This window comes from Yaniella sp. (assembly GCF_030453185.1).
Classification (GTDB): Bacteria; Actinomycetota; Actinomycetes; order Actinomycetales; family Micrococcaceae; genus Yaniella.
Genome location: NZ_JAKDKW010000001.1, coordinates 1 through 115,343, shown reverse-complemented (window position 1 = coordinate 115,343; position 115,343 = coordinate 1). Strand labels below are relative to the sequence as shown.

The 115,343-nt window shown below is 54.3% G+C and carries 87 protein-coding genes and 1 riboswitch (1 of these 88 running past the window's edge); of the genes, 29 read left to right on the top strand and 58 right to left on the bottom strand.

All coding sequences use genetic code 11. From position 1 onward, the window contains the following. From L0H14_RS00430 to hisS, 5 genes are all read right to left on the bottom strand, one after another. Positions 1–3,023: the beginning of a DEAD/DEAH box helicase gene (locus tag L0H14_RS00430; protein ID WP_301416690.1), read on the bottom strand. Its footprint begins 3,427 nt before the window's first position; only the first 3,023 of its 6,450 coding nucleotides appear in the window; its start codon is at positions 3,021–3,023; its stop codon lies beyond the left edge, outside the window. A gap of 3 nt (positions 3,024–3,026) precedes the next feature. Continuing rightward, positions 3,027–7,661: a DNA methyltransferase gene (locus tag L0H14_RS00425; protein WP_301421286.1), complete on the bottom strand. Its 4,635-nt coding sequence runs from the start codon at positions 7,659–7,661 to the stop codon at positions 3,027–3,029. A 2-nt stretch (positions 7,662–7,663) separates the two neighbouring features. After that, positions 7,664–10,507 carry a helicase-related protein gene (locus L0H14_RS00420; RefSeq protein ID WP_301416686.1) on the bottom strand — a complete coding sequence of 948 codons (2,844 nt, stop codon included), beginning with the start codon at positions 10,505–10,507 and terminating at the stop codon, positions 7,664–7,666. Positions 10,508–10,713: 206 nt separating this feature from the next. Then, positions 10,714–12,531, bottom strand: a complete 1,818-nt coding sequence (gene aspS, locus L0H14_RS00415) for an aspartate--tRNA ligase (protein WP_301416684.1) — start codon at positions 12,529–12,531, stop codon at positions 10,714–10,716. 77 nt (positions 12,532–12,608) lie between these two features. After that, positions 12,609–13,967, bottom strand: a complete 1,359-nt coding sequence (gene hisS, locus L0H14_RS00410) for a histidine--tRNA ligase (RefSeq protein ID WP_301416682.1) — start codon at positions 13,965–13,967, stop codon at positions 12,609–12,611. Positions 13,968–14,138: 171 nt separating this feature from the next. On the opposite strand from hisS, the gene L0H14_RS00405 reads away from it, so the two are divergent. Then, entirely contained in the window at positions 14,139–15,500 is a 1,362-nt protein-coding gene (locus L0H14_RS00405; RefSeq protein WP_301416680.1) for a DUF349 domain-containing protein, read from the top strand. An 89-nt stretch (positions 15,501–15,589) separates the two neighbouring features. Further along, positions 15,590–16,216: a hypothetical protein gene (locus tag L0H14_RS00400; protein WP_301416678.1), complete on the top strand. Its 627-nt coding sequence runs from the start codon at positions 15,590–15,592 to the stop codon at positions 16,214–16,216. On the opposite strand, the gene L0H14_RS00395 is transcribed toward L0H14_RS00400, so the two are convergent. The 9 genes from L0H14_RS00395 to L0H14_RS00355 all read right to left on the bottom strand — a co-directional run bounded on the left by L0H14_RS00395 (position 16,213) and on the right by L0H14_RS00355 (position 26,703). Next, on the bottom strand, positions 16,213–18,405 hold the full coding sequence (locus tag L0H14_RS00395; RefSeq protein WP_301421294.1) for a bifunctional (p)ppGpp synthetase/guanosine-3',5'-bis(diphosphate) 3'-pyrophosphohydrolase: 2,193 nt from the start codon (positions 18,403–18,405) through the stop codon (positions 16,213–16,215). The two genes, L0H14_RS00400 and L0H14_RS00395, sit on opposite strands and share 4 nt — an antisense overlap. 257 nt (positions 18,406–18,662) lie before the next feature. After that, complete coding sequence (gene secF / locus L0H14_RS00390) at positions 18,663–19,688, bottom strand: protein translocase subunit SecF (RefSeq protein ID WP_301416676.1); 1,026 nt, start codon at positions 19,686–19,688, stop codon at positions 18,663–18,665. Then, positions 19,685–21,424: a protein translocase subunit SecD gene (secD, locus tag L0H14_RS00385; protein ID WP_301416674.1), complete on the bottom strand. Its 1,740-nt coding sequence runs from the start codon at positions 21,422–21,424 to the stop codon at positions 19,685–19,687. The genes secF and secD overlap by 4 nt, the downstream gene beginning before the upstream one ends. 46 nt (positions 21,425–21,470) lie before the next feature. Then, on the bottom strand, positions 21,471–21,932 hold the full coding sequence (gene yajC, locus L0H14_RS00380) for a preprotein translocase subunit YajC (RefSeq protein ID WP_301416672.1): 462 nt from the start codon (positions 21,930–21,932) through the stop codon (positions 21,471–21,473). Between the two features lie 170 nt (positions 21,933–22,102). Next, entirely contained in the window at positions 22,103–23,275 is a 1,173-nt protein-coding gene (ruvB, locus tag L0H14_RS00375) for a Holliday junction branch migration DNA helicase RuvB (protein WP_301416670.1), read from the bottom strand. 3 nt (positions 23,276–23,278) lie between these two features. Further along, a complete protein-coding gene (gene ruvA, locus L0H14_RS00370) occupies positions 23,279–23,908 on the bottom strand; it encodes a Holliday junction branch migration protein RuvA (RefSeq protein ID WP_301416668.1) in 630 nt (209 codons plus the stop codon). Between the two features lie 85 nt (positions 23,909–23,993). Beyond that, positions 23,994–24,638 (bottom strand): crossover junction endodeoxyribonuclease RuvC, encoded by a 645-nt coding sequence (gene ruvC / locus L0H14_RS00365; protein ID WP_301416666.1) that lies wholly within the window; start codon positions 24,636–24,638, stop codon positions 23,994–23,996. Further along, positions 24,639–25,400, bottom strand: coding sequence for a YebC/PmpR family DNA-binding transcriptional regulator (locus tag L0H14_RS00360; RefSeq protein WP_301416665.1), 762 nt, complete (start codon positions 25,398–25,400; stop codon positions 24,639–24,641). It lies immediately after the preceding gene. A 76-nt stretch (positions 25,401–25,476) separates the two neighbouring features. Continuing rightward, the gene (locus tag L0H14_RS00355) at positions 25,477–26,703 is read right to left on the bottom strand and encodes a S9 family peptidase (RefSeq protein WP_301421285.1); all 1,227 of its coding nucleotides are present in this window, start codon (positions 26,701–26,703) and stop codon (positions 25,477–25,479) included. Between the two features lie 205 nt (positions 26,704–26,908). Here L0H14_RS00355 and msrB point away from each other — a divergent pair, with 205 nt between their 5' ends. From msrB to L0H14_RS12485, 4 genes are all read left to right on the top strand, one after another. Beyond that, entirely contained in the window at positions 26,909–27,364 is a 456-nt protein-coding gene (msrB, locus tag L0H14_RS00350; protein ID WP_301416661.1) for a peptide-methionine (R)-S-oxide reductase MsrB, read from the top strand. A gap of 66 nt (positions 27,365–27,430) precedes the next feature. Then, on the top strand, positions 27,431–28,024 hold the full coding sequence (locus tag L0H14_RS00345) for a DUF3000 domain-containing protein (protein ID WP_301416659.1): 594 nt from the start codon (positions 27,431–27,433) through the stop codon (positions 28,022–28,024). Continuing rightward, positions 27,955–29,328, top strand: coding sequence for an HRDC domain-containing protein (locus L0H14_RS00340; protein ID WP_301421284.1), 1,374 nt, complete (start codon positions 27,955–27,957; stop codon positions 29,326–29,328). The genes L0H14_RS00345 and L0H14_RS00340 overlap by 70 nt, the downstream gene beginning before the upstream one ends. An 11-nt stretch (positions 29,329–29,339) precedes the next feature. After that, entirely contained in the window at positions 29,340–29,777 is a 438-nt protein-coding gene (locus L0H14_RS12485) for a Rieske 2Fe-2S domain-containing protein (protein ID WP_367618010.1), read from the top strand. A 387-nt stretch (positions 29,778–30,164) separates the two neighbouring features. Here L0H14_RS12485 and L0H14_RS00335 read toward each other — a convergent pair whose 3' ends face one another. From L0H14_RS00335 to dut, 7 genes are all read right to left on the bottom strand, one after another. Continuing rightward, the gene (locus L0H14_RS00335) at positions 30,165–31,139 is read right to left on the bottom strand and encodes an aldo/keto reductase (RefSeq protein ID WP_301416655.1); all 975 of its coding nucleotides are present in this window, start codon (positions 31,137–31,139) and stop codon (positions 30,165–30,167) included. Between the two features lie 2 nt (positions 31,140–31,141). Continuing rightward, complete coding sequence (locus L0H14_RS00330) at positions 31,142–31,645, bottom strand: hypothetical protein (RefSeq protein ID WP_301421283.1); 504 nt, start codon at positions 31,643–31,645, stop codon at positions 31,142–31,144. Positions 31,646–31,797: 152 nt separating this feature from the next. Continuing rightward, positions 31,798–34,503 (bottom strand): aconitate hydratase AcnA, encoded by a 2,706-nt coding sequence (gene acnA / locus L0H14_RS00325; protein ID WP_301416651.1) that lies wholly within the window; start codon positions 34,501–34,503, stop codon positions 31,798–31,800. 161 nt (positions 34,504–34,664) lie between these two features. After that, positions 34,665–36,143: a class I SAM-dependent RNA methyltransferase gene (locus tag L0H14_RS00320; RefSeq protein ID WP_301416649.1), complete on the bottom strand. Its 1,479-nt coding sequence runs from the start codon at positions 36,141–36,143 to the stop codon at positions 34,665–34,667. Positions 36,144–36,288: 145 nt separating this feature from the next. Continuing rightward, positions 36,289–37,035 carry a DUF3159 domain-containing protein gene (locus L0H14_RS00315; RefSeq protein ID WP_301416647.1) on the bottom strand — a complete coding sequence of 249 codons (747 nt, stop codon included), beginning with the start codon at positions 37,033–37,035 and terminating at the stop codon, positions 36,289–36,291. A gap of 50 nt (positions 37,036–37,085) precedes the next feature. After that, a complete protein-coding gene (locus tag L0H14_RS00310) occupies positions 37,086–37,796 on the bottom strand; it encodes a DUF3710 domain-containing protein (protein ID WP_301416645.1) in 711 nt (236 codons plus the stop codon). A gap of 43 nt (positions 37,797–37,839) precedes the next feature. Continuing rightward, positions 37,840–38,328, bottom strand: coding sequence for a dUTP diphosphatase (gene dut, locus L0H14_RS00305; protein WP_301416643.1), 489 nt, complete (start codon positions 38,326–38,328; stop codon positions 37,840–37,842). A 113-nt stretch (positions 38,329–38,441) separates the two neighbouring features. On the opposite strand from dut, the gene L0H14_RS00300 reads away from it, so the two are divergent. Further along, the gene (locus L0H14_RS00300) at positions 38,442–39,038 is read left to right on the top strand and encodes a DUF3093 domain-containing protein (RefSeq protein WP_301416641.1); all 597 of its coding nucleotides are present in this window, start codon (positions 38,442–38,444) and stop codon (positions 39,036–39,038) included. Between the two features lie 127 nt (positions 39,039–39,165). Here L0H14_RS00300 and L0H14_RS00295 read toward each other — a convergent pair whose 3' ends face one another. Then, entirely contained in the window at positions 39,166–39,465 is a 300-nt protein-coding gene (locus tag L0H14_RS00295; RefSeq protein ID WP_022870679.1) for a DUF4193 domain-containing protein, read from the bottom strand. Between the two features lie 298 nt (positions 39,466–39,763). On the opposite strand from L0H14_RS00295, the gene sepH reads away from it, so the two are divergent. Next, positions 39,764–41,011 (top strand): septation protein SepH, encoded by a 1,248-nt coding sequence (gene sepH, locus L0H14_RS00290; RefSeq protein ID WP_301416637.1) that lies wholly within the window; start codon positions 39,764–39,766, stop codon positions 41,009–41,011. Positions 41,012–41,039: 28 nt separating this feature from the next. Here sepH and L0H14_RS00285 read toward each other — a convergent pair whose 3' ends face one another. From L0H14_RS00285 to L0H14_RS00275, 3 genes are all read right to left on the bottom strand, one after another. After that, positions 41,040–42,134: an alkaline phosphatase family protein gene (locus L0H14_RS00285; protein WP_301416635.1), complete on the bottom strand. Its 1,095-nt coding sequence runs from the start codon at positions 42,132–42,134 to the stop codon at positions 41,040–41,042. Positions 42,135–42,208: 74 nt separating this feature from the next. Further along, complete coding sequence (locus tag L0H14_RS00280; RefSeq protein ID WP_301416633.1) at positions 42,209–42,790, bottom strand: DUF5998 family protein; 582 nt, start codon at positions 42,788–42,790, stop codon at positions 42,209–42,211. Between the two features lie 25 nt (positions 42,791–42,815). Further along, on the bottom strand, positions 42,816–45,566 hold the full coding sequence (locus tag L0H14_RS00275) for a GNAT family N-acetyltransferase (protein ID WP_301416631.1): 2,751 nt from the start codon (positions 45,564–45,566) through the stop codon (positions 42,816–42,818). A gap of 55 nt (positions 45,567–45,621) precedes the next feature. On the opposite strand from L0H14_RS00275, the gene L0H14_RS00270 reads away from it, so the two are divergent. Then, positions 45,622–48,156 carry a DNA topoisomerase (ATP-hydrolyzing) subunit A gene (locus L0H14_RS00270; protein ID WP_301416629.1) on the top strand — a complete coding sequence of 845 codons (2,535 nt, stop codon included), beginning with the start codon at positions 45,622–45,624 and terminating at the stop codon, positions 48,154–48,156. Here the strand turns inward: L0H14_RS00270 and cydC are convergent. Genes cydC through L0H14_RS00255 form a run of 3 tightly spaced genes read right to left on the bottom strand, consistent with a single transcriptional unit; the run spans position 48,153 to position 54,399 of the window. Then, positions 48,153–51,764, bottom strand: a complete 3,612-nt coding sequence (cydC, locus tag L0H14_RS00265; protein WP_301416627.1) for a thiol reductant ABC exporter subunit CydC — start codon at positions 51,762–51,764, stop codon at positions 48,153–48,155. The genes L0H14_RS00270 and cydC overlap by 4 nt on opposite strands. Continuing rightward, positions 51,761–52,780 carry a cytochrome d ubiquinol oxidase subunit II gene (gene cydB / locus L0H14_RS00260; protein WP_301416625.1) on the bottom strand — a complete coding sequence of 340 codons (1,020 nt, stop codon included), beginning with the start codon at positions 52,778–52,780 and terminating at the stop codon, positions 51,761–51,763. The genes cydC and cydB overlap by 4 nt, the downstream gene beginning before the upstream one ends. A 38-nt stretch (positions 52,781–52,818) precedes the next feature. Next, entirely contained in the window at positions 52,819–54,399 is a 1,581-nt protein-coding gene (locus L0H14_RS00255; RefSeq protein WP_301416623.1) for a cytochrome ubiquinol oxidase subunit I, read from the bottom strand. A 308-nt stretch (positions 54,400–54,707) separates the two neighbouring features. Here L0H14_RS00255 and L0H14_RS00250 point away from each other — a divergent pair, with 308 nt between their 5' ends. From L0H14_RS00250 to L0H14_RS00230, 5 genes are all read left to right on the top strand, one after another. Continuing rightward, complete coding sequence (locus L0H14_RS00250; RefSeq protein ID WP_301416621.1) at positions 54,708–55,061, top strand: BlaI/MecI/CopY family transcriptional regulator; 354 nt, start codon at positions 54,708–54,710, stop codon at positions 55,059–55,061. A gap of 21 nt (positions 55,062–55,082) precedes the next feature. After that, on the top strand, positions 55,083–56,057 hold the full coding sequence (locus L0H14_RS00245; RefSeq protein WP_301416619.1) for a M56 family metallopeptidase: 975 nt from the start codon (positions 55,083–55,085) through the stop codon (positions 56,055–56,057). Positions 56,058–56,230: 173 nt separating this feature from the next. Then, the gene (locus L0H14_RS00240) at positions 56,231–57,253 is read left to right on the top strand and encodes a 3-oxoacyl-ACP synthase III (protein ID WP_301416618.1); all 1,023 of its coding nucleotides are present in this window, start codon (positions 56,231–56,233) and stop codon (positions 57,251–57,253) included. Positions 57,254–57,264: 11 nt separating this feature from the next. Next, positions 57,265–60,057 (top strand): alpha/beta fold hydrolase, encoded by a 2,793-nt coding sequence (locus L0H14_RS00235; RefSeq protein WP_301416616.1) that lies wholly within the window; start codon positions 57,265–57,267, stop codon positions 60,055–60,057. Next, positions 60,057–61,076 carry an NAD(P)-dependent oxidoreductase gene (locus L0H14_RS00230; protein WP_301416614.1) on the top strand — a complete coding sequence of 340 codons (1,020 nt, stop codon included), beginning with the start codon at positions 60,057–60,059 and terminating at the stop codon, positions 61,074–61,076. Before L0H14_RS00235 ends, L0H14_RS00230 begins: the two co-directional genes overlap by 1 nt. On the opposite strand, the gene L0H14_RS00225 is transcribed toward L0H14_RS00230, so the two are convergent. Beyond that, entirely contained in the window at positions 61,073–63,178 is a 2,106-nt protein-coding gene (locus L0H14_RS00225; RefSeq protein ID WP_301421282.1) for a type IIA DNA topoisomerase subunit B, read from the bottom strand. The genes L0H14_RS00230 and L0H14_RS00225 overlap by 4 nt on opposite strands. Positions 63,179–63,603: 425 nt before the next feature. Between L0H14_RS00225 and L0H14_RS00220 the strand changes: the two genes are divergently transcribed. Next, positions 63,604–63,825: a hypothetical protein gene (locus L0H14_RS00220; RefSeq protein WP_301416805.1), complete on the top strand. Its 222-nt coding sequence runs from the start codon at positions 63,604–63,606 to the stop codon at positions 63,823–63,825. 190 nt (positions 63,826–64,015) lie between these two features. On the opposite strand, the gene L0H14_RS00215 is transcribed toward L0H14_RS00220, so the two are convergent. The 3 genes from L0H14_RS00215 to L0H14_RS00205 all read right to left on the bottom strand — a co-directional run bounded on the left by L0H14_RS00215 (position 64,016) and on the right by L0H14_RS00205 (position 68,120). Beyond that, a complete protein-coding gene (locus tag L0H14_RS00215) occupies positions 64,016–65,266 on the bottom strand; it encodes an RNA polymerase sigma factor (RefSeq protein WP_301416807.1) in 1,251 nt (416 codons plus the stop codon). A gap of 294 nt (positions 65,267–65,560) precedes the next feature. Further along, a complete protein-coding gene (locus L0H14_RS00210; RefSeq protein WP_301416809.1) occupies positions 65,561–66,871 on the bottom strand; it encodes a DUF4192 family protein in 1,311 nt (436 codons plus the stop codon). Positions 66,872–66,968: 97 nt separating this feature from the next. Next, positions 66,969–68,120, bottom strand: coding sequence for a PAC2 family protein (locus L0H14_RS00205; protein WP_301416811.1), 1,152 nt, complete (start codon positions 68,118–68,120; stop codon positions 66,969–66,971). Positions 68,121–68,280: 160 nt separating this feature from the next. Between L0H14_RS00205 and L0H14_RS00200 the strand changes: the two genes are divergently transcribed. The 4 genes from L0H14_RS00200 to L0H14_RS00185 all read left to right on the top strand — a co-directional run bounded on the left by L0H14_RS00200 (position 68,281) and on the right by L0H14_RS00185 (position 73,734). After that, positions 68,281–69,834: a leucyl aminopeptidase gene (locus tag L0H14_RS00200; RefSeq protein ID WP_301416813.1), complete on the top strand. Its 1,554-nt coding sequence runs from the start codon at positions 68,281–68,283 to the stop codon at positions 69,832–69,834. A 276-nt stretch (positions 69,835–70,110) separates the two neighbouring features. Next, a complete protein-coding gene (gene lpdA, locus L0H14_RS00195) occupies positions 70,111–71,484 on the top strand; it encodes a dihydrolipoyl dehydrogenase (protein WP_301416815.1) in 1,374 nt (457 codons plus the stop codon). 83 nt (positions 71,485–71,567) lie between these two features. Next, positions 71,568–73,349 carry a 2-oxoglutarate dehydrogenase, E2 component, dihydrolipoamide succinyltransferase gene (gene sucB / locus L0H14_RS00190; RefSeq protein ID WP_301416817.1) on the top strand — a complete coding sequence of 594 codons (1,782 nt, stop codon included), beginning with the start codon at positions 71,568–71,570 and terminating at the stop codon, positions 73,347–73,349. A gap of 19 nt (positions 73,350–73,368) precedes the next feature. Beyond that, positions 73,369–73,734: a hypothetical protein gene (locus L0H14_RS00185; protein WP_301416820.1), complete on the top strand. Its 366-nt coding sequence runs from the start codon at positions 73,369–73,371 to the stop codon at positions 73,732–73,734. Between the two features lie 119 nt (positions 73,735–73,853). Here L0H14_RS00185 and L0H14_RS00180 read toward each other — a convergent pair whose 3' ends face one another. Next, positions 73,854–75,359 (bottom strand): serine/threonine-protein kinase, encoded by a 1,506-nt coding sequence (locus L0H14_RS00180; protein WP_301416822.1) that lies wholly within the window; start codon positions 75,357–75,359, stop codon positions 73,854–73,856. A 95-nt stretch (positions 75,360–75,454) separates the two neighbouring features. Here L0H14_RS00180 and L0H14_RS00175 point away from each other — a divergent pair, with 95 nt between their 5' ends. Next, positions 75,455–76,258: a DUF4191 domain-containing protein gene (locus L0H14_RS00175; RefSeq protein ID WP_301416824.1), complete on the top strand. Its 804-nt coding sequence runs from the start codon at positions 75,455–75,457 to the stop codon at positions 76,256–76,258. Positions 76,259–76,293: 35 nt separating this feature from the next. Here the strand turns inward: L0H14_RS00175 and L0H14_RS00170 are convergent, their stop codons facing one another. Then, a complete protein-coding gene (locus L0H14_RS00170) occupies positions 76,294–76,623 on the bottom strand; it encodes an RDD family protein (RefSeq protein WP_301421280.1) in 330 nt (109 codons plus the stop codon). Between the two features lie 238 nt (positions 76,624–76,861). Between L0H14_RS00170 and glnA the strand changes: the two genes are divergently transcribed. From glnA to L0H14_RS00135, 7 genes are all read left to right on the top strand, one after another. Continuing rightward, positions 76,862–78,289: a type I glutamate--ammonia ligase gene (gene glnA / locus L0H14_RS00165; protein ID WP_301416827.1), complete on the top strand. Its 1,428-nt coding sequence runs from the start codon at positions 76,862–76,864 to the stop codon at positions 78,287–78,289. A gap of 112 nt (positions 78,290–78,401) precedes the next feature. Beyond that, a complete protein-coding gene (locus L0H14_RS00160) occupies positions 78,402–79,187 on the top strand; it encodes a spermidine synthase (RefSeq protein ID WP_301416829.1) in 786 nt (261 codons plus the stop codon). 52 nt (positions 79,188–79,239) lie between these two features. Beyond that, positions 79,240–79,376: riboswitch (FMN riboswitch) on the top strand. A 56-nt stretch (positions 79,377–79,432) separates the two neighbouring features. Further along, positions 79,433–80,491, top strand: coding sequence for a bifunctional diaminohydroxyphosphoribosylaminopyrimidine deaminase/5-amino-6-(5-phosphoribosylamino)uracil reductase RibD (ribD, locus tag L0H14_RS00155; protein ID WP_301416831.1), 1,059 nt, complete (start codon positions 79,433–79,435; stop codon positions 80,489–80,491). Beyond that, positions 80,491–81,114 (top strand): riboflavin synthase, encoded by a 624-nt coding sequence (locus L0H14_RS00150; RefSeq protein ID WP_301416833.1) that lies wholly within the window; start codon positions 80,491–80,493, stop codon positions 81,112–81,114. The genes ribD and L0H14_RS00150 overlap by 1 nt, the downstream gene beginning before the upstream one ends. Next, complete coding sequence (ribB, locus tag L0H14_RS00145; RefSeq protein ID WP_301416835.1) at positions 81,111–82,349, top strand: 3,4-dihydroxy-2-butanone-4-phosphate synthase; 1,239 nt, start codon at positions 81,111–81,113, stop codon at positions 82,347–82,349. The genes L0H14_RS00150 and ribB overlap by 4 nt, the downstream gene beginning before the upstream one ends. 7 nt (positions 82,350–82,356) lie before the next feature. Further along, on the top strand, positions 82,357–82,827 hold the full coding sequence (gene ribH, locus L0H14_RS00140) for a 6,7-dimethyl-8-ribityllumazine synthase (RefSeq protein WP_301416837.1): 471 nt from the start codon (positions 82,357–82,359) through the stop codon (positions 82,825–82,827). 53 nt (positions 82,828–82,880) lie between these two features. Continuing rightward, positions 82,881–83,870, top strand: coding sequence for an LLM class flavin-dependent oxidoreductase (locus tag L0H14_RS00135; protein WP_301416839.1), 990 nt, complete (start codon positions 82,881–82,883; stop codon positions 83,868–83,870). Positions 83,871–83,942: 72 nt separating this feature from the next. On the opposite strand, the gene L0H14_RS00130 is transcribed toward L0H14_RS00135, so the two are convergent. Both L0H14_RS00130 and L0H14_RS00125 read right to left on the bottom strand, forming a co-directional pair. Next, the gene (locus L0H14_RS00130; RefSeq protein WP_301416841.1) at positions 83,943–87,032 is read right to left on the bottom strand and encodes a bifunctional [glutamine synthetase] adenylyltransferase/[glutamine synthetase]-adenylyl-L-tyrosine phosphorylase; all 3,090 of its coding nucleotides are present in this window, start codon (positions 87,030–87,032) and stop codon (positions 83,943–83,945) included. Continuing rightward, on the bottom strand, positions 87,029–88,369 hold the full coding sequence (locus tag L0H14_RS00125; protein ID WP_301416843.1) for a glutamine synthetase family protein: 1,341 nt from the start codon (positions 88,367–88,369) through the stop codon (positions 87,029–87,031). The genes L0H14_RS00130 and L0H14_RS00125 overlap by 4 nt, the downstream gene beginning before the upstream one ends. A 76-nt stretch (positions 88,370–88,445) precedes the next feature. On the opposite strand from L0H14_RS00125, the gene panB reads away from it, so the two are divergent. Further along, positions 88,446–89,279: a 3-methyl-2-oxobutanoate hydroxymethyltransferase gene (gene panB, locus L0H14_RS00120; protein WP_301416845.1), complete on the top strand. Its 834-nt coding sequence runs from the start codon at positions 88,446–88,448 to the stop codon at positions 89,277–89,279. Here the strand turns inward: panB and L0H14_RS00115 are convergent. After that, positions 89,276–89,467, bottom strand: coding sequence for a methionine aminopeptidase (locus L0H14_RS00115; RefSeq protein WP_301416847.1), 192 nt, complete (start codon positions 89,465–89,467; stop codon positions 89,276–89,278). The two genes, panB and L0H14_RS00115, sit on opposite strands and share 4 nt — an antisense overlap. A 46-nt stretch (positions 89,468–89,513) precedes the next feature. Here L0H14_RS00115 and map point away from each other — a divergent pair, with 46 nt between their 5' ends. After that, the gene (map, locus tag L0H14_RS00110; RefSeq protein ID WP_301416849.1) at positions 89,514–90,485 is read left to right on the top strand and encodes a type I methionyl aminopeptidase; all 972 of its coding nucleotides are present in this window, start codon (positions 89,514–89,516) and stop codon (positions 90,483–90,485) included. 51 nt (positions 90,486–90,536) lie between these two features. Here the strand turns inward: map and nrdR are convergent, their stop codons facing one another. From nrdR to mraZ, 21 genes are all read right to left on the bottom strand, one after another. Then, positions 90,537–91,022: a transcriptional regulator NrdR gene (gene nrdR / locus L0H14_RS00105; protein WP_301416851.1), complete on the bottom strand. Its 486-nt coding sequence runs from the start codon at positions 91,020–91,022 to the stop codon at positions 90,537–90,539. Between the two features lie 141 nt (positions 91,023–91,163). Then, positions 91,164–94,742 (bottom strand): DNA polymerase III subunit alpha, encoded by a 3,579-nt coding sequence (dnaE, locus tag L0H14_RS00100; protein WP_301416853.1) that lies wholly within the window; start codon positions 94,740–94,742, stop codon positions 91,164–91,166. A 51-nt stretch (positions 94,743–94,793) separates the two neighbouring features. Then, positions 94,794–95,720 (bottom strand): RluA family pseudouridine synthase, encoded by a 927-nt coding sequence (locus tag L0H14_RS00095; RefSeq protein ID WP_301416855.1) that lies wholly within the window; start codon positions 95,718–95,720, stop codon positions 94,794–94,796. Next, positions 95,707–96,246 (bottom strand): signal peptidase II, encoded by a 540-nt coding sequence (gene lspA / locus L0H14_RS00090; RefSeq protein WP_301416857.1) that lies wholly within the window; start codon positions 96,244–96,246, stop codon positions 95,707–95,709. The genes L0H14_RS00095 and lspA overlap by 14 nt, the downstream gene beginning before the upstream one ends. A gap of 117 nt (positions 96,247–96,363) precedes the next feature. Then, a complete protein-coding gene (locus L0H14_RS00085) occupies positions 96,364–97,044 on the bottom strand; it encodes a DivIVA domain-containing protein (protein WP_301416859.1) in 681 nt (226 codons plus the stop codon). 191 nt (positions 97,045–97,235) lie between these two features. Beyond that, positions 97,236–97,529 carry a YggT family protein gene (locus L0H14_RS00080; RefSeq protein ID WP_301416860.1) on the bottom strand — a complete coding sequence of 98 codons (294 nt, stop codon included), beginning with the start codon at positions 97,527–97,529 and terminating at the stop codon, positions 97,236–97,238. A 43-nt stretch (positions 97,530–97,572) separates the two neighbouring features. Then, entirely contained in the window at positions 97,573–98,133 is a 561-nt protein-coding gene (sepF, locus tag L0H14_RS00075; protein WP_301416863.1) for a cell division protein SepF, read from the bottom strand. A gap of 106 nt (positions 98,134–98,239) precedes the next feature. Further along, the gene (locus L0H14_RS00070; protein ID WP_301421278.1) at positions 98,240–99,022 is read right to left on the bottom strand and encodes a polyphenol oxidase family protein; all 783 of its coding nucleotides are present in this window, start codon (positions 99,020–99,022) and stop codon (positions 98,240–98,242) included. Continuing rightward, positions 98,967–100,145 (bottom strand): cell division protein FtsZ, encoded by a 1,179-nt coding sequence (ftsZ, locus tag L0H14_RS00065; RefSeq protein WP_301416865.1) that lies wholly within the window; start codon positions 100,143–100,145, stop codon positions 98,967–98,969. The genes L0H14_RS00070 and ftsZ overlap by 56 nt, the downstream gene beginning before the upstream one ends. Positions 100,146–100,295: 150 nt before the next feature. Beyond that, on the bottom strand, positions 100,296–101,261 hold the full coding sequence (locus L0H14_RS00060) for a cell division protein FtsQ/DivIB (protein ID WP_301416867.1): 966 nt from the start codon (positions 101,259–101,261) through the stop codon (positions 100,296–100,298). Positions 101,262–101,266: 5 nt separating this feature from the next. Next, entirely contained in the window at positions 101,267–102,778 is a 1,512-nt protein-coding gene (murC, locus tag L0H14_RS00055) for a UDP-N-acetylmuramate--L-alanine ligase (protein WP_336621691.1), read from the bottom strand. Continuing rightward, positions 102,775–103,875: an undecaprenyldiphospho-muramoylpentapeptide beta-N-acetylglucosaminyltransferase gene (gene murG / locus L0H14_RS00050; protein WP_301421277.1), complete on the bottom strand. Its 1,101-nt coding sequence runs from the start codon at positions 103,873–103,875 to the stop codon at positions 102,775–102,777. The genes murC and murG overlap by 4 nt, the downstream gene beginning before the upstream one ends. Positions 103,876–103,895: 20 nt before the next feature. After that, positions 103,896–105,101: a putative lipid II flippase FtsW gene (gene ftsW / locus L0H14_RS00045; RefSeq protein ID WP_301416871.1), complete on the bottom strand. Its 1,206-nt coding sequence runs from the start codon at positions 105,099–105,101 to the stop codon at positions 103,896–103,898. Between the two features lie 25 nt (positions 105,102–105,126). Next, the gene (gene murD, locus L0H14_RS00040; protein WP_301416873.1) at positions 105,127–106,647 is read right to left on the bottom strand and encodes a UDP-N-acetylmuramoyl-L-alanine--D-glutamate ligase; all 1,521 of its coding nucleotides are present in this window, start codon (positions 106,645–106,647) and stop codon (positions 105,127–105,129) included. Beyond that, positions 106,644–107,747, bottom strand: coding sequence for a phospho-N-acetylmuramoyl-pentapeptide-transferase (gene mraY / locus L0H14_RS00035; protein WP_301416875.1), 1,104 nt, complete (start codon positions 107,745–107,747; stop codon positions 106,644–106,646). Before mraY ends, murD begins: the two co-directional genes overlap by 4 nt. Then, on the bottom strand, positions 107,748–109,229 hold the full coding sequence (gene murF / locus L0H14_RS00030) for a UDP-N-acetylmuramoyl-tripeptide--D-alanyl-D-alanine ligase (protein WP_301416878.1): 1,482 nt from the start codon (positions 109,227–109,229) through the stop codon (positions 107,748–107,750). A 21-nt stretch (positions 109,230–109,250) separates the two neighbouring features. Continuing rightward, positions 109,251–110,873, bottom strand: coding sequence for a UDP-N-acetylmuramoyl-L-alanyl-D-glutamate--2,6-diaminopimelate ligase (locus L0H14_RS00025; protein WP_301421292.1), 1,623 nt, complete (start codon positions 110,871–110,873; stop codon positions 109,251–109,253). Positions 110,874–110,904: 31 nt separating this feature from the next. Then, a complete protein-coding gene (locus L0H14_RS00020) occupies positions 110,905–112,638 on the bottom strand; it encodes a penicillin-binding protein 2 (RefSeq protein WP_301416882.1) in 1,734 nt (577 codons plus the stop codon). Positions 112,639–112,731: 93 nt separating this feature from the next. After that, on the bottom strand, positions 112,732–113,502 hold the full coding sequence (locus L0H14_RS00015) for a hypothetical protein (protein ID WP_301416883.1): 771 nt from the start codon (positions 113,500–113,502) through the stop codon (positions 112,732–112,734). Next, a complete protein-coding gene (rsmH, locus tag L0H14_RS00010) occupies positions 113,499–114,524 on the bottom strand; it encodes a 16S rRNA (cytosine(1402)-N(4))-methyltransferase RsmH (RefSeq protein WP_301416885.1) in 1,026 nt (341 codons plus the stop codon). Before rsmH ends, L0H14_RS00015 begins: the two co-directional genes overlap by 4 nt. Before the next feature lie 167 nt (positions 114,525–114,691). Then, entirely contained in the window at positions 114,692–115,123 is a 432-nt protein-coding gene (gene mraZ / locus L0H14_RS00005) for a division/cell wall cluster transcriptional repressor MraZ (protein WP_301416887.1), read from the bottom strand. Positions 115,124–115,343: the final 220 nt, after the last annotated feature.

Genomic DNA, 115,343 nt, shown 5'->3' with positions numbered 1-115,343 from the left:
TGGAATCCCTTGCAGGTTTGACGCAGACATGGTGCACCAAGCAACTGCTCAACGACCAGTGGCGTCCCGAAGCTCATGGTCCCACACACCGAACACTGCACCGCATGCTCCCCATTGCGCAGCCCTGCAGCACTGGGAACAGCCAGCATGACCTGTTCCGGAGCTAATGCATAAGCAGTTGCACCCGGTTCGGCTTTCAACGCCATGAGGATGCCACCTTCATGGAGCAGCTCGAACAGTTTTCTGGCTAAGACACTGGCATCATCCCGACCAACTTCCAGGGTTCGATGGGTCCAGTCGTTATACCAGCTCCGACGAGAGGCTACCGGGTCTAAGCCGCTATCGGGAAGTGTTGATCCCACCACCGGAAACGCTGGCGCGGGGCGACCCTTGGGAAACGCTTGCATGCCTTGTTCTCGAGGGCGACCTCCCCAGAGCCAATATCTACGCCCGCCACTTTCAATGTAGCGCCGTAACCAGTCGTGATAAATCCCGCCGCGCAGTCGCATGCGAACCAAGAATCCACGAGCCCAGTGCAAGAATTCCTCCTGCGATGGGACGCCCGTATCGGGCAGGATATGCAGCGTGGTGTCCCAGGCTTTTTGTGCGATGGCGGCAAGTTTCGCGTCAGATCCTGCGTCTGCCTCAGCAACGACTGATCCGGTGAGTTCAAGGGTCCGCCCCATACGAGCGCTCAGCCCTAATTCCAAGGCAGCGTCGAAGGAAAGCCGCCGCTGCACATTGGTGTAAGCACGGCTCCGGTCCCGTCCGGTGGCACGTTCTTGCCAGAACTCAGCAAAACCTTTGCGCTCAACCAAATCCGGCGGGATTAGACGGAAGCGATGAAAACGCTCATCAGCCACATCGGGAACGTTCATGACACTATTGACTAACTGTGCCAAGGTCATCGTGGCATATCCGGTGTCGGCAAAACCGTTGCGTAACTGGCTACGCAAGGTAAACGTGCGCGAGCGTGCCTGGATAAAGCCGGCTCGATGTGATGCATCCTGAACAGAGTCGGTAAAGACCAGCGCTTTCTTCTCTGCACGATCCAAATCAGAGTCGCCAAAGAGCGTAGAGATCGCAACCGATGTCAGGGTGGAAACAGCAGAACCTACGAAACGGATGGCATCTTCGGTGAAGCACGCCGGGCAGACATCGTTTTGTGACTGTTCGACAACCTCATCACCGTCTAAAGCCAGAACCGGAATGATCAGACCTCGATGTAGATCTGGATCATCATCTTCTGGCGGCCTGGTATCCAGTGTTTGTTTTTGTCGATGAAAGTACCGCAGCCCGATGGCTTTGGTAGAGCGGTAGCTGCGGCCTTCCCGCGCGGCTTCGTCGGCTTCTGCTCCGCCTTCGAGCAGGACACGAAAGTCTGCTTCGTGAGTCAGCGAGGCCTGGCGGATCTCATCTGGATCAATGATCAGTTCTGACTGTGTCGGAGCGAGCTTTGCACCCCACCCATACCGGCCACAGTGGCGACAGTAGACTGCCGGCAGATAGGTTGCCGGTGCTTCACCCTGTGCAAGTTCTTCGGTCTCCACCACCGGGTCATCGCCCCAACGGAACTCAAGAGACGTATCCACTTTCGCGTCAATACGGGTGAGTTCTCGGATCCATAAGTGCGTTTCAACCGTTAGCGCCAGACGTCCTGTCGCAACGCGAACATAGGAGTACAGGGCCAGGATGTGGCTCACAAATTCGGCGGCCTCTACAAGTTCCTTCTCCCCGGTCAACCTCGGAAACAGCAACTCTGTCAGTTCAGTGATATCCCGGGCAGTTTCAGTGTGCACGACCAAGAATTCTGTGAGCGGATGGTGGCGCAGCGCATCAAGCATCACGTGAGGCTCATGTTCTGGAGGCTGTTCAAACAGCGCGTCCAAAATCGTGTCAAGAATTTCTTCTTCAGACGGGTTAGCTTCGACCACCCGATTGGTCTCAGAAATAGACGCACTAAGCTCTTCAAGACCGCGGGGCAAGCCAGCACCCGCTGGGCTCAACTGCTGCCACTGGGCAAAGCTCATACGCGATTCGGTGATCAGCGATGCCTCATCAAACTTTTCGCCAAAGATGGTTTCGGCAAAGTGCAGCATCTCCTCGCCACCGTCACCACCGCCCAGTGTGGCCGACGTGGCCACGGGAGTGATCATGCCCAGTGGACGTTGTCGATCTTCAGCAGTGACTGCATCAGCGCCGCCATCAGATGATGCTGGCCAATAGGACTTCAGCGTCATGCCTAAGCGTCGCAGCAGCATGGCCACGTCGGTTCCTTGAGCACCGTCGTAGGTGTGGAATTCATCAAGAACCAAGTACTGCAGACTCAGCGCCGAGGCTTCCCAGATAGGAGCATCGTTATGCCGCAGCAGCAATTGATCCAACATTTTGTAGTTGGTCAATAAGATATCTGGCGTATGGTCTTGAATCGCTTGGGGGTTGGTGATCAAACTGTCGGCGGTGACTCGAGACCGATCTTTCCCTTTTTGACCTGTGTAGAGAGCGGCGCGGATACCGGAGAGTCGTGTATCCGTGGTGAGAAGCTGTGCTAGTCGTGCTGCTTGATCATTTGCCAATGCGTTCATTGGATACAAGATGAGTGCTTTCATCCCGGTAATGCCCTCGCGCTTAGCACGCAGTACGTGATCCAAGATCGGATGCAAGAACGCCTCGGTCTTGCCTGACCCGGTACCGGTGGTGACCAACGTCGGTTCAGGACGACGGAACCGTTGGCCATCACGTCCAAACGAACTTAAACGCTCATACGCCAGCGCTTGGTGCCCGTAGGGCGTGAACTCCCCAAAATGATGACCGAGGAAATTCTCCCAACCGTCTTGAGCCGGTTGGAACGGCAGCCGCAACCGGATATACGGCCCCTTGAACATGCCATTGTCACGATCCGACAGGAACTCACGGACTGCAGCCTGTGCCGGCTTGTCTGACAGCGCGAAAGTCGTTGTGAGATAGTCCTGGATACCTGAGACAAGATCCGTGGCCTGACGGGTCGGGAGCAGCGCAACCATGACTTAGTCCTCGTCTTCAATGATCCGGCCGTGGTCTTCGAGCATGCGGCTAAATCTTTCATAAGCTGCACGCATGTCTTCCTCACGATCAAAGCTTCTAAAGGGGAATTCGAAGACGTACTCGACCTCACTCTGTGGATGTACCCAAGTACGGGCTTCTACAGTCATGCCGTTTTCGCCGACTTGTCGGTAGTTCTGATTCATCTCTATGGGAATCTGACGTCCATTTGCATCATACAAATCAGTTTGCTCGTATCCCCTCAATACTGGGAACTGTGTACGGTAGATTGTGCACAGCTCATCGATAGAAATGCCCAAATCTAAGGCGACTAGGGCATCAATCTCAATAAGTGCCTGACGCCTCTCACTGGCCACTCTAAGTGCCGAAATTGGAGCTGTTCCTAATCGATCTATAGTTTCTAAACCATCAAAGGCTTCCGTTAATTTCATGAGAGCGATGGCACGTCTCCTAATTGCAATAGCAATTGATTCGCCCGAAACAATTGGAAGAGCATCGATGGTATTGCCGAGAATATCTGATGCACCACCAATTTTGATCATAAAATCAGCGACTATCGAAGAAAAAACTCCCGCCAAAAGTACTGTCGATTCGAGGTCCCCTTCGTTATGCCAAGCCGACTGCACAGTATTAATATGGGCAGCTTGAGGAGGGATTACCGTGGCACGCAGAGTGCGCTCACCCGTTCTGGATGCCATTCTACGCCAGGCTATACGATAGAAATTCCTTTGCGGTTTCGGCTCTCCACCACGATCTAGCCAATTGCCGTAGTCCTGATCATAGGTCGAATTGACACCTCTGACCGGTTGATAACTGGTGCGAGGGATAAAGCTTACGGGAAGCGCTTCTAGGTCTAATGAAGCCCAATCTCTGTGGCTCTTCATAGTGGGGTTCGGGATTTTTGCGAAGGGGTTGGCAACATTGAAATGCGGACCTTGTAATATGACGTCTTCCCATGATGCGTTGGTCTTGGAGCCAACCTCGAAATAGCCACGTTTTCGATCAGCAGTTTCGTGCCACCCAGGAGAATATTGCAGTCCTAATTTTCGTACTCTCGGAGCATGGCTTAGCTTTTCGAGTACAGCCATACTTGCCCTATTCACAGGGTAAATCATTCGAGCGTGTAATGGCGGCGTACCCGGTTCGTCTAGAATCCTTGCCCAAATATTAAGTGTGTCGATATTGATGTCAAGGATTCGCTCTCGGTGAGGTCTAGTATCCCAATTCCCTTCAGAGTCTTTGAGCCCAGGAACTTCCGTACCTCCCTCGTGTTCCAGAGAGCGTTCGACAGTATCAGGATGATATAGAGAAACGGCCATTGCAAAGTGAGGATTGGTACGCCGGTCTCCGTAAATGTGAACTCCGTATGTGGCTGTATTGGCAATTTCATACAGCTTAAATTCGTTAATGAACTGCCAGTGGCGACGCAACCGTTGATATGCAACTGTTCTAAGATTCCAAGCACCTTTCTCTGTGAAGTGTGACTCAGGATGTACAAGTGCGCTCACGCCGTGTTCATTTGCCGAACGCCAGGTCCGCTCCATAAATACCCTGTATAAATCTGGTTGCAGACCGCTCAAGATTGGGTACTGAGATTTTGCACGTAAGAAAGTAGCTAATGCAGGAACTGTTGCAGCCGCATCTACAAACTCATCAATACGGTTCGTAGTGGATAAAGTGTTCGTGCGTTTGGTTCTAATTTCTGCCTGCGTTGGTTTCTCCGCGAGTTGCCACCACGGATCAAATTCGGCAAGAAGTGCAGATTCGTCTGAACGGGGTCTTACCCACGGAGGATTACCCACTTGGAGGTCAAAGCCGCCATGCGCAAATACTGGTCCGAATTCCAGCTCCCAATGGAAGAATGCTTGCTCCTGGGAAACATCTTCCAGCACTCGCAACCAAGGATGATCGTCGAAGAATTTCTCGTCTATCCGGGCTGCCCCTGCAAAATCAAGATCCAGTTCCTCAAACTCGTTCAGCTCGTCCCAATCGGCTGAACTCAGTAATGTGTCTTGGCCTTCAAACTTCGATTCTTTACCTGGTTTGCCAAGGATCCTTTCGAGGGCATCGATCCATTGATCGATGGTTGGTGGTTGCACTTCGCGTTCCGTGAGTGGCCAGTACCAGAGGGCAGTCCAGGCGTCCATGACCCGTTTGAGTCGGCGGTAGGCGCCATTTTCATTGGCCAGCGACGCCTCGATTTGTTCACGAGTAATTACGTTATGCTCTGCTTCACGTTCTCGTGGCCAATAGTCAATGAATCTTCTCGCTTCAGATTCAGCAATTTGTAAGCGTCGTGTGGCAAGACCCCATAGCGTCTCAACCCGCTGCGCTAACCCTTGAAGTCTTCTGATCTGGTCACTGCTGAGCTTTGTTTTTGTACTCCGTGCCCAGTCATTCAGAGCCTTCTGCTCAGTAGGAACAAGGTCCTTTACTTCTTTAGCTTTGCCGCCAGCACCCCAGCCTTCACCCGGGAGGAGGAAGTGATGGATCCGTCCCTGCACGGCGGAATCCACAGAACCCCGCTCTAATGCATCAGCTAACCCGGTCATTGGGGCAGGTTCCGGAGCTTCGGTGAGGTATTTTTTCTTCTCGACTCCATAAGTCGTGTAGGTAGCCCTCCTCGCACCTACTAACGAGTTACCGCGTTTTAGTCGCAGCCCAAACCAAGGTGCATGGAGCCCCGGCTGCATAGTGTCCAACCAGAGGGATACTTCCGCCAGTTCGACGGCAGTAGAGTTCAGATCCACTCCATGGACTTGGTGGAGCGCGATCTGTGCTTTTACTGCTTGAAGTTCTTGAGCATAGCTTTCAGGCTCGATTTGTTGTCCGAGCTCATCTTGTTTCCTGGTGAGGTATTCATCAGCTAGCTGGCGTACTGCCTCAATGACGAAAGCACCTGATCCAAGTGCGGGCTCACAGATGGAGAGGTTCAGAATGTCATCGGCGCGAGTGTTTTCGTCCAATAACTCTGCCAATGCCTGGGATACAACGAACTTTGTCATCACCTCTGGCGTATAGAACGAAGCCGACTGTTGACGTTCCCGACCTGACAGTCTGAATACGAAACTGCCTTTCGGATGTAGGACTGGTTCTTTTATACCCGTCTGTTCATCGATTCGGGTTACGAGGTGCTTCGGATCGATCTCCAGAGCTTTTTCTACGGAGACAACCCAGGATCCTTTGGACGCGTCCCCGTTCTTCGCTACTTCACGAAGGTCTGTTTCTGCGATGAAGCCGGTGTAGGACATCAGCCCTTCGTACACGGCACCGAGTTGGTTGATGCCAAGGTTGGCATATGAGATAAACCCGCGGGGCCCTTTACTATCCGAGCGGCTAAGAAGTAAGCGTTGCAGAATGTGCTGCATGGCCAAATTGCCGAGCTTGGAACTGTTGATCAGGTGAGTAGCTTCAGGCATGAACAAGTCGGCTTCTAATGACTCGAAGACCAGGCCTTCAGCGGAAATCGTTTCGAGTTCGTCCTCGAGCTCATCTTCGTGAGGACTCTTATGCTGTTGGGTCGCATGATCGCCGTTTACCAGTTGGAAGAGCAAAGCGAGTGATTCATAAAGGTGAGTGCCTTGCTGTTCCCGACTGTCGGTCAATTCGACCATGGAGAGTTCTCGGAGACGATCAATACCGTAGCCGGCATCGTACTCCCCCGCGCCCTTCGGTAAGACACCCAGTTCTGGGAATGCTTCCGCATAGAGCAGGAACAGTATGCGGTAGAGGAATCGCAACGACTGACGAGCCAAGTCTTGTCCGTCAATCTCATCGTTGCTGAGGCCTTGGTCTGTTCTTCGCATCAGTACATCGTTGGCAATAATTTCAATGGATTCACGTATGCCGTCGCGAAGATCTTGTGAGACCCCTACTGCATGTTGATGAGACTCTTCGAGCCGTTGGGTCCACCAAATACTGCCATCATCGCTTGGCATCAGGGAATTCCGGCTAAACACTGCCAGAAGGCGGTCAATCTCCCCACCCTTTTTGGTCTCGTTCCGATCTGCTACGAGTTGTACATCAACCGCGAGGTACCGGCCTTCTGGCCAACGTTGGCGATCGGTGAGGAACAAGACGTTGCCTGCCGCCACGACGATAAAGCTCGGTGCCGTTTCTGTTAGATAAAGCTCGGACAGGAGTTTCGAGACCGGCTGGTCGGGCCGCGGAGTGTCATCCAGACAGTTGGTGCCCAGGAGTTGGACTTGGTCTGGCCCCTGGTCAGTCCCGGTGACAGCAGTGGCATCTAGCCACAGCACATCTGTCGCTTCACCAAGTCGGGTCGCAGTAATCGTCAGATCGTTTTGAGAACGCTGCATCGTGAGGTCTTCGGGTTGACCGTGGTGGCCAAATATCTGGCGTAACCGGGCATATGCGTCTCGCGCGCGCTCTGCCGTTTCAGCACCGTCAATCGACAAACCGGCTAAGGCTTCCTGGATCTTGAGACGTTCGGCTGAGAACCGCGTGACTGGGGTGTCGTGTCCATCGGCAGCATCTTCGTCCCAGATTTTTCTTAGCGCACGAATCTGCTTTTGGAATGTCTCGCCTCGCCCGGTATCGGTGAAGTAGTGTTCACTGATCCAGTCATTGATAATGACAAATGCTTCAGATGAGCTCAACGCTACACTCCTTCTTCACGGGGCATGACAGCTAATAAGGGACGTACCAGCTCTTGGTTCGGGCGGAGCTCTTCAGCCAGATCAAGTTCTTCACGAACACGACCGGCGCGCTGCTGCACAGTGGTTCGCTGTATCAGCGTGTCTGACTCAGAAGTCCACCGTTGCGCGCGTTGGATCCATGCCTCAAGCCGGTCTTCGGCATCCGCCGATAGGCTGTGCCGCACCCAGGACAGGTGTTGCGCTGCAGCATCAACAGCTGCAGCCATTTCTGCTTGCAACGGTTCGGTGTTCACGGCACCCGGGTTTGCGGTGTCTGCGGTCAGCCCAATATCTGCGAAGTATTCGCTGAGGTTCTGAACCGGTTGGACTAAACCACCGGTAACACCCATAAATGTTCGGTTCAGAATTTGGCCGCGCTTGTTCGTAATCGTGCCGAGCATCAGATAGGAGATCGCAGGCACATCACCTCGAACGGCCGGCACTTCATTACGACTCATGTTGGCAAGTGCTCGATCCGATGCCCAGTCCAGCACAGGGTGCAGGGGGCCGAGATAGTGAGCGGCCGGCCAGTTTGTATCCTCATCTGATCGCGCGTCACGTAGGGATTTCTCACCGGCTTGTTTACTGGTCGCCAACCGCAATTGTTGCAGGACTTTCCGTTCGCGCACGTAATCACGCGGTAGGAATCTCAGCCGGCGTTGTAGATCTCTGGGTGGCGCGAGCGTGGCCACGTGGTATCGGTCGTCGGTGTCCCAGTCCACTGCTCGCTGTGGATCGTTAAACGCTTCGTCAAGCGCTTCATCGAGGTACTGCAGATCCGTCGCATAGAGCCCTGGTTCCGTAGCAACAACGACTGGAGTCAGACTGTCGGTCTCAGCGTTTGCTTCGGCAGCAGGCTCTGCTCGTGTTTCTGAAAGGAGCGAGTCCGTGATGCTCATCCCTACCAAGAGTGCGGCGACCGGGTCGTTGCCAAGATCAGGCTTATCTGGGACTGCTGTCTCGAGATCCTGTTGCTGTACCAGTGCATCTCGAACTGCTCTTTCTTCCGCTTCGGCAGAGTACTTCCCCATCAGCACGCCAACATCATCGAATGCCCGGTGTGCTTCGTGCTCCTTCTGCACCAGCCGAGTAAAGATCCGCACATCCCCCGAAAACTTTTCGTTCGAAGGTTCCAAGAGCAATGTTGTGATCTGCGGTGGCTTGGTCTGACCGTACCGATCAATACGTCCATTGCGCTGTTCGATGCGGATCAACGACCACGGGATGTCGTAGTGCACCAAGTTGTGACACTGAGCATGCAGGTTCACCCCTTCGGATGCCACATCACCGGTAATCAAGACTTTGAGATCTGAGGTACCGCGTTTGAACTCTTCAACCGTCTCTAATTGCTCAACATCAGACAGTCCCCCGTGCAGCAGACCGATATGCTTCGGCTTGAGCTTCAGCGCAGCTTGCACGTCTTGCTGCAGGTGATGGAGTGTGGCAAGTCGTTCTGCGAACACTACGACTCGGGTGTCATTTCGGGGACCGACACCAATGGCTTTTAGGTGGTCGACGAGTGCCTCGAATTTCGAGGACGACTTTTCCATGGCTTCGTCGGTGAGTTCGAGGAGTCGTTTGAGTGCCGTGACTTCTGTGGCACTGGCGTTCTTGGAAGGCCGGAGGCGTTCACGAATGGTTTCTGCAAGCGCTGCCGGGCTGGAGAGAAATGCTTTGGCGAGTGTCCACCCAAAGAGGCGGTTGGTCCCTGGGCTGCCATGTGGGTTATGCAGCCACGTTTCAGCCAGTTCCGTAGCGATAGCATCTTCTGCTGGACTCGCTGCGATCAGCCGGTTCTGCGGTTCTGGTCTCTCAGCCCAGTCCGCCCCAACTTCACTGGCAACTTCGGGCGAGTACCGATGCCGTCGGATCACCAGTTTCTTGGCTGCTTCATAGTCGATTTCGCCTTGCGGACTCACCACGGTTGGATCGAGCAGTCGCAAGAGTTCCGCAAAGGATTCTTCTTTCCCGTTGTGTGGAGTTGCGCTCGCGAGAATCAGCGCATCGGTGCGTGGGGCCAGGACGCGAGCGAGCTCGTTATTCAACGTGCCGGTATTGGTGAGGTTATGGGATTCGTCGATCACGACCGCATCCCACCGACGTTTTTCCAAGTGTGCCCGGTACCGTGGAGTTTTGAGCGTATCGATAGAGATAATAGCGCGCTTAAAATATGTAAAAGGATTCCGAGTTGCCGGGATCGTCTGGCGAATGCGTTGCAGACCAACTGAATCCAGCCGCACAAACGGCAGAGCAAAACGCGTCCACATTTCATGCTGCATCTGTTCCAGCACGTGGCGTGGGGTGACAATCAGGATGTTCTCACCACGACCGCGAGCAACGAGTTCAGCCAGGATCATCCCGATTTCAAGCGTCTTGCCAAGACCAACGGCATCTGCGAGCAGTATTCTCGGGCGAATCAACGATGGATCTAGTGCTTTGGCCACGGCTCGGCGTTGATACTGGAGCGGGTCAGCCAGTATTCGAGTGCTGACCGTGAGCTCGTCTGAGATCGACGGTACCGGAGTGGTGCGAAGCACTGTCTCTAGGTATAACCGGGTCTGGCGGTACCGTGGTGATTCATCAGCAACGACCGTCGCCTCACGTGGATCAATCACTTCAATAGTGTCGAGGTCAGAGTAGAACGCTGCTTCTGTGTCGCGTACGAGTTCTGATAGGCCTTGGACTTTGACCAACGTGCCGGAGGGGGTTGCCGTGGCAGAAGTGACCACCCAGGTAGCATCACGCACACTGACAACCGAACCGGGCACAACATTGAGCCCGTTCGTTGACTCCCCAGTTTGCTCCATGTGCGGTGACTCCTCAGCGCCTAGTCATAGCCATTTTCATCTCAGCCTAACCAATACATCGTCCAGACTTGAAGAAAACGTTCTAGATTAAGTTACACGGTGGCAGTGGGCCAATTGATGATGCCGTTCGGACAAGATGCGCATTCCGGAACACGAAACGCCGACCGAACTGGGTGATTCGATCGGCGTTTGGCGGGCTACGTCTGTTAGGCGTCGGCCTCTTGGGTCACGTCTTCTTCATCTTCTTCTGGAACGTAGTCCACACCGGTTTCGGCGCGTTGCTCAACGGTGATGGGCGCCGGCGCATCAGTGAGTGGGTCATGTCCGTTACCGGTCTTCGGGAAGGCAATGACTTCGCGAATCGAGTCGGTTCCGGCCAGTAGCGACAGGATACGGTCCCAACCGAAAGCGATGCCACCGTGTGGTGGTGCACCGTATTTGAAGGCTTCGAGCAGGAACCCAAATTTTTCTTGGGCCTCTTCATCGGCGATACCCATAACGTTGAAGACCCGTTTTTGGACTTCTTGGTTGTGGATACGGATTGAGCCACCACCGATCTCATTGCCATTGACCACGATGTCATAAGCGTAGGCCAGCGCCTCACCCGGGTTCGTATCAAAGGTATCCATGAATTCTGGTTTGGGTGAGGTGAAGGCGTGGTGCACTGCCGTCCATGCGCCATCACCAACGGCGACGTCGCCTTCGGCTTCAGCCACGGACGCGGGTTCAAACATTGGGGCATCGACTACCCAGACAAAGGCCCAGTCTTGTTCTTCTGCTGGTACTTCTGAGTTGGTCTTGATGAGACCTGTGCGGTGACCGATTTCTACTCGGGCTGCTCCTAGCAGTGCTCGTGATGCGGCAGGATCACCGGCGGCGAAGAAGATGGCATCCCCAGGCTTGGCATCGACTTTTTCGGCTAGACCAGCCAGTTCTGTTTCGGAGATGTTCTTGGAGACCGGACCTGTCAGCTCACCGTCTTCCTTGTACAGGACGTAGGCCAGACCGTGTGCGCCGCGTTGTTTGGCCCATTCTTGCCAGGCGTCGAGCTGCCGGCGTGGCTGGGAGCCACCACCGGGCATGACCACGGCACCGACGTAGTCGTTCTGGAAGACCCGGAATGGTGTGTCCTTGAAGTATTCGGTCATATCAGTCAGGGGCAGGCCAAAGCGCAGGTCTGGCTTGTCGGTTCCGTACTGTTCCATCGCTTCGCGGTACGTCATCCGTGGAATCGGTGTAGTAATCTCAACGCCGATGAGTTTCCAAATGGCTGCTAAGAGTTCTTCGGCCAACGCGATGATGTCATCTTCTTCGACAAAAGAGGCTTCGATATCCAGCTGGGTAAATTCTGGCTGCCGGTCGGCGCGAAAGTCCTCGTCACGGTAGCAACGTGCGATTTGGTAATAGCGTTCGATTCCACCGACCTGCAGCAACTGTTTGAACAGCTGTGGGGACTGTGGCAACGCGTACCAGGAGCCTGGGTCGAGCCGCGCTGGGACCACAAAGTCGCGGGCACCTTCCGGGGTGGAACGAGTTAAGGTTGGGGTCTCAACCTCAATGAATTCCTGACCAGCCAACAAGTTACGTGCCACTCGGTTGACTTCGGACCGCAGGCGCATGATGCGGGCTGGTTCTGGCCGGCGCAGGTCCAAGTACCGGTGGGCCAGGCGAATTTCTTCACCGACTTCAACGTGCTCATCGATCTGAAACGGTAGGGGTGCTGCAGTATTCAACACGGTGACTTCCGAGGCATACAGTTCAACGGCACCCGTGGCAATATTCGCGTTCTCGCTGCCCTCTGGGCGTGCTTTCACTTCGGCGGTAACCTGCAGCACGTACTCGTTGCGCAGATGATCGAATTGGCTTTCATCATGGACCACAATTTGTGCGACGCCCGAGGCATCGCGAAGGTCGATAAAAGCTACCCCACCGTGGTCTCGGCGGCGGGCAACCCAGCCCGCCACTGTAACGGTTTGTCCGATGTGCTCGGCGTTGAGTGTGCCGAGTTGATGGGTGCGAAGCACGTTGTGTTTCCCCTTTTGAGTTCTACGTATTTGATAAAAACTTGGTGGTGTTCGTGGTCAGTCTACCGGCGGCAATGCTATTTGCCGGTGTGATCGATTTCGACAATGGCTGGTTGCAGATCGTCAGTCGGAGGCATCCATACGGCAGGGTCTGCCGCGACCTGATCGCCGGAGCGAATGTCTTTGATTTCGTGGCTAACTTGACCCTCGTTATAGCTGGTGAACCAGACATATGGGATACCGCGACGATCAGCGTGACGGATTTGTTTGCCAAATTTCTCGGCCTTGGTGGCCACCTCGGTGTTGATGCCGCGCGACCGCAGAGTCTGTGCGATGTCTTGGGCTGCCGACCAGTCGTCGTCAGAGGTCAATGCCACGTATACAACGGTGGGCACATTGCGAGTGGCTTCCACCATGTTTTGCGAGAACATTCGCGAAATCAATCGTGTTACCCCGATGGAAAGTCCAACGCCTGGGAATGTGCGCTTGCCCTTGGTCGCCAGCGAGTCGTACCGACCGCCAGAGCAGATGGAGCCTAACTGCTCATGGCCAACGAGGTTCGTTTCGTACACGGTGCCGGTGTAGTAGTCGAGGCCGCGGGCAATTGAAAGATCCGCGACGGCAGTTCCTGGAGCACGTTTATGGAGCTCATCAATGACCTCAGCAAGCTCGCGAAGACCTTCTTCCAGTTGTGAATTTTCGACACCCAGTGCACGCACCTCATCAACGAACGAAGAGTCTTCGGCACGGATCTGAGCCAGCGACAGAGCTAGTTCAGCCTGTTCTGCAGAAGCCCCGAGTTCTGCTTGGAGTGCTTCGGCAACTTTGTCTGCACCGATTTTCTCCAATTTATCGATATTGCGTAATACCCCGGCGGTGTCATCCAGCCCAATACCCTGATAAAAGCCCTCGGCAAGTTTGCGGTTATTGATGCGAATGACGAACTGGCCGATCGGCAGTTTCGCTAATGCTTCGGCCATGACCAGTGCAACGTCTATGTCATGCCGGAAGTCCAGTGCGCCGTCGCCGACCACGTCGATATCAGCCTGTGTGAATTCGCGAGCACGACCCTCTTGAGGTCGTTCGCCCCGCCAGACTTTTTGTATCTGGTACCGACGGAACGGGAAGGTTAGGTGGCCGGCGTTTTCGGTCACATAGCGCGCAAAGGGTACTGTCAGGTCGAAGTGCAGGGCGAGTCGAGAGGTATCCGTGGGGTCCGGTGCATCAGTTTCGTGGATGCGTGAAACGGTGTATACCTCTTTATCGATTTCCCCTTTACGAAGGAGCGTACCCAGCGATTCAACGGCGCGGGTTTCGATGCTAGAAAATCCATGGAGTTCGAAGACCTCTGCAAGCGTATTGAGCACATGGAGTTCAACGAGACGCTCTTGTGGCAACCATTCGTGAAATCCAGATAATGAAGTCTTACGGGACATGTCGGTATATTCTCCAAGGGGTTAAGCTCGCCTGCGCTGCAATGAGCACATTCGTGCCTGCTTTTTAAAGTACTCTGCCATTGTATGCGTTTCCCGTAAGCTAACAGTGACCATCTCATAACAGTCCTCCCATGGCTGACGGGATCTCCACCTAGGAAGAAAGTTTTAGCGGTGACACCTAGTCAACAACCCGACGTCCCAAAACCGGCGGCTCCCAAGCCAAGCTCTGTAACGCCTGCCGAAGTAACTCCGGTGGCGCCAGTTGCACCAGCCCCGGCATATACTTCGAATCTCACGGAAGCTCAACAATTTGCTGAAATTTCTGATGAGGGAGTCGTAACTCTCCTTGATGGCGATGAAAAAGTTGAAGTGGGCCAGGTTCCAGAAGCTTCCAAAGACGATGCTCTAGCCTATTTCGTTCGCAAATATGACGATGTTATGACGCAGCTGCAGCTCCTCAAACAGCGTCTAGAGACCGATGCAGCCAATAGGGAACTAGAAAAAACGCTCGCTCAGATCGACGAGGTGATTGCCCAACGTCAAATGGTGGGCAATATGACCAAACTTCGTGAGCAGTCAAAGACACTACGTAACGCACTCGTCGAACGACATGCTCAGCAACAGGCTCAACGCGAGAAAGCGCTTGCTGAACAACAAAGCGCACGTGAGGAAATCGTTGCGCGCGCCGAAGAAATCTCGGCTCAGGATCCAAACAAGACTCAATGGAAACAATCCACTGCCAAAATGCGCGAATTGTTTGACCACTGGCGTGCCGTCCAAAAAGCTGGTCCTCGCCTACCGCGCACTGCTGAAGATGCTCTTTGGCAACGTTTCCGCTCCGCTCGCAATGCATTCGAAAAGAATCGTCGCGCGTTCTTCTCCCAGTTAGACGCCCGTAACGCTGAAGCCAAGAAGGTTAAAGAAGATCTGATTGCTCGTGCCGAAGCTCTGCAGAACTCCACCGACTGGGGCCCAACCACTCTGAAGTATCGAGATCTGATGAACGAGTGGAAGGAATCCCCCCGTGCCTCGCGAAAAGATGACGACGCCTTGTGGGCTCGTTTCCGTGGCGCACAAGACGTGTTCTTCAACGCTCGCGATGCGGCAAACGCCGAAGTTGATCGCGAGTATGAAGCGAATCTTGCGACCAAGGACGAGATCCTCCAGGAGGCTCAGCAACATCTGCCTTTCAAAAACATCGATTCGGCGCGGAATGTCATGAAGGATATTCGTGCCCGCTGGGAAGCAGCGGGTCGTGTACCTCGCAAGGACATGAGCCGTATGGAAGCCGGAATCGGTAAACTTGAACGGGCTTTGACTGAACTAGAAGAAGATCATTGGCGCCGTAGCGATCCGGAAACTAAAGCACGGACCAACTCAGCCCAAACGCAGTTGGAAGACGCTATTGAACAGTTGGAAACAGATCTAGCCCAAGCCGAAGAAGCAGGCGATCAGCAGAAGATTGCTGCTGCAACAGAAGCTCTAGAGGCGCGTCGCCAGTGGTTGCAGGTCGTTCAAGCAGCTAGTGAATAACCCAGCGAGCTAATATCCCTGTCAAATAGTTATCCACAACCCCGGCCGACACACCTTCGGCCGGGGTTGTTTTTTGTCATCATGGTCTCATGGTTTTTCTTGCACTTGATTCCATCACGAACCACTACGATCTCTACGTTCCGCACGAGCCTTATTCACCGTCGGAACTCTCAGCAATGACATACCACGGTGTGCTGCGCCCACAATTCGGACCGTACTACGTTGACGTCACCACACCCGATACAGCAGCGCAGCGAGCAAAGGGGGTCCGTTTAGCAGGTGAACAGCTCATCGCCGGCGACTGGACGGCGACGATGCTCACGGCTGCGTGGATTCACCTCGGTGGGCAATCACCTGAAATGTTTGAAGCCGCCACTGCCACCTACCAAGGGACGCGTTTACGCTCAAAAATTATCCCAACCGCATTTCGACATATCGACTATTTGCAACGAAGTGATATTGCGGATGAAGATCTTCTGGTCAGCGGAGGCATCGTTGTCACGAGCTTGGAATTAACCATCGAAGACCTACTGCGTACGGGACGCACCGCACGCCACCACTCCTGTGCAGGAGAACTAGCTAACCAGGTGGATCTAGATCATCTTCAAGAGCGTTTCCACAACAAACGCCACTTAGATGGCATGCAACAAGCTCTGAAATGTCTAGAGCAGCTTCGGCTGCAAGCTAGAAGTTCAGCAGAAACCCACGCACTTTAATTTGCCGAAGGCTTCTTTTTTCGATCCGATCGACGGTAGACGTCATAAACACCGTCAACCTGCCGCACCGTATTCATCAGGTGTTGTAAATGTCCAGTATCTCCCATTTCAAAAACAAAACTTGTTTCCGCCACCCGGTCACGTCGAGTCTTCACGTTGGCCGAAAGTATGTTGACATGGTGTTCAGCTAATACGACCGTCAGGTCTGAGAGGAGCTGTTTTCTGTCCAAGGCCAATACAAGAATGTCAACTGTAAATGCTGCTTCAGAGGTTGGAGCCCATTCGACTTCTATTAGACGATCCGATTCCGGAGTGTGAACCACATTAGGACAGTCGTTTCGATGAACGGAAATTCCCGACCCTCGCGTGACAAAACCTACGATACGGTCCGGTGGCACAGGAGCACAACAACGTGCCAACTTGGCCAGTACGTCGCCGGCACCAGGCACAACAATCCCCGAATCTGCATGACGGGACGGTTGCGGGATCGTGGGGATCGACACAGTATCAGGTTCAGGTTCATCCTTATGAGGCTCCGGTTCGAGGATGTTTTCGATCCGCTGCAAGACGTTTTGTAAGGAAACGGACCCCTCCCCGATGCCTACATAAAGCCCTTGGATGTCTTCGTAGTGTAATCCCTTGGCAACTTTTGTTAATGTATCGGTGCTCAACATCTGTTGAAGCGAAAGTGTGTGTTTGCGAGCTTCTTTGGTCAGAAGCTCTTTGCCCCGCTCAATAACTTCATCACGGCGTTCTTTAGAGAACCAGTGTCGAATCCTATTACGGGCTCGACCAGACCGGACGAATCCAAGCCAATCTTGAGACGGGCCCGCGCTTTCATCCTTATCGGTGAAGACTTCCACCGAGTCGCCGTGGTTGAGCACTGTGTTCAGCGGTACGAGGCGACCATTCACTCGGGCACCCACAGTTCGGTGTCCAACCTGGGTGTGCACACTATAAGCAAAATCGACCGGGGTAGAACCAGAGGGCAGCGCTTTGATCTCGCCCTTTGGTGTAAACACGTAGACTTCTGCTGCACCAATCTCGGTCCGCAGGGAATCAAGAAAGTCATTAGGATCAGATGCGTCTTCTTGCCAATCCAACACCGTCTTCAACCAGCCAGGTGTTTCTGCATCAGCAGTTCCAGCGCGTTTATATGCCCAGTGGGCCGCTACACCGTATTCAGCCCGGTGGTGCATCTCGTGAGTGCGAATCTGAATTTCGATCCGCTTGCCGCCGGGTCCAATCACAGTGGTATGCAATGACTGATACATATTGAACTTGGGCATGGCAATGTAATCTTTGAACCGGCCTGGGATCGGCGACCACCGAGAATGCAGCGCCCCTAATACGGCATAACAATCGCGTACAGACTCTACGAGCACGCGAATCCCGAGCAGGTCGTAGATCTCATTGAATTCTTTGTCCTGCTCCTGCATTTTTTGATAAATAGAGTAGTAATGCTTTGGACGTCCCGTGACTGTGGCACGAATCTTTGATGACCGGAGCTCCTTATCAACCTGCTCTGTCAGGTTCGCGACAATCTTCTGGCGCTGCGGAGTTCGCTCGCCTACTAACCGCACAATCTCCGTATAGACCTTTGGCCACAAGGCGGCGAACGAAAGATCCTCAAGCTCCCATTTGATGGTATTCAAACCCAGCCTGTGCGCTAGGGCGGCATATATCTCAAGAGTCTCCTTGGCCTTGCGGGCTGAGGATTCTGGGGCAACATATCGCCATGTTCGAGCATTGTGGAGCCGATCAGCGAGCTTGATCATCAGCACACGCACGTCCTTAGCCATGGCGATGATCATTTTGCGAACCGTCTCGGCCTCTGCCGCGGCTCCAAATTTAACACGATCAAGTTTCGTGACACCATCTACCAGGAGCGTGACGTCCGGGCCAAAATCTTTGTCCAGCTGTTCAAGCGTATAATCGGTATCTTCGACGGTATCGTGAAGGAGTGCGGCAATAAGGGTCTCGCCGGTAAGCCCTAATTCCGCAAGGATCGTGGCTACAGCCACCGGATGCGTAATGTAAGGATCACCGGATTTCCGGTATTGCTCACGGTGGTGATAGTTCGCCACATTGAACGCGCGGATTATAGGACCAATATCGTCTTTTGGCTGACGTACCTTCAATGTGCGGATCAAAGGTTCCAATAGCGGTGAGTAGCCGCGACCGGCCAGACGAGAAAACCGACCAAAACCACGTGCGGGTACTAGCGCATCGGAGCCTGTCTGCCCGCCGTGAGATGAAGCCGGTCGAGTTGAAGCCACGATCCCTCCCCTTTTCCCTGAAGATTTGCTTGAGAGACTTAGCTTACTTCGCGCAATTACGTTTCAACCATTTCTCAGCGACGTTCGAGCACTTTAATAAAATAAAGCGCTGCCCCGCAGCTTGGATTCCAGGCTACAGGACAGCGCGTATATTCCACTACTACCGTCTATTGAGACGTCGCAGTTTCGGCATCGTTTTCAGTCTCTTGGTCTGTTTCATACCCGCGACGACGTAAAATACGTTCATCGCGATCTGTAATATCGTCGTCGTTTCTGCGGAACAGGGCATACAACGGGGCCTGAATAAACAAGGTAGCGATAGTTCCGACAATAATGCCCACAAAAATGGAAAGGGAAATATCACGCAGCGTCCCAGCACCCAGTAGTCCGGCACCAATGAACAGAATCGAACCGACCGGTAAAATTCCCACGATGGAAGTTGTGATGGAACGAACCAATGTCTGGTTGACTGCCAAGTTGACGAGCTCGTCAAATGTTCTCTGGCGATCCTCTGCTAAGTTCTGTGTGTTGTCCCGTATCTTGTCGAAGACCACCACTGTGTCATAGAGAGAATAGGACAGAATGAGTAGAAAGCCGATAATGGCCGGTGGTGTGACTTCAAAACCAATGGCCCCGTAAATGCCCACTGTCAGGATCACGACGTACAGAAGGCCGACGATAGCTGCAGCGGACATCTTCCAAGTTCGGAAATAAATCGTCAGATACAAGGCTACCAACACCAGAAATACGATCAGGCCCACGAACATCTGCTGGGACACTGCTTGACCCCAAGTAGGACCAACGAAGTTCGAGGTCACTTGCTCAGCGGTGACGTTGTATCCCTGCTGTAAATTCTCGGCAACCTCCAGAGTCTGTTCATCCGACAGTTCTGTTGTCTGAACGCGGATGGTGCCGCCAGCAATATTCGTTGCTGTAGCTTCGGTTTCCGGAATCACTTCAGAAACAGCCTCTTCACCGAGTACAGGATCCGTATTCTCGACGCCTGAGACGGTGAACTCAGAGCCACCTCGGAAATCAATGCCCATGTTGAAACCACCGCGCAGAGCAGTAATCCCGCCGGCTATGGCCAGTAAAATTAGTGCGACCGTGAACCAGGTTTTCCACTTTTGCACGAACGGGTACGATTTCTTGCCCGCATACAGTTCATTACCCCAAGTTGCTAAGCGACTCATGAGTCCTCCTGTGCAGACGTATTGTCCGATGATCTGGTCGTTTGTAATGCTTCCGCTCTCTCGGCAGCTCGCCGTTCAGCGATAGTTTGTCGTTTCTGGGCTTCCTTGCTGGACCTAGTGTTCTTCTTCCCGCGTTGTGGCGCCACGGCCTCATCTGGACGAAATTCACGAACACGTCCGGCACCCTGATAGAGAGGTTTCTGGCCAAGCAGGGAAGGATCCATCCCCGACATGGGGTGGCCGCTCGCGAAGAATTTGGTGGTGGCCAACAACTTCATGACCGGGTGAGTAAACAAGAACACCACAATAAGATCCGCTATGGAGGTGAGTCCAAGGGTGAAAGCGAATCCTCTCACGTTGCCAACAGCTACGAAATACAGAACCACTGCCGCCAGAACGTTCACAAGCTTCGACACAGTAATGGTTCGTTTGGCCCGATCCCAGCCATAGTTAACCGCTGACTCGAATGGTCGTCCGTTTCGCATTTCGTCCTTTATGCGTTCAAAATACACAATGAAGGAGTCCGCAGTAAGACCAATCGAAACGATGATGCCTGCGATACCTGCCAGCGAAAGCCGATAGTTATCTGACCAACCGAGCAACACGATCGACAGATATGTCAAGAAGCCCATAATTACGATGGACGATAACGTAACCAAGCCTAAGGCGCGGTATTGGAAGAACTGGTAGACCGCTACCAGCCCCAATCCGATGAGACCGGCAACGAGACCCCAGAACAGTTGGTCCTGTCCTAAAGTCGCCGAAATTTGCTGCTCCGATTCAACTTCAAACGTAATAGGGAGCGCACCATATTCGAGCTGCTCGGCAAGTTGTGCAGCGCTTTCTTCGTTAAAGTCACCAGAAATCTGGGCTCGACCGTCTGTAATCACCGCTTGCGATGCCGGGGCGGATACGATCTGACCGTCTAGCAATATAGCAAACTGATTCTGCGGCGGGTTCATTCCCGTCAAACGCTGGGTAACGTCACGGAAGGCGGCAGACCCTTCATCCTCAAAAGCAATATTAACAACCCATGAGCTAGCCGAGACGCCGGTAGGGGTCTGAGACATTCCGTGATCTGCAGAATCGATCTGATCACCAGAAATCTCCATTGGTCCCAAAATGTACTTAGAGCCCGTGTCGAAGTCACAGGCGATAACGGCTTCATCAGCCGGGAGGTTATCGCGAACCTGGTTGGCATCAGAGGCACTGCAATCGGTGCTCTGGAACTCATCGTACAACTCAGGCGTGATCCAGTTGGGGTCCGAACCGTTTTCGGGTTCCGCTTCAGGTTCCGGAATGTCAGATACGTCCGTGCGTTCCTCTTCTGGGACTGCAGTAAATGGCCCAGACGTTATCACTGAACGAAACTCCATATTCGCGGAAGCTTGAATAAGCTCACGCGTCTGTTCGTCCGGGGCGCCAGGCATCGATACCACAACGTTGTTGTCGCCCTGAGTATTGATCTCTGCTTCCGAAACACCAGAACCATCAACACGTTGACGAATAATTTCGACAGCCTGACTCATCTGTTCCGAGGTGACGGCTTCACCAGTAGATGTTTCTGGGGATAGCACCATTTGGGTGCCGCCCTCAAGATCGAGCGCCAACAGCGGCACACCGTTCGAATTATCCGTTGCAATACCGATCCCCAGGATGATACCTAGGCCAACGATGATCGCAGTTAGCCACGCCAGAGATCGCCGGGCACGGGATTGTGGGGTCTTAGACGCCATAGGTCAAGGGGCCTTCGATTGTTTGTTCGTTATTGAGTGCGGATGGTTAGCGATCTCTATCATCGCGTGGATCGTTCTTATATTCTGAACCGTATTCATTCTCTAAAGGCTCGGTGGAAGACTGCTCTGGGTAATCAGGTACGTCATCGACCGTGATGTCAGATTCTGGCAGCTCGTCTTCGGCAGGTTCTTCCACGACTTGACCAACAGCCTGCAAATGAATAGTGGCGTACTGACCGGGTGACAGTTCGAGCGTTGCTTTATTCTCGTCGTGGTTCACATCCACGACTGTGCCATACAGGCCGAATGTAGTCATAACGTCCATGCCAGGTTCCATGGAAGCACGCTGTTCTTGCTGCTTCTTCATGGCTTTGCGGCTGCGACGGATCATCATGAAGAACAACAGGCCCAGTACTGCCAACATGATAAGCATAAACATGCTGGAGCCGCCTTGTTCACCGCCCCCAGCCTGTGCAACGACGGTGGCTGTTTCGAGATTAAAAGTCATAAGCGTCTACCAACTATCTTGTTTTCGTACTGGACACTGGGCAGTATCCACGAGAAAATTGGCCGGAAATCCGGCAATCTATATATAATGTCTCAGCCTATCCTAATGTGCACACCGAAATAGCGTGAATTCCGTGACTACTCAACACGCCTCAGACGAAGAGCGGTAGCTCAGTCGTCGCCGTCATCGGTGGATAAGATATCATCGACGCTCCCCTGAACCGCGTCAGTAGGCTGTTCATTGAGCCGCGATGCGGTGTCGGTCTGTCGGGAAGCACCGTCGTCCATTAACGACCATAAACCCTTGGTCGTTGAATCCTCCGGTGGCGTAAGGCCAAGATGTTCCCAGGCTGCTGGCATTGCGATACGGCCTCGGGGCGTCCTGCCCAGCAGCCCCTCCCGAACCAAATACGGCTCCGCTACGGTTTCAACGGTCTCGACCTCCTCCCCGACCACTATTGCCAGGGTAGATAAGCCGACTGGTCCCCCATGGAATTTTGTACACAGTGCATCGAGAACAGCCCGGTCTAAGCGGTCTAAACCACGTGAATCGACTTCGTACATATCCAATGCCGCTGCTGCAGCATGCTCATCGACATCGTAGAGCTTATTGACCAGCGCCCAGTCGCGCACGCGGCGCAGCAGACGATTCGCAATCCTCGGGGTGCCTCGAGACCGTGACGCGATCTCGGTAAATGCCGCACTATTCAATCGCATGTCCAGCATGGCAGCGGAACGACGGAGCACAAGTTCCAGTTCTTCATTTGAATAAAAATCAAGGTGTCCAGTAAATCCAAACCGGTCACGTAACGGCCCAGGAAGAAGCCCCGCTCTGGTCGTTGCTCCGACGATGGTGAAAGGAGGAAGTTCTAGTGGGATCGATGTCGCTCCGGCGCCCTTACCAACCACGATATCTACACGAAAGTCCTCCATTGCCATGTAGAGCATTTCTTCTGCCGGACGTGACATACGGTGAATCTCATCAAGGAAGAGGACTTCACCTTCGGTGAGGGACGACAGGATGGCAGCTAAATCTCCCGAGTGCTGAATTGCTGGTCCGGAAGAAATACGTAACGGAGATCCCATCTCTTCTGCAACGATCATCGACAGGGTGGTTTTCCCCAGGCCAGGGGGGCCGGACAATAAAATATGGTCGGCAGTTGCACCGCGAAGTTTAGCTGCTTCCAAAACAAGGGAGAGTTGGTTGCGAACTCGATGCTGACCGACGAAGTCCGCAAGGTTTTTAGGCCGAAGCGCTGCTTCGACCTCGCGCTCTTCATTCACTGCGCTACCGGCAACTATGCGATCCTCATCGGAGTTCGGTGGTAATGCGGATTCAGTCATAAATTAGAGTCGCTGCCTTGTCTGTCCCTCACCAAGGTTGCGGAGCGTAGCGCGCAATGCTGCCGAAATGTCTACAGAGCTTGCCAGTTCTGAGTCAGCTTCCAACGCTTGTTCAATACCTTTGGTGGCGTCTTTTTCATTCCAACCAAGTCCAATCAGTGCTTGATGGACTTGCTCTTTCCAAACAGGCTCTCCGCTTCGGGACGATTTGGCACCAGTCTCGGCTTCTTCACGTGGAACAAGTTTTCCGGAGAGTTCAAGAATAATGCGTCGAGCAGATTTTGGGCCGATACCCGGAACTTTCGTAAACGCTTTATCATCTTGCTGATCGATATATTGTCGCACTTCGTCTGGATCAAATACAGAAAGTACAGCCAGTGCGATTCGTGGCCCGATACCCGAAACGCTCATCATGACTTCAAAAATTTCGCGTTCATCGGCCGTACTGAACCCATACAACACTGGATTATCATCACGAATCAGTAATTGTGTTTGGACAGTTACCTCTTGGCCGGTCCGAAGCATTGAGAGTGTGTTTGGGCTTGCCGAAAAAAGATAGCCGACCCCACCGACCGCGATGACAGCGTTATCGACGGTGATGTGTTGAATTTCGCCGGTTAGCGACGAGATCATGCATTCTCCCTCTGATAGCAATAACGCCATCAAATCAGTGTGGACCCCGTATGGGATAACCGTACCAATGCCCACAATTTTTCGATTATTTAGCGCGCCGTTCTGCTGCAAGCCAGAGTTTTTGTGCTGGCGTCAGATTCGTTTCCGGCCGAGCACTAGAAAACTTTGAAGCAGCGCTACGACTGGTGAGCTTTCCGGTGTCTAAGCCCCGGCCAAAGAGCCCACCTCGCCAGGCATGTGCAATGGCGATCGCGATCGCATCGGCAGCATCGGCAGGTTTTGGCGCAGCTTTCAAACCCAGAATACGCATCACCATCGAGGTGACCTGATTCTTATCCGCTGATCCCGAACCGGTGACAGCGGCTTTGACTTCCGACGGTGTTAGCAATGCTGTCGGAACGTTGCGCCTTGCGCCGGCGGCGATGGCCACTCCGGAAGCTTGGGCTGTCCCTATAATCGTCGGCGTATTGTTCTGGGCAAACATCCGTTCAATCGCTAAGTGGTCCGGCTGATACTTATCCAACCATGTGTCCATGGCCTTATCGATCACGGCTAGGCGTTCACCAATGGGATCCGTCCCCGGGCTTCCGACGACCACGACATCCACGAGTTCTGCCTTGCGATTGGCTGCAATATCGACGACCGCGATGCCACACCTGGTCAGTCCAGGGTCGACTGCACACACACGAAGCTGACTGACCGGCTGGGACCGGCGACTGCGGTCTTGCACCTAAGCGTCCTGCGCTGACAGTTCTTCAAGAACTTCAGCAGTAATCTCTACATTGGCATAGACGTTTTGCACGTCGTCGAGCTCTTCCACAGCATCCCAGAGTTCGATAAAGGATTGGGCAGATTTTGCATCCAGTTCGACCTTCATATCAGCAAAAAATTCGACATCATCAGAGTCGTACGAAATTTCTGCGTCATCTAGCGCCTTGGCGACGGCTTGGATGTCCGAAGGATCGGAGACAATTTCAAAGGCTGTCCCAGAACGAAGGATTTCATCCGCACCGGCTTCGATGACAGCCATCATGATGTCGTCTTCAGAGTGGTCATCAGCTGGTACGCGCACAACACCTCTGCGTTGGAACATGAAGGCGACGGAACCAGGATCTGCCATAAAGCCACCGTTACGGGTAACAGTTGCACGAACTTCCGATGCCGCACGGTTGCGATTGTCCGTCAGGCATTCAACTAACAGCGCTGACCCCTCAGGACCACGGACTTCATACATAATCTCGGCATAATCAATAACTTCACCGGTGAGTCCTGCACCACGTTTAATAGCGCGATCGATGTTGTCATTGGGCACCGACTGCTTCTTGGCTTTGGTGACCGCGACTTCTAACGCTGGGTTCCCGTCAAGATCCGCGCCGCCGGCACGCGCGGCAACTTCAATCGCCTTAATGTGGTTGGCATACATTTTGGCACGCTTGGAATCCAACGCTGCTTTCTTATGTCGCGTTGTGTGCCATTTTGAGTGACCTGCCACTGTATAGAACTCCTCTCCCGCGTTTCGTCACGGGCATTCTGGAAAACTGATTGCTCCCATTATAGAGGCAAGCCGACTATTCAGCAGTCTTTGGGCTGGACAGGCTTAATCGAGGCTGTTGAGGGCCAGTCAACAAAACGTGTAACCAGGTAAGCATTGCCGAATCGAATCTTTCCGGGTCCACATTCCATTCGCGAGTGTGGCGAGCATCTTGGAAGCGAACCAAACTGACCAACTGTCGGTTCTTTGCAGCAAGCTGCGCTGAGGGGCCAATCGGCACAAAATCATCGTGTTCGGAATGCAAAATCAGGATCGGGTGGGTGATGTCGTCAGAACGTGCCACCCAGTCCAAACGTCGCAGGTCGACCGGTGACGCCAAACCAGTGATGGTCTTCCCCCACGGTGACTCGATCAGCCAGCTCCCCAACTTGCCTGCAATGTGTGGCAATTTATTGATCTGTGCTTGGTGACGCAGAACGTCCATCCAATCGATGACAGGGCCCACCAGGACGAGCCCACGAATGTAGCTGGACAATGCTGACCGGTACATGACTTGGAGGCTGACTGCACCACCCATCGAAAAACCACCCAGAACTACAGAGGTGGCTCCATTATTCAATGCATAGAGAATCGCAGCTTCAATATCTGGCCACTCCGTTGCTCCAAGACCAAATTTTCGGTCCCGAGCATCCGGTGCGTCACCGTCGTTTCGATACGAGACCAGCAATCCAGGCATACCCATCCGCTGGGCTACACGCATCATGCGAAGACCCTCATTGCGTTTAGAACCTCTGCCGTGAACAGTGATGAGCCAAGTATTGGAATGCTGGGATGGACGTTTTGGTTTGATAAACCAGGCTGGAGCTAAACCATCATCCACAGGAATGTCGATATTACGAAATGCATAACCGGCTTCAGTTGGAGTAGGCCAAACGAACCCCGCCCATCTACCACGAACAGTTTGGGCAAGATCCCCGCTATATACCTCTTCGACAATCCGAGTTACTGTGTCCCGTTTCCGGTCAGTAGCCGTGACCGCACCGATACGTGCCACACCGTTACCTTCATCGAAAACCAGGGCATACTGACCCCGTACGGTTGTCTGGTGTGTGATGGATAATTCGATCAAGCCATGTCCGGATGTTCCGCGGCGCGGCCAATAGTTATATACGTGTACGTCTTCCGTAGGCTTCGGGTCTGGCGTCACCACTGTGCGAGCAAAAATTGACGCCAGCGTCGGAATGACAGCAAGTGCAGTACCTGCAAGAGCACCAGTAATTGCACCAACTGCAGACCAGCGCACAGTCCGTTTTGCTGGTTGATGCTGCAGGCCACGAAAAGGCTGTCGAACAATGTTTCGAAGGTTGCTATCACCCATGCCTACATTGTTACCTGTACGCACACATTTCGCTAGTGTCTCTGTCACAGTACCTCTGTTCGAATACGGCAGGTTTTGCAGTCAGGCAAATCTCTAGCCACCAGACTTTTCTCCACGATATATTAGAGTCATGACTACTCCATCAGATCTTTCTACCAACACCAATCAGCGGTTATCCCGTGCAGAAGCTCAGTCGTTTTCCGACCAACAATGGCAAGAACGACTCAGCCCGGAAGCTTTTCATGTGCTTCGTCAAGCAGGTACTGAGCGACCGTACACGGGAGAATACTGGGACACCGAAGATGTCGGTACCTACTCCTGCAGGGCCTGCGGTGAAGAGCTCTTCAAATCCGAAACAAAATTCGATGCCCGTTGCGGGTGGCCTTCGTTTTATGCCCCAACGGACAACGACAAAATCACCTACGTCGAAGACACTTCAATGGGGATGACGCGAGTTGAAGTTCTTTGCAGAAACTGCGAATCTCACCTGGGCCACGTCTTCTCCGGTGAAGGCTTCGATACACCAACTGATTTGCGCTATTGCCTCAATTCGCTCAGCTTGGATTTGACAAAGTCTGCAGAATAATCGTCTCATCGTTTTCGTGCGGCGCGCCGCCACCGAATCCTTCAAGTACGGGTTTAACCTAGGAGTGTGAATCCACAAGAATCCCACACGCAAGCACTGCATGATGCGCCGCAGACTTTCCGGGCCGCCCTTGATGAGCTGCGGCAGGCAAGCACGCGTGCTGAGGTTGACATTGTGGAAGTACCTGCTCCCGCAAAGCTTGCACCTTACGCCGTCGCAATGGCCGCAGACGTCGCAGATAGTGACGGCGAAGCGCGGGCCGTAGGACGTTTCATTCTCCTCTATGACAGTCAACACTCTGATGTATGGGATGGCAATTTCAGAATTATCACCTACATTCGCACGAGTGTCGAATCTGACCTTGGAGAGGATCCCCTCCTGACTGAGGTCGCCTGGACCTGGATTCTGGAATCACTCGACGAAGCTTCTGCCACGTACCGGCAACCAGGCGGCACAGCCACTAGAGTTCTCTCAAAAGGCTTCGGCATGCTCGATCAACAGAGTGAGACCACCGATTTAGAACTGCGCGCATCGTGGACGCCCGCCGGCGATAATCTAAATAGACATTTGACAGCTTGGACCGATATGGTGTGCACGTTCGCCGGTTTGCCACCCGTTTCAGAGGGTGTGATCCCACTGAATCCAATCCGAAGGAAGTAACGATTTCTAGCGCGCATCTCACCGCAGATGGTTTTGAAGATTCTCCAGATAACGTCCACCAGGGCCATCAACCTCAAGACCGTCACGACGAGCCGACCCTCATTGAACAGCCAGTCGGTGGGATTCCCCCAATCGTTGATACTCAAGCCCAGCTCGAGCACGTTGCGGAAAAACTTCGTGCCGGCACCGGGCCCGTAGCTGTTGATACTGAACGGGCTAGTGGCTACCGATACGGACAACGTGCCTTTCTCATTCAGCTCAAGCGTCAAGGCGACACTATATGGCTGCTGGATCCAGAAGCTTTGGAAAGTCTTGCACCAATTCAGCAAGCCCTCAACGGTGTCGAGTGGATTCTCCACGCAGCCATCCAGGATCTTCCTTCGCTACGACAAGCCGGCTTATGGCCCGACCGACTCTTTGATACCGAGCTAGCCGGTCGTCTTCTCGGGTACCACAAGGTGAGTTTGTCTGCTCTACTCGAGCACAAGCTCAACATCACACTGGCCAAAGAACACTCTGCAGCAGATTGGTCAGTCCGGCCGTTACCAGAAGATATGCGGAACTATGCAGCGCTTGATGTTGAACTACTACACGAGTTGCGTGACGTCATCATCCTCGAGTTGCAGGCAGCTCACAAGCTTGAAATCGCCTACGAAGAGTTCAATTCACTACTCACTCGACCGCACAAGCCACCCCGCAAAGATCCGTGGAGGCGCACCTCAGGAATACACGAGATCACGGATCGTCGGACACTAGCGATCGTAAAATCGCTATGGACAACACGTGAAAAGATTGCCAGATCACGAGATCTCCCACCAGGTAAGCTCCTCAATGACCGGTCTCTCGTCGCGGTAGCAAAATCAAAGCCACGCACCGTGCCTCAGCTCATGAAAATTCCACGGATGCGCCGCAAGGCCGCCTCTCGTGACGCACGCCGTTGGCTGCAAGCCGTCCAGGATGGCATTAAAGTAGCCCAAGATCCGGACAAGGTACCTCCCATGCGAGCGTCCTCCCAGTCACCACCGGCAGTCAAGGCATGGCGCGACAAGGAACCACTGGCTGCTCGCCGGCTGCAAACGTGTCGTAATCGGCTGGCACGAGTTGCCGATCAGCAGAACATGCCCCTAGAGAATCTTTTGCTGCCTGAAACCTTGCGAGAGATTTGCTGGCGCCCGCCGGAACCCATCACTCCAGAATCAGTTGAACGTCGTCTGTCTGATTTGGGAGCACGCCCCTGGCAGATCCAAGCAACCTCGGCTGTCATTACCGTGGCCTTGCTTGATCCAGACCCATTAGAAAAATAGTCGAATTCCATATGAGTTGCTGTCAGAATAACCCGTCGCGACGTTCCTTCCTCGCAGCCAGTGGCATCGCCACCGCGGCAGTGACCTTCGCAGCATGTTCAACGGGCCCAGAACAAGAAACGTTCTCAGGGGGTGCCCTAACCCAAGCCATTAGACTGGATCAACTACCGGTGGGTGAAGCTGTACAGCTAGCAGTAGGAAGCAATCAGGTTCTCATATATCGGGAGTCCGACGAAACTGTACGAGCCTATTCAGCCGTCTGCACTCACCAAGGTTGTATCGTTGGAGTTAGTGCCAACGTGGCTGACCCCTTTATATGTCCTTGTCACTCATCAAACTTCGATAAAGCAACCGGTGAGGCCGTCGCCGGACCGGCTCAATTACCCCTCACCAGGCACGATACATCGATTGAAAACGGCTGGATCCTGGTGGAAGTGGAACCAAGCTGACTGTAGGTCATCAGTCGTCAATCTGTTTGTACCTACCCCGACTAGGGCGTGGACGCCCTTGCTGGCCTCGCGCATGCTTATTTACTGCAGGATCCCAGTCCGGGTCTTCTGCTTTTCGGCGTGGATAATGACGTTTGATCCACCACCACCATGCAACTGAGCCGAAGCCAGGCAAAATAAACACGGCCAGAATCCACCACACCCTCTGCACAGGGTTCAGAGGCGATTGGCTGAGGCTCCATAGCGACCACACCATGAAGATGACAAGTGCGATGGCGCCGAGAGTTGTGGTGATATTGATAATGCTAGTAACGATTTCGAGCTACTTTCGGTTCAGCCATGTATAACGAAATTGCCCACGGTTTTGTCCAAACCTGTTTTGAGTTCTTAGTACAGGGCGACGCGGTCAGCTGGAGGGAAAATTTCATCGAGGATTGCAAGGTCTTGTGAGTTCATTTCATATTCTAGAGCACGTGCATTTTGCTGTACTTGCGCCACACGTGTCGCTCCTGCAATAACAGACGCCACAGGTTGCTGTGATGCTAACCAGCTAAAGGAGGCCTCAACTTCAGTAATGCCACGTTCCTGTGCGAAATTCGAATACTGGGACAGCTGGTTCCAATCAGCATCGGTGACCATGTGCTGACGTACATATGACAGTCGAGAACCTTCCGGTCCTCCGTCCGGTCGATATTTTCCCGTGAGTAGACCGTTATTGAGTGGAAAGTACGGAAAGACACCCATTCCAAAAGTTATCGCGGCAGGCAGGACCTCAAGTTCTGCACGGCGGTCCATGAGATTATAATGATTTTGTGCTGAGATAAACCGTTCTCGGCCGAGCTCCTTGGCAACATAGTGCGCTTGAGCCATTTGCCATCCAGACATATTCGAATGCCCGATATATCGCACTTTACTGTCTGAGATAAGTTGATCGAGTGCCGCCAGCGTCTCCTCGACAGGGGTCAGGTTATCCGGGGTGTGGTATTGCAGTAGATCGATATATTCGGTGTCTAGCCTACGCAAAGAGGCTTCTACCGCCCGCACGATGTAGCGTCGCGATCCTCGAGCGCCGAAGTCCATCCCGTTGGCACCCCGCATATCCATACCGAATTTCGTGCCGATGATCACCTGATCACGCACGGGTTTCAGCGCTTGACCAAGGTACTGTTCGGATAAACCAGGAGATCTCCCGTACGTATCTGCCGTATCGAAGAAGGTTACCCCTGCGTCCACCGCAGCTTGCACAACTCGGATCGCCTCGCCTGCTTCCTCTGTTGCAGAATTGGGACGCCCGAGATTGTTGCAGCCAAAACCAATGGCTGAAACGACTAACCCAGAATCACCGACACGTCGAAATTTCATGGTTAGCGCCCTTCGGTGCTCAGACGATCTGCTCGAAAGTCCGTTTTTTGTACAGCCTGAGAAGCCAACTTCATAGCTTTATTGCGGTGCACCGTGCGAACATTGAAAACGAATTTTCCCTGACCCGATACTGATTCCCAGTCCTCGACTGCTCCGATACCACGCCAGGCAAGAAGGCCCGTATATTCCTGGAGGAACTTTTCCGCGTTGGTCATTTCCACAGCGGTAGGCTCTTTGCCCTTTTGTTTGATCGTCACGGTAAAGGTGTCTTGGTCGACTTCGACGACGTCAACGTAGCTGTCGTTTCGACTCTGTTCAAGAAAAGATGACAGCAACATTTCTGCCTCATTTGGATTGGAAACCGATTCAACTTTCGTTGTGCCTATCTCCCCCACTTTGCCGTAATGCAGCACGAACTCTTTAGTGTCTTCTTCCCACCAGGCTTCCCGATAGTGCGTCGGACGTTTTGAGTCAGGGGTGTGAAGGTACATGCGAAGTATGGTCAAAGTCGTCCTAGCGTTGCTGGCTGAAGGGTGTACCAAAACTCTACAGCTCTGAGCGGGAAAGGTGTAAAAAGAAACGGATGGCCCGAAACCCACGTGGGGTTTCGGGCCATCCGGGCGTCAGAATGTTCGACGCGTGGCTCGTCGACTAGTAACTAGTCGTTTTTAGTAGCCATCTGACGTAGAACGAACTGCAGAATACCACCGTTGCGGTAGTAGTCAGCTTCGCCCGGAGTATCGATGCGTACCTTAGCGTCGAATTCGACCTTGTTGCCGTCTTCGCTAGTTGCGGTGACGTGAACGGTCTCCGGGGTGCCGCCCTTGTTGAGTTCGGTGATACCAGTGATGTCAAAGGTCTCAGTACCGGTCAGTCCCAGTGAGTCTGCGGACTCACCTGCTGGGAATTCCAGCGGGAGTACACCCATGCCAATCAGGTTTGAACGGTGAATACGCTCAAATGATTCGGTGATTACTGCCTTGACACCCAGGAGTGCGGTGCCCTTCGCTGCCCAGTCACGTGACGAACCGGAGCCGTACTCCTTACCACCAAGAACGACCAGTGGAATATCTTCTTCCTGGTAGTTCATAGCGGCGTCATAGACGTATGCCTGCGGTCCGCCTTCTTGAGTGAAGTCGCGAGTGAAACCACCCTCAACACCGTCTAGCATCTGGTTACGGATGCGAATGTTTGCGAATGTACCGCGAATCATAACTTCGTGGTTACCACGGCGGGAGCCGTAGGAGTTGAAGTCTTTACGGGCTACACCATTTTCAATGAGGTACCGGCCGGCTGGAGTATCAGATTTGAAGGCACCAGCGGGAGAAATGTGGTCGGTTGTTACCGAGTCACCCAGTTTCAGCAGAACACGCGCGCCAGCAACGTCTTGGACTGGCTCTGGTTCAAGAGTCATGCCTTCGAAGTAGGGCGGTTTCCGTACGTAGGTTGACTCTGGATCCCACTCGAAGGTTTTGCCTTCTGGAGTGTTGAGTGCCTTCCAGCGATGGTCACCGTCGAAGATGGTCGAGTATTCTTCGTTGAACATTTCAGTGTCGATCGAACGATCAATGATCTGCTGTACTTCGGTTGGATCAGGCCAGAGCTCAGACAGGAAGACGTCGTTGCCTTCACTGTCTTGTCCCAGTGGATCGTTCTCGAAGTCGAAGTCCATGGTACCGGCCAGTGCATATGCAACAACCAGAGGTGGTGAGGCCAGGTAGTTCATCTTGACGTCTGGGTTGATGCGTCCCTCGAAGTTACGGTTACCGGAGAGTACCGAAGTGACCGCAAGGTCGTTGTCGTTGACGGCTTGGGAGATTTCTGGGGCAAGCGGCCCGGAGTTACCAATACAAGTCGTGCAACCGTAACCCACGATGGAGAAACCGAGTTCTTCCAAGTGTGGAATAAGACCGGATTTTTCGTAGTATTCGGTGACCACACGCGAGCCTGGTGCAACGGAGGTCTTGACCCATGGTTTCGACGTCAGACCTTTCTCCACGGCGTTGCGTGCCAACACGGCAGCAGCCATCATGACCGATGGGTTCGAGGTGTTGGTGCACGAGGTGATCGAGGCGATCGCAACTTTACCGTGGTCAAGCTCGAATTCGTTACCGTTGCTCAATGCAACATCGGCGGTCCGTGATGGACGACCGACGCCAGCTTCATCGGCGTCCGCAAAGTCATGAATATCCTTGCGGAACTGGTCCTTGGAATCATCGAGAATGATGCGGTCCTGTGGACGACGTGGACCCGAGATTGAAGGAACAACCGTTGACAGGTCCAGTTCCATGTATTCGGAATATTCGACTTCGTCCGAAGGATCGTGCCACAGACCCTGTTCTTTGGCGTAGGCCTCAACCAGTTTGATGTTCTCTTCAGAACGACCGGTAAGGCGCAGGTAGTCCAGGGTTACGTCATCAATTGGGAACATGGCTGCGGTCGAACCGAACTCTGGCGACATGTTACCGATGGTCGCACGGTTGGCCAGTGGTACCGAACCAACGCCTTGACCGTAGAACTCAACGAATTTGCCAACGGCGCCGTGTTCACGCAGCATTTCGGTAATGGTTAGCACGACGTCGGTTGCCGTAGCGCCAGCTGGAATTTCACCGGTCAGCTTGAAGCCGACCACGCGTGGTACCAGCATGGATACTGGCTGGCCGAGCATTGCAGCTTCGGCCTCGATGCCGCCAACGCCCCAGCCGAGTACGCCCAGACCATTGACCATGGTGGTGTGGGAGTCAGTACCAACACATGTGTCTGGGTAGGCCCGCAGGACCCCGTCGACTTCACGAGTCATAACGGTGCGTGCAAGGTATTCAATGTTGACCTGGTGGACAATACCCATGCCAGGAGGAACCACTTTGAAATCGTCAAATGCGGTTTGTCCCCAGCGAAGGAACTGGTAACGCTCACCATTACGCTGGTATTCAATTTCAACGTTCCGCTCGACGGCATCTGGGGTACCGAAGTGATCAATCTGAACCGAGTGGTCAATAACCAGTTCGGCCGGTGCCAGCGGGTTCACCAGTGTTGGGTCGCCACCAAGGTCGGTGATGGCTTCGCGCATGGTCGCCAAGTCAACGACACAGGGTACACCGGTGAAGTCCTGCATAAGGACACGTGCCGGAGTGAACTGAATTTCGGTACTTGGATCAGCTGATGGCTCCCAGCTGGCTAGTGCCTCAATCTGATCCTTGGTGATGTTCTTACCGTCTTCAGTGCGAAGCAGGTTTTCTAGCAGAATTTTCAGTGAGTAGGGAAGTTTCTGCGAACCTTCGACTTTGTTGAGTCGAAAAATTTCGTACTCAGCACCATCGACGTTCAAGACGCCTTTGGAACCGAAGCTATCTACTGTAGTCACAGTGGACTCCTCTTTTCCCGCCCGTATTTAGGGCGATTCCTTTGTCCTGTGTTAGCGCTGACCCTCTACGCATGCAGGTGACACCTCAGGGCATTGCCGGTGCGAACCGCCCAGCCCGATCATCGCATGCGAGGGCGGTGTGGCTCTTATTCTAACGCGAGTCAGCTGTCAGTGCGTGATTGTCTCAAAGCAGCGGAGGGGCGGAAGGTCGTCACCGTCTCCATATGGAAGGTGTCTGGGAACAGGTCATAAATGGTACTTTCCTCAATTTCCCAGCCGTGCTCCACCAACCATTTTGTGTCTCGCGCAAACGATGCTGGATCACACGAGACGTACACGATTTTTTCAGCGTCTAACTGATGAATCCTTGTGATGGCCGCGCGCCCCGCACCAGAACGAGGTGGGTCGAGCACAACAGCATCAACCTGTCGACCACCCAGGCCGCCCTTTTCGAGCGGCGCGTCAGGATTTTGCAGCCAAGACCCGATGATGCGATCGGTAAGGCCATTGATCACAAATGCTTGTTTCTTATCGTGTAAATTCTTTCGTGCATCTCGTGACGCGCCCGGGGAGGCTTCAACGGACAGCACCACGCCGTCCTCTCCAACACCATCCGCAATAAATTTGGAGAATAGTCCTGCACCGCCATAGAGATCAGCGATCACCTGACCGGGCTGTGTATCAAGAGCATCCATGACTGCATTGACCAGAGTTTCGGGTGCATCCCGGTGGACTTGCCAGAAACCGTCTCCAGAGATGCGGAATTGATGAGCACCGTATGTTTGAGTCTCTACGAGTTCGCTCACCCAGGTGCGGCCACGGAGACGGACAAGTTCTACTGGGCCAAACTGTTTGGAACGCAAGCCAACTACAACCGAAACTTTGGACGGTAGGTGAACCATTCGTTTGCGCCACTGGGCGATGTGCTGCTCAAGAAGTTTTTTATCGGCACCTACAGATTCCAGCGGGAAGATCACGACTAGGACTTCTTCTCCGTGGGCTGGAGTTGCTACTTCGACACGGCCTGCACCGCTAAAATCGATGTCCCAGAGCTGGAGCGCATCAAGCTGACGTACACCCAATGGGATGTTGCGAACTGGCACTACAGCGGCGGAACGATGAACATTCATCGCCAAACGGCCTGCCGATGTGACAGCGAAAGCATTTCGGGTGCGCCAATGCAGGCCCGTTGGTTCGTCCTCGGCTATGCCCACCACTTGGGCCTCGACGTTGAGCTTTCCAATGCGAGTCATCGTATCCCGAAACACTTGTGCCTTAAGCCGACGCTGGTGTTCCAAAGTGATGTGCCCATATTCTGCCCCACCTACCGGATAGCGTCCGGAGGCATGTGCGCGAATCGCGTCCGCGAGTTTCCACTGGTGGGAACGACGAAACTCTGACGGTCGGGCAACCGATACGGTGTCGGCTCGCCAGAATCGTGCGTCATCTCCCCCAGAGGTGACGGCTGCGTTGACTATTTCGCCTGGAATTGCGTGTCGTACAAAGATGACACGGCCGTCATGGCGAGCAACACAGTGACCCCCGTGGGCCATTGCTCCAACTTCAAGAGTAAGAATCTGGCCAGCATCTTTGTCATGTGCTGCCAGATGCGCGGCAGTTTGTGAACCTGTGCTTGTCATTGATCGGCCTGCTTCAAATTGTGATGTGAGTGTTGTGTTTCTGTGAATCTCGGCAAACCGATTTTCACGCCTAATTCAGTTATCAATGTCCTGACCATCATAGTAGCCCTCGCCCGTGTGTGATGTATCACTGTGTCTTGAAGGGTCATACTTTTGGATCTGTCTCCGCATCTGCAGCCGACTCGCCGTCGTCTCGTTTGTTGTTTCGTTGTGTATTGTCGACCGGTGTAGGACGCGATACCAACCAACCGAACCACAAGACAAGCGCATACAGGGGCACACCCATCACCAGACGAGCGGCCCCGAGTGCAACGACATCGTCTGCCCAGTACATTGGCAGCTGAACAACGAGCCGTGTCGCAAACACACAGACCATGAGCAGTGTGGCGATCTGATACTTTCGTCGTCGAACAAGATCCTTCTGCCAGGCCAGACCTTCGCCCCGGATCCAGCCATAGATGAGGCCCATAATTGGCCATTTGGCTGCCATAGAAATCGCGAACGCAAGTCCATACGCTGCGGAAACATAGAAGCCTATGACGTAGTAACCGCGGGCGTCGCCCTGCAGTAACGCGACTGCAGCCGAGACTGCCACTCCGATGACACCCGCTAACGCTTGTGTGAGGGGCTGTCGCTGTATAAGCCGCAGAACACTTGCTAGGGCGGCTAATCCCACAGCCCAGATCGCAGATGTCCAGACATCCGAAGTGACAACGAAGGTCACCAAGAATACAAGAGCGGGAACGATCGCCTCAGCTATGCCTCGCAAGCCCCCAACGGAGGCCAACAGGTCCAAGCCCCCAGTAGAAGTTACGGATGTGCTTCCGGCAAGTCGTTGAGCGACCTGCTTGAGCGGGTCCTTGTCATCGGGCTGCTGATCAGCGTGAGTCAATATTGTGCTCGTTTCCGGCTTGTAAGGATAAAAAAGTTCCGAACCAATTCTTAGTTCTGCTTGGCTTGTTGTTGAGCTTTGGCCTCTTGACGACGACGTGCTGCTGCTTCTCGCATAGCAACTTGCACATTTTCTGGCGGTGTCAGTTCCAGCATTTGCCGAGCTGGCAGCGGCTGTTCGCCGCGATCAATCACCGTGTTCTTCAATATGTCGTATAGGAGCGCAGCTTGGTCTTGGTTCAGTGCGGCCTTGCCCATGATCATTGCGCGGATCATCCACCGAGGACCATCGACACCTAGGAACCGCGCAATTCTTTCGCCTTTGCGACCGTCAGGTAGCTCTGCCGGGATCCGAATCAATAGCTCTTTACCGAACTCTCCTTCTTCGGTGGTGACTTTGGCCCCTTTAGCGGATTTGTTCTGGTCGAACATCTCCTGACGGATCTCGTTCCACTGCCCACCGGAATGCGGTGCGGCAAACGCCTGTATTTGGAGAGTGGAGTTGTCATGCACAGCCGACACAGCAAAAACTTTATTTTTAGCTTGCTCTTGTTCTAAACGGTAAGAGACCTTTTTCCGCATCGGAACTTTAATAGCCCCAAGATCCATATATCCCTTGCTGAAGTCACGAGTCTCAACCTCAGAAATATCAAATGGACCCGTTAGTCTTTCGTCGGCGGCAGGTGCGTCTTCTGGATCTCGCAAATGCTCCGGTAAAACGACTGTTTCAGCTTGAACGTTTCTATTGCGTCCAAAAAGCATCGTGAAAAACTCTCCTCATAACTCAGTAGGACCGTAGTGCAGGCTAGGGGCCTGGCACAAAGCCTCCGGTGGACCCAAAGCCAGAATCCATTCGGACGGAGTCTGGCAGTTCATCGACGGCGGTAAACTCAGCCTGATAAACAGGTTGTAAGACTAGTTGTGCGATTCGCTCACCCCGCGCTAAATGGATCGTCTCGCTAGGATCAAGATTGATCAATGGGACTTTGATTTCGCCGCGATATCCAGCATCGATTGTTCCCGGGGCATTAACCACGCTCAGCCCTGCTCTTACAGCTAGCCCTGAACGGGGATGAATAAAACCTGCAAATCCTTCAGGAATGGCCATCGCGACGCCAGTCGGTACCAGTTGGCGCTCCCCTGGAGCCAGTGAAACGTCAACAGTTGTACTGAGATCGGCTCCTGCATCACCGGGCAGAGCATATCGAGGTGCGGCAATACTCTCATCTAACATCTTCAACTCAATACGGAGCTGATGTGGTGAGTGCTTGGCGTCGGACGGTGTGGCTGTCATGTAGCGCACGCTCCTGGAGTTTATATCAGTGGTACAAGGTCACAGTCTAGTCACCAGGAGCCACTATTGCCCAAAATGATGGAGGCATCAACTGGAGCTGTAGGCTGGACAATATGACTGAAAATGTTGAAAAGCGAATTGGACCGGGCGGATCCCCGATCGTTTATCACGAGAAATTGCGGCCCACATGGCCGATGTGGCTAATGGTGTTACTAGCCGGAGGGATCGGTTGGCTAACTCTGGCGCCTTTCGGAACCAGCTGGGGCATCGGATCCGGGATTGTAGTAGCGGCCGTCGCCGCCTTTGTGCTGATATCCACAACAACAGATATCAGCGTTACTACAACCCATGTGCAGGTTGGCCGTGCAACTATTGAGCGAAAACATGTCGGAACGGTAACCGGTTACCGTGGCGATGACGCTTTTCAGCAACGCGGGCCCAAGCTCCATGGCTTGGCTTATCTTCACCTGCGCAGCTGGGTCAAACCTGTCGTTCGCATCCAGATTGAAGACAGACAGGACCGCACTCCGTACTGGCTGACTTCAACGAATAAGCCAGAAGAGCTCACGAACCTTCTTGGCGGGTCAATGCACGTACAAGAAGATCTCGACATCGGTCACGAAGAAGAAATCCCGCAGTGGCTCATCGATGCTGAACGCGAACAATTAGAGGCTGAGCAAGCTTCAGATACAACAGAGCAGGGAAAATAGCTCTCAACTAGCGCGTATTCCGCTATGAAATAGGCAAAGGGGCAACCGTGTGCACACGGTAGAGCCCCTTTGTTGTTTCTTACTGGTATTTACTTTGAACGACTATGCGGCATGTCGCATTTCAAATCTAGCCCTCACAGTCAGTGCAGTAGAGCATACCGTCTTCTTCTAAAGCGACCTGGGAACGGTGACGTACCAGGAAGCAAGAAGCACAGGTAAACTCATCTGACTGTGCTGGGAGAACGGTGACTTGCAATTCCTCATCAGAAAGATCGGCGCCAGGGAGTTCAAATCCTTCAGCAGCTTCCGCTTCATCCTCATCTACAACAGCCGACTGAGTGTCAGTCCGGCGGTTCTTGAGTTCCTCGATGGAGTCCTCGCGAAGCTCGTCGTCGTTCTTGCGGGGGGCATCGTAATCCGTAGCCATGAATCTCGCATTCGGTAGGTGGTCACATCATGTTTTGATGCTGTGGTTCAGATGTGCTCTACGTTCTATCACGTCACTTGACATCTGTGAGTCAGATTCACCTTGGGCAGATTCTGACTCAACGTTTTCGAGGTGATCTAACCTTATTGCTGCCCACATTGCAAGTCGAAACATTCCCGTGTCAATGATGTGTCTGAACCAACTGCGAAATAGTACGCCACACCGGGCCAATTCCAAGCAATCTCTTGCCTTTCATGGCAGAGTTCACAAAGAAGTAGTATACGTTCGGAGGCCTTGCATGGGTTCATCTATCAAGCACGATTCGGCTCGTCGGCTTCGTTTAGTGGGAGTCGCCGACAACGGCGACGAGCTTGTCCTATCCAATAGTGACGGCGAAGAGTTCTATTTGCCGATCAATGACGCGCTGCGCAACGCTGCCACACGCCCCATAGGGCGGCCCTCAGCAGCTGCCGCAGACGAGGCTGCAACCGAGCTCTCGCCTCGCGAGATCCAGGCGATGCTGCGTGCGGGCGCCACAGTTGGTGAACTCGCGGCACATTACGACATGGATCGAGATCGACTCGACGTATACGCCACTCCGATCGTCGCTGAACGCGATTGGATCGCTCGACAAGCCCAGGAGCTTGAAGTTGCGGCACCGCAGTTGGGCAATCATGCTTATGAGGCAGTTTTTGGGGACGAACCCGCTTTATTAGGCGAAATGGTTAGTCATCGCTTGGAAGCCATGGGCCTCGACCCAGAGTCGGTCCAGTGGGACGCTTGGCGCGAAGCTGATTCCACGCTCTGGACAATTTCTGCAAACTTCTCCATTCAGGGCCTCGGTGATTCATCGATTGGCGATCCACCCCCAGCCTTGTGGTCCTATAAGCTGCAATCTCAGCATTTGGAGAATTCCAACCGCTGGGCACAAGTCCTCAGCGAATTTGGACCTGCCGACTCTCCAGTTGCTTCCACATCGCCTAGAAATCGTCTGTCGACCGTGGCAGATGCCCCATTTGATCTCGAATCAGATACACCTTCGCAAAAGGCTCACCCGTATACCGGTCATGAAACTCATGAAGAGCTGCTAGATGTCCTGCACGCTCGGCGCGGCCAGCGTTTAGGGGTCGATGAAGAATCGGACGACGAACTCGCCGCAATGATCACTCGAGATGAAGAGCCCACGGCACAGTTGCGACCAAAATTGGTCGTCTCGCAAGACGACGAGTCAAAGCGTGATTTCGAACAGGACGAATCTGAATGGACAACTGAGTACGAGATTGCTTGGTCCGACGCTGACGCCGAAGACCCCGCCGACTGGGATGGCCAAGAAGTTATAGCAGGCCAAGGCGACCACGAGCCGGAAGCAAACGACCATGTTGGCGCCGATCAACAACTCGACGGCCAGACTGACGCATTTGAGGATATGGCAGATGACGAAGCTAGAGAGGCGCTCAAGAAGTCTGAGCAGCCAAGTCGTCCCCGCCGTCGTCCCACAGTACCAAGCTGGGACGAGATAATTTTCGGCACGCGAAAAGATTCCTAACCACGCAGGACAGGACGCGCAGTCATTTCTACGGTGTGTTAAAGATGACCCATGGGACCCGAACTTCAGCGGGCGTTGGAGCTCCGTGGTGTCCGACCATCGAAAAACTGTTTGGTGCGGCACGGCGTGCGTCGTATAAAGCGATAGGTTCGTAGCCTGAGACAATCAGGTCTCCGATACGTGGTCTTACACGCTCCGTGACGTCTCCGAACCAACCGGCTGCAATAGCTTCATCACGCGTAGCGATCCAGGCACGACCACCGAAACGTTTCTGCCAAGCAGTTTTACTCGCAGCCCTTTGGTCCGCGGTCGCGTCAGGGGCAAAATGTAGTTGCACCATCCGTGGTTCACCCGCTGTATGTGCAATATGTTCGATCAACTCGCCGTGGGCTGAGAAGTCGATACGATCTTCTTGCTTGACTTCAATCATCCCGTGGTCCCCTGTTACCGCAGCTAGAGTTCCGGTTGGAAGCTTGCGACTGAGACGTCGGATAAGGGAGTCAAGTTCTTCCAGCACTTCTAACCACTGCGCGGAACCGGGGCCCCACGCATGCCCGATTTTGTCGAGTTCATTGACATACAGGTAGATCAGAGCCCCTGGACGCTGCGCTTCATATGCCGCCTGGTTAAAACGTTTGGCCAGATCACTTTGCCCGATGAATCGTGGGCCGCGCAGCGCTGCTCGTGTGAGCGCAGATTCTTCGAATGCCGGCAGTGATACGGCGATCGGTTCGATGCCATGGTCTCCCGCATCACGCTGCGCGTTCAGTGTGTCAAAAATTGTAGGCTGCGGTTGCCAGTTCGTTGGATCAGTTCTTTCGTCCCATCCGCCCAGCTGGTTAATGACTACTCCCCGTTGTGGATCATAGACGTCATAACCGACCAGACCATGTTCCCCCGGCCCTAACCCGGTGCCCAGCGAGGACAGGCCGGCCGCCGTGGTCGAGGGGTACACCGAAGACATTTCTGTTTGAGCTGGCGTCTGCCGCTTCATCACGCCACGCAGAAACGGTGCATGTGCTGAATGCCGTTGCAACTGTTCTAGTCCTAGGCCATCGACGAGCAACAGTACCGCAGACCGCGCGCTAGGGAGGTTGAGAGTGTTCTCAGAGGTTGCGCCCAAACTTGCAGCCAGTGAAGGAAAAACATGCGTTAAGTTACGGTGCTTGGCGTATCCAGTAGGCAAAGACATCGTGACTATGCATTCTCTAATATCGCGTCGCGGAGCTTTCGGCTAAATGCCAGTGCTTTGTCGACGGCGCGCTGCCCATCGGCTTTGCCAGCGATTCGTAACACGAGGTCCTCTGCGATGTGGGTGGCCAGATACCCATGGTCGGCCTCGCACTCAGGATCGTCACAGAGATTGGGAAGAAATTCCATTCGTGCGCCACCGGCCCAGCTCAGCACCAAAGTGACTTCCGATGGCGGTTGACCAGGTTGGTACTGCTGCGGCGAATCGTAGCCGGTGGTAACGACACAGGAGTCGATTTTCGACAATGGAACTAGCTCGGTAGCCACCGACGCTCGTGCTGCGCTTTGTGGTTCATCTTGCAAATCATTGAGGTGCAAGGCAGCCAAAACATTACCTTCGGCTAATACCAGCACCGTGATATGACGGTGCAGGTCGTCGTATCCGAAGTGCGTTTCAACGTGCACGTAGTGCGACAAAATCTGACGCTCACCCAGTTGTTGTCCCATGACATCGGCAACAAGTTGTGGGTAAAACCCTGCACGTTGAATATCGAGTGCCAGTTCAGCTGGCAGTACGGGGTTTGGCATATTAATGAGTCTTGGTCCTTTATCACTAGTGAATCAACAACGCGCGGCGCGCTGAGTCGGTACGTACGGCAGCATTTGCAATATAAATTTCTGCTTTCAGCACGGTGACTGCACCAGGCGCAGCTAGCAGTGGATTGAACCGCAACCGTGCGACCTGAGGCAGATCGTCCTTAAGCTGCGAAACTCGTGCGAGCAGGTCCTTCATCCCTTCGATGTCGACAGCCGGGATATCACCGTAACCAAAGAGTTTAGCGGAAGCCTGTGGCGTACGAAGAAGCCGTTCTAGGTCATGGTCCGAGAGTGGTGGCACCACATGCACCCAGTCATCCAAAAGCTCCACGGCATCGCCAGAAATACCAAAGGATAAGACGGGGCCCACGAGCGGATCCTCAACCGCAGCAACGATACAGCCTTGGCCTGGCGGCGCCATAGCTTGAATCTCAATAGAAGGGGCGCCATAGGGGGCCAAGACTTCGCGCATCGATTCGATGTTGGCACGAAGCGCTTCCGGAGTTTCAATATTCAGTCGGACCCCACCCAGATCAAGCCGGTGGCGCAGGATCGAGTTGTCTGCTTTCAACGCGACCGGATAGCCAAATTCTTGAGCATAATCTAGAGCCTGGTCCGTACTTTGAAAACGCCGGGATGGCAGGACACCAATCCCATAACAGCTCAACAGTTCATCGGTTTGAGCTCGAGAGAGTTTCACCAGTTCGGTACCCGAGGCTTCTTCAGTCCATTCGGTAACGAGCTGTTCAGCCCTGTAGCGATCAATATCTTCGTACTCCACCGCAATACCCTGTTCGGCATCACGCCAAGCACGGTACCGTACCAATTCTGATAACACTGCGACGGCCCGTTCGGCCGATGAGAAGAGCGGAAGTCCATATTGTCTTGGACTTTTGGTCTGGTCATCGGATTCGGCAGTCAATTGGTCGCGGAGTTTACCTTCACCGATAATGGTTGTTGGACTAAAGTTGCGCTCGAGCACGGCGGTGAATGAAGCCATGATACTCACATCAGTGTCCCCGCCGGCATGACTGATCGCTTGGGCAATCATTCTGGCATCGCCCTCCGACTGATACATGCTCGGTTGGACCAGGACAATGATCGAATCGGTTTGCCCGGCGTCGATCGACTCTTGGATGACCTTCGTCAGCGTTTCAATAGCTTGTTCTACCGAATGCTCAGCATCCAAGATGGCAACGTCTTGAACATCAACGATTTCGAGGCCAGCGCTTCTGGCGTTTTCAACGGTGAGTCTGTTGATAGCCGGGGCGTTACCAATGACCGTTAGTCGTGGCCCGGCTGGGACCGGCTGGCAAGCTAGCACCTGCAAAATATCAATCAGTTCGGTATAGCTGTCTGTCTCAATTGCACCGGCTTGTCGCAACATAGATGGTACCGTCCCACGCGGTGCTTCGGTGGTTCGCGTGGAGTGTCCAGGTGGAATTCGTCGTCCCATGCCGTGTGACCGGGATACGACCACGGGTTTTTTGCGCGCCAGACGCCGTACAATCCGCGAGAATTTGCGTGGGTTGCCAAAGGATTCTAGATACAGTCCTACAGCACTGGTATTGGGATCGTCTTCCAAATACTGCATGGCATCGTTGCCCGATACATCAGCACGATTGCCCGCATTGATCATCGAAGAGATGCCAATCCCCCGCTGTTGTGCTGCGGTAAACAACATGGCACCGATCGGAGCTGACTGCGAGAATAGACCGACCGAACCGTGGCGCGGCATAGTCGGTGAGACCGATGCGTTCAGACTCACGTCGGGATCTGTATTGATAATGCCTGCCGATGCCGGACCAATGACCCGCATACCGTGACGACGCGCCACTTGTACCAGCCGACGCTGTTCGGCCAGGCCCTCTTCACCCTTGAAACCTTCTGTGACAATGACAAGACCTTTGACACCGTGCTCAGCGCAATCTTGGACAACGGATGGAATTTGGTCATATGGCACTGCAACGACGGCGAGATCGATGTCTTGGGGTACTTCAGAAAGGGCAGCGCGTGAGATCATCCCAGCAATTTCAAGGGCGTCCTTATTGATCCCGTATACCGGCCCTGTGTAGCCGCCTTCGATGATGTTCTCAAGTAAGGCAAACCCGACCGAGCCCCACTGCCGCGAGGCACCGATCACCGCAATAGATTCGGGACGCAGCAATTCTGCAACCGATTGAGCTTCAGCACGGTGCTCACGTGATTCCATCACGGCTCGAACACGCGCTGTTGGATCAATTGGGAATTCAACGACGACAACGCCGTCTTCAAACGACCGAGAGGTCTCGAAGCCCGCTGCCTGAAACACCGCCAACATTCTGCGGTTTTCTGGAAGGACCTCTGCGGTAAACGTTCGGATCCCATTTTCTTTGGCAGCGGCAGCCAGGTGTTCCATGAAAATTGAGCTCAGGCCACGGCCTTGGTGAGCATCTGCTATGTTGAAAGCCACCTCTGCTTCGGTGGCGTCTCCTAAGCGGTCATAGCGGCCAATGCCCATCAGTTCATCGCCCAAGAGAATCACAAAGGCTACTCGGTCGACATAATCAACTACAGTGAAACGCTCCAGCTCTTTGGCTGAAAGCTGGGACTTATACGTAAAATAGCGAAAGTAGATAGAATCCTGGGATTGACCCTCGTGCATTTTTTGTAGTGCATCGGCGTCGTCTGGAGAAACCGGGCGCAGTCGAGCGGTAGCGCCATCGCGTAAAAGCACATCGGCTTCCCAGTGGGCTGGATATGGGCGTTTGGTTTTCTGTTCAGCCATATAATTATCTTAAGCCACAATCAGGCCGTGGGAACCACGTGACAGGAAAGGTCAGATGTCAAAACGTTCAAAACCGAGGTCTTCCACAAAGGCTAGTACTGCACTTGTACCGCTTGAAGACCAGAACATTGTCGACATTGATGTCGCTTCCGAGATGGAACATTCCTTTTTGGAGTACGCCTATTCGGTGATCTACACCCGTGCACTGCCCGATGCACGCGACGGTCTGAAACCGGTCCAGCGACGAATCTTGTACATGATGGACCAGATGGGACTTACCCCGGACAAGGGCCATGTGAAGTCCGCCCGGGTGGTCGGCGAAGTGATGGGTAAACTCCACCCCCACGGCGACTCAGCGATCTATGACGCGATGGTCCGCTTGGCCCAAGACTTCAACTTGCGGTTGCCACTGGTTGATGGGCACGGCAACTTTGGTTCTGTCGACGACGGTCCGGCTGCGTCACGTTATACCGAAGCGCGCATGTCACAGGCTGCGGTGGCCATGACCGCCCATCTCAATGAAGACACAGTTGATTTCGAACCCAACTATGACAATCAGATGCAGCAGCCGTCAGTTTTGCCCGCTGCGTTCCCCAACTTGTTGGTCAACGGTGCCGCAGGCATCGCGGTCGGTATGGCTACCAATATGGCACCGCACAACCTGGGTGAAGTCATTGCCGCAGCACGCCATTTACTTGAGGAACCCGAAGCCGATACGAAGGCTTTGATGAAGTTCGTCCCTGGCCCTGATTTGCCTTCGGGCGCCCGCATCGTTGGGCTCGATGGCGTCAAGGAAGCCTACGAGACCGGACGGGGGCGCTTTACCATGCGCGCTACCGTTGACGTCGAACAGGTTTCAGCACGACGGACTGGCCTGGTCGTCAGTGAACTCCCCTACGGTGTAGGACCGGAACGGGTCATCGACCGACTCAAAACCGCGGTCAACAACAAAAAAGTGACAGGGATCGCCGATGTCATGGACCTCACAGACCGTCACAACGGGCTCAAGTTGGTCATCGAACTGAAAGCCGGCTTCAACCCGCAGGCAGTGCTGGCGCAGCTCTACAAGCACACGCCCCTGGAAGAAAACTTCAGTATCAATAATGTGGCCCTCGTTGATGGCCAGCCGCAGACCATGGGGCTCAAAGACCTCTTAGCTGTCTACATTGATCATCGCCTGACTGTTGTACGTCGTCGTACCGCACACCGCCTGCGCAAACGCCAAGACCGGCTGCATTTGGTCGAAGGCCTGCTCTTGGCACTCGTTGATATCGACGAGGTCATCGAAATCATTCGAACCTCCGACGACGCCGCTGCGGCTCGGGAACGTCTCATGCTGGTATTTGATCTCACCGAGGTGCAGGCCAGCCACATTTTGGAACTGCGCCTGCGCCAACTGACGAAATTCTCCCGCTTAGATCTCGAGACAGAACGGGATGACCTCATGGCGGCAATTGAAGCGTTGGAAGCGATCCTGAATTCAGATGCGAAACTGCGTGAAACTGTTTCCACTGAACTAGCAGAAGTTGCTGAACAATTCGGCGATCAGCGACGCACCAAACTCGTCAAGTCCGAAGAACTTGCACCGGCCATTACTGCGTCATCGACCAAAACCGAGCGGGCTGCTGCCGCTTCGGCCCTGTTGGTCCCGGACGATCCGTGCTGGGCCGTGTTATCGGCTTCTGGACGACTGCTGCGTACGAAGGACCGCACCCCAATAACGGCCGAAGGTCGCCGTCGCCGTCACGACGTGTATACCTCGGTGGTGGCAACCACTGCCCGCGGTGAGGTCGGCGCTCTGACGGATACCGGACGACTCGTTCGACTTAATACCGTCGAGCTCCCTGCACTAGATCAGCCCACCACCACACCCACATTGGCAGATGGTGTGAAAGCAACTGATTTTGTGACCCTGCAACGAGGTGAAAAACTCGTAGCACTCGTACCGTTGAATCAAGTCTTAGCACTGGGCACTCGTGATGGTGTCGTGAAGCGCGTGCGGCACGACGATTGGCCGCTAAACCAGGATGAGTTTGAAGCCATCACGCTCAAGGGCGATGACAAAGTCGTGGGTGCTTCCGTTGCCGCTGATGACGAAGATCAGTTGGTGTTTATTTCCACTTCTGGTCAATTGTTGCGCTTTGCTGCCGAGCTAGTGCGCCCGCAAGGTCGCACCGGCAGCGGTATCGCCGGAATGAAACTCGTCGATGGTGACCAGGTGCTGTCCTTTACGGTTGCACCTGCAACTCAACTGGATGACGCCATGGTCGTAACGATCACCGAAACGGACGATGACATGCTGGAATCTGCCCCGACCGCGAAGGTCACAAAATTAGCGGAGTTCACTCCCAAGGGACGCAATACCCAGGGCCTCCGTGCCCACCGAATGTTGCGCGGCGAACTCGGCTTAGCGTTGGCGTGGGCCGGGCCAGAACCATTAGCTTCGACGGTCGGCGGGGTCTCCCGTGCGCTGCCACAGGAATATTCGGACCGAGATGCCTCAGGCATCATGCTGGACTCCGCCGTTGGTGTCATTGGTCACGGCACGTCCCCCACCTCCAACGACAGTGAGTCAGCACAAGATAACTAATCCGCTAACCGAACCGGTGTTCCCGCGGCCGCAAACCGTTGGTCGTGGGTCACCATGATGGTGATTTTCTCTGCGAGCGCACGCTGTAGATCAACGATGAGTTCTGCTGCTTCATCCGCGCCTAAATGTGCCGTGGGTTCATCGAGTAATACGACGTGGGCGTCGGCCAGTAATGCTCTGGCTACGGCCACACGCTGGCGCTGCCCGCCGGAGATAAAATGACCCGAGGGCCCCAACCTTGTGTCGAGGCCCTGAGGTGCAGTAGCAACCCAGTCACCAAGTCCTACGGTTTCCAACACGGTATGGAGTTCTGCGTCGGTGGGTCGTTGGGATGGGTCTCGAGCTAACGCCAGATTGGATCGCAGTGTTGAGTCAAACAGATATGCTTCCTGTGGACACCACGCCACGTGTCGCAACGCCTCGTTGGACGTTTTTTCTGAAGTCGTGACCGTATAGGAACCGTGTTGAGGTTGCAAAAAGCCTTGTAGCACCGCCAGAAGAGTAGATTTGCCGGAACCCGAAGGCCCTACGACGACCATGAAGTCACCTTTCATCGCTTCCAGAGACAACCCGGCTAACACTTCAGGACGGTCGCTACCGTAAGACACGGAGATCTCATCAAGCTTGAGACGCTCTATGCCCTCGTCATTGGTCTGTTCTAGTGCCACCCACTGCTGGCTGTGGTCGTCGTCCTGTTCTAGTAAGGGCAGGAGTTTACCCAGCTGATGATGTAGCGTGCGGGATTCTGTCATTGCTTCGCTGAATCGTCCAAACGGCTCGGCCATGGCAAGCATGAGCATCACCACCAGCGCAGTGTTGGGCGCGGAAATCCCGTTCGTGAAGGCCACCCACAGCGTCTGGACTGCTGCCCAGCCGGCAACCAACGAAGTGAGCCCGTCGCCGAGTCCTGCCGCGAGGGCATTGCGTTTCAAGGGTGCGCTATTTCGCATATCTGCGGTAGCGAAGTCGTTGATGGCACGGTGAGTCATACCGTTGGCCGCCATGTCCCCGGCGGCGGTGAAGAGCCGGGAGGTAGCCGTAACCAGGCCGGTGCGATGATCTGCGAGCGCCGTGGTGGTGCGCGCATCGACGAGGCGGACGATTACCGGGACAATGATGAATGCTGCTATCCCGGCTACCACGGCGGGCCACCAGGAGCCCGGGGCCATGTAGGCCACGATGCCGGTGGCGAGCGCCCAGGTGATCACAGCCGCTGGAATCGGGACGATAACGCGTGGGACAGCGTCTCGCAGCTGATCAACGTCTGATATCAAGACAGACAGCGCCCCACCAGACCGCGTGAGCTTATTCCACTGCACGGCGTGCGAACCCAGTGCATCCCAGACGCGTAGCCGGATACGGTTGGCCCACGACAGTACAGCATCATGGACGGTCACTCGCTCTGCGTAGCGGAAGATCGCACGGCCGGTACCGAAGAATCGCACTCCCACGATAACCGCCAACAAGTATAAAATCGGTGGCTCATATGCCGCCTGGACGATGAGCCACCCCGACAGCCCCGAGAGCAAGGCTGCTGCCAGATACGCTGCAATAGCCCAGCCAATGCCCGCTAAGAATTTCACGTTGTTGAGCGGCAAGTAGTGGAACCAATCGCGCAGGCGAACTCTCTGGACAGGAACATCGTTGGGTTCCTGGCCTCCATTGCGTGAGTACTCGGCAGCCTCAGTGGCTTCGTTGTCCGTGATCGGCGTAGGTGCCACCACGGAGTTACCAAGCAACTGGTCAGCTGCTGCGTGGACCAAACGATCATGCGAAGCCACCAGGAGCATCACATTGAGCTGTTGTCCGTTGGGCAGTTTGCCGTCAGCAAGGTCACGCAGCGCACTACGAATGAGGGTTGCCGATGTGTGGTCTAGGTGTGCGGTTGGTTCATCCAGTACGACCAGCCACGACTGCGGGGTGGAGTCGGCTGCGCTGGCAGCTAGCAGTCGGATCAGTACTCGAGCAAAACCGAGACGACGTCGTTCCCCCGGAGACAGATTGTCAATGTATCGCAATTGTGTATCCGGTAGACCTGAGTGTTCGAGTGCAATACCGATGAGCTCAGCAATGTTCGGCGCAGACCTCTCTGGAACATACTCGACTACTGTCCCTTCAGCGACCATGGCTAGTTCTTCAGCCACAGTTTTCGATACGAACACCGGATGTTGGCTGAGATAGGCCATGGGTCGTGTAGCTAAGCCGCTCGCGGTTCCCTCAAATGTGGCTTCAGCGTCAGTCAAGAGTCCAGCGATCGCTGACAGTAAGGTTGATTTGCCTGTCCCGGATGCGCCACCCAGGACCGTGTACTTCCCCGGCTCGAGACGCAAAGTCAGATCAGTGATGACTGGGTCCAGTACCTCGACCTCGTATTGGGGTAGATAGGCTTCGTCATCGCCCGTCGGCTGGTCTTGGGCTGCTTTTTGGGCTTCGGTGAATTGTTGCGGGGTCAGATAGTCCGGCCCCGTGTAGGACGCACGAGGAATTTCATGGAGCGCCTTATAGGAAATCGTCACTTGCGAGAGTTCAACGGCCGCTTGGGTAGCCGATGGCTTGTCGAGCACGGTTGCCATGGACAGGGGAATCGGCTGGTTGATCTGTGCCTTGGCCCGTTTGAGGGCCTCCACGCCGTCTTCCGATGCGTGGAATGCTGAACCGATATTCCGAAACGGCAAGTACACTTCGGCCGCCAAGGTCAGCACCATGATGCCGGCATAAAGTTCCATGGAGCCGTTCACCAATCGGATGCCGATGACCACGGCAATAATGGCCACGGACAACGACGCCAACAGCTCGAGCGCTAAGCCAGACATGAACGCTGCCTTCAGCGTGTTCATGGTGGTTCGTTGATAGCTGTCAGAGACCTGCTTCAGCGCTTGGCGTTGCGTCCCGGCACGGCGCAAACCAACCAGCACCGGGAGGCCCCGCGCCAGTTCGAGTAAGTGATGCGAGAGTTTATTCAACCCGGTGGCTGCTTCATCGACGCGGTGTTCGGTATATCTTCCGATGAGGATCATAAACATCGGAATCAGCGGGATGGTCAATAGCAGCACTGCCGCACTCAACCAGTCATGAAGCAGGATCCAGATGCCCAGTCCCAGTGGAATGACGAGCGCCGCCACCAAGGATGGCAAAAAGTCGGTGTAGTAGTCGTCAAGACCGTCGAGACCCTTCGAAGCCAAAATGGTATCTTCACCGGCACGCTCTGTGTGCGCCCCTGCTGCGGCGAGTCGATGACGGATCAGTTGGTGTCGCAGATGCTCTTTCTCACCAAGTGCCGCTTTGGTCGCCAAGACTTGTTGCCCCCACTCAGCAAGGCCCCGCAGGATCGCACCGCCAAACCCGAGCCCCAGCGTCATCATAAAGTCATTACTCATGGTGAAATCGACCAGTGAGTCGATAAGACCCGGGGCGGTACGCGGCGAGTTGAACAGCAACTGCAGTAGCTGTGCTGCATCCGAGGCAGGCAAGGCCGTCGCGAGCCGTGAGATGCCCTGTGACAGGGACACCGCAATGAGAATCCAACCGGCCAGTTTGAACAGGGCTAAGACGCCGAGCCCGATGAGAGCTCGGCGTCCAGTTTTGGAAGCGGGGAGTTCCGGTATCAAACCGGGGTCACCACCACGGACTCAGGTATGTGCTGTTCCCCGAGACGTTGGCGGAACACCCAGTAGCTCCATACGCTATACGCCAGAACCAACGGGAAGAAGATCGCCGTGACAATAGCCATGACGGTCAATGTATAGTCCGAGGACGACGCCGTCGTGACGGTGAGGTTGTATGCCTCGTTGATCGTTGATGGCAGCACGTTTGGGTACAGTGCAGTAAAAATCGCTCCGACCCCAAAAACGATAAACACCACCATGCCGGTGAAGGTTAACCCTTCTTTTCGTCGGCTCGAAGCGCCCCATGCCAACACCAGACCAACTGCTGCGACAGTGAGCATGCCCCACGATGGCACCTTCGGGTAGCGCATTACGACCAGGATCGCCCAGGTGGCCGCTGGTAAGAAATACAACGGTAAGTAGCGTCGAAGTTGGCGATTGCCCGCTAGCCGTGGTGCGCCCAGAGTCTTCAGCGATAAGAAGGCCCACCCCTGAGCAAGTGAAATACCGACAACTGCCAGGCCACCCAAAACAGCCCAACCGTTGAACCAGGCAAACGGCCCGCCCACGCGGTCACCGTATTCGTTGAGTGGTAGACCTGTTGTGGTCAGGGCCAGCATCGCGCCGATGGTGAAAGCTGCGACAAATGATCCGCCGGCCATGGCCCAAGTCCACAGGTTGCGTGCGGTTTGACTGTGCGATTTACCCCGGTATTCAATCGATACCGCGCGCAAAATCAATGCCAGCAGGGCAAGGGTGAGCGGAATATACAAACCAGCAAACATCGAAGCATACCAGTGTGGGAAGGCCGCAAAGGTTGCGCCAGCTGCCGTAACGAGCCACACCTCGTTGCCGTCCCAAACGGGTCCAATGGAGTTCAGCAAGACACGCCGCTGAGATTCGTTTTTCGCCCAAACCTTCATTAACATGCCGACGCCTAAATCGAAGCCGTCGAGGACCAAGTATCCGATCCACAGCACAGCAATGAGGATGAACCACAACGTTGGAAGAAATTCCATGATGGTGTTTTACCTTTCTGTTCCTGTTGAGACCCGCATTAGTATGCGAAGGACAACACATCGGAAGACGGTTTATGGTCGTCATCATCGGTGTCCTCATCCGCCAACAGTTCAGGCATCCCCGCCGGGTGCCCACCTTTGGTGTATCGAACCAACAACACGACTTCGACTACCAATAACAACGCGTAGATCAGCGTCAATGCGGCAAGGGAAAATACTATCTCTTGACCGGTCACTCCTGGCGATACCGCCGCTGCAGTGTACTGCCAGACCTGATCAACGCCAGTTGGATCCGGGTTTGGAGCAACAGTAAAGGGCTGTCGTCCCATCTCGGTAAAGATCCATCCGGCTGAGTTAGCAGCAAACGGGGCCAGAATCGATAACCACGCCATATTCATCAGGGTCTTATCATGGGGCACCGTGCCTTTGCGCCCGATCCATAGTCCAAGTGCTGCGGCTACTGCTGCAATACCACCGAAGGTAATCATCAGCCGGAAGCCCCAGTAGGTGACTTCCATAATCGGGAGGTATTCGATTTCAGAACCAGCACGCTCGCCATAACGAGGGTCGTCAGGCAGATGCGTACCGAAAGCTTCCTCATACTGTGGGATCAGCGAGTTGACGCCTTCTACCGGAGTGGTGAAATCATTATGCGCCAAGAACGACAACAGCCCCGGAATTTCAAAGACTCCCACGACGTCGTTACAGGTCGTTGCGCCCTCGCCATCGCGGCTGGCCACCGACAGCAGCGAGAATCCGGTGCCATCATGGCAGGCTGCCTCTGCTGCGGCCATCTTGAGTGGTTGTTGCTGGATCATCATTTGTGCCTGTGTGTGGCCGGTAAACGCCGTGCCTAAGAACGCGACGATGGCGATCCATCCGCCCCAGCGAAACGATGAGCGCCAACCCTTGTAGTCCACCTCATCTCGAGCCTTTGACCCGGTAGATCCAACCACGACATAACCGTGCTTATCCACCGTATCGATACCTTCTTTGCGGCGCTTCCAGAGGTGGTACCAGCCGATACCAAGCAGCATCGATCCGGCAACCGCAAGCGCGCCAAAGATCGTGTGGGGGAAATGAACCAAGAGCGTGGGGTTCGTCATGACAGCCCAGAAATCAACCATCTGGGCACGGCCATCGACGTACTCGACACCAACCGGGTGCTGCATAAAGGCATTGGCGGCCAAGATGAAATATGCGGATACGACTGAACCGGCCACTGCCAGCCACAACACCGTCAGGTGCACTCTTGGACGGACTCGTCCCCAACCAAAAACCCAGATTCCAATAAAAACGGATTCCAGGAAGAATGCGATGAGGGCTTCCATGGCCAATGGGGCACCGAACACGTCACCGACGAACCGCGAGTATTCACTCCAAGCCATCCCAAACTGGAATTCCTGGACCAAGCCCGTGGCAACCCCCATGATGAAGTTAATCATGAAAATTTTGCCCCAGAACTTGGTCATCCGTAGGTACTGTTCTTTACCGGTCCTGTGCCAAGCAGTTTGCATAGCGACTAAGACAATGCCCAAGCCGATGGTCAGCGGCACCATCAAAAAATGGTAAACAGTCGTAATACCAAACTGCCACCGGGCTACCTCAAGAGGATCCATTTGGGCCCCTCTCCCACCGGCCTAAAGCGCCGACGCTCGAAATTTTAGAGAATTCCGGTGTGGGTGAATCACAGGCCAGGCCGACCGTGCTAAACCTCACCGGCTGGTTGTCTGCCAACCTTTAGGGCCATACTAACCACACTTCTACACAATGTAGAAATCGCAGATTCCACGGCGCCTCAAGTCTTCTACATGCTGTAGAATTCATCTCGTTAATGCGTTATGATGTTGAGTCTCAATGTAATAACACTGAGCCGCAAACTTTCACTCACACCGGTCTCAGTACAGGAATTCTTGAAGGGACGTCATTGGGCGAACTGGAACAAGCGATTATGAATCTGCTGTGGGACTCGACGGAGGCACTCACCGCCAATGAAGTGCGTGACGCACTGGCACAGCGCCAAGACAGCGCATCAGCTATCACCACGGTGCTCACCGTCTTAGGTCGGCTGAGCAAAAAAGGGTTCGTCACCAAAGATTCCTCACGCCGCCCGCATGAATTCACGGCAGCCACCAGCCGTGAAGAACACACAGTCAAGCTCTTAAACGACGTTCTCGGCTCAGCCGTAGACAAACACGCTGTGCTAGCTCGTTTTATCGGTGGCATTGAACCATCCGACGCCCAACACGTTCGCCACCTTCTACAGTCCCGCGACAGCTAGCTACAGATTGCCCGGAGGCGCGTGCTGACACCTTATTTCCTCGCATGTCTGGCCATCCTGTTAGCATGGCCCGTGCCGCTGTGGCTACAACGAGCCAAGTGGCCATCACGAGCACCTGAAGCAGCACTGATTCTCTGGCAAGCCATCGGATTAAGCGGCGGCCTTGCCCTGGTCACCGCACCGCTTACCTGGGGCTTGCAGCCATTCGGAAGCGGAATATTCAGCGCCGGCATGGAACTCTGGAACGTTTTCCTAGAGGGCAGCATAGAAGACGTATTTACCGACGACCGGTGGGCGCCGCTAGGGTTAGCCGCGGTAACACTCGGCTGCATATTGTTCGGGCACCTTGCCCTAGTACTCCTGCATACGGCCTACACAACGTTTAGCCAGCGGAAGAAACACCGCGAATTTGTCGAAGTCTTGTCAGCCTCCCTCGGAGAACATGATCACGGACTGGAAGAGGCTTCAGGGTCTACCTCGAGCACGCGCGTTCTCCCCGTAGAACACCCCTTGGCGTACTGCTTACCAGCAATGAGCCAACCGATCACGGTGGTCTCCCGCGGACTGCTCGACGAGTTATCGCCACGGCAGTTAGCGGCTGTTTTAGCCCATGAATCAGCACATCTGACCCAACGCCATGACCTGCTGCGTCTTGCGTTTCAGGCGTGGCACAAGGCTGCGCCGTGGTTCCCCGCCACCCGTGCCGCGGTCAACGAAGTCACCGAGCTGACCGAGATCATGGCTGATGATGCCGCATTGTCTCAACACGGCAGGACTGATCTCACAAGCGCCCTGGTTCATACACTGGCAGAGCCGGCACAGTCAGCTTCTGAGCCACCGTCTGGTGAAGCCCCGCAGAAGAGTGACGCCACTGCTTCACGTCGCTTCAAGCGCCTCATAACACCAGACACGCCACTGGGCTCATGTAGAGTTAGCCTGGTCATAATCTCGGCTGGGCTTCTGATAGCGGTGCCCGCAGTCGTCAGTCTGTTCTAGGTAAGTGGCACGACCGCTTCCCTGTCAGTGAAACTAAGCTTCGAGGATAGGCCCAACCTGTGAACCGCGTGGCACATTAAACCGCGCTAGGCTGGTAAGTTATGACAAGTCAAAAAATTGGAGCCTTAGCTACCAATTTTGAACAGAAATAAAACAGGAATGGACAGTCCAACGTGAGTTCTAATGCGGTTTCAATTCACCACAATGCGGCATTACTTTCTGTGGTAGAAGTGACCGCTCCGGTGGAAGTCACTTCCGACATGATCGACGACCGTCTGGCAGCCGTGCTCAAGCGTTTGCGGTTACCCAAACGGCTCCTAGAACGTGTAGCCGGGGTACACACTCGAAGAATGTGGGAAACGCCCCAAGATTATGTTGCTGGAGCAGCTCAAGCCGGGGTCAAGGCCCTCGCCGAAGCAGGCATTGCTCCCGATGCCGTGGGATTGTTAATCAACACATCCGTTACTAGAACGGAATTAGAACCTGCTGTTTCTGTTCAGATTCACGATTCCATGGGCTTGGCGCCAAAGGCCACCAATTTTGATATCACCAACGCCTGTCTCGGGTTCGTCAACGGAATGGATTTGGCTTCAACACTCATTGACTCCGGACAAATCGACTATGCCGTCGTGGTGGCAGGTGAAGATGCCAAGCAGGTTCAAGAGGCCACATTACGAAACCTGCTCTCGGATACGACCACTCGTGATAATTTCATGGAGCAATTTGCTTCACTGACCCTCGGCTCAGGTGCTGCAGCTGCAGTCCTGGGACGCGCTGATCAGCACCCGGAAGGTCACCGAATCCTCCGTGGTGTTACTCGCGCCGGAACACAGCACCACCAGTTATGCCAAGGTGGACATAACGGCATGATTACCGACTCCGGCGCTCTGCTCGAACACGGTTTGGCTTTGGTCATGGATGCGTGGAACGACACTCCAGCAGACTGGAACTGGCGAAGCATGGACCGCTACATTACCCACCAGGTATCGCAAATGCATACCGATGCAATCATCAAGTCCGCCGGGATCGACCGCAAAAAGATCCCCACAACTTTTCCTTCGCTAGGTAATATTGGACCAGCTGCCCTCCCCATTACGCTCGCGCGTGAACTGGATTCCCTCAAAGTAGGTGACCGGGTACTCACCATGGGTGTGGGCTCAGGTCTCAACGTTGCAATGCTAGAAATAGAGTGGTGACCCTCTCCCCCATGATTTCCCCCAAACCGGCGCAATACCCACATTCAGTACTTGATCCACTACAGCTGCCGGGATGGGATCCTCGGTGGTCTCAAATCGTCGAGGCGGAAACCTGTGACGGCACCCGGCAGTTTCATGTGCTCGATACTGGGCCGATGTTGGCTGACCGCGGCATCGGTCCCGACGACATCGATGCCATCGTCATCGCAGTACACGGCAATCCGACATGGTCCTATTTGTGGCGTCATATTGCTCAAGCCGGTCTTGAGGCAGCCCAAGGAAACGTCGAACTTGGACCGGGTGCAGGTCGAGCACCCGTTATACGAGTCATTGCCCCCGATCAGCTCGACATGGGCTTTTCTGAACGACTCGAACATACGAGCTTGCCCTCCGCTGCCGGAAGCAGCTCCTCGTATCGAACCCTAGAACAACGTATTTACGATCTTGATGCGGTCGTCGCTGAACTCATCAGCGACTCCAACAAAGCGCCCGTCTTTAGTTTGGGTCATGACTGGGGCGGTATTATTTCGCTTGGCTGGGCGACCGACGCCGACGTCCGGTCATCTGGTTCTGGAGTTGAACCGTCCGGTATGATCTCACTCAACACAGCCGTCTGGCATGAAGAGTCGGACCCCATACCCGCACCGCTGCAAGCTGCCTTAGCCGGTCCAGTTTTATCTGGCTCCACAGTCGTGACCCCAGCGTTTCTGGACACCACATTGGCCCTGGGGCAACCGGCATTGGCAAAGGACATCAAAACTGCCTATAAAGCGCCCTATCGTGGACGTCAGGATCGCGGTGGCATCGGTGGCTTCGTCGCAGATATCCCAGCCACGGAGAGTCATCGCTCCCGTAACGCTTTGCGGAAAGTAGCCAACCAACTTAGCAGCACCGAGAAACCCGCCCTGTTACTGTGGGGCGCCAAAGACCCAGTCTTCCTTGATCGTTATCAGCATGATTTACTCCAACGGATCGACGACGTTGTTATTCATCGGTATAACACCGCGGGTCATCTCCTTGCTGAAGACCGGGATATTTCTGTGCCCGTTCTCGGCTGGATACGTCAACAACTTGACGGGGACAACCGACCCACCCCAGACCTCACTGCTGCCCGAGGCTCTGAAGCAGTGGGCGACTACTCCCCCCTTTGGAGTTTTCTTGACCAATGGTCCGAGTCCTCGACGAAGGCCATGGTTGATATGACCATCAACGATGCACACGGCAAGCCGTTTGAAGTAACCTGGGCGAAGCTGTCCTCAATGGTCGATGCGATCGCCGTAGGCTTCCGAGAAAACGGGATGCGTCCAGGTGACCGAGTCTCCATGCTGGTCGAGCCCGGCAGGGATCTCACCGCAGCGCTCTACGCTGTACTGCGTGTGGGCGGTGTCGCAGTGGTCACCGACGCAGGACTGGGCGTCGACGGCATGACACGCGCCATCAGATCAGCTGCACCACAATGGATTATTGGTCAGACACCGGGACTTTCCCTGGCTCGAATCGGAAATCTACCCGGTAAACGTCTAAGTGTGAAGACCATGGACCCCATCGCCAGGAGAGTTCTTGGACTGAGCGGCTCCATATATGGTTTTGCTTCAACCTATGCTGGCCAGCAGTACGGCCCTACAGCAGAACAGCCTGATCCGAACCCAACCGACGATGCCGCAATCCTCTTCACCTCGGGTTCAACCGGACCTGCCAAAGGCGTTCGGTATACGCACCAAAAACTCTCTGCGCTGACTCAACGTCTCCAACACACGCTCCATGTTGAACCCGGATCCAGCTTGCTGGCTGGTTTTGCCCCGTTTGCCTTGCTGGGACCAGCCATCGGTGCCACTTCGGTGACTCCAAATATGTCGGTGACAAAACCTGCCACCCTGACTGCGAAATCCCTTGCCCAGGCCGCAATCGCGGGTGATACCACCATGATCTTTGCTTCACCTGCCGCCCTGCGCAACGTCGTGGACACCGCTCATGAACTCAACACCGAGCAGCGAACCGCACTAGAGCAGATCTCCATGCTGCTCTCGGCAGGCGCCCCCGTACCGGTCCCCCTCATGAATGAGGTTCTAGAACTGGTACCAAACGCAGAATTTCATTCACCATACGGGATGACAGAGTCGCTGTTGATCTCAGATATCGATCATCACACCCAGCACGCTATCGCCGGCAGGGATGATCGTGGTGTGTGCGTAGGTAAACCTCTGGACGTTGCGCGAGTCGCCATGGCGCCACTCGATTTCTTGGGGCGGTCATCGGATGAACTTTTCGAAGGCGACAACGCCGTCAATAAACTTGCCGAAATCGTCATTTCAACACCGCATATGCTGGCCGGCTACGACAAGCTTTACAATACCAACCGACAGACCCGCGTCGACTCTGTCGATGGTTTGCAATGGCATCGAACCGGCGATATAGGCCATTTCGATGAGCACGGCAGACTATGGATCGAAGGGCGAACACAACACATCGTCACGCCGTCGACCGGTGCCTTCGGTCCAGGCGGTCCGGAAGACGATATTCAGCGGTTACCCTCGATCAATCGCGTAGCGATAGTTGGTGTTGGTCCCGTAGGCACACAAGCGATAGTTGCTGTGGTTGAGCCTCATGACGGCGACATCAAGCCAGGCCTAGCACCAAGCGCTCTCTCCGATGATGTCCGAGCAGCTACTGATATTGATATCGCGGCCGTCTTAGTGACTCACAGAGTTCCGGTAGATATTCGACACAACTCAAAAATCAACCGCCCCCTACTAGCCGAATGGGCGGAAAAAGTCCTGGCTGGAGGAAAGGTAACCGCACTGTGATGACCAGCTCGCATGCATCGTTTCAATACGTAACAGACGATTTCACCGGGTACAACGTGCTCGTCACCGGAGCATCCGGTGTTCTAGGTTCCGGTGTCGCACAAGCGCTACGAGATGCTGGAGCGCAGGTGACGGTACTCCAGCGATCAGCTTCAGGACTCGACGGCGTCCACGAGATACGCGGTTCTGTAACCGACCCAGAGACCGCCCATCACGCCGTTCAGGGGATGGACACGGTGGTTCATATCGCCGCCAAGGTGTCGGTGTCTGGGTCGGCCAAAGAATACGAACAGGTCAATATTGAGGGCACCCGTACCTTGTTGACGGCCGCCCAAACGACCGGGGTCTCACGGTGGATACATATTTCTTCACCATCAGTGGCCCATTCTGGTGCCTCGATCATTGGTGCCGAAGCCGAACCTGCGAATCCGGACACTGCCCGTGGCAATTATGCCGCGACCAAAGCTGCCGGTGAACTTCTCGCACTCGCTGCAGATTCAGAACAATTCCGGGTGCTGGTTCTTCGCCCACACTTAATGTGGGGGCCAGGTGATACACAACTGACGGAACGTATTATCGATCGGGCCCGTCAAAACCGTCTACCGCTCCTAGATGGCGGGACTGCACTTGTCGATACCCTGTTTTTGCTCAATGCGGTGGAAGCTATCGTCACTGCGATCAATGCCGTCGATACCACCCACGGTGAGGCACTCGTCCTGACCAATGGTCAACCTCGACCAATTGGTGAGATGATACGTCGCATCGCCGTAGCTGGCGGCGCAGAAGAACCCACCTTGGATCTTCCAGCCGGATTAGCCAAGGCCGCCGGCAGCGTTATCGAGGCGTTCTGGGACGCTGAAAAACGCGGTGATGAACCCCCGATTACGCGCTTCTTAGCCGAGCAAATGTCGACGGCCCACTGGTTCGACCAGCGTCGAACCCAACGGATCCTGCAGTGGAAGCCCCGCATCTCCTTGGAGGAGGGCTTCCAGCTGACCAAACAGCATTATGGCAGCTAAGCGTCGATTTGCTGTCGATCGAGTTCTTCTGCACCGGAGATTATAAAATCACGCCGAGGAGCGACATGCCGGCCCATCAGCAGTTCAAATATTTCTTCGGCTTTTTCCAATTCCTCAATATTGACACGGCGAAGTGTCCGGTGGGCCGGATCCATCGTCGTCTCCGCCAACTGATCCGCGTCCATTTCTCCAAGACCCTTATAGCGTTGGATCGGCTCTTTAATTTTGCGGCCGTCAGTTTCTAACCGGGCAAGAACATCGTGCAATTCTTGTTCAGCATAGGTATAGATCACTTCATTGGCTTTGGAACCTGGGTTAATCACTTCGACTCGATGTAACGGTGGAACGGCAGCATAGACTCGTCCGGCTTCAACCATGGGTCGCATGTATCTGAAGAATAGGGTCAGCAATAAGGTTCGGATATGGGCTCCATCAACGTCGGCGTCGGTCATCAAGATGACCTTTCCGTAGCGTGCCGACTCCATATCGAAGCTGCGCCCCGATCCCCCACCAACGACTTGGATCAGCGCAGATGCCTCAGCATTGTTTAGCATTTCGCCAACTGAAGCTTTCTGGACATTGAGGATTTTACCGCGAATAGGTAGCAACGCCTGGTAGTCCGAGGACCTCGCAAGTTTTGCTGTACCCAGAGCCGAGTCCCCTTCGACGATGAATAACTCGGTATCTTCAACCGACGTGGAACGACAATCGGCCAACTTCGCAGGCATCGATGATGTCTCTAAGGCTGTCTTACGACGTTGGGTCTCCTTGGCGGTGCGCGCCATAATACGCGACTTCATTTCCGCAACGATCTTTTCTAACAGGCCGTCCACCTGTTGCTTCACAGCACGTTTACGAGACTGCAGCAGCTCGGTCAGTTGGTCAGCAACGACTTTGGAGACGATCTGTCGCGCAGCAGGTGTCCCCAGGACTTCTTTGGTTTGTCCCTCAAACTGTGGTTCTGCCAAACGAACGGTAACGATTGCCGTCAGGCCAGCCAGAATGTCGTCCTTTTCAACACGATCGTTTCCCGCTTTCAGACGGCGAGCATTAGCTTCAACGGCCTTACGGAACACCCTGGTCAGGGCCTGGTCGAACCCGGTGTTGTGCGAACCACCCTTTGGGGTCGCAATAATATTGACGAAACTTCGTATTTTAGTGTCGTAACCCACGTCCCAGCGCAAGGCCACATCAACTTCACAGGTACGTTCGACATCTTGCATATGGGCCTGTCCTGAACTGTCAAGGACAGGTACGCGTTCGCTAAAGTTTCCTTCGCCATGAAGGCGCCACACATCCGTGACAGGGTTGAGCTGTGACAGGTGATCTACAAATTCGGAGATACCCCCGTCATATTGGAAGACTTCTTCGTGAGGGCCGTTTTCGCCCGGAGTACCGGCAAGACGACGTTCATCACGAACGGTAATGCGTAAGCCTGGAATGAGAAAAGCAGTTTGACGGGCGCGTTGTTCAAGTTCCTCATACAAGAACGTTGCGTCAGGAGTAAAAATTTGGGTGTCCGCCCAGTAACGAATTTTTGTGCCGGTCAAACCGCGCTTTGCTTTCCCAACAACGGCGACTTCTGTTCCAGATTCCTGCGCTTCAAAAAGCCCATCGGCACTGGGTTTTCCCTTGTCAATGAACTGTCCAGGTTGACCGCGCTTGAAACTGAGCTGGTGGACTTTTCCACCCCGGGTCACTTGTACATCCAAACGGGCAGATAGTGCGTTGACGACGGCTGCTCCTACACCGTGGAGACCCCCTGCGGCAGCGTAGGATTCAGAACTGAATTTACCGCCGGCATGAAGTTTGGTGAACACGACTTCCACACCGGACAAACCGGTGCGGGGTTCGATATCGACTGGGATACCACGACCGTTATCAGAGACTTCAACAGAGCCATCCGCGTACAAGGTGATGTCTATTGACTGGCCATAGCCACCAAGAGCTTCATCCACTGAGTTATCGATGATTTCCCAAAGACAATGCATGAGCCCACGGGAATCAGTGGACCCGATATACATGCCCGGGCGTTTGCGCACCGCTTCGAGTCCCTCAAGGACTGAGAGGTTTCGTGCACTGTACTCGGATTGTTTGACCACTTAGTGTTTGAGCCTTTCAAGGATGCTTTAGCCGACATGCAACGTTCCGTCCAAAACCGCAGGGCTTGCCACGATGCGTTTTCTCGGAAGGACATTAGTAAGAATAATGGGTTCCGCTGGTTTTTTTGGGACTTTCGCCATTCTTGAACTACCAGCCGAAAGTTGCCACCGGTTCTTTCGCCTGGCGCGGATGGCGTAGGTCAGGTCTTTGAGAATAGTTATTCAACTGGCACTATAGATACACTGGATATGTTTACATGACCGTGTATTCCAACGTTGAGAGCACGCTTTGTTCGCCGGTGGCAACGCAAGCACTTTCGGGCATAATTCTTATGTTTGGTACGTTGTTCTACACAGGAAAATAAATAACCTGTCAGGATGGAAGGACCAACCTACAGAGTTTGGACCACAAATTAGGAGGCCCAATGTCCACGGCAACTAGTCTTGAGCAACCTACCCTCAACGCCGCCGATCGTTGCGACCGTTGCGGAGCCCAAGCTTACGTTCGTGCAGTGCTACCTTCGGGTGGTCAGCTGTACTTCTGTGCCCACCACGCACGTCAGGTTGAAGAGAACCTTCGTCCCCAGGCTGATGTGTGGCAGGACGAAACGAGCCGCCTTGAGCAGGAGCGTGCAGCAAGTTTGTAGGCCCTGGTTATTGCAGCTTTTAGCTAGTCGGGCTGCTATACCGTAGCAATACTATTCCACGGGTCGGGTCTCATCACATGAGACCCGACCCGTGGAATTTTTACGTATTGCTCAGTAATTTCTAGCACAACGAAAGATGGAGCGGCCCAATAGGCCGCTCCATCTTTCTATCTCTTCTACAGTCTTCGATTTACTCGAGGTAGTCCCGCAGCACTTGTGACCGTGATGGGTGACGCAATTTCGACATAGTTTTCGACTCAATCTGACGAATCCGTTCACGGGTTACACCGTAAACTTTTCCGATTTCATCAAGAGTTTTTGGCTGGCCATCGGTTAGTCCAAAACGCATGGCCACAACGCCGGCTTCTCGCTCTGACAGGGTATCTAGAACGGAGTGCAACTGTTCTTGTAATAGCGTGAAGCCCACCGCATCAGCAGGTACAACAGCCTCGGAGTCTTCAATCAGATCACCGAATTCTGAGTCGCCATCTTCACCAAGTGGAGTATGCAGTGAAATCGGTTCACGCCCATATTTTTGAACCTCAATGACCTTTTCAGGGGTCATATCCAGTTCCGTACCCAACTCTTCCGGAGTTGGTTCGCGTCCGAGATCCTGCAACATCTGGCGCTGGACACGAGCCAATTTATTGATCACTTCGACCATGTGTACCGGAATACGAATGGTACGGGCTTGGTCTGCCATCGCACGAGTAATTGCTTGACGAATCCACCATGTGGCATATGTGGAGAATTTAAAGCCCTTGGTGTAGTCGAACTTCTCGACTGCACGGATCAGGCCTAGGTTCCCTTCCTGGATCAGATCCAGGAAGAGCATGCCGCGACCTGTATAGCGCTTTGCTAGGGATACGACCAAGCGCAGGTTTGCTTCAAGCAGGTGGTTCTTGGCACGACGTCCATCGGCAATCACCAGTTGCATGTCGCGTCGCAATCGTACGTCGGTATATTCTTCTTCTTGGACCTTGTGCTCCGCGTACAAGCCGGCTTCAATCCGCGTAGCCAGATCTACTTCTTCGGCTGCATTGAGCAGCGCAACTTTACCGATTTGTTTGAGGTAGTCCTTGACTGGGTCGGCTGTTGCCCCTATAACGTTCAAGGCACGCTGCTGCGGTGCATCTTCTTCAGTCTCCGACACAACGAAGCCACCGGCGCGTATAGCCGAGGCAATGTCTGGCTTTTCGGGACCGGCGGTTTCTTTGATTTCGGTTTCGACCTTGTCTTCTCCAACGGTTTCTTCTTCAGCACCGTCAGAATCAACTGCGACGTCTTCGTCCTCTTCTTTGACGTCCAAGTTCACATCGTCGACAATTTCTTCTTCTTCGTCTTCATCCTCAGAAAACTCTTGAGAAGCCATTGTTGCCTTCTTACCATTTTTGGTAGCAGCTGCCTTTGCTGCAGTCGCCTGTTTAGGAGTAGTAGTCACTCAGGTCCTTTCCTCATTGGCAGCCGTATGAGTAACGAGCTCACACACGATCAACACGCCTATGACCCTGTCAAGTCCGTGTTTAGATAATCGTTGTTTCCGTCGAACACTCGGAGTGTTCGACCGTTGCAAGATCCACGGATGCAGGGTCTCTATTGGGTGTAACGCGCTAGTAGATGGTTTTGTTCCCATCATGACAAAAAAACTTTTGTAACAAGTTTTTCCACACAGCCGTTAGACCAAAACATTATGCCATAAGACAGGGGCTGTTGTGTCTATGACAGGTATCTGCGGTCACGCGGCGTGTTGTGGGCTCCAAGCACTACCCTTTCGTGTTGCCCACCCAGCTACGCGACCTTGGCTAAGGAATTTTTCTAAAGTGATGAGGAATTGTTCCGTGGGGAAATGTTTCCGTGCTTGTTTGGCGTAGGTCATGGCAATACTTCCTCTTCCGCGTGCCCATTCAATCCATACGAGAATGCCCGCCACAACCCCGCCAGAGCGAGCATCAGAAAGTGGTAGGAGCTGGTGGCACAGACGTTCGAGTTGCTGCACTCGTTGCCAATCCGGAGCTCGATCAGAAGTTCCCTCCATGCAATCCCTTACCGTCAAACCGTCCAGGAAATTCGGGGCTAAGTCTGCCGCTGCAAGGACCCTTGTAGGGAATTTTTCCAGTGCAGCCATGCCTTGGATTGCAGTATTTATATCGAAGCAGACCAGAGCAACTATCGCTTCTCGGATCCTTGCGTGTTCTAAGGATTCTAAGAAGGCGGCAACCTGTTGCGAATCGAGCATTTGTGGTCCGGTATCTACATTGTTATCCCATAAATTAAGCCAATCTAAAACAAGCTGCGGCTGTTCATTTAACAACCGTTGCGTGTCTGCAGGGTGCTCACGTAGCGTCAGCGGCGCCGGCGGAAATAACAATTTGCGGGAGGCTGGGAGCGGCTCCTGAGATGTCAGTCCCTCAGGATCGAGAGAGCGAAAGATATCAGTTTCTTCGGGGCTACCGACATCGCTACCCTGAACCGAGCATTCAGTAGTCGATGCACACCGTAAATGCCACAGCAAACTGTGGTGAATTAACCAAGACTGTTCAACTGGTACCCGCTGTAACCCAAATTGCGCGGCAATGACCGAGTTCGCAACGCCAGTCACCGATAAGGCTTGCTGGTTAGAGATCGTGACATCATCACAAAGATAGAGAACTAGGCAGGATGTGGTCGTGGATTCACTGGCCATGAGCTGCCCAATATAGCGCCCAACGTCGATTAGCTGTAGCTCTTGCGATTCAGTCAGCCCGAAATCCATATACGTCACGCATTCTGGGGTATCTGAGCGCACCATCTGTTGAATAGGTTGCGGCAAATCGCAACGCACTACCGTGGAGAGTTGTCTTCCCGCAAAGGCCACCACTACCAACGAATTCTTGGCGGCAAAACCAAGAGTGCACTGAATATAAGCCAAAACATCCTCAGGGGAGCTAATTTTGAGCCGACCGTCAGCAGGATTTTGTTCACTAGTAATGCTCGGAAATGTATAAAGCTGAGGTGCTTCGAAATTTTGGGGGCCGCTGGTATCTGTATGCTGATTCTTTTGCGTCATGAATCCAGCATGAAAGACAATTGTCCTTTCCGGGGGGCCGGTAAGGACAATTGTGGATAACTCTTGATTGAAACTTCTGGCAGTAAGGCCCTATGGTCTACTCGGCGTCAGGATCCGTTTCGTTCGGGGCAGTGCCTTCATCGTCTTCATCATCTGGTCCGTCAACGATAAACCAGATCGACCCGGGTTCAACCTCGGCACGTGAAGGTCGCATGGGGTCTTCACTGGACTTCTTTTTGCCAACGGTACCCGTGTATTCCAGAGCAACTCGCTCATCTGCGTCGAGTCCAGCGTCATCCTGTTGCACATGATGGCTCAGGTAGGACTCCACTGCCGAGCCGATCTCATCGGCATCCGGCATATCTTGATCCCGATTTAGCAAGAGTGACCGTGTTTGGTGTTCCTCTGCGTATTCGTCGTACCGCTCTTCCAGCCGCTGCAACATGGACGCGATCTCCGGTCGGTTCTGTACCTGTGCTGAAATTTGTTGCTCCACGTCTCGGCCAGATTCACGCAATTCTTCACTGGGCAACATCAGTTCCATAGCTGCGCCTACATATTCCAATGACGCGACAGCAGCTTGAGGGTAGGTTGCATCAGCTAGGTAGTGCGGCACATGTAGGGTGTAACCGCTGACTTTTCGTCCAGCTTCAGCAACACGCAATTCCAACAGCTGTGCTGCACCAGCGGCAATGCGTCCCTTCGGAGACCACGTCGCGAGCCCCTCCAACAGTTCTTCGGCGTTGCCGTGGGTAGTAACGCCCAACGGCCGGGTGTGTGGGACCGGCAACGGTATGGCATCCACCAGGCTTACGAGCGAAACGTCTAACTGCTCAATGAGCAACATCACGGCAGCAACAAAGCGGTCCCATTGGTAATCCGGTTCTGGGCCGCTGAGTAACAGAAATGGTTTCTGCATCTGATCTTTCAGAAGATGCAATTCGAGTTCTGGGGCCTCGTAGTCAAAAAACTGACGTCCGTCGAAGCGTAACTGAGGCCGCCGCGCACGATAGTCGAGTAGCTGATCCGTATCGAATGTCGCTATCCGCTGGTGATCCAGCCGTTCCAATAAAGCATTCTCCAGTTGCGTTGAGACACTGCCGGCATCAAGATAACCGGAAAATACCACCAACATATCCAGGCCATGGATGGCAGGGTCTCCCTCAGTGGCCTGATCGGACGACGCCTTCCCCGATAACAGTTGTCTCGCAGATGAAGACATACGAATCAGATCAGTCGGATCGAGCATGCAAGCTCCTCACTTTCGGCTAGCACTAAAGCTGCACAAGATGTTGGTTAACAAAACACTAAGCACCGTTGGCTTATTCCTTCACCGATGTTCTTCTCCATCGTTATGATGGAGAAGCCAATCAATTCTATTCCGCCACATACCCAAAGGACGTGATTTCGTGGCTCAAAATGCCGCTACCACTGATTTCATTGCGGAATTCACCGCCCAACTGACAACGACCAACGCTGTTGAATCCACCGAAGCACTCGTGCTCGGCGTTCAGTCCACGGACGAAGGCCCTGCCCTCGTAGCCCCCGGTCTTGATGAGACGGCCGTTGCTGCATTGCAAGACCAACTCGAGACACTTGGTGTTAAAGGTAAGGCAGACGAAGTGACACGCGTCGCGGGTGCTGCCACACAATTCGAGGCCAAACTTGTTGTACTTACAGGCCTCGGCTCCACCGAGTCGCCAGCCCAGGGCAGCCCTACCTTAGATAATTCCACTCCCGGAAATATCTCTGCCGAAGCCCTACGTCGCGCTGCCGGGGCAGCCACTGCAAAAATGTCCGGCATCACCGATATCACTGTCGCGTTGCCAGCCGAAAGCGCAGCACATCTCACCGCCGTCGCCGAGGGTTCAGTTCTGGGCACCTATTCATTCGCCGGGTATAAAACAACGGATGAGTCGGATGACGATGTCGAAAATCTGTTCTTAACATTTGTGACCAGTATTGCCGATGCTGATGAACTTGTACGACGCGCAGCAGTTGTAGCGCGGGCTACCTTCGTGACGCGAGACCTGGTCAACACCGCCCCATCACATCTATTTCCGGGCACATTCGCTGAAGAAATCGACGCCCTGGTTGCCAACTCCAAGGTCACAGCAACGATTTACGACGAAGAAGCGCTCGCAGAAGGCGGCTTTGGAGGCCTGCTTGGCGTCGGGCAGGGTTCAGCTAACCCGCCTCGGTTGGTAAAACTCGACTACACTCCTGACAATGCCAAGGGCCATATTTCACTGGTTGGAAAAGGAATCACCTTTGACAGCGGTGGTATCTCGTTGAAGCCAGCCGGCTCTATGGAAACCATGAAAATGGATATGGCCGGCGCTGCCACGGTCGGAGCCGTTGTGCACGCAGTTGCGGAGCTCGGCCTGAATGTTCAAGTCACCGGTTGGTTAGCTATGGCCGAGAATATGCCTTCGGCCACCAGTATCAAACCTTCAGACATCATCACGATGCGCGGCGGTAAGACCGTCGAAGTGATGAACACCGACGCAGAAGGACGTCTTGTTCTGGCTGATGCTCTGATAGCGGCAACCGAAGAAGAGCCCGACGTTGTAATCGACATCGCAACGCTGACGGGTGCAGCAATGGTTGCGCTGGGCGTGCGCACAACAGGTCTCATGGGTCGCGAAGACGTGCGTAAAGAACTCAGCAACGCTGCTTCGACAACTGGTGAGATCATCGTCGAGTTACCCATACCAGAAGAAGCCCGCGGCGGCTTCGACTCGAATGTAGCTGACATGAAAAACACCGGTGAACGCTTCGGCGGCATGCAGGGCGCCGCCGCGTTCTTGCGTGACTTTGTGGGTGAGACACCTTGGGCCCATCTCGATATCGCCGGGCCAGCTTTCAACGAATCCAGTCCACGCGGCTACACAGGAAAACACGCCACGGGGGTCATGGTCCGGACGCTCATTGAATTTGTGAGCAACCGGGAAAGTAAGTAAAGAAACGAAGTAGCGAATTGGGCCGTCCGTGAAGGGCGGCCCAATTTAGCGATATACACCACTTAAATCCGATTTTTTGATGCGTCCTTCAAATGCAAAAGTGTTAACGTGGTACAGGTTATGGAACAACTGCCGCAGGAAGTTATACAGTTAATAGGAAGTGTCCAGATACTGACCTGGTAACTCCAGGAAACACAGTAGAGCGGACGCGTGGTTGGAAACCATTTACGAGGACGATTGCGGGGCAAACCTCCGCAAAGATGAGGAGCATCGATCGTGACTGAAACCGCTACAGAATTCGACGTACTAATTCTCGGCGGTGGCTCCGCCGGATATGCTGCAGCAATACGTGCATCACACCACGGACTATCCGTAGGAATTATTGAACGGGACAAGCTTGGAGGCGTATGCCTCCACTACGGTTGTATCCCGACGAAAGCTTATTTACACGCTGCAGAAGTTGCCGACTCAGCACGCGCTTCCGAGAAATTCGGCGTCAAGGCGACCTTCGAGTCGATCGACATGGCAGCTGTCCGTGATTACAAAGACAAAATCGTTGATGGCAAATTCAAAGGTCTTCAGGGACTACTGAAAATGCGGAAGGTGACCACAATTTCAGGCAATGGTCGCCTGGTGTCTGAAAACCAGATCGATGTTGATGGCACCGTCTACACCGGTAAACACATCATCCTCGCTTCCGGTTCTGTTTCCAACACCATGGGCCTCACGATCTCCGATAAGATTCTCACATCCACCGAAGCACTGCAGTTGGACTACACTCCAAAATCTGCAATCGTGCTGGGTGGCGGTGTCATCGGTTCGGAGTTTGCTTCTGCATGGAACTCTTACGGTATGGATGTGACCATCATCGAAGGCTTGGACACACTCGTTCCAAACGAGGACCCTGCTATTATCAAGCAACTAACACGCAACTTCCGTAAGGCCGGTATCAAGTCAAATCTCGGCGTCTTCTTTGAGAAAGTCGAAGAAACCTCAGACGGTGTCAAGGTCACCTTGGCCGATGGGAAAGAGTTCGAAGCCGACATTTGCTTGGTGGCCACCGGACGCAAAGCAAACACCGAAAACATGGGCTACGAAGACGTCAACATTCCGATGGACGGCGCACACGTTGCCACAAACGATCGCCTACACACCGGTGTAGGCGATATTTACGCAATCGGTGACATTGTGAAAGGCAAACAGCTGGCACACCGCGGTTATCAGCACGGCCACTTTGTGATCGAAGAGATCATGGGTAATAACCCCTTGAAGGTCGAGGACCGCAATATTCCTGGAGTGACGTTCACGACACCAGAAATTATTTCTGTTGGCATGACTGAACCAGTCGCACAGGAAGAATTCGGTTCCGATAATGTTGAAACCGTCGAGTACAACCTCGCCGGAAACGGTAAATCCACAATCATCGGTACCAGCGGTATTGTAAAGATGATTCGACAGAAACATGGTCCAATCGTCGGCGTGCACGCAATCGGTGACCGAATTTCAGAACAGATTGGTGAAGCACAGCTGATCGTCAACTGGGAGGCATACCCAGAGGATGTCGCCCACTTCATCCACGCACACCCAACACAGAACGAATCCCTGGGTGAAGCAGCAATGATACTCAACGGATTCCCGTTGCACGCCTAGTCCACCATGGTGGTTTTGCCACCTGTGCTTATAGCACTGAACGTGTGAGCATTCGAAGAGGAATAGAGAGGAAACCGGACGTAATGTCTGAAACCATTACTCTGCCAGAACTGGGCGAATCGGTTACTGAAGGTACCGTTACCCGTTGGCTAAAAGAAGTCGGCGACACCATTGAGGTCGACGAACCAATCGTGGAAATCTCGACAGACAAAGTCGACACCGAAATTCCATCCCCTGTCGCTGGAACAGTCCTAGAAATTCTCGTTCAGGAAGACGAAGACATCGAGGTCGGCCAAGGCTTAGCAGTCGTTGGCGACGAAGGTGAGTCTGCAGCTGATGCCCCCGCGGATGACTCCGCTGGAGAAGATGCGCCTGCCGAAGAAGAACCAGAAGAAGCTGCCGAACCGGCTGAAGAGACCGCCGAGACACCAGAGCCAGCCGCGCAGGAAGAGGCACCAGCTTCAGCATCTGCTGATGCCCAAGAAGTCACCCTGCCAGAATTGGGCGAATCGGTTACTGAAGGTACCGTTACCCGTTGGCTAAAAGAAGTCGGCGATACCATTGAGGTCGACGAACCAATCGTGGAAATCTCGACAGACAAAGTCGATACCGAGATCCCATCCCCTGTGGCCGGTACCGTACTAGAAATCAAGGTTCAGGAAGACGAAGACATCGAGGTAGGCCAAGTCCTAGCCCTCGTTGGATCTTCAGACTCCGCACCTGCTGAAGAAGCTCCAGCCCCGGCACCGGCGCAGGAAGCTTCCGAGTCAAAGCCCGTTGAGGAAAAGCCCGAGCCAACCCCAGAACCTGAGGCAGCTCCAGAACCTGAGCCTGCTCCAGCACCAACTCCTGCACCAGCTGCAGAAGAGACACCAAGTTCGCCCGATGAAACTCCACGTGGTGACGGATACGTCACTCCGTTGGTTCGTCGTCTAGCGCGTGAACAAGATGTCGATCTAGACCAGGTCACCGGTACTGGTGTGGGCGGTCGCATCCGCAAGCAAGACGTGCTCGCTGCTGCAGCAGCAAAAGAGTACGAGTCTAAGAGCGAAAAGGCAGCAGCTCCAGCATCTGGACCTGTCGCCTCACAGCAGACCTCGCGTCCGGCACCGAAAGACCCGGCTTCTTCAATCGATCCGTCCAAACGTGGCACCACTGAAAAAGCGTCCCGCATCCGTCGTGTCATCGCTGATCGTATGGTCGAATCGCTGGATACCTCTGCACAGCTGACACAGGTTCACGAAATCGATATGACTCGAATCGTCAACCTTCGTAATCAGGTCAAAGAGCGGTTCAAAGCTGAGAACGGCGCTAACCTCACATTCCTTGCGTTCATTACTCAAGCCACCACTGAGGCACTCCGTGCTCACCCAGCTCTGAATGCTCAGTACAACACTGAAACGCAAGAGATTACCTACCACAACACTGAAGATATCGGTATTGCGGTAGACACTGAGCGCGGTCTCCTGGTGCCAGTCATCAAGAACGCAGGCAACCTCAATCTGGCTGGCATTGCCAGTTCCATTTCAGATGTTGCACTGCGTACCCGTGATAACCAAGTCAAACCTGACGAACTGTCCGGTGGTACATTCTCGATCACTAACCTCGGCTCATTTGGTGCACTGTTTGATACACCGGTGATCAACCAGCCGCAGGTAGCGATTTTGGGGCCAGGAAATATTGTGAAACGCCCAGTGGTCATGGCTGATGCCGACGGCAATGATTCCATTGCTATCCGTCATATGATGTATCTCTCACTCACCTACGATCACCGCATCGTAGACGGAGCAGACGCCGGTCGGTTTATGACTACGCTGAAGAACCGTCTCGAAACCGGTGAGTTCGGTGGCCAACTAGGCCTCTGAAAGGAACGCCAGTAATTTTATGACTATCGTCAATACGATCTTCATCGCAGTCCATATCCTGTCAATGGCAGCGATTGTTGGGGGTTGGTTAGCCAACTTCAAAAAACCAACCGTTACTACATCACAGTGGTACGGAGCAATCTTCATGATCATCTCGGGCGTGGTCCTCTTCGGACTCGCTGAGATGAACGGCATTGGGGATCCTGCACAACGTATTAAGCTCACGATCAAACTGCTCTTGGGCCTTATGGTCTTTACTACAGCTCTTCTAGGCCGTCGTAAAATCAACCGAGGTCAGGAGATCTCTACGGGCTTGGCACATGCTACTGGTGGCACGGCAGTCATTGCCGCACTTGTAGCAACACTTTGGCGCTTCGACATGTAATGCACGCTCCATTGAAAAAACCGCAGAGTTCGCTCTGCGGTTTTTTGTTTTCAAAAGCCAGGTCTGACGGCGTTTTGTGGCAGTCAATCCAGAGAACACAATAGCCGTGAAACGATTACTCAGCTCCGTACTGCTACGTCTGCGAGCTTCCACCCCTCAGCGGTCTCCTGCAAGGTCATGTCTATGGTCTCTGTTTGCGGCTGGAATTCTTCAACCATTTCTCCAGAAGCATCCCGTTGAGCATAACGACCCGTGCGCCATTCAACGGTAACGAGTGCATGCTCATCTATATGCTCGACGGCACGAACTACCGCTCGCATCCGTATACCGTCCAAAGTGTGCCCCGCTGAATCGAGCGATTCCAAAACCGCACGATCGTCAGTCAGGATCTTTGAATCAGCTACTGCATAGGTGTCACTTAGTGAGGGATCCGCTTCTTTCCATGCAGTGCTACGTGCTTTAGCCAACGAATCAATGATTGCTTGGAAGTCGACTTCTTGAGTAGTTTTGGTTTGCTCATCCGCCTGCGAGCCTACTGCTAGTTGTTCAGCTCCCGGATTTCCATAGGTGGCAGTTACCGCCACTCCCCCGGCTAACGCTAGGGTGCTAAGTCCCAAGACTATTCGCCGACGGGACGCACTGGGGCACCGTACCGCTTTACCTTTTGACCTTAGCTTTGCCGGCGACTGACGGCTTTGTTTTCGCGTGCGACGTTTTGGTGTCTGCGCAGCCAAGGGCTTTCTCGTGGGTAAAAGGAGCTCGTATTCCTCGCCCACGGCCGGAAACAAATCCACGGGTTCTGGCTTTGCCCAGTATGGGACAGCGCCCATTAGTTGGCTCAAGCTCGGTCGCAGCGCCGGCTGTTCTGACAGTGATGCTTCCAACAGCTCGATGGTGTCCGCACCTAAGTCAGGGTTGAGTGTCACAAGGGGAACCCTTGCATGCGTTGGGCCGGGCATCATACCTGTCAGACAGAACCAGCCAATGGCTCCAAGCGAATAAACATCGGCCGCTGCGCCTAACCCTTCAATCTGACCGGTCGGGTGAACCAATTCTGGCGCCACAAAACCCGGTGTTCCGGTCAGAGTAGAAGAATGTGCCGTCGCCCTGGCTGCTCCGAGATCAATAAGTACCGGCCTTCCGGTCAGGTCAAAGAGAATGTTTCGCGGTGAGATGTCCCCGTGGACGATCTGCTGACTATGTAAATACTGGGCAACCTGGAGCATTGGCCACAGTACCGTCACCGTGTTTGCAAGACTCAAAACACCGGTTGATGCAACAAGGTTAGATAATGATCCGCCAGCTAGAAATTCCCAAAAAGTAGTCTCTGCGAGGCTCAAACTCGGGGATAGTTCGCTTCGCGCGACCAAGTTTTCGTGGAACAGCCCCCCGGCCAACTGCGCTTCTTGCGAAAGTGCAGCAGCGTCCAGGTGCGTTTTGGGAGTTTTGCAAGCGACATACTGGGAACGCAATTCGTTATGCAAGAGCCATACATGTGCAGTTGAACCGCTACCCAGGTGCCGAATAAGGCGCCAGTCGTCAATTGCGAGCAACTGCGGTGGCGCGAATTTTGCTGCTATTCGGGTGCTGAGCAAATCCGATTCTCTATCTGTGGTCGAATTCACGGTTTATCTCCTCGGACAGGTAGGCTCTATCATGCCCGAAAATACAAAGGTCAAATTAAGTTGTCCACAGGGGTTAGGGCTAGAATAGGTTTATCATGGCTGAACAAAAATCTTCCGGCGCAGCTCAAGCGCCCAAAAAGGACCTCAAAACCGTTAAGGCTGAGCAGAAGGCTCGTCGTAAGACTGAGAAAATTGAGGCGAAAGAAGCGAAGAAAGCCAAGAAGGCTAATAAGCAAGGCTTCTTCAAACAAATCGCCGACGTCTTTAAAATGACGCGGAAGTTTGATCCATCGATTGTCTGGTGGATGGTTGGCGCGTTTGTCGCTGCCCTGGTGATCGGTCTCGTCATCGGCTTACTCACTGGTTCTCCAGTGCTGTGGACGCTGATGTTCATTCCGCTTGGTCTACTGGCAGCGATCATCATTATGAATAAGAAGGCGGAGAAAGCGGCCTTTGCCCAGATTGAGGGTAGGCCCGGTGCTGCTGGTGCTACGTTATCGCAGCTGGGTCGCGGCTGGGTCGTTGAGGATGACCCTGTTGCCGTTAACCCTCGCACCCAGGAGACAGTATTTCGTGCTATCGGTAAAGCCGGTGTTGTCCTGGTGGCGGATGGTGACTATAACCGTGCCAAAAAGCTGGCGGAGAAACAACGCAAGCACCTCGAGCGGTTCTTGCCGAACGTTGAGATCCGCACGATCCAGGTTGGCCACGGTCCCAACGAAGTAGAGCTGCACGAGGTGAAGTCAACGATCAAGCGGATGAAGAAGACGCTCAACCGTCACGAAGTTCGCGCCGTTGAACAGCGCATCTCGTCCATGCCTGTAAACAACTTGGGCATCCCGAAGGGCATTGACCCGAACCGAATGCGTCCTGACCGCAAAGCTATGCGCGGTCGCTAAACCCCTGATTTATTCAGCTGGCCGGTGTCGTGAGATTACATATGAATCTCTACGGTGCCGGCCAGTTTTTCATGAAGGCCACGACTATCCCCATCGATAACCAAGACCGGAATGACCAAGCACAGTAAAATCGCCCGAATCGCTGCCTGATAAAGCTTAATAGGAGCTCCGCCCAGCTGTACCACTTGGATTCTAAACACCCTTTTACCCAGAGTCGTCCCGAATAGCCACAGTAGGACGAAATGTAAGAATAAGAACGTAGCCAGTACAACCCATTGATTGTCAGGCTCAATGATCATGCCAATACCACTGGCCACAAACCAATCAATGAAAACCGCACCGATGCGACGCGGATACGAAGCCATCGAGGCTGGTCCTGACTCAGGTAGACCGAGAAATTGGCCAGCCCAGCGTGGCTGGTGAGAAGAATTTTGTGCGTTGCTCATCATCTCTAGCTTAGTGGCTTTGCTGAGAGCCCGGAGTATTGGCTGTTTTAAGAATGTCTATTGCACCGCATTCTCGCGTTCTGGAGACTCAGAACTTCAATGTGATCTGAAAAATCGTTAAGCTTGTACCAACTTATACACAATGAATGGAGTGACAATGTTCACCTCACCCGAAGAAGTTTTATCCTATATTCAGGACAAGGACGTCGTCTTTGTAGATATCCGGTTCACCGACATGCTGGGCGGCCAGCACCACTTCAACGTTCCTGCTGAATCCGTAGACGATGACTTCTTCACCATCGGGCAGCTCTTCGATGGTTCTTCCATTCCGGGTTTCGCCGGTATTGCCGACTCGGATCTGCAATTGATTCCAGATGTTGGTACTGCTTTTGTCGACCCTTTCCGTAAGCACAAGACCCTGTGCATGTCCTTTTCTATCCTGTCGCCACGCACCGGCGAAGCTTACGTGCGTGACCCACGGTCGGTAGCCCAGCGCGCCGAAGACTACGTGGCTTCTACCGGTATTGCAGACACTGCTATCTTCGCAGCAGAAGCAGAGTTTTACATTTTCGACGATGTCCGATTCGAAACTCATTTGCCAAATCGTTCTTTCGCTTCCGTAGATTCTGACGAAGCTTTCTGGAACGACGGAAAGGAAATCGAGGGCGGCAACCTTGGTCACCGTAACCGGACCATGAAAGGCTACTTCCCGGTAGCCCCGGTTGATAAACACGCAGACCTGCGCGATGATATCTCGCTGCTCTTGGGCCAGGTTGGACTTGAGGTCGAGCGCTCACACCACGAAGTCGGTGCAGGTGGCCAGGGCGAGATCAACTATCGCTTCGACACACTAATGCGAGCTGCCGACGATGTCCAACTTTTCAAATACATCGTCAAGGGCGCTGCAGAACAGGCTGGCAAGACAGCAACCTTTATGCCAAAACCCGTGTTTGGTGATGGCGGTTCAGGTATGCACTGTCACCAGTCACTGTGGATGGACGGAGAGCCACTGTTCTACGACGAAACTGGCTACGCAAACCTCTCCGATACCGCACGGTGGTACATCGGTGGTCTACTGAAGCACGCTTCCGCTGTCTTGGCGTTTACGAACCCGACAGTGAACTCTTATAAGCGCCTGGTCAAAGGCTTCGAAGCGCCGGTCAACATGTTGTATTCCCAGGGCAACCGTTCAGCTGCGGTACGCATTCCGGTGACCGGAGCGAACCCGAAAGCCAAGCGCCTGGAATTCCGTGCACCGGACCCCTCCGGTAACCCGTATCTCGGATTTGCTGCCCAGCTGATGGCCGGCCTGGACGGTATTCGAAATCGTATCGAGCCTGCAGAGCCGATCGATAAAGATCTCTATGAATTGCCGCCAGAAGAGGCCCAGAATATTCAGCAGGCTCCACGCACGTTAGAAGAAGCCATTGACGCCCTGGAAGAAGATCACGAGTTCTTGCTGGCCGGCGATGTGTTCACTGAGGACCTCGTAGAAACCTGGATCCAGCTCAAACGCGAAACGGAAATCGCACCGATGCAGGCCATGGTTTCACCAATGGAATTTGAGCTGTACTACTCAGTCTGATCCCTCAGGCGACCACAGCAATCCAGGGTCCCCGGTCCGCAACTGCCAAACTCGGCACGTGTGGCCGGGGACTTTGTTTTATGTATCCGCATTGCGTCTACGCTAGAAGATCATGAGTACTTTCTCCGAGCACGCAAAAATTATCCCCGCTGGATTCGACGACGGGTGGATCTTAGAACTCGATGGCGACGTTCAATCGCACGTGGACTTAGTCGATCCCAGTGTGATCCGTTTCGAATATCTCCACCGCATCGCCAATGTAATCGACGTCTGTTGGCCAGCTACGCAACCGATCAAGGTATTGCATCTGGGCGCCGGTGCCCTGACACTCCCCCGGTATATTCAAGCCACCCGTCCAGGCTCTCACCAAACCGTCGTCGAACTCGACCCTCGGCTCATCCCGCTAGTAGTCGACGAGTTGCCACTGCCCGAAGGAACGCATCTGGATGTAGTGACCGGCGATGCCCGCGCCCAGGTCCAAGCAATGGAAATGCATTATTTTGATGCTGTCGTCGTTGATATTTTCACCGGCGGAGATACGGCTGCGCATCTGACCGGCGAGGACTTCTACCGTGAGCTCATAGACCGGTTGGCTCCCCAGGGCGTACTCCTGGTGAATATTGGCGAGGACGAAGACGGCCTACAGTTCTTTACTGCACAGGCTCGCGCCCTGCACACCGTGGCTCGAGAATTTCAAGGGGCCTGGACGTTGGCTGATGCGTCCACACTGGTGCACCGTAGTTCTGGTAACGCTGTCGTTGCAGCTGGCGGTGGATTGCCTATCGATGATGACGCGCAAGAAGTTTTGCGCTCTAGGTTAGCAGCAGCAGGACCACACCCGGCGACCGTCTTGACCCCGAGCGACACCGTGTCATTGCTTGAGAATCTCAATGGTTAACCTAGATGAAGCTGAAAACTGCCGAATGTGAGGGACTCGGTGTACAGTAGTTGTTGTGTTCCGGGGTCGGTGAGAATCCGAACCGGCGGTAAAAGTCCGCGACCCCCGCGCCCGCGGGGTTGATCCAGTGAAATTCTGGTACCGACGGTGATAGGCGTAAAGCTTTAGTCCGGATGAGAGGAACGCGCTGCTACGACTGTTAGCAGCAATTCCCGGCGCACCTGTATCAAGGAGTCAGACGCCGGATGTTATCTCACACCCAGCTTTCTTCTGCGATGCAGCGTGCTATCACGCTTGCACAACGCGGGCCATCAGATGATATTAATCCCCAAGTGGGCTGTGTGATCATCGATGGGGCCGGTTCCATTGTTGCCGAGGGCTATCACGCCGGATCCGGATCAGACCATGCCGAAGTGGCGGCACTCAAAAACCTGGATCCGCAGCTCAATCCAGTGGCCCTCACCGCCGTCGTCACGCTAGAACCGTGTAACCATACCGGCACTACACCACCTTGTGTTGTGGCCCTCCATACGTCCGGTATTGGCACCATCGTGTATGGGCAGCCCGATCTTGGCCAACATTCATCGGGTGGTGCAACCGAATTATTCGCCCGTGGTCACCGAGTCGTCGGCGGGGTGGAGTCCGAAGCCACGGCCCGACTGTTGCGTGGCTGGCATCAACGCACCGAGCAAACCCGCGGCCGGGTCATTGCGAAATGGGCCCAGTCGTTAGACGGTCGGCTTGCGGCCGCTGACGGCTCCAGTCAGTGGATCACCGGTGCCAAGGCACGTCGTCACGTACATCTGCAGCGCGCGTTGGCAGATATTGTCGTGACCACTAGCGCCACCGTAGCCGCAGACAATCCGGCTCTGACGGCACGCGATGAGCATGGAGACCTCCTGGTGGCGCCCCAAGACCAACCGCTACCGGTAATCTTCGGTACCAGCGATGTCGATAACAATGCGGCAATCCACCAGCATCCCGCATTGGCCTGGCGAGGATTTGATCGTGCACCGCAATTTTCAGGACGAGACCTCGGCAGCCAGTTGACGGCCCTGGCCGAGTATGTGGATGGGGCACCACGAGTGTTACTTGAAGCCGGTCCCCGATTCACCACGGCAGTCTTAGCTGAGCAGTTGGCCAATGAACTGTTGATCTACACTGCGCCACTACTGCTGGGCGGGCCCCATCAAGCCGTCGGTGAGCTGGGTGTTCCAACCCTCACCGACGCCCATAAATTGACCTTCTCAAGTATTCATCGACTTGAGGCAGATACCGTTTCCACCCTGCGTAAGGATCACTAGTGTTTACCGGCATTATCCAAACCCGCGGTGACATAACCGCGATCACCGAGACCTCCCCCGACACGTTGGCACTCACCATTCACGCCCCTAGTGTGCTCATCGATGTGCGGCGTGGTGATTCGATAGCCATCGACGGTGTTTGTCTGACGGTTACAGAGTTTACCGACCACAGTTTTACCGCAGACGTGATGGTCCAAACTCTTCGGCTGACCTCGCTGGGCACAAAGACCACCGGAGACAAAGTCAATGTGGAACCTGCCATGGGGGCAGCCGACCGCTTCGGGGGCCACATTGTGCAGGGGCATGTGGAATCCACCGCCACGGTCAGCGAGATCGAACCCGGAGAACAGTGGACCCGCATGCGTATCAGTCTGCCCGAACGGTTAGCACCGTATCTAATCGACCAGGGATCCATCACAGTCAACGGTATCTCGCTGACGGTTGCCGAAGTCACCGAACCCGAATCATCACAGCACTGGTTCGATATCTTTCTCATCCCCGAAACACTTGAAGCGACCACGCTGGGCATAACCGAGATTGGGGATGTGGTCAATTTGGAAACCGACATCCTTGCCCGCCATGTCGCCCGTATGCTCCAGTTCAACACCAAAGAGGAAAAATGAAACTCGCCACCATTCAGCAAGCCATCGATGTCATCGCGGCAGGTCAACCGGTTATCGTCGCAGACGACGAGGACCGCGAAAACGAGGGTGACCTGATCATTTCCGCCGAACTCGCCACCACCGAAACAATTGCCTTCATGGTCGAGTACTCCTCGGGACTATTATGTGCGCCAATGTCGGATGGAATTGCCGACCGACTAGAACTGCCCATGATGGTCTCTCAAAACCAAGATGTGCGCCAAACCGCCTACACGGTGACCGTTGATGCAGCCGAAGGGGTCACCACAGGCATCTCGGCTGCCGATCGTTCTCACACCGTGAACCTGTTGGCTTCCCCCGACACTGTCCCCAGTGACCTGAATCGTCCCGGCCATATTCTGCCGCTGCGCGCCGTCTCCGGTGGTGTCCGGCAGCGTCCTGGCCACACCGAAGCCGCTGTCGAACTCATGCAGCTGGCCGGGCTGTCACCGGTCGGTGTGATCGCAGAAATTGTTGCCGACGACGGCGACATGATGCGTTTACCCGGCCTTGTCGACCTGGGAGCCGAACATGATATCCCGGTGATCACTATCGAAGCGTTGGCCGCCTACCTGAACCAAAACCATCCGGAGACTGCGCCGTCAGAGGTTATCCACCGGCACGTCTCGCAGCGTGCCGAAGCACTCGTCCCCACCAGCTTCGGCCCATTGACCATGAAGGTTTACCGCGACCGCAAAGCCGGGGTCGAACACCTGGCGCTTATCGGTCCAGATACGGTGTTGGCCACCGATCAGCCCACCGTTGTCCGCGTACATTCTGAGTGCCTCACCGGTGAAGCTTTCGGTTCGCTGAAATGCGAATGCGGGGCACAACTCGATTCAGCGCTAGAACATATCGGTACGCACGGCGGTATCGTCATCTACCTACGCGGCCAAGAAGGACGCGGTATCGGGCTGGGCAACAAGATCCGCGCCTACCAGCTGCAATCCACCGGTTTGGACACGATCGAGGCGAACGAACACCTTGGCCTGCCCGTTGATGCCCGCAGCTACACTGCAGCAGCAGAGATTTTAGACAGTCTGGGCATCAACAACGTCAAATTATTGACTAACAACCCGGATAAGGTCGATCAGCTTCAAGCCAACGGCATTAACGTCACTGAGCGCATCGGGCTGGTGGTCGGCCGACACCCCGAAAACGCTGATTATCTGACCACCAAAGCCACCAAACTCGATCACGTCATCCCAGCAGAATAGGAACACCATGGCCAAACACGGAGCACCCCAATTAGCAGTTGACGCCACCGGATACCGCATTGCCATCATCGCCGGATCATGGCATACCACCGTCATGAATGGTCTCATCGACGGGGCCAGCGCCACCCTCGAAGCTTCCGGGGCGGCCCATAAACTCGTCACCGTAGCCGGGTCCTTCGAAATTCCACTTGCCGCCCAAGCCGCACTGGCCAACGGCTACGACGCCGTCGTATGTCTCGGGGTCATTATTCGCGGCGATACACCGCACTTTGATTTCGTTGCTGATGCCGTGACCTCTGGACTCACCCGCGTACAACTAGACGCCGGAAAGCCTGTGGGTTTCGGTATTCTCACCGTGGACAACGACGCCCAGGCACTAGACCGCGCCGGACTTGACGACTCTTCGGAGTCCAAAGGTCAAGAAGCCGCCGAAGCTGCCCTGCAGTTAGCCGTGACGGTCAGCGACCTCGCGGAATAATCTAGGCCTCACTGGGCGCTGTACCTTCTAGACGTCACTACTTTGGAGGTACTTTGACTGCTCCCTATCCCGCGTCCATCCTGGATTTGGCAACCGTCCGTCATGGACAACCGATCGCTGAATCCCTGAAAGAATCCACGGAACTTGCCGTGATGGCCGACGAACTTGGTTTCCACCGTCTGTGGTTTGCAGAACACCACAACATGGAAACTATCGCGTCGTCGGCCACATCGGTTTTGTTGGCACATATCGGTGCGCACACTACAAATATTCGCCTAGGGGCCGGCGGCATCATGCTTCCCAACCACGCACCGTTAATAATCGCCGAACAATTCGGTACGCTCAAAGAGCTCTACGGCGACCGCATCGACCTCGGGTTGGGCCGGGCCCCCGGCACCGACCAGAAAACCCTGATGGCACTGCGCCGCACCAACCAATCTTCCGAGCGCTTCCCATCCGATGTGTTGGAACTGCAAGGCTATCTCAAAGACGAGTCGCGCATCCCGGGGATCAACGCGTATCCCGGATCAGGCACCAATGTCCCACTGATCATTCTGGGTTCCTCGCACTTCGGTGCACAATTGGCCGCTCAGCTGGGTATGACGTACAGTTTTGCGTCCCACTTCGCACCGCAGATGCTTGAATCGGCTGCGGCGATGTATCGTACCGAGTTCACCCCGTCCGAAGACCTGCCAAAGCCCCATTTCATTGCGGCCGCCAACGTGGTCGTTGCCGATACCGAAGAGCGTGCCCAAGAAATGTGGGACAGCGCCAAGCGCGCACGTATCCGCACCATGCTGGGTCGTGGCCGGAAGCTCACAGACGATGACGTCGACCAGCTTCTTCACTCGCCTCCGGGCCAGCAAGTGCTGCAGATGTTGGAAATGACCGCGGTCGGTACACCAGACACCGTGCGTGACTGGTTGGATGAATTCGCCTCACGTGTCAACGCTGACGAACTCATAATCACCAATATGGCTGGCCCACTTGAGGACCGGAAACGTGCTCTGCAATTGATGTCGGATCACATCATTCACCGTTAAACACCGGCAATCTGCGGCCCTTCAACTCAGAGTTGGAGGGCCGTTCTTTTGGGGCTGTGTCATTCAGCGAGCCTAGCTTTCGTGTGACCGTGAGGAACGCTTCGGCGACATCCCGTAGAACACACGTTCAAATACGGCGCGAGCATGTCGGGTGATCCGCAGGTAATCGTCCTCGAATTCCCCGACTTCACCTGAGTCATAGCCGGTCCAGCGAGCCAGGGCTTCGAGTTGTTCCCGATTCGTGGGCAGCACGTCAGAAGATTTCGCTGACGAGATGACAATTCCCGAACGAATTCTGGTAGCGAAGCTCCATGCCGCTATCAAAATATCGGCATCCTCAGCATCCAGTAGCTCAGCCTCTTTAGCGGCTTCTAAAGCATCGAGTGTGTTGGTGGTTCGCAATGCTGGATAGTCAGGCGTGTATTTCAGCTGGAGCGTCTGGGCAAGCCACTCGACGTCAGTCAGTCCCCCTCGGCCAAGTTTTATGTGTCGTGTAGGTTCCGCGCCGCGCGGCAAGCGTTCAGCCTCGACCCGTGCCTTCATACGTTGAATCGCCTGTTCTTGGACACTGTTGAGCCCGTGGGTATACCGGACTGAGTCAGCCCACTCCATGAATTCATCAAGCAGGTATTGGGCGCCCGCCAACGGGCGTGCTTTCAGCAGTGCCTGAACTTCCCAGGTATCCGCCCACTGTTCGAAGTATGCCTTATACGAATCAAGTGAGCGCACCAGTGGACCCCGGCGGCCTTCGGGGCGTAGGTCGGCGTCGATTTCCAGTATTGGTTCCAACACAATTGGGGGCCGAGTCGGCATCTTCATGAAGCTGATGAGGGCTTTGGCAACTTCCACGCTAAAGCGCGTCGCTTCAGCCGGCGCAACGCCTGGTGCGGGTTGGTGCACGAACATCACATCAACATCGGAACCATATCCGGCTTCGCAACCTCCCTGGCGCCCCATAGCGATCACCGCAACATTCGCGGGCGCTGCCTCTCCGCCCCATTTTTGTTCTACGTGGTCATGGACAACATCTAGCAGAGCTTCAACCGACGCTTGGTCGGCAGCTGCGAGGGCTTCCGAAACCTGCTGCTGCTCAATGAGGCCGCAGGCGTCGGCAAGGCTAATGCGCAGTCCTTCACGACGGCGCACCAGCCGAATGTAGCGCGCTGCATCTGGCAGATGCGGATGACGACGCAGCAAAGCTGATATTTCGGTTTGCAACGTAGCCAAGCTCAGCGGCATCAAGTCTTGGTCCCGGTCCATCCAGGCTGCGGACTGCGGGGTGTGCTCCAACATATCGGCGATATAACGCGAAGAGGACAGCACGTGGGCTAGACGCTCACCGGCAGCCGAGGAGTCGCGCAACATGTGGAGGTACCAGTGCGAGCCGCCCACCGACTCGCTGAGTTTCCGAAAACCTAACAGCCCACCGTCGGGGTCGGGGCCCGACGCTAACCATCCCAGCATCGCCGGCAAAATTTGGCGTTGCAGTTTCGCTTGCCTGGAGACTCCTGAGGTGAGTGATTCAATGTGCCGGACTGCGCCGGTTGGGTCACGGTAGCCCAGTGCCGCCAACCTCGCGGTGGCTGCTTCAGGGGTGAGCCGTGCGTCGTCGGTTGAGAGTGCTGCGGTTGTCGGCAGCAACGGGCGATAGAATATCCGTTCAAACAGTGTGCGGTTGGAACGTACGGTGGCCTGCCAGGCCTTGACGAGTTGTTGATAATCTTTAGGCCAACCACCGTCCATGGGGCGAACCCCGCGCGCCAGGCTTCGCAATTCTTCTTCATCATCGGGCATCATGTGGGTACGTCGCAGTTGTACCAGCTGCACGCGATGTTCAATCAGTCGTAGGAACCGATAGTTGCTAGCCATGACTTGGGCATCACTCGGGCCGATATAGCTGTTGGCTTGCAGCGCATCCAGCGCATCTTCTGTGGCCCGAACGCGCAGTTCTGGATCGGTTTTGCCGTGCACCAGTTGCAACAACTGTGCGGGAAACTCGACGTCGCGAAGCCCGCCAGGGCCGAGCTTGATTTCACGCTGACGTTGCTGGTGGTCGATGTGGTCAATAACCCGATTACGCATGCGCTGCACTTGACGGACGAAGCCGGGCCGCGTGGATGCCTGCCAGATCATCGGTCCCAGGACATCGAGGTAGCGCTGGCCCAAGGGCAGCGCACCTGCAACGGGTCGAGCTTTCAGCAGTGCTTGGAATTCCCAGGTGTGGGCCCAGCGCTGGTAGTACTCCAGATGCGAGGCAATAGTCCGAGATAAGACACCGTCCTGTCCTTCAGGCCGCAGGTTGGTGTCAACTTCCCACAGGCCAGCTTCGCGTGCAGGCTGAGTGATCACCGTGGAAATCCCAGCGGCCAGATCGACAGCGATATCGGCCGCTGCTTCTGGAGACAACGTGGAATCTTCGACAAGATCGTGCACGAAGATGACGTCGACGTCTGAGAAGTAATTCAGTTCGCGGGCACCACATTTACCCATGGCCACAACGGTCAGCTCAACATCGTCCGTGTGCTCGTGCCGCGTTTGGGCTTCGGCCCGCGATACGGCAAGGGCAGCTTCAAGGGTGGCGGTGGCAAGGTCTGAGAGCCATACCGAGACAATGGGCTGTAGTGTCACGGGATCAGCTGACATAAGATCTTGCACCGTGATGGCGACCAGCTGACGCCGATACTCGGTACGCAAGACAACGGCAGCGTCTTTTCCGGTGACGCTCGCAACGGGCTGCTGGGCGTCAGGGTCAGCACCAACGGCACGCAATAAGACGGCGCGCAGCTGTGCGTCAGCGGCTTTTAACTCGCCGCTATCGTCCGCCAGTCCCCCGCTTGCTGGCGTGGATGCGGCATCGGGGTTGCTGAAGATATCGATATGTTCGGGCCGACGGATCAGAAACTCGCCGAGGGCCTCGGAAGCACCAAGTAAGCGCAGCAATGGCTTTGCCCGGCCATCGGCCACCAGTTTCCCAATCGAGACATCTCGCTCGAGTAAACGGATGAGCAGCAATAACGCCTGATCGGGGTCCGGCGCGACCGCCAACTGGCTCAGGAGGTTTTCTTGGTCTTGGTCTGCAAGCTCAGCAGATTGCAGCAGCGACTCAGCTCGGGCGCCATCTCGGAGTCCCGTAGAGAGCAACCGAAGTTGACTCACACTCATATCGCATCCATGTAGCGACGGATCTCAAACGGTGACACGTTGACACGATATTCATCCCACTCTGCCCGTTTCGTCCGCAACACAGACTGGAACACCGTTTCGCCCAGGACATCGGCTACAAATTCTGATTCTTCTAGGACCCCCAGCGCGCCGTGCAGCGTGGTCGGCAGCGAATCGTGCCTCATGAGGATTCGTTCGCGAGCCGTGAGTTCCCCGATGTCATCCTCGGCAGCTTCATCAAGTTCGTATTCCTCTTCAATCCCTTTCAGCCCCGCAGAAATAAGCAGTGCGTATGCAAGATACGGATTGGCTGCCGCATCGATGCCACGGTATTCAATACGTGCTGAGCCTGCCTTATTGGGTTTATGCAGTGGAATGCGTACCAGAGCCGAACGGTTATTATGGCCCCAGGAAACATAGGAGGGCGCCTCGCGGCCACCCCATAGGCGCTTATAGGAGTTCACGAACTGGTGCGTCACAGCGGTGATCTCCGGAGAATATTTCAAGATACCGGCGATGAAGCGGCGTGCGGTGGTGGACAGTTGGTATTCCGCACCGGGTTCGTGGAAGGCATTTGAGTCTGATTCGAAGAGCGAAAAGTGCGTGTGCAATGCAGAACCCGGCTGTGTTCCCAAGGGTTTTGGCATAAACGTGGCGTGTAAGTCCTGTAGCGTGGCCACTTCCTTAATGACGGTTCGCGCCGTCATGATGTTATCGGCGGTTGACATGGCGTCGGTTGCACGTAGGTCAATCTCATTTTGGCCCGAACCAGCTTCGTGGTGTGAAAACTCCACCGAAATCCCGACGGCCTCAAGCATCGACACTGCTTCGCGTCGAAAATCCTGTGCGACACCGCCTGGAACATGATCAAAATAACCGGCTTGATCCACCGGGACAGGGGCTCCCTGATCATCCTTTTGACCGGCTTTAAACAAATAGAACTCTATTTCGGGGTGAAGATAGCAGCTGAATCCCATATCGGCGGCGTGATCCAGTGTTCGGCGTAATACATGACGTGGGTCTGCCATCGAGGGTTCTCCGTCGGGCATCTTCACATCGCAAAACATGCGGGATGTTTGTTCTTCGTCCCCCCGCCAGGGCAAAATTTGAAATGTCGTGGGGTCGGGTTGCAGGAGCATATCCGATTCAAATATTCGGGTGAATCCGTCAATGGACGAACCGTCGAAACCGAGTCCTTCGGAGAACGCGTATTCCACTTCGGCTGGCGCCAATGCCACAGACTTCAGCGCTCCGACGACATCGGTGAACCACAGCCGGATAAACCGTACATCGCGGTCTTCCAGAGTGCGTAAAACATATTCTTGCTGGCGATCCATGGTATCGAGGTCACTTTCGTCCTGACAATTTGTTGGGTCTCCTACCAGGATAGCAATGTGACGTTAGACTATTGGCATGGTTGATACCCCGTATTCAGTTTTGAAAAAGACCCCCGCCCGATACCGCACCGTACATTTCCAACAAATCAAGGAGGCCGGCGGCAAGTTTGCGATGCTCACGTGTTACGACGCAATGACCGCCGCAATTTTTGACGACGCCGGAATTGAAACCCTGCTGATCGGTGACTCATTAGGCAACGTTGTCCAAGGTCAGAACTCGACACTTGGCGTGACCATGGACGACATGATCACGTTCTCCAAAGCAGTCGTGGCCGGTACCGAACGCGCATTGGTGCTGGCCGATCTACCGTTTGGGTCCTACGAAGAGTCCGTTGAACAAGCTGTCGCCTCAGGCATTCGACTCGTGAAAGAAACCGGAATCTCTGCGGTTAAGATGGAAGGTGGCATTGAGTATGTCCCCCACATCCAAGCGCTTACCGCTGCTGGAGTCCCGGTTGTTGCTCACACTGGTTTCACTCCTCAATCCGAGCATGTACTCGGTGGGTACCGGGTCCAAGGACGCCAGGACGATGCTGCAACACATATGGTCCAGGAAGCCCTAGCGCTCCAGGATGCCGGTGCAGTGATGTTATTAATGGAAATGGTTCCGGCCGACGTTGCAGCCGCCGTCGACGAAGCACTAACCATCCCAACAATTGGGATCGGTGCTGGCAACGCCACCACCGGACAGGTCTTAGTCTGGCAGGACGCCTTTGGCTTGAATCAAGGGCGTGTTCCGTCGTTCGTCAAGCAGTACGCGGATGTCGGCAGGGTTTTATCTGACGCCGCAAAAAACTACCGCGAAGACGTCCTCAAGTCAGATTTCCCGGACGAGGATCACAGCTTTTAGATCAATCCCCAATCGTCGTCTTCGTCCTCTTCATCCCAGGAACGGTTGCGTTGTTCATAGGTTGCCAGCGCATTGGCGGCTTCGTCGCGAGTAGCAAAGGGACCAATACGGTCTTTGCCCATCGATTGCGGGCCGTCTTCGACTTCGCCGGTCTTGACGTTGTACCAGTAGCGTTTTTCGTCAGTCATACTACTTTCATACCAGATAACCCCGGGGCCCAGATAGACTACAGTCATGACGTTTACACCACCCAACCTCGATACTCGCCAGACAGTTGAACCTGGCTCGGCTGCCTCACACAATTTGCCGGTTGATTCACCGCCACGACCCGAAGTCGGGTCCAAGGCTCCCAAGGGACGGCTCGCCCCAGGCTATATTGCTCCCCAACTGCCAGTCCCGTCTCATATTGATCGGCCGGACTACGTAGGCAAAAAGGACGCGGTTGAAGGCCTCCACGGTGATATTTACGATGCTGCAGGCATCGAGCAGATCCGAGCTGCGGGACGTCTTGCAGCCGAGGCGATGAATCTGGTGGAACAGTACATCCAACCTGGCATTACGACAGCCGAACTTGACCGTATCGGCCATGAGTTCATCATCGCCCAGGACGCATGGCCCTCCACCCTAGGTTATAAAGAATTCCCCAAATCCATGACCACTTCTCTGAACGAAGTGATCTGTCACGGCATCCCAGATGACACGGTCTTGGAAGACGGCGATATTATCAATATCGATATCACTGTCTATAAAGACGGCTATCACGGAGACCACAACAAAACCTTTTTAGTGGGCAACGTGGATGAAGAATCGCGCCTCCTCGTGGAGCGTACTGAAAAAGCTCTGGAGCGTGCGATCAAAGCGGTAAAGCCTGGCCGCGAAATTAATGTGATCGGTCGAGTGATCGAAACCTATGCGAAACGGTTCGGCTACGGCGTTGTTGAGGATTTTGTCGGTCACGGTGTCGGCAAGGAATTCCATTCCGGACTCATCGTGCCGCACTACGATACCGCTCCCCGTCACAATGAAGTAATGCAACCGGGTATGGTCTTCACCATCGAGCCGATGCTCACACTTGGTGGTATTGCCTGGGATCTTTGGGACGACGGCTGGACGGTCACGACCAAAGACAAACAGCGCAGTGCACAGTTTGAGCACACGATCGTGGTAACGAACGACGGCGCAGAGGTTCTCACGGTCGCAGAATAGGTGTACCGGTGGTGGACCTGGCTTCCCCTTCCAGGTCCACCACCGGAAGTTTTAGCGGGTAAATAATTTCGCCTGCAGAGGTTCTTGTACCTCAGGGCGTGACCGAAGGTCGTGGATGGCTTTTTCGAAGTCGTCAAGATTGTCAAAATCCTGATATACAGACGCAAACCGCAAATACGCGACCTTATCCAGACGACGCAGCGGTCCTAGGATTGCAAGACCAACATCGTGGGCGTCAATTTCTGCGTGACCTGTCGCTCGGATAGCTTCTTCAACTTCCTGCGCCAGTTTCGCCAGGTCATCATTATCCACCGGCCTGCCCTGACAGGCTTTGCGCACACCGTTGACCACTTTGGCACGATCAAACGCCTCGGCTACGCCGGAACGTTTGATGACGCTTAGAGATGTCGTCTCCATGGTAGTGAACCGTTTGTCACACGAACGGCACTCACGCCGACGCCGAATCGCCGACCCGTCATCAAGTGAGCGGGAATCAACGACTCGGGATTCTTCGTGTCGACAAAACGGACAATGCATGGTGGGGGAAGGAAGCCTCTCTACGACATAGGTCTATCAGAAATTCTAGTCCTACATATAGTTGCAATTCAACCCAAACTACTACTACATATAGTGAAGCCCGCTCACTTCATCGGACGCACTGCACTCCGTTTCCTCACGCTATTCCAAGCAGGCCGGCCCCAACAGTACCTTCAGGTCCCCAAAAAGCGCCGGATTGGGTGAGACCTTGTATTGTGGTCCCACCCGCATAATTTCCATCGTCAGGTTACCAACAAGTTTAATATTCACATCCGTCGTGCCTGAGTGTGCTCTCAAGACATCACCTAACTGGCGGATGAGCGGTTCGGTGGCTTTGAAAGAAGGGATCGTGAGGTTCAGCGGACCTCCAGCACCCATATCTGTGGTATCAATAATCGTCATCTCTTGAGCCGAGATGACGACCGAGCCGTCGTCACGACGTTGGACGCGCCCCTTGATTGAGACCACCAGGTCTTCGGCAATCACACTAGAGATTGGTTCATACACCCGACCGAAGAACATCACATCGATGGAAGCACCGAAATCTTCAACTTCGGCCCGAGCATAGGGGTTGCCTGACGTTTTGGCTACGCGACGCTCTAGGGAAGTGATAAGCCCTGAAATCGTCACAAATGAACCGTCTGCGGGACCTTCATCATCCAGCACCTGACTCACGCTGTGGTCAGCGTGCTGCTCTATGACTTGCTCCAGCCCCTGCAGCGGGTGATCAGACACATACAGGCCGATCATCTCACGTTCAAAAGCCAACTTTGTTTTCTTATCCCATTCGGGCAGATCCGGTACGGTCACACCGAATCCAGTGTCGATAGCGCTATCGTCCTCTTCTAGTAGCGAGAAGAAATCGAATTGGTTGTTCGCTTCCTGTCGCTTCTGCACAACAGAAGAATCAACCGCTTCCTCGTGCACAGCAAGCAGGGCGCGACGGCTGTAATCCAGTGAGTCGAAGCCTCCGGCTTTGATCATAGATTCAATGGTTCGCTTACTACAGACCTCTTGCGGCACCTTCTTGAAGAAATCCTGAAACGACGTGAAAGCTCCTTGCTCCTCACGGGCTTTCACCATACCTGCAACAACGTGAGCTCCGACGTTTCGTACAGCGCCCATACCGAAACGGATGTCCTTACCGACAGGCGTAAAGTTCTGCGTTGACTCATTGATATCGGGTGGCAGAACAGTAATGTGCATGCGCCGACATTCGTTAAGATATAACGCCAGTTTGTCTTTATCGTGCGAGACCGAAGTCAACAAGGCGGCCATATATTCAGCTGGATAGTGCGCCTTCAAATAGGCAGTCCAGTATGAGACCAATCCATAAGCCGCCGAGTGCGCCTTGTTAAAGGCGTAGTCCGAGAATGGCAGCAAAATATCCCACAGTGCGGTAATTGCTTCTTGTGAATACCCACTATCCAACATGCCCTGTTGGAAACTCACATACTGTTTATCCAGCTCAGATTTCTTCTTCTTACCCATTGCACGGCGCAGAATATCTGCTTGCCCCAGCGAATAACCTGCCACCTTTTGTGCAATGGACATAACTTGTTCCTGATAAACAATCAGGCCGTAGGTTACACCGAGAATCTCGCTGAGAGGCTCTTCCAGCTCTGGGTGGATCGGTGTAACTTCTTGCAGTCCATTTTTTCGCAGCGCATAGTTGTTGTGGGAGTTGGCACCCATTGGTCCCGGACGATACAGCGCTAGGGTCGCAGAAATATCTTCGTAGTTGTCGGGGCGCATCAGTTTCAGCAATGAACGCATAGGTCCGCCGTCAAGTTGAAAAACGCCGAGGGTATCCCCTCGCGCCAGCAACTCATACGAAGCTTTATCATCAAGTTCCAAAGATTCAAGATCCAGGATGAAGTCGCGGTTGAGTTCAATATTTTCAACCGCATCAGAAATCACCGTGAGGTTACGCAACCCCAAAAAGTCCATCTTGATGAGCCCGAGAGCCTCAGCTGTCGGGTAATCAAACTGGGTAATAACTTGGCGATCAACGAGCCGTCGCATCAGCGGGATGACGTCGATGATAGGATCCGAAGACATAATCACGCCCGCGGCGTGAACGCCCCACTGGCGGATCAGACCTTCGATACCTTTGGCGGTTTCAAAAACCTCTTGGGTTTCTGGATCAGTTTGTAGCAGTTCGCGAAACTCGCCGGCCTCGGAATACCGAGCTGCCTCGGGATCTTCGATATCACTCAGTGGAATATCTTTTGCCATGACCGCTGGGGGAAGCGCCTTGGTGAGCAGCTCGCCCATTGAAAAGGGCTTACCCATGACACGGGCCGAGTCTTTGAGCGCTTGCTTAGTCTTAATGGTTCCGTATGTCACGATCATGGCCACACGTTCGTCACCATATTTTTCTGTGACGTAATCAATAACTTCGCCGCGACGACGATCGTCAAAGTCCACATCGAAGTCTGGCATCGATACACGGTCAGGGTTCAGAAACCGTTCGAAAATAAGGCCGTGCTCGAGCGGATCCAATTCGGTAATACGCAGCGCAAAGGCCACCATAGACCCTGCACCCGAACCGCGTCCTGGGCCAACGCGTATACCTTGCTCTTTTGCCCAGTTGATAAAGTCTGCTACGACCAGGAAATACCCTGGGAAGCCCATATTGATAATGACATCGAGTTCGTAGTCGGCCTGCTTCTGCACGTGGGCCGGGATACCACTGGGGTACCTCGCGTGCAGCCCTCTGTTCAATTCCTTGATAAGCCAACTGGTTTCATCTTCGCCCGGAGGCGTCGGGAACCGCGGCATATAGTTCGCTTCAGTGTCGAAACTGACTTCACACTGTTCGGCAATAAGTAACGTATTATCGGCTGCTTCGGGGAACTCCGAAAACAATGACCGCATTTCTGCCGCAGATTTCAGATAGAAATCGTTACCGCTAAATGCGAACCGAGAACCACCCTCATCATAGGTTGGTTCACTCAATTTTGAACCAGACTGCAGCGCAAGCAGTGCTTCGTGGTGCTTGGCATCGTGCTGGTAGGTGTAGTGCAGGTCGTTGGTGGAAACCAACGGCAAATTGAGATCTTTGGAGATTTGAATGAGATCGCCAAAAACACGACGTTCTAACTCGAGGCCGTGCTGCATGATCTCTACGTAGAAATTCTCTTTACCAAAGATGTCGCGAAATTCGGCCGCAGCTTCCAGAGCCTCTTGATACTGGCCCAGACGCAATCGGATTTGGACTTCACCGGATGGACAGCCGGTGGTGCCAATAATTCCTTCGGAGTAATCATTAAGCAGTTCTCGGTCGATTCGAGGCCATTTGGCGTAGACCGCGTCGAGCGAGGCGTGCGACCCCATCCGAAACAGGTTATGCATACCCGTATTATTCTTGGACAACAGCGTCATGTGTGTATACGCACCACCGCCCGAGACGTCGTCTGAACGCTGGTCAGGGTCTCCCCACCGTATTCTCGTCTTATCCGTCCGGTGCTGCTGCCCCGGTGTTAGATACGCTTCTAACCCAATAATCGGTTTAATGCCATGCTGCTGCGCCTTATTCCAAAAATCAAAGGCACCGAACAGATACCCATGGTCTGTAATGGCCAGAGCTTCTTGACCCAGTCGACTAGCCTCGGCAAAGAGATCATCGAGTTTCGCTGCTCCATCCAACATCGAATATTCGGTGTGGGTATGCAGGTGTACGAAACCATCGCGTTGTGCGCTGGATCCACGGGCCATGAAACTGTCGACCTCCAGATAAGTTTTGAACTAGCGTCAGTCAGTCTAGCCCTAGTAACGTAAACGATCCAACGCATACGACAGGTCGATTGGATACTCGGAGGTATAGCTCATGTCCTGGCCGGTGACAGGATGTTTAAAGCCAAGGCCAACAGCATGCAGCCACTGACGTGTAAGTCCTAAGTCCGCGGCAAGACTCGCATCGGCTCCATACGTTAGATCCCCCGCGAGGGGATGCCCGAGCGCTGAGAAATGCACGCGTATTTGATGCGTCCGTCCAGTATGAAGATGCACATCGACGAGAGTTGCGGTCCCAAACGCTTCGATGGTCTCGTATTCCGTGATGGCTTCGCGACCACCCTCTACGACACCGAACCGCCATTCATAGCCGGGGTGACGATCAATGGGCGCGTTGATAGTACCGTTGACGGGATCTGGCAGGCCTTGAATGAGGGCGTGATAATTCCGCTGCGGTGTGCGGTCTCGAAAGGTAGCTTTCAACCGACTGTAGGCAACTTCAGTTTTCGCGACTACCATAAGTCCCGAAGTCCCGACATCTAGCCGTTGGACTATTCCTTTTCGTTCTGGTGGTCCAGACGTCGAAATATTAATACCCAAGGCGGCTAAACCACCAACTACTGTGGGGCCGCGCCAACCCTGAGATGGGTGTGCTGCAACACCCACTGGCTTGTCAATTACGACGTAGTCTTCTTCGTCAGCTATCACGTTGAGACCTTGCACAGTTTCAGCTTTCACCTCTAGCGGGTCAGGATCATCAGGCAGCGTCACCACAACGAGATCACCGGGGCGGAGTTTGGTAGATTTTAGGGCGTCTCTGTTACCTACTCGAACTAAGCCTCGCTGAATCCATTCGACAGCCTTTGTGCGAGAAATATCAACGGCCTTGGCCACTGCTGCATCCGCGCGTATGGCCTCAGTGGCTTCAAATGTCTGGGTAGCGGGTTCAGGAGTTGACATATTTAGCGTCGTCGCCAGTGTCCTCTGGCAGGCCGTCCATGGTTTTGCCCAGCATTACAAGTAGGACAATAATGATGATAGAGACCACTATAAAGGAATCGGCGATATTGAAGATCGCAAAATTATGGACGGCAATGAAGTCGATGACGTGGCCGGTACCGAAACCAGGCTCTCGAAAGAGACGGTCGGTCAGGTTGCCAGCGATACCTCCGCCAAGCGCTCCGAGGGTTAAAAGCCATGGGAGCGTCCGGGCCTTACTGAAGATTAGGTATAACACGATGATGAGGCCGACAGCTTGAATGATGGAGAAGACCCACGTGTACTCAATGCCTATTGAAAAGGCGGCCCCTGGGTTTCGTATAAAGTGCCAGGTGAGTATGGGTTCCAGGACCGGTATACGTTCGCCTTCTTGCATGTTGGCAAGCACGGTTTCTTTAGACCAGAGGTCTGCCACGTAGGCGATGGCCGAAGGAATCAAGGCAATCCACCAGGCTCTCTGCGGTACCTGTTGGTCGTGCTGGGCCACGGTGGCTCCTTTGAGAGAATAAAACGTTGTTTTACATGCAGATGATCGGCTATTTATGTAAATAGCCGACCATCGTACGTGGCGTGAAAAACCCGGAAGTCGTCTCGGGGTGCCAGACTACTCTGTGACTCGAGCTTGTGAGTCCAGATCTTGAAGTTGGTTTTCAATAAATGAGCGCAACCGTGAACGGTAGTCGCGTTCGAAGCCGCGGAGTTCTTCAACTTCACGTTCCAGAACGGTCTTGCGTTCTTCGAAGTCTGCCAACGTTTTACGTGAGGTTTCTTGTGCCTCGGTAACCAGCCGGTTGGCTTCACGCTCAGCTTCAGAAACGATCTCATCGCGTTTGCGCTCGCCGTCAGAGACATATTCATCATGCAGGCGCTGTGCCATAGCGAGAACCCCGGCTGCCGACTCTGCGGTGTCTTCATGACCCGACGCGACAGGAGCTGCGGCCGTAGCGGTTGTCTGCTGGAGAGGCTCCGGCTCCGCTGCTGGTACCGCTGGTGTTTCGGTTTCAGCTTCCTGCTCTGGCTCAACAACGGGAAGGTCTGCTGCCGAGGTGGTTGTGGAGTCGTCTCCGTCGCCAGCAGGTACAGGGGCAGGGACAGGTGCTTCTTCACCGGTTTGAGCTTCAAGCTCAGTCACCTGACGCCGTAGGTCGTCATTTTCTTGATTTAGACGGCGCAATTCCTCAACGATCTCGTCGAGGAAATCGTCTACTTCGTCTTGATCGTAGCCTTCACGAAATTTCGTGACTTGGAACTTCTTATTGACTACAACTTCCGGCGTGAGAGCCATGTGGTCACCCCAATTACTTGGTCATGTACATATTTAGAAAACTTGAGTTTTCTCATTAGTAGTTCAAGTCGGAACTCTAGTCTACTTATTCATCTGAGGATTACATTATCACCGTGGCTTAGCAAACGAGTAGTCCACGCCGCCACAATGTCGAAATATCTCAAAACATCAACAATATCACTTTAGTTGAATCAGCCTGCCGCAGCTTGCAACGCCACGAAACGAATGATCATGACAATGAAAAACACCACGATGAAGGACAGATCTAGTGATACCTGGCCGAGGCGCAACGGTGGAATAAACCGACGGAAAAAGCGTAATGGCGGATCAGTTGCTGTCATTACCAGTTCGGCAATGATGAGGTTAATTCCGCGTGGTCTCCAGTCGTGCGCGAAGGAGTTGACCAATGAGTAGAGGACGCGTACCACGAGGATGAAAAAGTAAATGGTCGCGACCAAATACAACGTGGTCCAAACTATCTGCACGAGTCCTCAGTATCCTTGGTTCTGTGTGGCTTTGCGGATCTGCTTACGCCTGATCGAAGAAGTCTTCGTCGTGGGCTGTAGCTGAATGTCCATCAATGACGTTTTCCACGTTTGTGGGCGTCAATAAGAAGACCTTATTCGTTACCCGTTCGATCGCACCATGCAGACCAAAGGCGAGTCCCGCTGAAAAGTCCACCAGCCGTTTCGCTTCTGCTTCCGACATGTCGGTGACGTTAATAATAACGGGGATGCCTGAGCGGATTGCTTCTCCGATAAGCTTCGCGTCATTATAGGACCGCGGGTGGATGGTACGCAGTTTGTGCACTTCAGCGCTTTCCTCTCGGGACTGGACCACACGCTTGATAGGTGTAACCGGCGCCCGGTAGTCATCATCTTCATTTGGCACCGCGCGTGGACCCGCCTGTGGTGTTTCCACGGGCGTGGTGGTCACTGGGGCTGCTTCCCGCACCTCTGGCTTCGGGGCAGGTTCGGCAGGTGCCTGACTTGCTTTACGTTCTTCTTCTTCTATGAGTTCTTGCTCATAGGCTTCATCACTATCAGCCAGACCCATACGGATCATAGCTTTCCTTAATCCGCTAACCATGCGCACCTCAAATCCTTGATGGTCCTAAGACACCTTCGACCCTAGTGGACAAAGCGGCCAAAACCAGGGAAATGCGTCGCATTCGTCGGTGTGTCGTACAGCATCGCTATGATTCCCTCGTTTGCCATACGACGCCGGCTAGACGACCAACTCCTGGATTCCGACGGTGAGAAAACAGTCGCTCGTTCGTCAACGTACATTCTTCTACTCGCTGTACAACGACACCACGTTGCCGCAAAATATCTTCGGCAGCTGCGGGAAGATCGAGTGCTGGAGTCCCCCATGTCGTTTCAGAAAAAATGGCGGGATGATCGAGACTCGCTTGATCGCGCATTGACTCAGGGACCTCGTAACACTGTCCACAGACGCCAGGCCCGATCGTCGCTGTGATAGTCCCGGTTCCTTGGGCGTCGAGGGTCCGAAGCTGCTGAACAGTGTTTTGGAGGATGCCGCCCAACAAGCCGACGCGACCCGCATGTGCAATGGCAGTTGGACCGTAGTCGGTGGTGAAAGCAATCGGCAAGCAATCGGCTACCAGGATGGCAATGGGATCGGTTCCATCCTCCGAGACGATTGCATCACCTTCGCCTATGGTTTCGACCTGCGTCCAACCTTGGTCACCGGAGGATTGCACTATAGAAGAGTGAGTTTGAGAAACGAATCTTGTTGTACCAGGCTCTATTCCCAATGCTACTTCAAGTGCACGCCGGTTATTGGCAGTATCCTCAGCCGTATGGTGCCGATCAAGCACCGTCAACGACATATTGCCGGCATCGACGGAGGTGAAACCTACATTATGTCCGGTGTCAGTACGGTGCTGGTGAATCAGCAGCTTACTTAAGGAAATCAGGCACGTCCAGGTCGTCGTTGCCCTTATTTGATGACTCAACGACGGTCGGTAAGGGTTCTACTCGGTTCTGATCCTGGCTTTCTTCCGACTTCTGAGTAGTGTCCTCAGGTGACTCCTCCGGAACATTCGGTTCTGGCGCGCTCACAGGACTGATCGAGGCTACTGGGGCCACGGGAGCTGCTACCTGCGATGTCCCTGCATTTTGTGCCGCATTGACAGGGTCATCGAATCCTGCTGCGATAACGGTCACACGGACTTCGTCTCCAAGATTGTCAGAGATTACGGCGCCAAAGATGATGTTGGCCTCTGGGTGGGCCACTTCTTGCACCATTCGAGCTGCTTCGTTGATTTCGAACAGCCCCATATCTGTGCCACCTTGAATCGATAGGAGCACTCCGTGTGCGCCATCGATCGAAGCCTCCAGAAGTGGTGAAGCAATCGCTGCTTCAGTCGCCTCCACAGCACGGTTCTCACCCTGTGCTGCGCCGAGACCCATCAGTGCTGAGCCGGCACCTTGCATAACCGACTTGACGTCGGCGAAGTCCAAGTTAATGAGGCCGGCCGTGGTAATCAGATCGGTAATGCCTTGCACGCCAGATAAGAGCACCTTATCTGCTTCTTCAAAGGCCTCCATGATGGAAATGGAACGATCTGAAATCGACAGCAGCCGATCATTCGGAATAACGATGAGCGTATCAACTTCGTCACGCAGTGAGTCAATACCTGTTTCGGCATTGGTTGCACGACGGCGACCTTCGAAGGTAAACGGTCGGGTGACCACACCGATGGTCAACGCACCGAGTGAACGTGCGACACGGGCTACAACGGGGGCAGCACCGGTTCCGGTTCCACCACCTTCGCCTGCGGTCACGAAGACCATGTCAGCCCCCTTGAGGGCTGCTTCGATCTCTTCAGCATGATCCTCGGCGGCCTGACGGCCGACCTCTGGGTCGGCACCTGCACCGAGGCCGCGGGTCAGGTCACGGCCGACGTCGAGTTTTACTTCAGCAGACGACATGAGCAGTGCCTGAGCGTCGGTGTTAATAGCAATGAACTCAACACCGCGCAATCCGACATCGATCATTCGGTTGACAGCGTTCACGCCGCCGCCGCCGACACCAACAACTTTGATGACGGCCAGGTAATTCTGGGGTGAGCTCACGATATGATCCCTATTCTGCGTTCGTTTGTGGGACGGAGTTCAAGCTGCGTCCAAGTTTACTTCTCTAGCACACAATATGCCCACACCATCGGCTGGGCAATGACCCTCGACCGTGTGTCGGCCCGATCACCACATAAAAGCGGTATCGAGTTACCGAGTAACCGGAAAGTCGGGTGCGGAAACATCATATTCCGATATTTGTGCCGCTTCATCGTCCTCGAGTCCGAGCAGAGCTTCAAGAACTTTGGCCTTCTTCTCAGCATCTTCATTATTGCCCCACATCACCACTTTGCCAGAAGTGAGTTCGAGCTCAATTGAGTCAATCGACGACCCCGATGCTGCTCGTACCTGGTCGCGCAAATCGTCCGGCAATGACCCCAATACTTCATTGATCGTGTTGAATACATCTTCGTCGGTCACATCGGCAGCTGATGCGACCACGGGAAGATCAAATTCCTGGGCTTTTTTGGAAGTGATTTCAGCGAGTTCAGTACCGTCTTCGGAAAACACCACGTACTCTTTGCCTCGTGGGCCCATGGCGATAGGTTGATACTCATTGATGTTGACAACGAGTCCGTGTGGTGGTTCTGCTCGCAACGTCACGTCTTTTACCGCGGGGATGTTTTCAAACAGTTCGTTCACACCACGTTCCCCGACTTGAGGTAGTGGTTTACCCTCCAGCCCCGCGGTACGCTCGACTGCTTGTGACTCGGTCACTAAGTCCAGTCCTTCGTGTTCAATTTCTTCGATTGCCAGAATCGGTGAGAAATACAACACAGCCCAGCCACCACCGAGAAGCACCAAGGTGGACAGGATACTTATCCAGAGGGCCCGACGACGCTTAATCTTCCGCTGTTCGGGACTTGGCGGAAGCTCCAAAACTGTCTCATCGATATCATTGTCGTCCGCCTCCAACGCGGGGTCCGATGGCCTTGCGGGTTCGTCATCGACCCGGGGGATTCCAGTTTCCGTGACAGTTTTCTCGTCGGAGTGGATAGGACGTTCGACCGAGATAGATTTGGCCGGTTTTTTAGCTGCCAGGCCGGGAAACTTTTCTGCGACTTGGTTGGTATCATCCGAGTTATTTGATGGATTCTTGGGCGGGTTTTTCGACATGGGCACTAGCTATTGTGTTGGTTGAGTCCGGCAACAATGGCTTCGATGAGCTGGTTGACATCACCGGCTCCCAGCGTCAGGATGATGTCGCCCGGCGTCCCTGCCTGTACCACCGATTTCACAGCAGCCTCCCGGCTAGCCACTTGCGTCGACTGCGGGTAGCGGGCGGTGAGCTCTCGCGCCAATTGATCAGTAATAAGCTCGGCGGTCACGCCCTCGATGGGTGTTTCTCTAGCACGGTAGATTTCCAGTACTCGAACCGTCGACGCGAGTGAGAGTGCTGCGGCAAATTCTTGTGCAAAGTCGCGGGTCCGTGAGAACAGGTGCGGCTGAAAAACGACGTGTACCTTATTCCCCGCAGCCATCGTGTTCGCCGCCGTAATAGCCGCATGGACTTCTGTGGGATGGTGAGCGTAGTCGTCATATACACGGATATCGTTCACCGTGCCGTGGTGCTCAAAACGCCTAGCTGAGCCGGTGAATGACGCCAGACCTGTCGCGGCGTCTGCTGACGGGATACCTGCCAGTACGGCAGCCAGCAGCACACCAGCTGCGTTGAGCGCGTTATGCGTTCCGGGCGTAGCCAGCGCAACAGTTTGTGAACTACCGTCACTGAATTGATACGTCACCTGTTGGCCGGAACCAGTCACGTCCGGTTGAATATCGGTGATTGCTAAGTCCAGCGTGTGAGTATGGCTATTAGTACGGACTGTCGGATTCATGCTTGGAGCAAGACCATACGTGTATACCTTGGCGCTTGGTACCTGTGCGGTGCCGGCGTCGCGGTGGCGCTGGGCCAGTGCTGCGGCTCCTTCGTCGTCCGCGCATATTACCAGGGCACCATCTGGACGGATCTGCGTCGCAAAGTCTGTAAATACCTGGTGGACGGCCGCTTCAGTCCCGTAATAGTCCAAGTGATCAGCTTCAATATTGGTGATGATCGAAATATCGGGGGTGTAGTTCAGCAGCGAACCGTCGGATTCATCGGCCTCCGCGATAAACCATTCACCGGTGCCGTGATCCGCATTTGTGCCAAGGTTGGCGATGGCGGCACCTACAGCGAAAGAAGGCTGGGCACCAGCATGGGAAAAAGTCACGGCTGCCATCGATGAAGTGGTGGTCTTCCCGTGTGTGCCGGCTACTGTGAGGACCTTTTTGCCGTCCATCGCGGCGGCAAGTCCTTGAGAACGGTGATAAATGGGCACACCAGCAGCTTCGGCGGCCTGCCGTTCAGGATTGTTGGCCCCGGCCACTGTGGAAGCAATAACGACGTCAATGGTGCTGCCGGTTTGTTCTTGTGCATGATGGAAGTTTTCGGCTTGGTAGCCAACGTAAATGGTGGCGCCGCGTTCGCGTAATTGCTGCATAACAGGCAAATCTTTGGCGTCCGTCCCCGTCACGGTGATGCCACGCGCGAGTAAAATACGTGCGACGCCCGATACTCCTACTCCCCCAATGCCCAGAAAGTGGGCGTGCCGGATGTCTTGCAGACGTGGTATGTCGTGGTTGGTCATCATGCGACTTTCGTTTCGGAAATGATGGTGGCCATGGTTTCGGCGGCATCGGTGATACCCAGATTTTTGGCGGTTTGGGCCATGTATTCCAGGCGGGGTTCATCAAGTAAGAGATTGGGCAACCGGGTGGCTACCCACTGGGAGGTGAAATCATGATCAGCAACCACAACGGCCGCACCAGAGTCCTTCAGCCCGGCCGCGTTGAGTTCCTGCTCACCATTACCGATAGGCAGTGGAACCAAGACCGATGGAAGGCCGATGGCTGCCAGTTCATGAACGGTCCCTGCTCCGGCACGGGCGACGATCAGGTCGGCAGATTGGTAAACGCGCGACAACCCGTCAATATACTCGACTTGGACATAACCATCTTTTTCGATCGCGGTACCTGATTCGTCGCACACAACCTTGTCGCGGCCTGTCAGATGCAGTATTTGCGCGTCAGTTGCCAGGAGATCGTCCAATGCTCCACCAACGGCGTTGTTCAGATTCATTGCACCTGAGGAGCCACCGGTGACCACGAGTGTCGTTTTGTCAGGATCCAAGCCAAGAGACTGGCGTGCCTGTGCCTGCATGGTGGGACCCATAGGTAGATCTGTAATGTTCTTTCGCATGGGCATACCGACGTGGATAACACCGGGTAAATCGGTACCCTCAAAGGCACAAGCCACCACGCTGGCGAAGCGAGCCGCAAGCTTATTGGCCAGTCCAGGGCGCACGTTGCCTTCGTGTACGATGACTGGAATTTTCTCAGCCCGAGCGGCTAAGTACACGGGGGTTGAAGCGTATCCTCCCACGCCCACGACCACTTGCGTTTCATGTTCACGCAGAAGTTGTCGAGCCTGCTTGACTGCTTTGCGGAGTCGAAATGGGACCGAGAGCAAGTCGACGGACGCTCTACGAGGCATAGGTACTTTGTCTACCGTTGAAAAGTTATAGCCTGCATCGGGGATGAGTGCGGCCTCCATCCCTTCTGCTGTACCAATCATCAAGACATCTACATCAACGTCGGTATCTACGTATCGGTCGACGAGAGCTTCGGCCATGGCAAGCATCGGTGAGACGTGGCCGGCTGTACCGCCACCGGTGAAGACAACGTTCATAGTCGTAGTCATTGTATAAGTTATACGCTTTCTTTCGTGACGGGCTGCCCTTGCGCCGTTGAGGTTCGATCGTGAATTTCTTGTGCCTGATGTCTCGCAAAGGATAGGACCACACCTACGGCCAGGATGGCCATAAGCAGCGCGGAACCACCCGCAGAGATGAACGGAAGTGGTACTCCAATAACTGGCAGCAGCCCGGTGACCATCGCAATGTTCATAAAGGCCTGTCCTAGTAACCACGTCATGATCGCACCAGTGGAAAGACGAACAAAATTATCCGTGCTGTTATAGGCGACACGGAACATGCCGATGCCTAGGACCACGAACAGCCCGATGACTAACAGCGCACCGAGCAGGCCCAGTTCTTCGCCGAGCACGGTGAAAATAAAGTCATTGCCAGCTTCAGGAATATAGGACCACTTTTGTCGGGATTGTCCAAGTCCGAGGCCGAACCATCCGCCCGAGGCCAACGCAAAAATACCTTGTTCGTATTGGTAACAGGGATCCGCGGGGTGGTCACAGTCGCCCATCCAAGCTTGGATGCGCATCATACGGTTGTCCGACATCATGGTAACGAGCGCCACACCAATGAGACCGATCGCCGCGGTGCCTAGCAGGTAGACGGTCCGCATACCACCCAGGTACAGGATGATGGCCATAATCATCAGCATAATCAACACGGTGCCGAGATCACGGCCACCCATAATGAGGCCCACAATCACGAACCCGAATGGAAAAACCACGGGAATCAGCAGGTGTTTGCCAGAACTTTGAAATTTGAGTTTCTGACTGAGAGCGTATGCTGCCCACACGCTAAAAGCTAGTTTGGCAGCCTCAGCCGGCTGGAATGAGAAGCTGCCCAGTCGGAGCCAATTTCGGTTACCGTTGATTTCTACACCCAACGGAGTAAAGACCAGAGCCAGCAGCACGATGCTGATTAACAGCATGATGACCGCGAGCTTGTGATAGGTCTGCCGTCGCCACTTCCCCATCCAAAACAACAGCACAAGCCCGATGACGGCGTAAAGTCCCTGAGAACTCAACGAGGAAAACGAGCCTGCGCCACCAATGAATTCCACAGACGATGCAGATAGCACCATAACGACGCCGATGAACGTCAGTGCGAGGGTCGGTCCTAAGATCAGCCAGTAGGCCGACTTTTTGGAATGTACGCCGGTCAACCAGTCCCAAGCACGAGCTACACGAGGTGTTGGACCGTTGGTCATATCGCGCTCCTGTTGGTCGGTTGTCTTAGTGTCCCGGATAATTGATGTCGGATAGCATCGTGGCGATCGCGTCGGTGAAAGCCTCTCCACGAACGTTATAGTTTGCGAATTGGTCCATGGAGGCCGCCGCCGGAGATAACAACACGGTGTCGTTCGGTTCTGCCAGCTGGTGGGCTAAGTTGACCACTTCTCGCATCACCGCAGCTCCGTTTGCAACTTCCACTGTAGTGTCTCGCAGATAGTCGGTGTGGACAGGAACCGAAGGTGCGTGTCGCTGCAGAGCAGCAACGATTCCGGCGTGGTCTGTGCCAATGAGGATGACCGATTTTAGGCGATCTTTATGCGTTTTCACAAGATCTTCATAGGAAGCCCCTTTGGACAGGCCTCCGGCGATCCAGATGATTGGCCTATAGGTGGCCAGTGCAGCATCTGTCGCGTGTGGGTTAGTTCCCTTTGAGTCATCGACCCACAAAACATCATGAAAGTGCGCAACCGGTTGAATCCTATGAGGTTCCGGCTCATAGGTGCGCAACCCGGCCTGTACCGCCGCAGGTTCGACGCCAACAGCGCGGACCAAAGCGGCCGCTGCTAGCGCGTTAAAAACCATGTGCTGCGGGGCAGGATTTCCTATGTCACCAAACTCGGCTAGCTCGAGTGCTTGGGATCCGCGGCTGATGAGATACGCCCGATCGACAAGCAAATCATCCACTGTGCCGAGCATCGAACGCTGCGGCGTATCGGTCGATATACCGATGGCCCGACACCCTTCGATAACGTCAGCTTCCTCGACCATCCTTATGGTCTCAGCTTCGTCGTCATTATAGATAGCGGCAATGCGGGTGTTCTCATATACTTTGGCTTTGGCTGCCTTGTAGTTTTCGAACCCCCCGTGCCAATCCAAGTGGTCTTCGGCGATATTCAGCACTACGGAAGCTTCAGGTTGGATGTGCTCGATCCAATGCAGCTGGAACGATGAGAGTTCTACGATGAGAAGGTCAAAACCATCTGGGTAACGAATAGCATCCAGAATAGGTGTTCCGACATTACCGACGGCAACAGCGTCCAGCCCTTGGGCGCGTGCCATAGACTGCGCCATCGTGGCGACAGTCGTCTTGCCATTAGTACCGGTCAGAACCACCCATTGAGCTGTACGTTTTCCCTCGCGCTGACGCACTCGCCAAGCGAACTCTATGTCACCCCACACTGGAATATCCGCCTGTTGGGCTGCCATAAGCACGGCGTTATCTGGCCGCCAGCCGGGTGAGGTGATCACGACATCGATGTTGCCGCCGATACCTGTGGCATCAGGCAAGCCTGTGACGGCGTCCTCACCTAGGAGGACGTCTTTGACGCCGACGATCTTCAGGGTTTCGGCAGCTTTTCGATTCTCTGCAGTATCTTTACCGTCGACAACAATAACTGCGGCACCAAGCTCAGCAAGCGTATCCGCCACGGAGAATCCTGTGACGCCGATACCCGTGACCACGACGGAGAGTTCCGACCAGTTGGAGTCCCACGTGGTGAGATGATCTAGTGTCTGGTTCATCGGAGGATCACCCATTCAGCGTAAAACATTGCTAGCGCGGCCACTACAAAGCCCAGCCCTATGAGCCAGAAGCGCACCACTACCGTAACTTCTTCCCAGCCTTTGAGCTCGAAGTGGTGCTGGAGTGGAGCCATGAGGAAGACGCGCTTGCCTCCGGAAATCTTGAAGTATCCCACTTGGATGATGACTGAAGCGGCAATCACGACCATCAGTCCAGCAAGTACAACGAGCAGCACTTGTGTTTTGGAGAAGATGGCAAATCCGGCCAGTGCGCCACCCAGCGCCAGGGAACCGGTGTCGCCCATGAAGATTTTTGCCGGGGCGGTGTTCCACCATAAGAATCCCAGCAGCACGCCGGCCAGAATCGATCCCAGCAGGGCGAGGTCCATCGGATCGCGGACTTCGTAGCAGCCCCCTGCACTGCTCGTGCCGGAGCAGGCCTGGTTGTTTTGGAAGAGCGTAATCAGGACATAGCCCACAGAGACCATGGCAACGGCCCCTGTGGCGAGTCCGTCCAGTCCATCAGTGAGGTTCACTGCGTTGGTTGTAGCAGTGGTGATCAGATTCGACCAGATGACGAATAAGATGGCGCCGGCTGTGGCTCCGAAAAACGCCAGATCCCAGGAAGTATCACGGAATACCGATATGGCTGTTGACGCCGGGGTGAACCCCTGACTATTCGGGAAGTTGAGCGCCAAGATCGCAAACGTAATGCCGACCGCTCCCTGTCCGACAATCTTTCCGGTGGGGGTCAGTCCGAGGGATCGTTGATTCGAGATCTTGATGTAGTCGTCAAGGAAACCGATCAAACCCATACCGGCGGTCAGGAATAAGAGTAATAACGCCGAGACCGTGATGCCGGAGTTCTCTAATTCGAGCATGGACATGATCCAGTGGGTGACGAAGTACACGAGCACAAATTTGATCACGATCACGACACCACCCATGGTGGGGGTGCCGCGTTTTGTTGCGTGTGTGGTGGGTCCGTCGTCTCGAATTATCTGGCCGTATCCGCGCCGATTCAGCAAGCGGATAAACAGGGGTGTTCCCACAACCGTGAGGATGACGCCAAGTACAGCGCCTATCAATAGTCCAATCACTTACGGCATCTCCTTGCGGCCCACCAGGTTTTCAGTGGTCAGTCGGTCGGCGAGTTCCCAGAGGCGAGTGCCGTTGGAACCCTTGACGAAAATGATGTCGCCTGGTTGAGCGCGCTCTGTCAGCAGCTCGAAGGCTTCATCATTCGATAACACGTGGTCGACTTCGTCACCCCAGGAACCCTCGTTTACTGCACCGGTATAGAGTGCTCGAGCTTCGGTACCCACAACGACGAGTTGGTCGATATTTAACCGCACTACGGTCTCCCCGAGCAGGATATGTTCCTTGGCGTGCTGGTCTCCCAGTTCAAGCATTGGGCCTAAGATCGCCCAGGTGCGACGACCGGTGTTGCGCCCAAGCATGGCCAGGGTTTTGAGTCCTGCTCGCATCGATTCGGGGTTCGCATTATAGGCATCGTCGATGATGGTGATGCCGTCAGCGCGATCAGTGCGCGCCATACGGTGTGCCGAAGTAGGGCCAATTTCGGGCATGACTTCGGCAATTGTCTCTAGGTCCAGCCCCGCTGCCAGCGCCGCTGCGGCTGCTGCTAGCAGGTTCGATGTGTGGTGTTCACCGATCATGTGCGCGGTGACATCCCGACCCATGCGATCTTCGTCAGTGGCGTCATCGCCGAGGTACTGCAGATTGAAGCGTGGGTTTTCGTTCTCGGTGGTCGCTGCATCTGCAGCATAAAGTAGGTGTTGGCGCTCCGGCGGCAATGAGGCAGCCGAGAACCAGATCGTTTTCGCTCCGCTGGGCACCCGGGTTGCCATTTCGGCGACCTTGATGTCATCGGCGTTGAGGACTGCGATGCCGTTTGGTTCGAGCGCTTCTACGATTTCGCCCTTGGTTATGGCAATGTTCTCTAGCGAGCCGAAGGATTGAGCATGAGCGGTACCAACGGTAAGGACTACCGAAATATCCGGGCGCACGATATTGGTGAGTTCACTAATGTTTCCAAGACGATCAGCACCCATTTCAACTACTAGAAACCGGGTCTCGAGGTCGGCAGTAAAGATAGTGAGGGGCAAGCCAGTTTCACCGTTATAGGAGCCTCGCGGAGCGACCGTTGGTCCCTGAGATGACAGCAGCGTGGCTAGTGCATCTTTGGTGGAAGTCTTACCAACGGACCCGGTTATACCGATCACAGTGGTTTCTGAGTGTTCCCGGATCTTTTCGACAATGTAATGAGCCAGGTCCCCCATGGCTACGGTCGAATCGTCGACAATCACGGCAGGGTCGACTCCACCGCGCTGATCGGCGGTTTCTCGTTCCGCCAGAATCAGCTGGGCTCCGGCTGCTCGAGCTGCAGTAATAAAGTTGTGTCCATCGGTGACTTCACCACGCCTGGCAATGTACAAAGAATTCGGTACGAGTTGACGGGAATCTGTATCGGCAGAGGTAACTGTAGTCGTGACGTCGACACTGGAGGTGAGCCGACCGCCCGTAGCTTCTGCTATCTGGTGTGCTTTGAGTTCAATCATTTCGCATTTGACCTTACCGCGTTAGTCCGTGAGTTCCGCTGATGCTGCGCCAGTTGTAATGAATCCGTGATCGACAAGGTGGTGGCGAAGGACTTCGCGATCGTCGATTTCAAATGGTTCACCGGCGATGTCCTGGTGGGTCTCATGCCCGCGTCCCGCGGCCAATATGGTGTCGTGCCGCGACGCGATCTCGACCGCATACGCCAGAGCTTTGGCCCGCGGCGCTATTTCTAGTATTTGGGTATCTGTGCCATTGGCTTTGACGTACGACGCGGCACCTTCAATGACGGGTTTTCGAATTTGAGCGGGCTCCTCGTAATGCGGGTCATCGTCGGTGACGATCACGACGTCAGCATATTCAGCGGCAATACGGCCCATGAGTGGACGCTTAACCGTATCGCGCTGTCCTGTTGCCCCGAAGACTAAAATGGTGCGTCCGGCCTCATCATCTTGGTCTCGGGAGCGATTCACTGCTTGTAAAGCTTGTGTCAAACCGTCTGGGTTGTGAGCAAAATCTACGATCACAGTTGGCTGTTTCGAAAGAACTTCCATGCGCCCGGGCACGGCTGATTCAAATGGTGCGTGCTCAGCAACGCTCAATGTTTCGGTGATGACGTCCCAATCCTGGCGATCATGACCTGTGTAGACCATCACAGCGGCCAGGGCGGCATTGGCAACGTTAAACTTACCCGGCATATCTACGCGTGTGGCGACTTTATAGCCGGATTCGTGTTGCAACGTGAACCGATGCCCGATGCCCACGGCTTCGACTTCGATGATTTTCCAAGTGGTGTCTGGCACATCGATGTCCACAACTGCTGCTGGCCCCAGGTCAAGTGTTACGGGATTCGCTAATTGCTGGGACAGTTTCATGCCCCAGGCTGGTTCAGCTCCGCCGTTGACTGTTACGACTTGATTGGTCGAGTGGTCGTCGTTGAATAGGAGTGCTTTGGAAGCAAAGTAGTGCTCCATGGTGCCGTGGAGGTCGAGGTGGTCCTGAGTGAGGTTGGTAAAACCAGCGACCCCGTAGCGCAGCCCAAAGGTTCGTTTATATGCCATGGCGTGTGAAGACACCTCCATGGCTGCTGCGGTGACCGACGATTCACGCATCAATGCCATAAGGCTGTGAAGGTCCGGTGCTTCCGGCGTAGTGAATTGTGAAGACACTGATCGCCCTGCGATGCGCGTCTCGATCGTCCCGATAAGTCCGGTCGTCTCTCCTATTGCTGCCAACAGGGCATTGACGAAGTAGGTTGTAGTGGTTTTCCCGTTCGTCCCGGTTACGCCATACATTTGCGGTGGTGTGGACGCGATGTTGTCGTAGATGACTGCGGCAGCCTCGGCAAGGGCTCCTCGTACATCCTCCACCACGATTGCGGGGACATCTCGGGGCACTCGTTCCAGGCCACGGGCGTCAGTCAGTACCGCAACTGCCCCAGCAAGAAGAGCTTGGTCGAGGTAGTCCGCACCGTGGTGGTGTGCCCCGGCTACGGCAGCGTAGAGGTCGCCTGCCTGGACTGTTTTCGAGTTCATGGAAATGCCCATAACCGTTATATCGGTAGAACCGGATATTGAGGGCTGATACTGGACTAAATTTTTCGCGATTGCGTCAAGTTTTACGTTTACTTTATTTTGTGGTCGCATCATGGTCATAGTGGCCGCCCTCTAATATGGGCTACCATGGCCTTTCCTGTGGGTCTTCGGTAAATACATCGTAGATCTGGGGCCCGGTTTCGGACGGTGGAACAGAGTATTTACTCAGTAGATATTCCATGACGTCGGCTGCAGTATCGGTGACTTGCCAAGATTCCCATTCGCCTTGCGGGCGGTGGACAGCTACTGAGACGATGAACTGGGGATCATCTATTGGCACGACTCCGGTAAAGGATGTGGTGTGGCCGTCGTATCCTCCGGCTCCAGCAGCCTGGCCTGTTCCAGTCTTTCCGCCTACACGGTAGCCATCAATTTGGGCGTTGTAGGCGGTGCCTTCTTCGACGACTCCTTCCATCAGCTTCAACATGTCATCTGCCGTTTCCTCAGAGACGACTTGTTGAGGCTCTGTTGGCGGCTCCCATTCGGTTTCAATGCCGTCTTCGTCGATATATGAATCAATGATTCGTGGAGGCATCATTTTTCCACCATTTGCTAGGGCCTGGAAAATTCGAGTGGTGTGCAACGAAGTCAGGGAATATCCCTGTCCAAACGTGGTGGTGAAGTGTTGTCTTCTATCCCAGTTCTCCCACGAGGTGAACAGACCCTTGTTGACGTTCGTCATGCCTATGTCGATTGGCTCGCCAATACCAAAGTCCTTCATATATTCCCAACGCTCTTCGGCGCTGAGTTGTGTCGCAACTTGAACTGTGCCGGTGTTGTAGGACCTCGTAAAAATACCAGCGGTGGTCATGTCGTGTGTGTCGTGCGGCATCGAGTCATTGATTTCTTCGTTGTTGAAGGTTTGGCTGTGGGGCACCGTCCACTTATCTTCGGGCGTGACCTCGCCCGAGTCTAAGGCAGCAGCAAAGGTTACCGCTTTACCAGTTGATCCAGGTTCGAACGCCTGCGATAGTGCAGTGGGACGCCAGAAGAGTGGATCCGTCTCTGAGGGGTCTGTCGGATCAACTGTTTCGGAGTCCGATAAGGCCAATATTTCACCGGATTTGGCATCCATAACCACGATGTTCCCCCATTCGGCGTTGTACTCATCAACTTTGGAGGCAATGGCTTCCTGCGCGTACCAGGAGACATCTTGATCAATGGTTAGCTGAACATCGTTTCCGTTAACAGCTGGGGTTTCAGAAAATGAGGCGTTGGGAATCCGGACGCCATCGGCAGATATTTCGAAAATTCGCTCACCTGTTTGTCCGCTGAGTCGTTTGTCTTGTGAGCGTTCGATACCTTCAAGGCCTTGCCCGTCGTGCCCGTTAAATCCGATAACAGATCCGGCCACACCCCCATTGGGGTACATTCGGTCGGCTACTGGTTCAGAGATGAGACCCGGGATGCCGATTTCGAGGGCTTCTTCTTTCACTTCCGGTGTGACTCGTCGTGATACGACTCGGTAGGGACGCTCTCCCACCATGATTTCTTCGAGTTCCGGGTAGTCGATTTCCAGCACTTCGGCAAGCTCTTCAAGCTGTTCTTCGATGTCTAAATCTACGTAGCCGGATTCTTCGGGTTCCCAGACTCTGGAATCCTGTACTAAACGCTGATCAACGACCAGGTCATAGCGTTGCACAGACTCTGCCAGGATTTGTCCGTCCCGGTCCAAGATCGATCCCCGCTCTGGGGCAAGCGTAACAGGCCGTGTTCTTCGGTCCATCGCCTGTTGGGCTTGATCTTCTGCATCGATGCCCTGAACAAAAAGGAGCCGACCACCCAGCACTAGTAGGCAAACCATCAATAGCGACATAGTCACCTTTAGTCTGGACTTTTGCGATCCAGTACTTAGCGCTTGGGGCACACGACTCACCTGCCTTCAACAGACTCGACCAGCTTCGCGGCATTAGTTGCCGGCTGCAAGACTAACCTGGGGTCCTTGAAGACTACCCACCGAAGAGTCGCCATTTGTCTCTGCCACGCCATTCTGAGGTGCTGAATTCGTCACACCGGACTCTGGCATGGAGATTTGTGGTTCAACGATTTTCACAGTGTCGGACTCGGGGCCAGGGACCCCCTCGTTTGTCATCTTCACCGGAGCGGACGCAGAGTGTTCTGGAGCCTCAACCTCAGCCGGAACTCCTGTACCCGAACGGACCGTTGGTTCTGACACAAAACTCGTCGGGGTGTTGTCTGCTTCGGCAGCTGTTGCCTTTCCAGTGATCTCCCCGGAAGCAAGATCGATCGAAGCTGACGCGCCGGGTAAAACCATTCCGAGATCGGCAGCTTGTTGTGCCACGGACTGGGGAGCCGAACTTTGCGCCAGGTCCTGCGCCAACGCTTCATTCGACTGCGTGATGTTGGTGAGCTGGCTATTCAGCTCAACGAGGTCGTACTGTCGGTTGGATAGGACGATATTGACGACCAAAACCACTAGCAGCGCGACAATTGGGATGGTCATGACGAAAATTGTGTAACCAATTGGTGTCCGCTTGAGCTGACCAGAGATAACCTTGAATTGGTCCCGACGTGTTTTGGCATCAGGATCGCGACCATTTGGCGTATAGCTAGGTTGCGTATCAAGATCATGTAGTTGATCATCGTCAAGGGGTCTCGCGGTGGCATCCGTAGAGTATTCGGGGTGCAATACGCGGATGTTCGAGGGGGAAGTGGTCATCCGTTGCTCCTGGTTGGTCGAATTTTTTCTATCGCACGTACTTTGGCCGAAGCAGCGCGTGGATTATCAGCAATTTCTTGTTCGGTAGGTTTTTCAGTGCCTCGCGTCAATACCTTGATCACCGGGGCGTGTTCCTCTAGTTCAACCGGAAAATTCGGCGGTGTGAGACTGGTCGCCTGTTCCTGGAAGGCCTTTTTCGTGATGCGATCCTCTAACGAGTGATAGCTCATGACCACCATGCGGCCCCCAATGTGCAAGCCTTTAAGCGCAGCCGGTAACGCATCGCGCAAAATACTGAGCTCCTCATTAACCTCTATACGCAATGCTTGGAATGTCCGCTTGGCGGGGTGTCCACCGGAGCGGCCTGCAGCCGCTGGGACTGCCCCTCGAATTACCTCAACGAGATCACCGGTGCGGTAAAAACGCTGCTCATCTCTTCGGGCGACGATGGCTGTGGCAATACGGCGCGCAAATTTCTCTTCACCAAAACGTCGAATGAGTTGTTCTAACCTGCGCTGGTCGTAGTCGTTCACAACATCTGCGGCGCTGAAACGGGCAGTAGGATCCATCCGCATATCGAGCGGAGCGTCATAGGAGTAAGCAAAGCCACGATCTCGTTCGTCTAATTGGTAGGACGATACACCTAGATCGTAGAGATACCCATCCGCTGCTTCGGTATCGGCGGTGCCTAACGCAGCAAGAATCTCGTCATATGTTCCATGAAAAGCGATAAACCGATCGCCAAAAGTCTTGAGCCGTTGACCGGCCAGTTCAAGTGCTTGGGTATCCCGGTCAATGCCGATCACGATTGCATCGTCGAATCGTTCTAACATCAACTGCGAATGACCGCCCATGCCTAGGGTTGCATCGACGAGTATTGGTCGACGGTCTTGCTGTCGAGCGGACGCTACACCTGGTACCAGCAAATCGATGACCCGATCCGCCATTACAGGAACGTGACGTCGGGCAGCGCCTGGAGCTACCGGGGCATCGTGCTGACCATCTCGGTCGATAGCTGCCATTATGCTCCTTTGCGTTTCGCCGACAGTGCTGAGAAAAATGATGGCTCTTAGTCCAGATCCCCATCCGTGCACCTGGCCCAGGGGAAGGCAGGCCAGCTGTCCGGATAGAGGTCTGAAATAAGAGTCCTCACCACGATGAAGTTGTATGTGCTTTGGCAGATTGCTGGTTAGAACAATCCGGGAATGACTTCCTCATCAGTTTCAGAGAATGCCGTCTCCTGCTCGTTGAGGTAATCGCTCCAAGCGGCTTGGTCCCAGATCTCTGCACGCGCACCAGCACCAATTACAGCAACGTCACGATCTAGTCCCGCATACTCTCGTAGCGGGGCTGGGATTGTGATCCTGCCTTGCTTATCCGGCTTCTCGTCTGAAGCTCCAGATAAGAAAACACGAATATAGTCCCTGGCCTGACGCGAAGAGAGCGGAGCTTCTCGCATCTGTTCGTGCACTCGCTGAAACTCTTCCATCGAGAACACGTACACACAACGTTCTTGTCCTCTAGTGAGCACTACACCGTCAGACAATTCGTCTCTGAACTTTGCCGGCAAGATCAAGCGGGATTTCTCATCCAAACGTGGAGTGTATGTACCCAAAAACATTTGGCACAACCCCCAACGTTGTTTGATCCCGTTTGCTCATGCTCTGCGACCACCGTCCTCTTAGTCCCCCACTTTACCCCACTTTCCACCACAATCAACATTTCAACTCCTATTCTGAGGGAATTTTCATCTTTTATCCACCCACTACGCTCCCCCCGAGCCCGGAAATTCGGCTTATTTCAAGGAAATTGCAGGAGTTGGACCGAAGTGGAGGACTTTG

Bases quoted from the DNA above. Each gene is read 5' to 3' on its own strand.
- dnaE (WP_301416853.1), bottom strand. From the start codon at position 94,742: ATGGCCCGTGGATCCAGCGCACAACGCGATGGTTTCGTACACCTGCAT.
- L0H14_RS00060 (WP_301416867.1), bottom strand. From the start codon at position 101,261: ATGTCGAAAAACCCGCCCAAGAATCCATCAAATAACTCGGATGATACC.
- L0H14_RS00310 (WP_301416645.1), bottom strand. From the start codon at position 37,796: ATGCTTTTTGGACGCAATAGAAACGTTCAAGCTGAAACAGTCGTTTTA.
- L0H14_RS00255 (WP_301416623.1), bottom strand. From the start codon at position 54,399: ATGGATCCTCTTGAGGTAGCCCGGTGGCAGTTTGGTATTACGACTGTT.
- L0H14_RS00015 (WP_301416883.1), bottom strand. From the start codon at position 113,502: ATGACCACTTCCCCCTCGAACATCCGCGTATTGCACCCCGAATACTCT.
- L0H14_RS00170 (WP_301421280.1), bottom strand. From the start codon at position 76,623: ATGGCTTCGTATCCGCGTCGCATCGGTGCGGTTTTCATTGATTGGTTT.
- ruvA (WP_301416668.1), bottom strand. From the start codon at position 23,908: ATGATCTCGTCGCTAACCGGCGAAATTCAACACATCACCGTCGATAAC.
- sepF (WP_301416863.1), bottom strand. From the start codon at position 98,133: ATGGTTAGCGGATTAAGGAAAGCTATGATCCGTATGGGTCTGGCTGAT.
- L0H14_RS00025 (WP_301421292.1), bottom strand. From the start codon at position 110,873: ATGCGACCACAAAATAAAGTAAACGTAAAACTTGACGCAATCGCGAAA.
- ftsW (WP_301416871.1), bottom strand. From the start codon at position 105,101: ATGACCAACGGTCCAACACCTCGTGTAGCTCGTGCTTGGGACTGGTTG.
- L0H14_RS12485 (WP_367618010.1), top strand. From the start codon at position 29,340: ATGAGTTGCTGTCAGAATAACCCGTCGCGACGTTCCTTCCTCGCAGCC.
- secF (WP_301416676.1), bottom strand. From the start codon at position 19,688: ATGAGTCGCTTAGCAACTTGGGGTAATGAACTGTATGCGGGCAAGAAA.
- L0H14_RS00020 (WP_301416882.1), bottom strand. From the start codon at position 112,638: ATGTCGCTATTGATGGTTTGCCTACTAGTGCTGGGTGGTCGGCTCCTT.
- L0H14_RS00185 (WP_301416820.1), top strand. From the start codon at position 73,369: ATGACTATCGTCAATACGATCTTCATCGCAGTCCATATCCTGTCAATG.
- hisS (WP_301416682.1), bottom strand. From the start codon at position 13,967: ATGTCCCGTAAGACTTCATTATCTGGATTTCACGAATGGTTGCCACAA.
- L0H14_RS00420 (WP_301416686.1), bottom strand. From the start codon at position 10,507: ATGGAGCAAACTGGGGAGTCAACGAACGGGCTCAATGTTGTGCCCGGT.
- nrdR (WP_301416851.1), bottom strand. From the start codon at position 91,022: ATGCATTGTCCGTTTTGTCGACACGAAGAATCCCGAGTCGTTGATTCC.
- L0H14_RS00335 (WP_301416655.1), bottom strand. From the start codon at position 31,139: ATGAAATTTCGACGTGTCGGTGATTCTGGGTTAGTCGTTTCAGCCATT.
- sepH (WP_301416637.1), top strand. From the start codon at position 39,764: ATGGGTTCATCTATCAAGCACGATTCGGCTCGTCGGCTTCGTTTAGTG.
- L0H14_RS00205 (WP_301416811.1), bottom strand. From the start codon at position 68,120: ATGCTCGATCCGACTGATCTGATTCGTATGTCTTCATCTGCGAGACAA.
- ribB (WP_301416835.1), top strand. From the start codon at position 81,111: ATGAAACTCGCCACCATTCAGCAAGCCATCGATGTCATCGCGGCAGGT.
- L0H14_RS00235 (WP_301416616.1), top strand. From the start codon at position 57,265: ATGATTTCCCCCAAACCGGCGCAATACCCACATTCAGTACTTGATCCA.
- murC (WP_336621691.1), bottom strand. From the start codon at position 102,778: ATGATGACCAACCACGACATACCACGTCTGCAAGACATCCGGCACGCC.
- dut (WP_301416643.1), bottom strand. From the start codon at position 38,328: ATGACAGCCACACCGTCCGACGCCAAGCACTCACCACATCAGCTCCGT.
- L0H14_RS00175 (WP_301416824.1), top strand. From the start codon at position 75,455: ATGGCTGAACAAAAATCTTCCGGCGCAGCTCAAGCGCCCAAAAAGGAC.
- L0H14_RS00210 (WP_301416809.1), bottom strand. From the start codon at position 66,871: ATGACGCAAAAGAATCAGCATACAGATACCAGCGGCCCCCAAAATTTC.
- L0H14_RS00320 (WP_301416649.1), bottom strand. From the start codon at position 36,143: ATGACAAGCACAGGTTCACAAACTGCCGCGCATCTGGCAGCACATGAC.
- murD (WP_301416873.1), bottom strand. From the start codon at position 106,647: ATGAACCAGACACTAGATCATCTCACCACGTGGGACTCCAACTGGTCG.
- L0H14_RS00220 (WP_301416805.1), top strand. From the start codon at position 63,604: ATGTCCACGGCAACTAGTCTTGAGCAACCTACCCTCAACGCCGCCGAT.
- yajC (WP_301416672.1), bottom strand. From the start codon at position 21,932: ATGACTTTTAATCTCGAAACAGCCACCGTCGTTGCACAGGCTGGGGGC.
- L0H14_RS00095 (WP_301416855.1), bottom strand. From the start codon at position 95,720: ATGTCAACTCCTGAACCCGCTACCCAGACATTTGAAGCCACTGAGGCC.
- L0H14_RS00275 (WP_301416631.1), bottom strand. From the start codon at position 45,566: ATGGCTGAACAGAAAACCAAACGCCCATATCCAGCCCACTGGGAAGCC.
- secD (WP_301416674.1), bottom strand. From the start codon at position 21,424: ATGGCGTCTAAGACCCCACAATCCCGTGCCCGGCGATCTCTGGCGTGG.
- L0H14_RS00230 (WP_301416614.1), top strand. From the start codon at position 60,057: ATGACCAGCTCGCATGCATCGTTTCAATACGTAACAGACGATTTCACC.
- L0H14_RS00160 (WP_301416829.1), top strand. From the start codon at position 78,402: ATGAGTACTTTCTCCGAGCACGCAAAAATTATCCCCGCTGGATTCGAC.
- msrB (WP_301416661.1), top strand. From the start codon at position 26,909: ATGACTACTCCATCAGATCTTTCTACCAACACCAATCAGCGGTTATCC.
- L0H14_RS00130 (WP_301416841.1), bottom strand. From the start codon at position 87,032: ATGAGTGTGAGTCAACTTCGGTTGCTCTCTACGGGACTCCGAGATGGC.
- murF (WP_301416878.1), bottom strand. From the start codon at position 109,229: ATGATTGAACTCAAAGCACACCAGATAGCAGAAGCTACGGGCGGTCGG.
- map (WP_301416849.1), top strand. From the start codon at position 89,514: ATGACGTTTACACCACCCAACCTCGATACTCGCCAGACAGTTGAACCT.
- L0H14_RS00085 (WP_301416859.1), bottom strand. From the start codon at position 97,044: ATGGCTCTCACGCCGGAAGTTGTAGTCAATAAGAAGTTCCAAGTCACG.
- ribH (WP_301416837.1), top strand. From the start codon at position 82,357: ATGGCCAAACACGGAGCACCCCAATTAGCAGTTGACGCCACCGGATAC.
- panB (WP_301416845.1), top strand. From the start codon at position 88,446: ATGGTTGATACCCCGTATTCAGTTTTGAAAAAGACCCCCGCCCGATAC.
- L0H14_RS00300 (WP_301416641.1), top strand. From the start codon at position 38,442: ATGACTGAAAATGTTGAAAAGCGAATTGGACCGGGCGGATCCCCGATC.
- L0H14_RS00270 (WP_301416629.1), top strand. From the start codon at position 45,622: ATGTCAAAACGTTCAAAACCGAGGTCTTCCACAAAGGCTAGTACTGCA.
- murG (WP_301421277.1), bottom strand. From the start codon at position 103,875: ATGAACGTTGTCTTCACCGGTGGCGGTACAGCCGGCCACGTCTCACCG.
- ribD (WP_301416831.1), top strand. From the start codon at position 79,433: ATGTTATCTCACACCCAGCTTTCTTCTGCGATGCAGCGTGCTATCACG.
- rsmH (WP_301416885.1), bottom strand. From the start codon at position 114,524: ATGGCAGCTATCGACCGAGATGGTCAGCACGATGCCCCGGTAGCTCCA.
- L0H14_RS00280 (WP_301416633.1), bottom strand. From the start codon at position 42,790: ATGCCAAACCCCGTACTGCCAGCTGAACTGGCACTCGATATTCAACGT.
- L0H14_RS00125 (WP_301416843.1), bottom strand. From the start codon at position 88,369: ATGGATCGCCAGCAAGAATATGTTTTACGCACTCTGGAAGACCGCGAT.
- L0H14_RS00115 (WP_301416847.1), bottom strand. From the start codon at position 89,467: ATGACTGACGAAAAACGCTACTGGTACAACGTCAAGACCGGCGAAGTC.
- cydB (WP_301416625.1), bottom strand. From the start codon at position 52,780: ATGGAATTTCTTCCAACGTTGTGGTTCATCCTCATTGCTGTGCTGTGG.
- sucB (WP_301416817.1), top strand. From the start codon at position 71,568: ATGTCTGAAACCATTACTCTGCCAGAACTGGGCGAATCGGTTACTGAA.
- glnA (WP_301416827.1), top strand. From the start codon at position 76,862: ATGTTCACCTCACCCGAAGAAGTTTTATCCTATATTCAGGACAAGGAC.
- L0H14_RS00295 (WP_022870679.1), bottom strand. From the start codon at position 39,465: ATGGCTACGGATTACGATGCCCCCCGCAAGAACGACGACGAGCTTCGC.
- L0H14_RS00400 (WP_301416678.1), top strand. From the start codon at position 15,590: ATGGTTTTTCTTGCACTTGATTCCATCACGAACCACTACGATCTCTAC.
- mraZ (WP_301416887.1), bottom strand. From the start codon at position 115,123: ATGTTTTTGGGTACATACACTCCACGTTTGGATGAGAAATCCCGCTTG.
- ruvB (WP_301416670.1), bottom strand. From the start codon at position 23,275: ATGACTGAATCCGCATTACCACCGAACTCCGATGAGGATCGCATAGTT.